Genomic DNA, 90,648 nt, shown 5'->3' with positions numbered 1-90,648 from the left:
CGTGTAACCCGCGGTGTTGAGGGCGGTGATGGAGCCCTCGTTGGTGAAGGTGGGGGCGTAGATCTGGCCGTGGGAGTTGTTGGCGCTGTGGGTCAGCGAACCCTGGTTGGTGAAGGAGGCGCCGGCGTTACTGGAGGCAATGGCCAGGTCACCCGAGCCGGTGGAGGCTGAATCGATCGTGAACGCCGAACTGGCCGCAAGGACGATACCGGAGTTGAGGCCGAATGTGGCCGTGGCGGCGATGAAGGTGTTCGTGCCGCTGAAGTTGATGGCGCTGTTGCTCGCACTTACGGTCACGAGACCGGAGAAGGACTGGTTCGTATAGGTTCCGTCCACCAAGGTGGTTTGGGCGACGAGCGGGCCGAGCAAGGCGAGTCCCAGCAGGCATCGTAGAGTGCGAGCGCGCAGAGGAGTGGTAAAACCGGCGCGGGACATGTCGAGAAGGTTGGAAAGCCCGATGTCTGAAAGCCAGACTATTGCTGGGTAGTTGTGGGTCTTATCAGTGCAACCTTAGTTACAGGCGCGGGGTCACAATCGGTGGTGATAAAAACGGGCTTGCCTAGGGGCAGATTGAACCGCGATATCCCCGCCTCGCGCCGCTTTAGCTCAGTTGGTAGAGCGACTCATTCGTAATGAGTAGGTCGTCGGTTCAAATCCGACAAGCGGCTCCAGTTTTCCTCCGGCAAAGCGGAAGCACGGGTTTTGTTCCCGGGGCTGGACTATCCCCATCTTTCGACTTGGAGAAGGGGCGGGTGGGCTTCATCTTGCGGCGGTTTTCGCGAGGGTAGCTCAGCTGGATAGAGCACCGGTTTTCTAAACCGGTCGTCGGGAGTTCGAGTCTCCCCCCTCGCGCCACTTTCGGTGAAAATAATGACTTGCCTACGCCGGGGGCATGGGGCTTCTTCGCCCTTCCGATGAATCATCGGGCTGTAGCGTAGCCTGGTAGCGCGCTTGCATGGGGTGCAAGAGGTCGTGAGTTCGAATCTCACCAGCCCGACCATTTCCCCAACCCGCATCAGGAGCACTTGATGCGGGTTTTTTGTGGCTATCAGGGTTTTGCGTCACTTCAGCCCTTTGCGCTCTTCGGCGACTTCGGCGGGCGTCACGGCGTTGGATTCGTTTTCGAAACTGGCACGAACGTAGGTCAACAAGGCGGAGAGGTCGTCGTCGGATAGGTGACGGAAGGCGGGCATCTCCTGCTGGTAGAACTCGCCGTTGACCTCGATGCGGCCGGAGAGGCCGTTGAGCGCGACCTGCAGGAGGCGGTTCTTGTTTTTCACCCAGTCGGTTTTGGTCAGCGGCGGGATCAGGCCGGGAGCGCCCTGACCCTCCGGGCCATGGCAGGGCAGGCAATGCTGAGCATAGAGCTGCTGACCGGCGCGCAGGGCCTCGGTCGTGGGCGGGAGGCTCCAGTCCTCGCTCTTGAGCGACAGCGGCTCCGGGTCCTCCCGCCATTCGGGCAGCTCGCGCAACGCCGCGGGAATCGGTTTGCTCACGGCGCGGAGACGCACGATGCGGTCGGGTCCGGTGGGCAGTCCGGAATACATCCAAGGTTGGAAGCGCGGGTGCCAGTCGGTGTTGCTCGTGAGAAGATAAATGTCGCCGTTGGGGGTGACGCAAACCTGGCGGATGCGGCCCAGCCGTTCCTGAAGGAAAATGCGTTCGCCGGCAATGGCGTCGCCGGTGGCGCTGAGCGGCAGCACGCGGAGGGCGCGACCTTTGAGGTTGGCGAGCAGGAGCCGGCCGCGCCACTCGGGGACGGCGGCGTGGTTGTAGTAGGCGAGGCCGGCGACGGCGATGGTCGGCGTCCATGCACGCAGCGGTTCGGTGATGGTCTGCTGCTTGGCCGCGGCGATCTCGTGCGGGCGGTCAATGAAGCCCTCGATGGCGGGCCAGCCGTAGTTGCGGCCGGGTTGGAGCAGGTTGATCTCGTCGTCGTTGTTGGCGCCGTGGTCGGAGAGATAGGTGCGTCCGTCGGGGGAGAATGCGAGGCCCTGCGCGTTGCGGTGACCGAGGGTCCACACCGGGCTGCCGGGAAACGGATTGTCGGCGGGGGTCGTGCCGTCGGGATTCAGGCGCAGGATCTTTCCGCTGAGCCGGGCGGGATCGAGGCTGGCGGGCGGATCACCGACGTCGCCGGTGGAGACGTAGAGCTTGCCGTCGGGGCCGAAGGCGAGACGCGAGCCGTTGTGGTAGGAGGCGCCGGGGATCGCGTCGAAGATCGTCTCGGGTTCGCCGAGCCGCGTGCCGTCCCAGCGGCAGCGTACAACGCGCGAACGCACGATCTCTTGCGCGCCCTGTGTCGGCTCCTGGTAAACGTAGTGCAGATAGACGTAGGGCGCGGTGGCGAACCACGGGTGAAACGTGAGCGTCAGCAGGCCGTGCGAACGGCGGTGGAAGATGCGCCCGGAGAGATCGTGCACGGGGGTGCGCTCGCCGGTGTCCGGGTTGAGGCGCCAGACGCGACCGTCCAGTTGGGTGAGCCAAAGCTGGTTGTCCGGTCCCCACGCGAGATCGAAAGGCGCCGACAAATCGCCGGCGACGGTCGCGATTTCGAGCGTGGTTTTCTCGAGCGAGAGGCGGGCGAAAGGAACCGGGGCGGCGAAGATTGCGTTGCCCGCGAGGACGCAGCCAAGCGCGAGCACGGACCGTGGGGTGAGGGGCATCGGCAGGAAGCTGCGGAGAGCGCCGGAAGGGGCAAGGCTGGAGCGCGGGAAGGAGCAGGCTTAAGGTTCAATCTAAAGGCATTTTGAAACGCGGAGGTCGCGGAGAGCGCGGAGGAAATTAACGGGATGGGGTGGAGCCGGGGGCCCTCGCCACGGTGGGTGGATTAACCGGCTGTAGCGGCGCTCCATGAGCGCCGATCTCACGATGGCATCATTCCTATCAAGCTGACCCGGTTCCCAAAACGAGGCCTGGCTTTTCGTGGCTTCTCGTGCCTTTTTGTGGCCAATGTCAGGATCGCCTCACTTCGCCGTCGTCGGGAACGGCGCGTAGGTGGCGCTGGGTTCCTGCTCGGTGATGAGATCGTCGAGGGTTTTGGCGCCGAGGGCGGCGGGGATGCCGGTGGCGAGCTTGGCGTGGTAGTGGGCGAGCACCGGGTCCACGTGGTCGAGCAGACCGCCGCTGGGGGCTTCGCCGTAGTTTTCGAATTTTTCGCGGAAGTCGGAAAGCGTGATCTTGTCGAGCGGGCGCGCGGGCTGGTAGCGGTGGTCGTTAGGGTCGGAGCCTTCGGCGGGCGGCAACTCGTCGATCAGCCCGAGGTCGCAGAGCCGGTTCAACGATTCGTTGAGAATCTGCGACGGGATGCGAATGAGGTGCGCGAGTTCGGTGACGGAGTAGGCGGGGGCGCAGGCCTTGAAGCGCCGGGCCACGAGGAGCAGCACGACCAGCGACATGCTCTCGCGGGTGGCGTGGTTGAGATTGTGCCAGGCGGTCTGGCTGCTGCGATAGCGCACGTTCTGCACGGCGTAGGTGATCTGCCCGCCGACGAGCACGAAGAACCAGAAGATGTAGAGGCCTGCCATCAGGATGGGGAAGATGCCGACGGAGCCGTAGAGACTCTTGGTGCGGAAAACGCCCTGAAGGTAGAGAAACGCGACGTAGTTGTTGAGGAACAGCAGCCCGGTGACCACGATCGCGCCGATCAGCGCGGCACCCCACTTCACCCGGGTGTTGGGCACGGTGCGGTAGAACAGCATCAGCAGGGACATCAGCAGCAGAAAGGAGGAGGAAGGCAGCAGCCAGTTGACGAATTCGACCAGGTGGGCGCCGAGGGGCAGCTTGGCCGCGAACTGCGCAAACACGGTTAGAAACGCGGTGGCCGAGACCAGCGTGATGGAGGCGAAGAAGAGCACCGCGCCGAGCGTGACCGTGGTCCAGTAGTAAATGATGCGCGTCAGCCATCCGCGGCCGCGGCGCACGCCCCAGATGTCGTTGAACGTGTTCTCAATGCTGGTGAACAGCTGCAGCACGATGATCAGCAGCGCGAACACGCCGATGACGCCGGCCGCGCCGGAGCGGCTGCTGGAGATGAACTGAGTGATGAGCTTCACCAACTCCGGGTCGGCCGTGGCCGCGACGACGGGGCGGCCGTCGGCGCCGACTGTGACGGGCCGGAGCTCGAGAGTGCCGTCCTCCTCGGGGTGGTCGTATTGGGCGACCTGGGGTGCGATGAAGCCGATGATGCTGTTCAGCTTTTGCGCCATGATCGCGGGGTCGCGGTTGCCCAGGGCGAAACCCGAGATGAGCACGGCGATGGCGATGAGCGGGCCGAGGCCGAGCAGCGAACTGTAGCTGAGCGCGGCGGCGCGGGTGGCGACCTTCAGCTCGTGCAGGCCGGAGATCGTGATCGAGACGATGCGAAGCAGCGCGTAGAAGCGGTTGCGGATGGTGCGGTCGCGGTTGAAACTGGCCGACCAGATGTCCTCCTGCCACAGCTGGCGCAGGCGCTGGAGCAGGGCGGCGGCGGGCATGAGCGGGGGCCGCGGCGGCCGGTCAGACGTAGGCCATGGTCGCCAACATCGCCATGCCGCCCAGACCGAGCAGCGCGGCCACGGCCAGCGGCACGTAGCTCAGGAAAATCGTGCAGAAATACAGGCCCGCCGAGCCGGCGGCCACGGCGATCATCGGCGTGAGCTGGCCCTGGGTCATGAAGACGAAACCGAGGAAACCCAGCCCGAACACCGCGCGGAAACGCACGAAAGGATAAATCTGGATCACACCGAGAAAGAGCAGCACGCCGATGACCAGGTCCACCACGCCGAGCATGACGCCGGGGGTCTGCATGATCTTGCCGAAATCCATGGACGTGAGGCCCTCGATGCCGGGCAGCACCAGCGCGACCGCGCTGGCGATGGAGATGAGGCCGGCCGCGCGGGTGCCCCACTGGGCGGCGTTCATCATGATCTCGCCCTTGTCCTTCTTGCCCTTCGTGTCCTCGGTCTTGCCTTCGGCGGCGTCGAGGAACTGCTGCACGGTGATGGGCGGGGCGCTGTCGGTCTTCTCCTGGTTCACCACCTTGAACTCGTGGTGCTTGAAACCCATCTTCTTCTTCTCGGGCCAGAGGGCGGCCTTCAGCTCGGGGTTGGCGGTGAGGAGCAGCCACTGTTCGGTGGTGGCGTCGTAGAAATAGGTTTCCTGCGTGACCTGACCGGCTTCGACCAGCGAAACCAGCTGTTCCACCGTGAAGGGGCCGCGGGCCTCGGTGTCGTTCACGCCGCGGACGTAAATCTCTTGGTTGGCCATGCCGCGGATGTTGCCCGGCAGGCGGGTCGCCGCAAGAGCGAAGTCAGGTTGGAAACCTCAAACGCCCCAAGCCAAACGCCAAATAAGGGCTAAAAACCGGGAGGCTCGAAATCTATTTGGCTTGGGCGGTTTGGTGTTTGGGGATTCCCTCCCATCACATTCTCTCCAGCGTGCGCAGGCCGAGCAGGTGCAGGCCGGTCTCGAGCGTGATGAGCGTGCGGTGGCAGAGCAGCAGGCGGCGGGCGCGCACGGCCGGGTCGTCCACGATGACCTTGTCGGCGGCGTAGAACGCGCTGTAGGCGCCGGCCAGCTCGAACAGGTAGAGGCAGAGGAAGTGCGGACGGAGCTGGTCGGTGGCGAGTTTCACGGCGTCGGCGAACTGCACGAGCTTGCGGGCCAGCGCGAGTTCCTGCGCGGTCTCGGGGGCGGTGGCACCGGCGACCGGCGGCTGGGCGGGATCAAGCTCGGCTTTGCGGAAGATGGAACGCACGCGCGCCACGGCGTAGAGCAGGTAGGGCGCGGTGTTGCCCTCGAGCGCCAGCATCTTGTCCCACGAAAACACGTAGTTGCTCGAGCGGTTTTGCGCGAGGTCGGCGTATTGCACGGCGCCGATGCCCACGGCGCGCGCAATCTCGCGGCGCTCGTCCTCGGACAGGTCGGGATTTTTCTCCGTGACGATCGCGAAGGCGCGGTCTTCCGCCTCGTCGAGCAGGGCCTTGAGCTTGATGACGCCGCCGTCGCGGGTCTTGAGCGCCTTGCCGTCCTCGCCGGTCACGGCGCCGAAGGTCACATGGTGCAACTCGGGCAGGCGGTAGCTTTTCGCGGCGAACCATTTCTTCACCGTGAGGAAGAGCTGCTCGAAATGGTCGCCTTGGCGGAAGTCGGTGACGACGACGATGCCATCGGCCGTGAAGTGCTCGGTGCGGTAAAGTGCGGTGGCGAGGTCGGTCGAGGCGTAGTTGCTCGCGCCGTCCGCCTTGCGGATGAGAAACGGCTGCTTGGCGAAGCGCGGGTGCTCGGGGTGAAAGACCACGAGGGCGCCCTCGCTGGTCTCGGCGAGCTTGGTCTCGCCCAGTTCGCGGTAGATGCGCTCGACCTTGTCGTTGTAGAACGACTCGCCGAGGTTGTGGTCGAACACGATGCCGAGCCGGTCGTAGATCTGCTGGAAGGCCGCGAGGCTGACGTCGGAAAATTTTTTCCAGAGAGCGACGTTCTGCGCGTCGCCGGTCTGGAGCTTGACGAGTTCGCGTTTGGCTTCCTCGAGCTCGGGCGAGCCGTCGGGCGTGGCGGCATGGCCGAGCTTGTAGAGACGCTCCAGTTCCTCGATCGGGTCGGTCATCAGCGCCTCGTCGTCCACCCAGCGCTTGTAGCCGTAGATGAGCTTGCCGAACTGCGTGCCCCAGTCGCCGAGATGGTTGTCGCGGATGACTTTCGCGCCGGTGAAGGCTAGCAGTCGACAGATGGCCTCGCCGATCACGGCGGAGCGCAGGTGGCCGACGTGCATCTGTTTCGCGGTGTTGGGCGAAGAGTAGTCAACGACCCAGGTTTGGCCGGCGTGGCTGGCGGAGGCGCCGGCGCGCAGTTGTTCCTCGGAATCGTGGGTGCTGAGCCAGGTGAGCAGGGAGGCGGGCTTGGCGCGGAAATTGATGAAGCCCGGGCCGGCGAGCGTGAGGTCGAAATCGGCCGACAATTCCGCCGCCTGATCCACGATCTGCTGGGCGAGGGCGCGCGGGTTTTGTTTTTCGCGTTTGGCGAAGGCGAGGGCGCCGTTGGCCTGGTAGTCGCCATGTGCCGGATCGGCCACGCGGACCTCGGGATCAAAGCCGCGTCCGGCCAGGCCGAGACGATCGGCAGCGGCCCGAAGGCGGGCATCGAGATGGGCGGCGACGTTGAACGGGAGGGACATCGGGCGATTGAGGAATTGCGCTTGGCTCTGAGCAAGAAGCATTTTCGCGGGTGCGCCGGCCAGGCCTGATCTGCGTGCCCGGCTGGCTGCCGCGGTGAATAACTCGCGGTCATGCCGGGTTTTTAGGCTCGACAAAATCGTCAAAAACCATTGCCTCTTCGAGCTTTGCGCCGCAAGGCGCCGTTTCGCCAATTACCTACAGTGACCTCCTCCATGAGAAAACGTCCCATTCCCACGCGTCGGTTCATCAAGCCGTCGTTTACTTCCCTGATTGAGAAGAAACGCGACGGCCAGGAATTCACGCAGGAAGAAATCCGCTACATCATCGACTCGACCCTCGACGGGGAGATGCCGCAGCACCAGCAGGCCGCCCTGCTGATGGCGATCTACTTCGCGAACATGTCGGCGCAGGAGACGGCGATTCTCACCGAGGAAATGATGCTGTCGGGCGAGGTCATTGACCTGTCCCACATCGCCAAGCCGAAGATCGACAAGTATTCGACCGGCGGCGTGGGCGACAAGACCGCCCTCGTGCTCGCCCCGCTCGCGATGGCCAGCGGCGTCGTGGTGCCGATGATGTGCGGTGTCGAACAGGAGTTCGTCATCACCACGCTGGAAAAGCTCTCGGCCGTCCCCGGCTTCAAGAGCCACATGACGATCCAGCACTTCCAGGATCAGCTCGCCCGTGTCGGCGGCGCGATCGCCGAACAGAGCACCGATCTCGCGCCGGCCGACAAGATTTTCTACGACCTGCGCCTCGAGACCGGCACCATCCCGAGCCTCCCGCTCATCACCGGCAGCGTGCTCTCCAAGAAGCTGGCCGAGGGCGCCGAGGGCCTCGTGATCGACGTGAAGTGGGGCAACGGCTCCTTCATCAAGGATCTCGAGCAGGCCAAGCAGCTCGCCCGTTCCATGACCCGCGTCGGCCGCTCCATGAAGCGCCGCTGCGTCGCGCTCGTCACCGACATGAACCAGCCGCTCGGCGACACCGTCGGCACCGCGCTCGAGCTCAAGGAGGCCATCGCGCTCCTGAAGGGCGAGGGCCCGGAGGACATGAAAGAGCTCGTGCTCAAGCTCGGCATGGAAATCGTGCGCCTCGCCGGCGTCGCGGGCTCCACGCTCTCGGCCAAGCAGACCGTGCAGCGCCACCTCACCGACGGCTCCGCGCTGGAGAAGTTCAAGGACATGATCCGCGCCCAGGGCGGTGACACGTCCTTCATCGACCACCCGGAGAAGTTCCCGACCGCGCGCCACATCCGCAAGCTGCCCGCCCCGAAGCGCGGCTACGTTCACACCATCAACGCCGCCATGATCGCCAAGGGCGTCTCGCTCCTCGGCGCCGGCAAGGACCCCGCGCACCACAACAAGATCGACTACGCCGTCGGCGTCTCGGAGATCAAGAAGGTCGGCACGCAGGTCAAGCAGGGCGAGCCGCTGATGATGATCCACTACAACGACGAGGCGAAGCTCGAGCAGGCGCTGAACTACTTCAAGGACGCCTACCGTCTCGCCCCGAAACGCCCGATCCCGCCCCCGCTCGTCGTCGAGCGCGTGGCGTAAGGCACGCTGCCGAAACGGGAGCCGGGACCCCTCCGTCTCGAAATCTTTCAAGGCCGGTCCTTCGGGACCGGCCTTTTCGTTTGGTGGAGCAACAAGGCGGGACCATCCGCCTCGCGTGTTCCAGGTGTCGTGATCCCTATTTCGCGGGACTGCTAGTCCCGCCTCCAATGGATTGCCAAGCGTCGCGGCATGCTTCCCAATCCGCCCATGTCCGACGCCCGCGAGGCCAAATCCGCTGCCAACAAACCCGCCCTCCGCCCTGAGCCGGCGGTGAAGACCAAGGCTCCGTCCTGGGCCGACCAGCCTGAGCCGCTACCCCAATCGCAGTGGCAGCGGCCGTGGGCACAGCTGAAGTTCGTGTCGTTCCAGCCGGCGATCTTCCCGCGCATGCTCGGCGAGGTGTCGTCCGACGCCCGGCCCGGTGATCTGGTGTCGGTTTACGACAAGTTCGGCCACCGCGTCGGTATCGGGCTCTTCAACCCGCGCGCCAAGATGCCGCTGCGCGTGGTCGTCCACACCGCGCAGCCGCTGGGCGAGGAGTATTTTGAGACGGCCATCCGCCGGGCCGTCGCGCTGCGCAAGGATTTTGGCAAGCTCGACGCCGTGACCGACGCCTGGCGCGTGATCAATTCCGACGGCGACGGCATCAGCGGCCTGACGATCGACCGCTATGGCGACACGCTTTACTGCGACGTCTATTCGCTCGGCATCTTCCAGCGCCTGCCGAAGTGGCTGCCGCTCCTGCACGAGCTGTGCGGCACGAAGCACGTGCGCGTCCACGTGGACCACGACCTCGGCAGCCTCGAGGGCATCAAGCCTTCGCAGATGAAGGAGCTAACGGCCTCCGCGCCCGACAAGGTGCGCATCCGTGAACACGGGGTGAAATACGAGGTGGATTTCGCCGAGGGGCACAAGACGGGTTTCTTCTGCGACCAGCGCGACAACCGGAAGCGTTTCGGCGAACTCGTGAAGGGCATGCGCGTGCTCGACCTGTGCAGCTACACCGGCGGCTTCTCGATCAACGCCGCGCTCGGCGGCGCGACCGAGATCACGGCCGTGGACCTCGATGAAAAGGTCATCGCCCAGGGCCGGCGCAACGCGAACCTCAACCAGGTCTCGCCCAACAAGCTCAAGTGGGTGCACGCCGACGCCTTTGCCTACGCGAAACAGATGAAGACCAACGGCGAGCAGTTCGACGCCGTGCTCTGCGACCCGCCGAAGTTCGTGATGACGCGCGATCCGGAGTTCGCCGCCGAGGGCATGCGGAAATACGCCGACCTGAACACCATCGCCGCCAGCCTCGTGAAGCCCGGCGGCCTGTTCGTCACCTGTTCGTGCTCGGGCCTCGTGTCGCTGGAGACCTTCGAGGAGTGCGTGATCAAGGGCGTGCACCGCCTCAACCGCCGTCTCCAGATCTTTGACCGCACCGGCCCCGGTGTGGATCATCCCGTTTACTCCAACTGCCTCGAAAGCCGCTACCTCAAGCTGCTCTGGGCGCGGGTGAGTTAATCGACCGCGACAATCGTCGCCTGGCGGATCGCGAGCTTCCAAGTGCCGCCGTCTTCGCGCCATACGTCGGTAAAGCGGCGGCGCACGGTGCTGCCGGCGTTCGGCATCAGCGCGGCCGGGCGCACGATCTCTTCACCCATCAGCACGACCAGGTTGCCGCGCACACCGGCGAATTTCAGGTTAAGGACCGTTTCTTCCTGCCGGACCTCGCCTGTTCGAATACGGCCCAGGAGATTCGCCCGGTCGACGACCTGTCCGATCGGCGCGTTCACTACAAAGTCCGAGGCGAGCAAACCGTCGACGACACTCGCATCCCCTGTCCGGAGGGCCGCGTTCAAGCGATCCCGGTTCGCGATCACGGCGATGATGCGGGGATCGTCAGGCGCCGGTTCGAACCGGGTCGACTGCGCAGCGGCCGGGGTCGCGGCGCCGCCAAGGATGACACCAACGAGAACTGCGCGAACGGTGAGACAAATCGCGCGCAGAAATTGCATTTTCCCTACAGAGATAAAACCGGATTTGTCAGGACGGATCATCGAATTATTCATGGCTTGGCAGGTTGGGGTTTCAGGGAACGGGCGGACAGATGGGACGATGAGGGCGAAAGATGAGAAAGACGCCGGGAGCGCCTCTTGGTTTTCCGCGCGACAGGCATCCTCCGGTTCGGATGCTTGATCCCCTGGCTGGCGTGGCGCTGCCATGCCCGAAATTCTGCATGCTCGCCGGGTGAGGACAAGCCTGCCGCGGGGCCTTCCAGCTCCGCATTGTGGCACCCTCGCGGCTCGCCGTTTCGCGATGGTTGACAGCGAATACCAAATAACTACTGATCAGGTATGCCAGCGACTACCATAAAGCTAGAGGCCGACTTGGTCAAAAAAGTCACGGCGCTGAAGCCGAAGGACGAGAGCATCTCGGCTTATGTGCGTGATTTGATCGAGAAGGAGCACCGGGCGCGGGCAAACCGCGAGGCGGCGGTGGTTTATCAGGAATTTTTGGACAAGAATCCCGAGGAGTGCGCGGCGATGGAAGTATGGGAGTCGGCCCCGCTCAGCGACGAGATCGAGCCGCGAAAGCCATGAAGCGCGGCACGGTCGTGTGGGTGGACTTGAGTGACACGTATCCGCCCGAGATGGGCAAGGTGCGGCCGGCCATCGTCGTGTCGGGCACGGCGCACAACGAGGTGCTCAACACGGTGGTCGTCGTGCCGACATCCAGCATCGCGCCGGAAATCTGGCCTCTGCGTCTCGCGGTCGGCAGCTTTGCCGGCAAGGATAGCTTTGCAGTGATTCCCGGCATCCGACAGGTGCGGAAGGGGCGCCTCAAAGGTGCGCTCGGACAACTGACGCACGACAAGCTCGCGGAACTGGACGAATGTCTGGACGCTTACCTGCGGTAGCGGACCAGGCCGGGGCGAGCGCGCCCCGGCTCCAAGGATTGACCAAATCATTTATTGTGCGACCAGCCCCGGAATTTTCCAGTGCTCGTTTGGCGTGTGCGCGTCGCGCATCAGGGCGGCGAGGCGGGCGACGATCTCGGGGTACTTGGCGGTGAGGTCGGTTTGCTCGGCGAGATCCGTCGTGAGGTCGTAAAGGCGGATCGGGGCCATCACGTTCTTTTCGCGGATGCCTTTCCATCGGCCATGGAGGAGCACGGCCTGGCTCACGCCGTTCTCGTAGAATTCCCAGTAGAGGTGGTCGTGTAGGGCCTGTTGGCCACGACCGAGCAGGGTGGGCAAGAGGCTGATGCTGTCGGTGGCGTCGGCGGGCGTCTTGGCCCCGGCGAGATCGGCAAAGGTGGCCATGAGGTCACCGAAATAGCCGACGTGATCCGAGACGCGTCCCGGGGCGATCTGGCCGGGCCAACGGGCGATACAAGGCACCCGGATCCCGCCGTCGGTGAGGGAGCGTTTCAGCCCGGTGAACGGGCCGCTCGGCGAGAAAAACTGCGGGTCGTAGCCGGGGCCGGCCTCGTTGTGCGGACCGTTGTCGCTCGTGAAAAGCACGAGCGTGTTTTTGTCGAGACCCTGCGCTTTGAGCGTGGCCATCAGTTCGCCCACCTGGGTGTCGAGCCGCGTAATCATGGCGGCGTGGGCCTTGACCGTGTCGGGCCAGGGTTTGTCCGCGTAAGCACCTAAGTCCGGGACCTCGTGACCGTCGCCGAGCTCGCGGGTACGCTCGTTGTTGGCGTGCGGCACGACCACGGAGAGAAAAAGAAAGAATGGTCGCTTGGCATTGGCCGTCACGAAGTCCTTGGCCTCCTGGGCGAACAGGTCGCCGGCGTAGGCCAATTTTTTCGTGGCGTAGCCGACGCCCTCGATTGGGCCGATCGGGACGAGATCGTTGGGCAGCGGAACCTTTACGCCATCGCGCCAGAGGAAGTCGGGAAAATGGTTGTGGGCGTGGGTCTGGTGGAGGAAGCCGAAATAGGTGTCGAAACCCTGCTGGCGGGGCTCGCCGGGTTGGTCAATGAGGCCGAGGCCCCATTTGCCGACGAGGCCGGTGCGGTAGCCGGCCTGCTGGAGCACGCGCGCCACGGTCACGTCTTCGGCGAGGAGCGTCTGTGCGGCGGGGCGGTCGCGACCCGCGTTGCCTCGCACCCGGGTGTGGCCGGTATGCTGGCCGGTCATGAGCACGCTGCGCGAGGGCGCGCACACCGTGCTGCCGGCGTAGAACTGCGTGAAGCGCACGCCTTCCGCGGCGAGGCGGTCGAGATGCGGCGTGGCGATGAGCTTCTGGCCGTAACTGCCAAGTTCCCCGTATCCGAGATCGTCGGCGAGGATCAGGATAATATTCGGCGGCGGGGCGGTCAGTGCCGTAACCGGCAGCAGCAACGCAAGCAGCAGTCGGAGGATCGGTTTTTTCATGGCGAGTTTATGATGCCGGAAGGCGGGGCGACAGGATTGAGACGCTCGAGCAAATGGGGGCGAGCCAGGAAGAGCCCATGACTGCCGTCCGCCTGGAGCACCGGTAGCCAGCGGGGCAGGTCGGCGGTGATCTCATCGTAAGCGATCCTCCCGTCCGCTGCGACCAAGAGGGCCCGGCTGCGATTGGTGTCACGATCGGCGGTGGCGACAAGCGCGAGGTGACCCGGGTCGCCGGGGTGAAGGCGCACGCCATGGGCGGACACGAGGCGCATGTCCGGCAGGGGCACCTCGAACAGCAGTTCGCCCGTCAGCGCATGGCCGCGGGCACTGGCCCCGCCATAAATCAGGACGCGTCCGCGCGGGTGGTTCACCAAGGCGAGGGGCGCGTCGTCCGCGGGTACCGGTTTCTCGGCCAGCAATTTGCCCTGCGTGTCCCACACGGCGGCGCGACGGCCGTGTTCGACGGTGAGGATGACGGCGGGGTGCGGGCCATCCGCCGGCAGGAGAGTCGTGATCCCGGCGAGTCCAGCCGGCTGGCTCCAGATTTCGCGTCCCGCCTGGTCGAGGCGCACGAGCGAATGGGTGGTGGTGCTGTAAAATTCGGTCTGGCCATCCCGGTCGAGGTCGGCGGGGACCAGGGAACTGGGCGGCAGTTTCGGGTCGGGCCGGTAGGCCCAGAGCAAGGAACCATCGAGGCCAAGGACCTTGGTTTCCGAGTATCCGCCGCCGGTCTGGGCGATGGCGTAACGGTCGCCGATTCGCACCAGTCGCGAAAACCAGTTCCAGGTGCCGGCTGGCAGGTGCGGAAAATCTAGCTGCGCGAGGGTGGCGAGCGTGGCGGGGTCCATCAGCCGTGCGCCGGTCTGGGAAGCGATCACCAGCTCCGTCCCCGGGTGCGGATGGAGATCGTCAGCCTCAGTCCAAGCCGATCGCGCTTCCGGCACCGGCGTGCGCAGAAAGGTGTCGCCGCCGACAGCCACGCGCGGCGGTCCGATGCGTGCGAGCGCGGCGTTCCGGGCCAGAACGGTGGTCGGAAAAAGCTCGGGGCGCGCCAGTTTCAACCAGACCAGTCCGGGAGCGATCCCGGCCAGAAGCACGACGGCGATCCGCCCCAGCGGGTGCCAACGCCAGAGCCGGCCGGCGAGCCAACCGAGCACCGCGCCCGCAGGAAAGGCGCCGGCGAAGATCAGGGCGGGGGAAAACACCAGCGCGATGGCAGCGGTGGAGCCGCGCGGGAAAAGAAACACCGAGGACCGGATGCCCGCCTCCACCGCGAGGCCGAGCAGTGCGGCGCCCGTCGTGATCCAGGCATTCTGTAGAAACCGTCCGGCCAGCAGCAGCGCCACCCACGGTGCCATGGCCCAAAGACTGAACAGCACCAGAAATAGCCAGCTGCCCGCGCTGCGGTCGCCGCCGAGGATGTTGGAGGCCAGGATTCCCAGCAGCGCCGCGCCTGAGAGCCAGCGGTGAAGGGTCGGCGGCAGGGTCGGGGCGGCAGATGAAGCGGAGGAGGATGACACGACAGAAGGGAAAGGGTTTGGCCCCGTCAGGCAAGGACGCCCAGCATGGGGGAGCCCGCCGGGTTGGCGATGGCGGTTTTGACCCTCGGCTCATCAACCGGGACGGTGCCGAGCCGTGCGATCATCCTGCAGCCGGCGATGTCGGTTGGGGGCCGTGGCCCAAGCCTAAAGCTTATCAACCTCGCCCTCAGTCCTTCGTCACCTCCGGAATCTCCGGATCGTAGCTGCGCAGGAAGGCTTCGTAGCGGGGCGCGACTTGCTTTCGAAAATGATTCTGTCTCCGGGTGGTGATCACCGCACTGACGATGCCCGCATACATCATCAGTAGAAACAAGGCCGGGATGAGCAGGGCCCAGCCGAGTCTGATGGCGAAGGCGATGTGCTCTTCGAGGTTTTCTTCGGTCAGGCCCGTGCCGAGGGCGATGCCCGCTACGCCTAGACCGGTGACGGCGAGGCACAGCAGCATGGTGAGGCAGATGGTGCGCCAGTATGGCGGGGTATGCACTGCCTGGCTCCACCACTTTGGCGAGACGAACGTGCCCGTGGCATGGTTATAGGCCATCAGCACCTGGTTGCTGGAACTCCAGATTGAGCTGAGCTTGTGGCCGACGGACGCCAGGACCTCGTGGTCGGAGAATTTCAACCAGGTCTGCTTTCCCTCCGGGGTCCGCAGCCAGTAGCGGTGATAGGTGGTCGAGGAGACATGGGTGGTCGTGGAAGTGCTCGGCGGCGTGTAGTAGGAGCCGGACCCGGTACCGGGGTTAACAGTGGTGGTCGTGGACACCGTGGTTTCGGTCCACACTTCCTTGTCGTAAATCTGGCCGGAAAACAGCGAAGCCGGGTAGCGGTAGCCGGGCACCTCGATCCACCAGAGGTCTTTCGGCAGGGGGGTGGCGGCCATCTGCTTTTCCCAGGCCGCTTCCGTCAGCGCCTGACGGTCCCAACGAAATGCCCGGCGACGCATCAGGCGCACGGGAAACCATAGGCCCACGACGAGAACCAGCAGCGTCAGCAGGTTGGACATCTGGTTCATCCGCTTGCGCCTGGCCTCGGCTTCGGCGGCCAGCCGGTCACGCTCCGCCAGCTTGCGGAGGTTGGCGGCGTAGGCGGGCAGGCTTTTCTCAAAGACCCGGGCTTCGAACTCCTTGTCCTGCGCGAGACGGGAGACCCCGGTGAAATCCATCTTCAGGTCGCGGCGGGCGGCCTGATAGGACTCGATCAGTGTCTGCACGGCGTAGGGACGAACGCCGGTCGTATTTTCCGCGAGGCGGCGGGCGGCAATTTCAAGCGCGGCTGTCTGCTCGATGTCACCCGACACGCGGGCCATGATTTCTGTCGCCGAGGGGAATACCTCGCCGAACCATCCGTTGCGGCGTTCGGGCAGGCGCGTCTGGAAGAGCGTGTTGACGCGCTGGTCGAAGGGCGGCCGCAATTCGGAGCTCTGCGGCGGCACGTGCTTGGCCCGCAGCTGCTCGGCGGCGGCCGTCTGCTGCGCGGCGACGGCGTCGGGCGTGGGGGCTGGCAGGCTGAAATCGCGATAGAACGCATCCCGTGCACGCGCGATGCGCTCGTCGGCCACCGCACTGACGTCGGCGAAGATGGCGTCCTCGACAAGTTCGGCCTGACGGGCTTTTTCCGCGGTGGCGGCCTCGGCGGCCTCTTTTTTCACCCGGGCTTTCTCGGCGGCTTCCGCGGCGGCGGCGTCACGCTTGGCTTTGGCCTCGGCGGCGGCCGCTTCGCGTTTCGCCTTGGTCTCGGCAGCGGTCCGTGCGCGGGCTTCGGCGGCGGCGGCAGCTTTGAGGCGGTTGTATTCGGCCAGCAGGCCTTGGGCGGGAGGCGTATTGCGCGCGCCGTAGGCGGCGGTGATGCGGGTGCGTTCCTCGGTGAGCACGGCGGAGCGCTGCTTGTAGAGTTCGGGCGGGAGAGCACCGCTGCGGGCCTCCGTGTTCAGCTCGGCCAGGGCCTGGTCAATCTGCAGGCAGCGCGCGGCGTCGGCGGTGACCCGCGGATCGGCTGCGGTCTGCGCATACGCCGGTGGCAGAGCAGTGCCGTGGAAGACCAAAATCCACGCGAAAGCGAGCAGGACGGAACGCAGTAAACGCCGGTGATCGGGACGGGCCATGTCGTTCAGGGGTTGCAGAACTCACGCCAGCCATCATCGGTCGTGAGTTGGCAGGGGGCCGCCGGTTGTGCGTGGTTCCGGGGGGCGCTCATCACGATTTCTAACTAGGCGGGCGGCTACGGCGAGCGCAAGCCATTCCCTGTCGCTGACACGCATGTCGCGCTCAGTGCCGCTCACGGCTTGCGGCAAAGCATCACGCGTACGGAAAGCGTGGCGGTGAGACGGGCGGGCAACTGCTCCCGCCACGGCACGCCGTCCCGCTCCAGCCGGTGGATCGAGGGCGACATTTCCACCAAGTCCGTGAGCAGGTCATGGGTGAGTTCACGCGGGGTCACGACCGCCTCCTCGCTGACCGGCACGAAGCCCGCGAGACCGGCCGCCTGAAGCTTCTCTTCGCCGATTCCGGCCAGCGGCAGAAAAGCGCGGAGTTCGTGCCAGTGGTCCGCTTGGGGATAGATGAAAAGTGCATGACCTCCCGGACGCAGCACGCGCCGGATCTCGGCCAGCGGACGAGGGGCGAAGATCGATTGTACGAGGTCAAGGCTCGCATCCGCGAATGGCAGGCCGGTGAGCAGGTCGGCGCGCAGGATGAGCGACTGCCGCTGGGTCCGGGCGGCGAGCTTCACGGCGTCGACCGACAGGTCGAGGCCGTAACTCACGGGGACCTGGTGCGCCCGGGCGACATGACCGAGGAAGAATCCCTCGCCGCAACCCAGCTCCAGAACGGAGCGCAAAGGTGGGTCAAAGCGCAGCGCGGACAGCGCCTGCAGCAACGGATCGAACACGCCGGCACGGTGCACGCGGTCGCGGGCCAGCATCATGGCTTTCGAATCGCCGCGTCCGTCACCCTTTTGTCGGCCGTGCAGGAGCGAAAGATAGCCCTCCTTCGCGAGATCGAAACTGTGGCCCTTGCCGCAGCGGTAGGATTTTCCGGCGGGAAGCAGCGCGTCGCGGCAGAGCGGGCAGATCAGGGACATCGGGTGCGTCAAAGAATTGCTTTCAAACTTGGCTGTCATCCTGAACGCAGTGAAGGATCCAAGCTGATGTCCGCAGTCGGTTGTGCCGCTGGATCCTTCGCACGGCTCAGGATGACGGTAGGGACGTTTATTGATGGTCGCACTTATGTTGGCTCCGACTTGGATAGGGGACTCAGAATGTCAGCTGTTGAGAACTGGGAGGGTTTGAAAATACGGCTTACGGCCTCAGCGAGGCGAGGTAGGCGGCGATAGCCAGCATGTCATCGGTGGTGAGATTGGCCACAACGGGCTTCATCAGCTCGACGTGCAGACCGCGGCGGTGGCCGTGCTGGATGTCGAACAGCTGACGGACCACGTAACTGGGCGAGCGGCCCGCGAGTCCGGGCATTGTGCCGACGTTGGGCAGGGGCATGCCTTTCAGTTCCGGGCCGTGGCAGGCGGCGCAGGCGACGGTCTTGCCGGCGCCAGTGGTGACGAGTGCCTCGCCGCGCTTGATGCTGCCGACCGGCGCGTAGGCGATGAACCCGACCTGCGGGCTGCGCTGGATTTCAACGGACTCCGGGTCCACGGGGACCTCGATGATGCGGTGGCCGAGCAGTTCGTCGCTACCGCCGGGCACCTGCAGATACATGCCGGCGGAGATCGTGGTCTGCGGCACACGCTCGGTCTCGACGACGCGGATCCACGGCCGCCATGGTTGGGCGGCGTAGTATTCGGCGGCGGCACGGATTTCCGCGTCGGTCATGCCCCGGGCGAATTCGATCATCATCGGCGTGTTCGGTTTGCGCGGGTCGGCGCTGTGGCGGTCGCCGTTGCGGAACGCCTGCATCTGCGCGATGAAGTAATCCACGGGCAGGCCGGCGAGGCCGGCGTTTTCCGGGCGGCCCTGGCCGTTGTAATAATGGCAGCGGGCGCAGGACCACACGACGGGCGGCTTGCCGTGCGAAACGATTTCCGGCGGAGCGGGGTGCTCGCCGGGGAAGTAGTCGGCCGGAGCGAAGATGTCCGTGATCTCGGCGCGCGTGAAGGCGCGGTCGGTGCCGGGGAGGCCGTGCTTCACCGGGTCGGTCGGCGGTGGGCCGGCCTTGCCGGGCGGAACTTGAGCGGTGCCGGGCGGAGGCGGTTCCTTGAATCCGTAGGCCCAGGGCGGGGGCGGCTCGGCGGCAAAGAAGGTGGAGGCAGCGAGCAAACAGGCCGCGGCAGTGGCGCGGTGGAGGGGAGAACGCACGAGGTCTTAAGTAGCGGGCGCCGGGGCGGCGGCAAGGGTTTGTCGGCGGGCTCGGATGGAACCGGCGCTCCGCGCAGCTTTTCGAACCAGCCTGCGCGGAGCGCAGGCTCCACCTTGCTGGGCAACGGTCGGGAGGCGTGTGCTACTTCACCTCAAGCGGCAGGCTCTCGGAGTGGCTGTTGAACTCGGGGGCATACATGCACTGGATCTCGGCGATGCCGGTCTGGTAGCTGCCGCGGAGCTGGATGCGCGTCGAGTATTCGAAGACGTAGGTGCCTTTCGGGAGGTATTCGATGAAGAAGTGCGAGGCGGTGTCGCGCGTGCTCTCGTAGTAGCCGAGTCCGTCCTGGTAACGGTAGCCGCTGAGCACGTTGACGGGTTCGGTGCCGCTGCCGCGTTGGTCCTTAAGGTGGACGTATTCCATGTCGCGATCGGTGCGCAGCTCGAGGCGCACGACAAGCTCGTCGCCGACGGCAACCGGGCCGGTCACGGGCGTCAGCACCGGGCCGCGCTTGGTGTTTTCCTTGATGAATAGCGCCTTCTTCAACTTCAGCGGCGTGCCCTCGTGGGGCGTGATCTTGCGCATGTCCTCAAGGTATTGCCAGTGGACGCTGCCCCAGCTGACGCCCTCGTCGGTCTTTTTCACCGTGACGCGGCCCATCTCCGGTTTGATCTCCCCGCGCACGAACTTCTGCTCGTAGAAGCCGGTGCCGGCCTCGACTTTCTCGGGCTTGATTGTCTCGCCGCCGAGGGCGACTTCCACGAGGGCGTCACTCGCGAGCAGGTTGGTGCCGCGCAACAGCAGGCCATAGACGGCGTCGGCGGTGGCTTTGGTCGTTTTCCAGTTTTGGGTCTGCTTTTGTTTCAACAGCCAGACCTTGCAGTCTTCGACGGCCTGGGTGTCGCGGGCGATCTCGTCGAAGGCCTCGATCATGAGCGCCTGCGTTTCGATCGGTGCGTGATACCACCACCAGCTCAGCTCGGTGTCGCGCCAGAACATGCCCATCTCCTCGTGGTTCACGCTGCGTTCCTTGAGCGACTTTATGATCGCCGGCGGAGTCTCGCGGTCGCCGAAGCGCTGCAGGGCGAGGGCGAGATGCGCCTCGCTCTGCCGGCTGCCGACCTTGGTCCAGAACTTGCGCGACTGGCCGAGGAAAAAGTCCACGGCAGCGCGGTGCGCGGGGGCGACGGGCTGGTCTTTGAGGTAGAAGCTGCGGCTGTAGAGGTAGAGCGCTTCGAGCGAACCGGGCACGTAGAGCTCGGGGTGGTCCCATTTCAGGATTTCCGCGTGGCGCTTCGTCATCCACGCGTCGAGCGCGGTGAGGGCGCGGATAGCCGGCGCGACGTCCACCTCGGCCCCGAGGTGGCGCAGGCGCGCGAAGCCGGTGACGATATAAAGGCTGATGTATTCGCTGGGGCGACCGCCGGGGAACCACGGCCAGAGGCCGTCGCTGAGCTGACGCTCGGCGAGCTGGCTCAAAATGCGTTCCGATTCCGAATCGAGGCGGTTGGCATCGAAGAGCACGCCGACGTTGCGGCGGGCCTCGCTCTCGGCCGTGGCCTGGCGCAGCCAAGGCGTCTCCTCGATCATCACCGATTTCAGGTCCTGGTTCTTGAGCAACGGACTGTCGAGGGCGGGCGTGTTGCGCCACTGGTCGAAGATGCGGCGGATCTTCGGGTCGGAGCCAGCGATGTGGCGGGCGAGGGAGTTGGCGTAGAGCCGGTTGAAGAGCTGCTCGCTGCATTCGTGCGGGAACTCCATTAGGTAGGGCAGGGCCATCACGGCATACCACGCGGGCTGCGACACCATCTGCACGGTGAGCGACTGGTGGCGCAACGTGTCGGACTGCCCGGACTCGATCATTTTCTTGAAGTCGAACTCCTTGGTCGCCGGGCCGCGGATCGGGAGCGGGAGCGACTCGGTGACAAGGATGCGGCGGCTCAGCACGGGGAGGAAGCCCTCCTCTCCGTCGCTCCCGGCGGCGGTGGCGCCGACGGCCTTGTAGGTGAGGAAGCCCGCGCCGTCGGGCACGGCGATGCGCCACGAGTAGCTGCGCGATTGTTTCGCCGGCACGTCGAAGGCCTGCTCGGGCGAGGCGTTGCCCAACGCGGCGTCGGCGGATGCGAGCGTGGCGGCGTCGGCAAAGGTGAGGCGCACGCGGCCGGCCTGCGGTTTCTCGGACTGGTTGCTGACCTTGACGGTGAACTCGATGACGTCGCCCTCGCGCACGAATCGTGGCGGGTTGGGCTCGACCATGAGGTCCTTGGCCGTGACGGCCTTGGCAGTGAGGAAACCGGAGCGCATCTTGGAATCGTGTGCGAACCCGAGAAATTTCCACTCCGTCAGCGCCTCGGGCATCGTGAACTGCATCTTCACGACGCCGTTTTCGTCGGTCAGCAGGTGCGGGAAGAAGAAAGCGGTCTCGTTGAGATTCTTGCGGGCGGTGACTTGAGAGAGGTCGGGCGGTGGCAGTGCGCTATCGGCGGTTTCGGCTAGTGCCGGGGCTTCGGCCGGCGTAGCGATGTCGTTTGCCGACACGTCCATCATGAACTGGCTGTTCACGACCGTGACGGCATTCCCGACATCCCGCAGTTCGGTGCGCACGCGGCTGCCGGCCAGGGTGCTGGCCGAGGCATAGCCAACGCCGTCGTATTCGGCGGAAACCGCAAACGGCGACAAAACAATCACATCGTCGTCGCTGTAGTAATTCCAGCCGCGCAGATCATCGCTGAACGAGCGATAGCGCCACTCCACGGGACGCATCGCCAGCCTCCAATGGCCTCCCACCGGATTGAAGCCGATCAAGGAATTGTGCAGAAAGGCGGTGCCGAACGCCTCCTCCCGGCGAAACACGCCAAATCCGTCCCGCCAACCGTGGGACGAGAACTGGTCGAGCGAGGCATCGTAGAGAGAGGCCACCATCTCCGCGGTGGCGCGCTCTGCTTCGGGGCCGGTGATGACGGCGGTCCACGTCTCCGGCTGACCGGGCAGGAGTTTCGAACGGAAACTTTCCCATTTGAGGCTCAGCTCCTTGTTGCTCCACGGCACGTCCACGATCTGCTCATTGGGATAGACCCGGTTTTCCCGCACATAGGTAACGCGCAGGGTCAGGCCGCCGCGAAGTTTTTCCGTGATGGGGAGGGTGATTAACTCCTGGGTGCGCGTTGCGTCGGTCCAGTAGCTCTTGAGCAGTTTGCCCGCGCTCTCCAGCTCGACGAAAGCCCGGCCCGTGGGATAACCCGTGCCCCAGAGCGCCGTGAATTCCTCGCCGGGCTCGACCCTCCACTTCGGCGCGGCGAGGTGATTGGGAATCTTCACGCCGTAGCGCGGAGCCGCCGGGTCGAGGACCTGCAGGATGTGACGGGCGGTGACAGTCTTGCCGAAGCGGTCATTGGTCGTGAGCTCGGCACGGTAGATGCCGGCGGGCAGGGTTGCCTTGAGTTCTGTGAGTCCGTTGCTGCCAGTCTTGAAGGCGAGTTCGGACACCTTGCGGTCGGTTTCCCAACTTTCGGGTTTAGTGGGATCGACCTTGGGTTCTCCGGGAGGTTTCGGGCGGATGATCACCATGTTGGGGTGATACGAAAATCCCTCCATTCCCGGATTAGCCCGGACCACCTGCGCGGGCTGTTTGAGCGAGTGGATGGTGATCTTCCCTTCGGCCGCCTGCGGGACATCGTCGAGCGAGCGCGTGCCGATGACGAAGGTCACGGGCTTGTCCGGAGTCTGCCATTCGTCGGCAAGGAGGGTGGCTTGCAAGGCGGTGTAGGCGACGCTGATGTTGCGGTTGGCGAAGCGCGTCTCACCGGTGCTGTCGGTCACGCTGGCGTGAATGGTGAAGATGAAGACCGGTTCGTTCTTTTCGGGCACTGCGCGATCCGGCGCGGCGGTGAATTCGACCGTGAAGGTACCGTCCGCCTCGGTCACCGCGGTGCCATGGGCGATGGCTTGGATGGAATGGCCTGACCACCACCAGCACCACGGCGGCAGCTGGGTCGTGCGCATGACGTTCCATTTGACCTTGGCCCCGCCGAGGGCGGCGCCGGTGTAGGCGGCCGCCTTGACAGTCACGCGCGTGGGGGCGCCGAGTTTGGGCGCCTCGGTCGGGGCCGCGATCTCGACCTGGAATTTCGGGCGTTTGTATTCTTCGACGCGGAACCAGGAATGGCCGACCGGCCCTTCGAGCACGCGCAGCGTCATGCCGCCGGTCACGCGGTCGCGCGGGGCGGTGAAGCTGCCGCTGAAGGAGCCGTAATCGTTGGCGACATGGTTGCTGCGGGCGACTTCCTTGTCATTGCTGTCGAAGAGCGCGACCGTCACCGACCGGCCGGCGAGGGCGGAGTAGTTCGCTTTGTCCGGGTCGCTGCGGATGCAGATGCCCTTGAACTGGATGGTTTGTCCCGGGCGGTAGAGGGCGCGGTCGGTGAAGAAAACGGTTTCAGGCTCGGGTCGGTTCGGGGTGGTGTCCTCGGGGGAGACGCTGACGGGCTCGGAGTTGGCCAGAGTGTGGCCTTCGTGTTCGGCCACCAGGATCAGGTTGCGGGGGTTGTTTCTCGGGGCCTTGAAACGAAAGCGGCCGTCGGCATTGGTGAGGATGCGCTCCGCCGATTTGAACCAGCCCTCCCGGTTGCGTTCCCACGCCTGCACGAGCGCCCCGGCGACCGGTTCGCCACTTTCGCCTTTGAGCACAAAACCGCTCAGATAACCGTCGTCGCGGTCGGGCAGCGTGACCAGGGCGAGATTGCTGACCCAGACCCGGGCCATGCTGACTTGATTCTCCTCGAAGCCGAAGGACGGGTCGTGACTGGCGAAGATCACGTAATAGCCCGGCTTCAGCGTCGTCGGTGCCGGCAGGCTCTCCGTGCGCAGTCGAAAATCCTTGGTCGGCGGCAACTCGGCCGACCACTCCAGCGCCGGGGTGCGCGCGAGGTTTTCCTGGATGAAGTTCGGCGTCTCGCCCCAATGCGACCGGGAGAGGTGGTCCGCGAAGCTGACCGGCACGGCCCGGAAATAGACCCGGGTGACGTTGCGGTAGTTCACGTTGAGCGTCGGCCATGGTGCGCTCCAGACGGACTCGGTGTTCAGCCAGGCTTGTTTCGCCTCGATTTGCTGGATGAGATTGGAGCAGCCGATGGCGCCGGCACTTTTCGGAAAGGCCTCGATCGCGCGGCGGGCCAATTCATGGCCCTTGGTGGGGTCACCGGCTGCGTTCAGACGGGTGGCGAACTCGTTCAGGGCGCGGGCGGAAATTTCGTGCTTCGAGGTGGTCTGGATGAAGCGCTCGAGTGCGGCTTGGTAGCGCTCTTCCTTGGTGCTGCCGACGGCGAGGTTGCGACCAAAGGTCAGGCGGGCGAAGTCAGCGTCGTAGAAGGCGGACTTGTCGCGATCGTTGCGGTGAAACTCGAGGAGCTTCTGGTAGAGTCGCACCGACTTCAGGGCGGGGGATTCAGTATCTGTGGTGGTCGGTTGCCAGCGGATGAAGGCGTCGGTGTCGGCGAAGATCGGGTTGTCGGCGTCGATCACAAAGCGGTCTTCCGCGCGGATCGCTCCCTGTTCCCCTGTGCGGTAAAACTCGAGTGCCTCGTGCGCGAAGAAATCAAACAGGGTGGGGCGGTAGGCATCGGGCACGTTGCCGCGTTCGAGCAGATCGTCGTAGGCACTGATCGGGGTGGCTTTGAGGATCTTCTCGTCGGCGAGGGCGGCGGAGTAGTGCCGGTCGATCTCAGTCAGGATGCGCGCGAGGTCCCAAGTCTGGAAATCCGCGCCGGGCGGCGCGGCGGTCTGCGTGCGCTGCAGGAAGCGGCCGCGGTTGCGCTGGAAATAAATCCAATACCAGCGCGCCACGAGGGCCTCGACGGCGGGTTTCATCTCGGGCGGCGTCCGGGTCAGCTCGGCGAGGAGGCCTGCGATCTGTTCCTCGGGCTTGTTGCCCTGAATCTGGCGTTCGAAGGAGTTCTTCTGACCGATGGCCTTGAGGGCTTCGGCGTATTTCTTGTCGGCGATGGCGCCGGCGATGATGGGCTCGAGCGCGGCGATGGCGGACTGGGGGAGCTTTTGGTCGCGGGCCTGCTCGACCTTTTCCCATTGGGCTTTGCGCGAGGCGGCGGACAGGGCGGTGACGCAGGCGAGGAGCAGGGCAAGGCCGAGGGAGAAACGGGTTTTCATGGGCACGGGAAACGGGGGCGGTGGGGTGTCGCCGGGGATTAAACGCGGCGGACGATCGGTTCTTAGAACAGGACACCCGGCCTCAGGTGCCATGGGCCTCCATCTTTGTCGCGGTTCCAAACGGGGCAAGCCGTGAACCGCGACGCAAACTCCGGGATGGACAAGCGCGGGTCACCGCCAAGCATTTGGGCACGATGCAAAGCCTGAAGCACCTCTTTGAACAGAACCAGGCCTGGGCCGAAGCCATCAAGCGGCGTGATCCGGAGTTTTTCCAAAAGCTGTCGCGCCAGCAGAACCCCGAATACCTGTGGATCGGCTGCTCCGACTCGCGCGTGCCGGCCAACGAGATCATCGGCCTGCTCCCCGGCGAGGTCTTCGTGCACCGCAACATCGCCAACGTGGTCGTGCACACCGACCTCAACTGCCTCTCCGTGCTCCAATACGCCGTGGACGTGCTCAAGGTAAAACACGTCATGGTTGTCGGCCACTACGGCTGCGGCGGCGTGCAGGCCGCCTATCGCTGCACGCGCGTCGGTCTCGCCGACAACTGGCTGCGCCACGTGCAGGATGTGCGCGCCAAGCACGATGACTGCCTCTCGATGCTGGGCGACGACACGGCGCGCAGCGCCAAGCTTTGCGAACTGAACGTCATCGAGCAGGTGGCCAACGTCTGCTCGACCACGATCGTGCAGGATGCGTGGACCCGCGGGCAGTCGCTTTCGGTTCACGGCTGGATCTACGGCCTGCGCGATGGCCTGCTGCGCGACCTGAAGACCTCGGCGAGCACGAGCGAGGAGGCGGCGCTGGCCTACGAGCACGCCGTCGAGGCCGCGCAACACGGCAGCACGTCGGTGCCGTGGTGAGCGCGGCGCGTGCCGCGCGGTTATGGGATGAGGGCTGTTGGTTATTGATGGGACATGCCTCGGTGCTGTCATTCTGAGCCGCGCGCAGTTACCGAGCCGAAGGCGACAGGGCTCGAATCCAGGGGGGTGTCGATCGCTTACCTGGATCCATCGCGCGGCTCAGGATGACGGAATCGAAGAGCGGCTCTACAGATAGACGTCCTCGGGCTTCGCGGCGTCCCCCCATAACCAGTAACTCTCAGCCAATAACCCCAGCCCCATGATCCGCCAGCTCGCCCACCTCTGCCTGATGTCCCACCAACTGCCCGCGATGACGGCGTTCTACCGCGACGGGCTCGGTCTGCCGATCAAGTTCTCGCTACAGCATGACGATGGCACGGCCTTCGGACACTACTTCGAGGCCGGGCATATGAGCTTCATCGAGATCTTCGACCGCGCCGGTGCGGCGAAGCAATGGGGTGGGGACGCGGCCGAGAAGCTGCGGCCTCATGCGGGCACACACTTCAATCACTTTTGCTTCGAGGTGCAGGGGCTCGAGCAGTTTCTCGCGACGCTCGAGTCGCGCGGCGTGAAGATCGACCGCCCGGTGAAGGTCGGCATGGATCATTCGAAACAAGCCTGGGTCCACGACCCCGACGGCAACGTTATCGAGCTGATGGAATACACGCCGAAGAGCCTGCAGTTTTGAGCGCGGCTTCGCGTATCAGGGTGGAGCGACCTGCTCCACAGGGCGCTTTCTCCGAAGCGAGAGTCATCAGCGCGTTGAGGAGCCGTTTCGGCAGGCTCAAGGCCCTGGCTTGTCGAATGGGCAACGCTCTCCACCTCCGGAAAACAAAAAGGCCCGCGACTTGCATCGCGGGCCAATCGGAAATCAAGAATCGGGAATCAAAAATCCCGTCAGGCGCGGCCGAGATAGGAACCGTCGGCGGTGCTGACCTTGATCAGCTCGCCTTCCTTGATGAAGAGCGGCACCTGGACCACGAGGCCCGTCTCGCAGGTGGCGGGTTTCTGGACGTTGGAGGCGGTGTCGCCCTTGATGCCCTCGGAGCTCTGGGTCACCTTGAGCGTGACGGAGGAGGGGATGTCGATGGTGACCGGGGCCTCGTTGATGAAGAGCACCTCGGCCTTGCCGTTGGCGACGAGGTAGTTCTTGGCGTCACCGATCATGGCGGCGCTCAGCTCGAAGCTCTCGAAGGACTCCGGGTCCATGAAGGTGAAGGTCTCGCGGTCGGCGTAGCTGAACTCGAGGGTGCGGCGGTCGGTCGGGAGCACCTCGACCGGGTCGGGCGAGTTGAAACGCTGTTCCAGCGTCTTGCCGTAGCGCAGGTTGCGCATCTTGATCTGCACGAAGGCGCGCAGGTTGCCCGGCGTGCGGTGCTGAGTTTCCATGACGAGGTGGGGCTCGCCGTTGAACTTGATGACTTGGCCTTTGCGGACGTCGTTGGCTGCGGGCATGACGGAATCGGGTCGGAGGTTTCTAGTTTGAAAGGGGACAGGAATACCGACCGGCTTTCGGAGCTGTCAACAGCCGTCTCCCAGAAAGGTGGAGCCGGCGCTCCGCGCGGGCTGTTTCGATCAACCCGCGCGGAGCGCGGGTTCCACCCCGGTCATCGTCGATCCCTGGCGGCCGGTCCGGACCATCTCCAAGCTTGTCATTTACAAGTGCTTTAGGACACTCCGCCTTCACCCATGAAGCAGCGCACCCTTCTGCGCGAGGTCTCCATCAAGGGCAATGCCCTGCACACCGGAGACGCCGTGCAAATGACTTTTAAACCCGCCCCGGCCAACCACGGCCTCGTGTTCAAACGCGTGGACCTGCACGGCCAGCCCGAGATCAAGCCGCGGGTGGACCTCGTCACCGACCTGGTGCGCGCCACCACGATCCAGCAGGGTCATGCCAAGATCCATACCGTCGAGCACGTGCTCAGCGCGCTCAGCGGCTGCGGCATCGACAACCTGCTCATCGAGATGAACGCCAGCGAGCCGCCGATCATGGACGGTTCGGCCCGCGAGTTCGTGAAGCTCATCCAGCAGGGCGAGCCCGTGGAGCAGAACGCCGAGCGCGAATACTTCGCCCTCACCGAGACCGTCTCCGTCTCCAAGGGCAACTCCTCCATCATCGCGCTGCCCTTCGACGGCCTGAAGATCACCTGCACGAGCGCCGACGACCGCGGCATCCACACGCAGCACCTCTCGCTCACGATCGATCCCGACGTTTACGTCACGCAGGTCGCCGCCTCGCGCACCTTCACGGTTTACGAGGACATCGAGGAGCTCATCAAGCTGGGCAAGATCAAGGGTGGCTCGCTCGACTGCGCCGTCGTCATCAAGGGCGACAAGATCATCTCGAAGGAGCCGCTGCGCTTCGCCGACGAGTTCGTGCGCCACAAGATTCTCGATATCATCGGCGACATCGTGCTGCTCGGCATCCCGCTGAAGGCGCACATCGTGGCCACGCGCCCCGGCCACGCGCTGAACGCCGAGCTGACCAAGCATCTCCTCGAAAAATACGAGGCGTGGAAGAAGGGCGGCAAGAAACCCGCCAAGCCCGCCGCGCCGAAGGCCGAGATCACCACCGAGACCTCCCTCGATATCCGCCGCATTCTCGACACCATCCCGCACCGTTATCCGTTCGTGATGATCGACCGCATCGCCGAGCTGGGCGTGGACGAGCTCACGGCGATCAAGAATGTCACGATCAACGAGCCGTTTTTCCAGGGCCACTACCCGGGCAACCCCGTGATGCCGGGCGTGCTCCAGCTCGAGGCGCTGGCCCAGGCGGCGGGCATCTTGCTGATCCGCAAGATGACCATCGACGGCAAGGTCGCGCTCTTCATGAGCGCCGACAAGGTCAAGTTCCGCAAGCCCGTGCGGCCCGGCGACCAGCTCAGCCTCAAGGTCAAGCTCACCAAGCTGCGCGGCGCGATCGCCTGCGCCGAGGGCGAGTGCAGCGTCGGCGGCCAGGTCGTGTCCTCGGCCGAGCTCATGTTCGCCCTCGTGGACAACGCCGACTTTGACTGAGCCATGGCCCGCCAGATCCACCCCACCGCCATCATTGAACCCGGCGCGCAGCTGGGTGAGGACGTCGTGGTCGGCGCCTACGCGTTTGTCGGCAACCTCGCGACCATCGGCACCGGCACGACCCTGCACCACCACGCCAACGTCGAGGGCCGCACCACCATCGGCGCCCAGTGCGAGATTTTCCCCTTCGCCTGCGTCGGCACCAAGACGCACGACCTGAAATACAAGGGCGGCGAACCCGGCCTGGTCGTCGGCGACCGCAACGTCTTCCGCGAATACGTCAGCGTCCACGGCGCCACCAACGAGGGCGACTTCACCCGCATGGGCAACGACAACGTGATGCTGGCCTACAGCCACATCGCGCATGACTGCATCGTCGGCAACCACCTCGTGATGAGCGCGCAGACCGCGCTGGCCGGCCATGTGGTGGCCGAAGACCACATCAACATCGGGTGGGGCAGTGGCGTGCACCAGTTCTGCCGCGTCGGTTCCCACGCCATGATCGGCGCCATGTCCAAGGTGGTGCAGGACGTGCCGCCCTACATCATCGCCGATGGCAACGCCGCCATCGCGCGCTCGATCAACAAGGTCGGGCTCGAGCGCAACGGCTTCACGCCCGAGCAGCTCGAAGCCATCAAGCAGGCCTTCCGTCTCTTCTACCGCTCGGGTTACAACCGCACCCAGGCCTTCGAGCACATGCGCACCCACAAGCTCGCCGGCACGCCGGAGTTCCAGCACTTCCTGGACTTCGTCACCCGGAGCGAGCGCGGCGTCGTGGCCGGCAAGTGATTTTCTCCCCGACTGCGGTGGGTTGAGACGCATCCTGCGGCCCTCTCCCCCGGGTTGCCGTTTGACACCCGGTGCGGGCGGAATTGGCTGAACCAGCCCTGCGGTCCGCTCCCTAAGGCGGGCCGCTGACAGTCCCCCTAACCCTCCCTCCCATGAATGTCTGCCTCCGGTTCAACGCCGGGCGCGCGGTTGTGTCCGCGGCTCTGCTGTCCGCCCTGCCTTCGTTTGCGTCCGATGCCACGACTGCCACGCCGCTGGAGAAACCCTTTGTGCTCTTCATGGGGGCTGACCTCGAGGTGCAGGCCAACCGCCAGATGCACCGCGTCAGCGGCGTCGAGGGCGACGCCTTTGTCGTGCAGCTGAAGGAAGGGCCGCTGCTGGTGCCGATGAACCGCAATGTGCTCAACATGCAGGTCACACCCCAGCTGAAGCTCAGCGACCGGACCGCGCAGGTCGCGGGGTTAAAGATCGAGCGGGCCTATACGCCGCAGAACGACCCGCACCGCAAGTTCGCCGCCGCCCAGTCCGGCAGTGCCGCGCAATCCGCGGTCGGCACCGCGGCCGGGCAGATGTCCAGCGCGTTGATGGGAGCGCAGCTGGCCGACCAGCGCGCCGGCGCCCTCGGCGGCGGCATGGCCAGCCTCGGCGGCGGTTCCGCCGCACCGCAGATCACGGCCTTCAACGACGCCAGCCGGGCGGCCGGCTCCGACCTCAATAACGCGGGCGTGGCCGCCGGTCAGCTCCAGGATGAACTGGCCAAGCAGCTCTTCGACGCGGTGCTGGTCACCTGCGAGGTCTCGGCGCCCATGGCGGTGCCGGACGCCTACCTCGTCGTCGTGGCGCACTACCGCGACAAGCAGGACCCGACCAACCTGAAGCGCTGGATCTTTGCCAAGGATCTCGAGCAACTCGGCCCGGAGCCCCAGAAAGTGCGCGTGATGCAGGGCGGCTTCCCCGAGGGCTACGAACTCGTCCGGTCCACCGTTCACCTCTACGGCACCGGCCTGGAATTCGGGACCAACGTGGCGGACAAGAGCGTGCGACTCACCCGCGAGGAGGCGCACCAATACCTGGTCATGGAGCATGTCGCCGCGCACAAGGGCGCGACCTTGTCACCGGGCGTGGCCCTGGGGCTGACGGCCGCGGATCTCCAGGCCCATTTTGATCCCACCCAGCTGGAGCAGGCCATCTACGTCAAAGTCAGCCGCGATGGCCTGCCGCTCGGGGTGTTCCGCGATGCGGAGTGTATCCGGCCCGGGGGCGAGACGTTGGAGCGCTTGGTGGCGGTCGCGAGGTTCACGCCCGCGCTCGCCAAGGGCAAAGCGGTCGAAGGCATCGCCAAGCTCAAGCTCGCCGACCTCGCGCACTGAGCTGTTCTTGAAACGCGGGCGAGGTCGCCCGCGGGGCATCCGAACGGTGGAGCGCGGTGCCCATCCGACGAGCTCTGGGCCTGGAGCCTGCCGAAACGGCTCCCCCAACGCGCCAAGGATGTCCGCTGCGCCGAAAGCGCCCTGAGGAGCAGGTCGCTCCACCCACCCGTGATCCCGCCCGCGGTCTTACTCCCTCACGGCGCGCCGTCTCCGCCCAGCTTCCGCAGCAGTTCGTAGCTGTAGAGCCCGGTGCGGTGGCCGTCGCTGAAATCAAAGCGGATGGCGTAGTTGCCGACGCGTTCCCAGCCGGTGACTTCCACGCCGCGATGGTCGCGCGGGACCTCGCCGCCGTATTGATGGCCGAAGATGTCGCGTTCGCCCTTCACCTCGGCGCTGGGGGAGTTGGCCCGCAGCGTGGCAAAAGTGAGGTAGCTCTCAACGCCGTCATCCCAACGGATGGCGACCTCGGAGCCGATGAGCTGGATGTCGGCAGGGGAGGGCATGGTCTTCATGGAGCCGGTTCGCCGCCGGGCGGCCAGCCCAAAACTCGCTCGTGCTCCGCTATTTGGGCTAAAGTTTACCCGGGCGGGACCGATACTAGACGAAGTTTGTCATGAGTGCGCCCCAGCGATATCCGTCTCCCGAGCATCTGATCCAACAGATGAAGGCCCTGCCTTCCTCGTTGCACTCGATGCAACGGGCCATGCAGTTGCTCGAGGACCCGAATTCCAGCCTCGATGACCTGGTGGAACTGATTCGCCTGGAGCGGAGCCTGGCCGCCAAGGTCATCCACATGGCAAACAGCGCCGCCTATGTCGGCGAGCCTTGCGACTCGATTGATCAGGCGGTGCAAAGGCTGGGCTACTCGGTCGTGCAGGATGCCGCGATGGCGCTCATGGCCATCGAGGTATTTCCCGGGCCGTTGCGTCTTTACGGTTATCCGCCGCAGATCGTTTGGCGTCACTCCCTCGCCATGGCCTGCGCGATGCGCGAGCTGGCGCGAATCCGGCAGGAGGATACGGCCAAGGCTTACGCGCTCGGTCTGCTGCACAACATCGGCATGGTGCTCATCGACAATTGGGTCATGCAGCGCCGGCCCGACGCGCGCCTGGAGCGTCAAGACTGGCCCGACGAATGGCAGACCGCCGAGATGCGCCTGCTGGGTTTCGACCACGCGGAGGCGACCGCGGAGGTCATGCAGACCCTGAATTTTCCCGCGAACATGGTCGAGGCCGCGCGTTTCCAAACCCGGCCCGACGGCGCGCGCAACGCCTACCGGATGGCGGCGCTGATGCAGATGGCCCGCTGGATCCGCCGGCAGATCTGCGGCGGCAACGAGAGCTGCCCGTTGCCCGAACCCAATCTCCTGCGCGAACAGGGCATGCGGATTGCCGACCTCATCGAGATCACGCAGCGGGTCACGGGCGAACTCGACACGCTCTGGAACCGCCTCGGCCTCGGCCAACGCCGCGTGGCGTGAGGCGGGGCGGTTTGAGTGTAGCCGGGGGCACTGACCCCGGTCCGCTCCCCGTTTTTTGTGGAGGGCATATCTCCCGATGTGCCGCGGCCCAGCAAGTAGCCGCTTTGGAGCGCAGTCCCTCGACAGGCTCGGGACCCCTTCGGCTGCTGCTCAGGGCCTGAGCTTGTCGAACGGCTTGAGCTTGTCGAAACGGCGACAAAGTGGTCGCCCCCGGCCCACGCTTTCGCCTGCGGCTTAAGCGCGGCTACAACGGCACCCTTCACCACACCTCCGGCTCCTTCGGCGGAGGCTTCCGTTTCTTCAGCCGGCCCTCGAAGCTGCGGTCGATTTCCTCGATCTCGGGCTCGGGAATGCGCGTGAAGGCGATGCGCATCGGCGCGTCCTTGGTGGCGCCGTGCGCGCCGCCGAGATAGACCGTGTTTTTGCCGAGCACCTTGTTGAGGTGGTCCACGGCGGCGAAGAGCTTGCCCCGCGCCTTTTCCGTCTGCCCTTCGAACAGGTCGGGCGTGTGCAGCTTCAGGTCGATCAGGCCGGTGAGGTGGAGGCCGACGCGCAGCGGCTTGAGCCGGGCGGATTGCGCGGGCCGTTTCGCCCAGAGTTCGTTCAAGGCGTGGGTCAGCCGCAGCGTGTCCTGCGTCTCGCTCAGCCGCAGCTCGTCGGACCAGCGGGTTTCGTCGAGGTAATCCACCGAGATGCTGAGCGCCGAGGCGAACAGCTGCGAATGCCTCAGGCGCATCGCGGCCTTCTGCAGGAGGCGGTGCAAGACGGCGAGGGCGTCGGTCGCGTTGCGCTTGGCCGGGGGCAGCACGTGGCCGTGCCCGATGGTCTTGCCGCCCTCGTGTTCGAAGTAGGACAGGTCCTCACCATGCAGCAGGCGCCACATCTGCTCGCCCCGGACTCCGCCCCATACGCCGCGCAGCACATGGGCGTTGGCGGCGAAGAGCTGGGCCATCGTGGTGATGCCGTGCTCCTCGAGGCGGCGCTGGATGTTGGGCCCGATGCCGGCGATGTCGCCGGGTTTGAGGTGCAGGATTTTTTCCGGGATGTCGGCGTCCTCGAGGATCACGAGCCCGTCGGGCTTCTGCATGTCGGAGGCGACCTTGGCCATCAGCCAGGTCGGGGCGATGCCGATGGAACTGCGCAGGCGGGGACCGATTTCGCGGGCGAGGTCGGCCTTGATCTGCTTCGCCAGTTTCTCCGCCTGCGGGCGGCTGAGGAAGCCGTGCAGCCTGGCCGTGACCTCGTCGATGGACTGCACCTCCGTCTCCGCCACGTGCGCGGCGATGACCTGCACCAGCCGGCGGTGGTAGGTGATGTAGAGTTCGGGCCGCGCCTCGACGACGACGAGACCGGGGCAGATGCGGCGGGCGTCAGCCACGCGCGCGTTGCGGGTCAGGCCCGCCGCCTTGGCCTCCAGGCTCACCGCAATGCACCCGGTCGTCTCCGCCATCACCGGCACGATGCCCACGGGCTTGCCCCGCAGCTCCGGCCGCTCCTCCTGCTCCACCGAGGCGAAGAAGGAGTTGAAGTCGATGGTGAGGTAGCGCAGCGGCACGGGGTTGAAAATTATCCTGATTGGCGGCGAGGCAAGGCCGGTATCCGTTTGGGAAACTCTGCGCATGCCTTGGCTTTTGGGCGGAAGCCGTTTGCGTGCTGGGCGAAAAGCCCTGTAGTAGAAGCATCCCTCGGCTTCGCCGGCCCGGCCGGCTCAACCCAACCGTCCAACCCCTCCCGTCATGAGTGCCTCCTCGTTGCTTCCCGGTAATTCGCGCCGCCAGTTCATCAAGACCGGTGCCGCCGCCTCGCTCCTCCCGCTGCTCGGTTCGCTCCAGCCCGTCTTCGCCGCCGGCACCGACCGCATCCGCGTCGGCCTCGTGGGCTGCGGCGGCCGCGGCATCGGCGCGGTGCGCAACTGCGTGGCGGCCGATCCTTCCGTGCAGCTGGTGGCGGTGTGCGACGCCTTCGCCGACCGCGTGGATGCGGCGATGAAGGAGTTCGCCGAGGGCGGCGGCGACGGCAACAACCTCCGCCCGCCGCTGCCGAAGGACCAGTTCGCCGTCACGCCCGAGCGCTGCTTCGTGGGCTTCGACGGCTACAAGCAGGTGCTCGCGTCCGGCATCGACCTCGTGCTGCTGGTCACGCCGCCGCATTTCCGTCCGCTGCACCTCCAGGCCGCCATCGAGGCCGGCGTGCACGTGTTCACCGAGAAGCCCGTGGCCGTCGATCCCGCCGGCGTGCGGCTAGTGATGAAGGTCGCCGATCTCGCCGCGCAGAAGAAACTCGCCATCGTCGCCGGCACGCAGCGCCGCCACTCGGCGGATTACCTCGAGACGATGCAGCGCATCAAGGACGGCGCCATCGGCGAGCTCGTCGGCGGTTCCTGCTACTGGATGCAGGAGGCCCTGTGGCACCGCGGGCGCAAACCCGAATGGAGCGAGATGGAATACCAGATGCGCAACTGGCTCTATTTCACGTGGCTGAGCGGCGACCACATCGTCGAGCAGCACATGCACAACATCGACGTCATGAATTGGGCCTTCGGCGGCCCGCCGGTGAAGGCCTTCGGCATGGGCGGGCGCCAGAGCCGCACCGATCCGAAATACGGCGACGCGTGGGACCATTTCTCCGTCGAGTTCGAGTATGCCAACGGCGTGCGGGTGCAGAGCCTCTGCCGGCAGGTGGCGGGCAGCTCGACCCGCGTCACCGAGCGCCTCGTCGGCACCAAGGGCACGGCCCGGCCGTCGGGCGTCATCCAGGGCGCTGCGCCGTGGAAGTTCGAGGGCAAGCTCGTGAATCCCTACGACCAGGAGCACATCAACCTCATCCGCAGCATCCGCGCCGGCACGCCGCTCAACGAGGGCCGCCAGGTCGCCGAGTCCACGCTCACGGCCATCCTCGGCCGCATGTCGGCCTACACCGGCCGCGAGGTGAGCTACGCGTGGGTGCTGGAAGCCTCCAAGCTCGAGCTGAAACCTTCCGCCTACGCCTGGGGCGACGCTCCCGCCGTGAACATCCCCGTCCCCGGCACGACCCCGCTGGTGTGATCTGAAGTGCAGCCGCGTTGGAGCTCTGGCGACAACGTGGTTGCCCAGTCGATGTTCTCGGTGGAGCCCGCGCTTCTCGTGGGCTTGCTTGCCTGCACACAGGCTGCATCTCCGCGCTCGCGGTCCGGACGCTTCTGAGTATGTGTTCGCGCATGTCACCGTTCTCACTTCTCGCCCGTCGTCCGCTCTCCGTTCTGCTTCTCGCCCTCTGCGCCGCGGTCTCCGTCTTGGCCGAGCGAGCGCAGGTCACGCTGCTGTCCACGACCGACCTGCACGGCCGCATTTTGCCCTACGACTACGGCACCGATCGGCCCGCCGAGGTCGGCCTCGCCAAGATCGCCACCCTCGTGAAGCAGATCCGCCGGCAGGCGCCCGACACGTTGCTGCTCGACTGCGGCGACACCATCCAGGGGACGCCGCTTGCGTATTATTTCAACCGCAAGGACAACACCCCCGTCCACCCGATGATGGCCGCGATGAACGCGCTCGGCTATACCGCCATGGCGCTCGGCAACCACGAGTATAACTTCGGCCTCGGCGTGCTGCGCAAGGCACAGAGCGAGGCGAAGTTCCCCTGGCTCTCCGCCAACACCTACCGCGTCGGCACCGATGAGCCGGCCTACACGCCTTATCTGGTCAAGGAGGTTGCCGGCGTGCGCCTCGGCCTGCTCGGCCTCACCACGCCTTCCATCCCCAACTGGGAAAACCCCGAGAACTACGCGGGCTTGGAATTCCGTCCGCTCGTGAGCGAGACGCGCAAGTGGGTCGCCCATCTTCGCGAAAAGGAAAAGGTGGATGCCGTCGTCGTGAGCATGCACAGCGGCGTCGAGGAGAACCTCGCCACCGGCCGCATGGCCCCCGGCGACTTTGTCGGCGAAAACGCCGCCCTCGCGCTCGCCCGCGAAGTGCCGGGCCTCGACGTGATCTTCCTCGGCCATACGCATCGCGACGTGCCTTCCCTGGTCGTCAACGGCGTGCTCATCTCCCAGGCCGGCCGCTGGGGCGACCGTCTCTCCCGCGCGGACCTGACCTTCGACCGCCCCGATGCCTCCGCCCGCTGGACCGTGTTCGCCAAGGCCGCGCAGACCATCCCGGTCACGGCGGCCGTGGCAGCCGATCCCGACATCGTCGCGCTCGCCGAGCCCTATCACCGCGCCACGCAGGCCTGGCTCGGCCGAGTGATCGGCCGCAGCGAGCGCGCCCTCGACGCCAACACCGCGCACCTGCAGGACTCGGCCCTGCTCGACGTCATCCATCGCGTGCAGCTCGAGTCGCTGGGCGCCGACGTGTCGTTCACCGCCAACCTGAACCTCCGTGCGCAGGTGCCGGCGGGTGACGTGACCGTGCGCGACATCAGCAACCTCTATATCTACGAGAACACGCTCTACCTCGTCGAGGCCACGGGCGCGCAGGTGAAGGCCGCGCTGGAGCACGCCGCGCGCTACTACCGGCCCTACGAGGCGGGCAAGACGGCGGCCGAACTCGCGGACCGCTCGGTCCCGCTCTACAATTTCGACATCGCCGAGGGCGTGGCCTACGAGATCGACCTCCGCCGGCCCGTCGGCGACCGCGTGCTCAACCTCACCTACCAAGGCCAGCCCCTGGCGCCCGATCGCAAGCTGAAGGTGGCGATCAACAACTACCGCTACAACGGCGGTGGCGGCTACGCGATGTTCAAGGAGGCCAAGGTCCTCGCCCGTTCGAGCACCGAGATCCGCGACCTCATCATCGACTGGGTCGAGCGCCACGGCACGATCCCCGCCGAGCCCTCCGCCAACTGGCGCCTCCTGCCCTGATCGGGCAGGGTGGAGCGGCTTGCTCCCCAAGCCGCTTTGATCGCTCGGCTTGTGCTGGAGCCGAGGCGCCCTCGTCCCGGTGTGTTGCGCCCGCGGCTTCAGAATTGCCACCCGGGTGCAGCGACACAAATCTCCAAAAAACTGCCAGCTCGGGTTTGGGCCGGACCTGATTTTCGCCAAAGCGCCCCCATGCAACTTCATGCCCATTTGATTGAGCCACTGGCGGTGGCATAAACGACGTACCCATGCAGGATGATTTAAAGGAAATGTTGAGACGCCAGCTTTCATACGCAGGCTATTTCCACTTTCGAGGCGATAAGATGATGACGGAAATGGGCGTCGTCTACGATTGGTTGCAGGCACGATTCGAACACCCGGAAGAACACTATTCTAAGATTGAGCCCCGACCGAATCCGTTAGATCCGCCAGACGTGGTCTTGACGGACATCAAGGGAGCGCGAGTCGGCGTCGAAGTTACGGAGTTAGTAGATGGCCCAACAATCTCGGCATGGGAGAAAGGACTCAACACCGACTTCAAGCTCTACGAGAAAGAGGAGTTCTTTGCACTCCTCCGCGAACGAATCGGGAGCAAGAGTAAGTCAGAATTCAATGACCCACCCTATGAGGGGAAAGCCCTCGTTATCTACTCAGACGAGCCAGAGCTCTGCCGGGATGATTTTCTTTGCTCCGCAGACTTCGATTTCGAATCTGGTTCGTTTGATGAGGTTTGGTTCATCATGCCTCCGAAACCGAATACTACGGGTGATCCGACATTAAATACCGGATGCCAAATCTACCTCATAGCAAGAGGCTAACCAACAACCGCCGCAGCCAACGATACGGGCGCAGGGAGTCATGCTTTACGGTTTACCTCATGACTGGAGCCAGACCCCGCGCAAAGGCCGCCGAGGGGCTGAGAAAAGAGTCAGGCTGCGGATTTCATATTCACCGCTGATGGAAATGGACCAGCCTCCTTGACCATGCATACGGAATGTGCAGCTTAGTCTGCATGAGGACGACCCTGAATCTCGACAGCGCCTTGATGGAGGAGGCGGGTGAGTATGCTGGCCTGAAGGAGAAGACGGCCTTGCTGCACGAGGGCCTGAGGGCGCTCATCCAGCGCGAGGCGGCGGCGCGGCTCGCGGCACTCGGAGGCAAGGAGACCAAGGCGGCGGCGGCACCCCGGCGGAAGACCAGACCACGGCGGTGAGCGTGCTGGTCGATACCTCTGTCTGGATAGATCATTTTCACCGGGCGAATCCGGAGCTGCAGGCCTGTCTCCAGGCGGGGCAGGTCTGGACTCATACGGTGGTGATTGGCGAGCTGGCGGCCGGACGCCTGAAACACCGGGCGGAGATCTTGCGACACCTGCAAAAGCTGCCGCGGGCCGATGAGATTGATCTGGGGGAGGGGCTCCATCTCTTGGATGAAAACACTTTGATGGGCCGCGGGCTTTCTTGGTCAGACATCCAGTTGCTGGCGGCCGCACGCATCGATGGGCTCCGGCTTTGGACTCATGATCGCGCGCTGGCCGCGGCTGCGGCCGAGCTGAAGCTAAGCTGAGCCCAAAGCCGTGCGCGCGCGTTGGAGCGGCTTGTCCTCAAGAGGACCTTTGATGCCAGTGGAGTAGGGGGGGGGGCTCCCGGCCCGGTGCCTGATCGAGCGGGCGATCCATCTTAGGCGCGGATAATTTAAACTTAAAATAATGCCGTTCCGACAGATTTTCGTCGAACCGCGCAAGTGCTCAATTTGTGAACAAGTTTTGACGATTCCCCCCGGGTTTTTACTTGATTGTTGGGAGGAAAATGGTGAGAAATGGGGCGTTCTGGGGAGCTAGGGCACCCGGACTCCTTCCATGGCGTTAACCGGCACAAGCATTTACTCGGGGCGTTTTGAGCACGCTCTCGACGACAAGAATCGTCTCACGATTCCGTCGGCTTGGCGCTGGACGCACTCCGACACGGAGCAGTTTCTCGCGATGCCGCACCCCGACGGTTACATCGCCGTGCTCCCGCCCGTGCGCGTGCAGAAGCTCCTCGCGCAGGTCTCGGAGATGAAGATCTCCGACCGCGACGCACAGGCCGTGAAGGCGAAGATTTTCTCGGAGGCGCTCACCTTCACCTTCGACAAGCAGGGCCGCTTCGGCGTGACCGCGGACCTCCTGAAACATGCCAGCATCGCGAAGGACGCGGTGCTCACCGGCATGGGCGACACTTTCAACATCCTCAGTCCGGCCCGCTGGACCGAGATGCAGCGCAGCACGGCGGGCGAGAACTTCGGCGACATGATGCGCCGCATCGGCCTCTAAAATTTTCCATGAAGATTCTGACGCCCCTGATCAAGTCCCAGCCCCTCCCGAAACTTTCGACGGTGTTCTGCGCGCACCGGCGGTCACTCCTGCGCGAACCGATCTCGATCGTTCTGCCCTGGAAGAAGCCCCATGCCCGCGCCCGTCATTGAGATTCAACCGCGCACCATGACCCCGGGGCACCTTCCTGTCATGCTGCACGAGGTCCTCGAATACCTCGCGCCGCAGGCGGGCCGGCAGATCCTCGACTGCACCTTCGGCGGGGGCGGCCACACTGGCGCCCTGCTGGCGGCCGGCGCCCGGGTCACCTCGCTCGACCGCGATCCCGCCGCCGCCCCGCGCGCCGCGCGCACCGCCACGGAGTTTCCCGCGACCTTCCGCTTCGTGGACCTGAACTTCGGCGATCTCGCGTCGCTGCCCGACACCGGTTTCGACGGCATCCTCTTCGATCTCGGCGTGTCGTCGTTCCAGCTCGACGAGGCGGACCGCGGCTTCGCCTTCCGCCACGATGCCGAGGCCGACATGCGCATGGATCCGCGCGCCGGCTCGTCCGCCGCACGCTGGCTGGAAACCGCCAGCCACGAGGCGCTCGTCCGCGCCATCCGTGACTTCGGCGAGGAGGACAACTGGCGCAAGGTCGTCTCCGCGATCGAGGCCGCCCGCGGCTCGGGCCGGCTCGCCCGCACCGCTTCGCTCGCGGCGCTCATTGCCGACGCCATTCCCGCCTACGCCAAGCGCGACAGCCGCATCCATCCCGCCACGCGCTCCTTCCAGGGCATCCGCATCGCCGTGAACGACGAGATCGGCGCCATCGAGCGCGGCCTGCCCGCGGCCTTCTCGAAGCTTGCCCCCGGCGGCGTGCTCGCGGTCATCAGCTTCCACTCGCTCGAGGACCGCCCCGTGAAGCGCTACTTCCGCCAGGCCTGCGGCCTGCCCGTGGACGAGAACGACTCCACGCCGCAGCAGCTCCGCGCCAAGCACGCCGACCTGCTCACCCGCAAACCCGTCACCCCTTCCGCGGCCGAGATCGCCGCCAACCCGCGCAGCCGCTCCGCCAAGCTGCGCGTCCTCCGCAAACTCTGACCCTGTCCCGCACATGAAGCCCCCCCCGACCAACGCCCTCGTCAACCGCGCCATTCTTCTGACGCTCGCTCTCCTGGTGTTTTCCGGCTCCCTCGGCCTGGGCGCCGTCTGGATGCGCCAGGGCATCTCCCAGGCCGCCAACGAGAGCCGCGCCATCCACGTGCAGATCGCGGATGTCGAGCGCCGGCTTGACGATGTCAACGCCCTGGTCGCCGCCGCGGTCAACCCCGACGCGCTCCTCAAGAAGAACCAGAGCATGAGCCTCGGCCTGGTCACGCCCCGCGAGATCCAGGTCCAGCGCGTGAACGTCTCGCCCGAGCTGCGGCTCGCCGAGAAGCGCAACCGCGAGATCTTCCGCGTCTCCGTCGCCTCGCTGGAGACGCCGGCCCGCGCTCCCTCCTTTCAATTCGTGACCGCCGCCCTGCGCTGATCCATTGCCATGTCCAAGGGTTTCGCCTCCAACCGTCTCACCCTGCTCGCCGTCGGCGTGCTGGCCTGCTTCATGGCGGTCGGCGTGCGGCTGGTGTTCCTGCACGTGGTGGACCGGGAGGAGCTGCTGGGCTTTGTGGACAAGGCCCGCCGCCAGATCGTGGTCGAGCATGCCCGGCGCGGCGCGATCCTCGACGCCCGCGGCAACCTGCTCGCGACCAGCCGTTCGGAGGTCACGCTCGCGGTGGATCCCTGGTCGCTCGTGGACTACCTCGACCTCGACAAGAACGAGGCCCGCCGCGCCAAGAAGGCGGCCGATGAGCGCCTGAAGCGCATCCAGCTGGCCGGCCTGCTCGGCGTGACAACGGCGGAGATCGAAACCGCCTTCGTGCCCCGCCTGAAAGCCGCGCCGGTGGAAAAGGACAACCACGACGGCGCCCGCGACGGCCAGATCAAGGACCGGTGGGTAAAGATCCGCGAGGGACTCGACGAGCCGACCTACGCGCGCATCGCCGCGCTCAACGTGCGCGGCCTCACCGCCGAGCGGGTTTATCGCCGCGTTTATCCCGGCAGCAGCCTCGCCGCCAACCTCATCGGCTACCTCAACCGCGAAGGCACCTCGGTGACCGGCGTCGAGCGCCACCTGGATCTCTACCTGAAGGGGGAGGACGGCTGGATCGAGTCGGAGAAGGACGGCACCCGCCGCGAACTCGCGCAGTTCCGCTCCCGCGAGGTGACCGCCCGCGACGGTCATGATGTGGTGCTGACCATCGACTCGGTTGTGCAGCACATCATCGAGGACGAGCTCCGCGAGATCGCGCAGAGCTTTAACCCGAACTTTGCCACCATCATCGTCAGCGAGGCGCGCACCGGCCGCATTCTCGGCATGGCGAACTACCCGAGCTTCGACCTGAACAACTACAGCAAGGCCCCGCTCGAGGCGCAGCGGAACTACGCGGTGACCGACATCATCGAGCCCGGCTCGACCTTCAAGATCGTCGCCGCCGGCGCCGCGCTCGACCAGGGCATCGTGTCGCCCGCCTCCACCTTCGACTGCGGCAACCCTGTGGCCAACTACCGCGGCCGCGACCTGAAGCTGCCGAAGGAGGACCATCCTTTCGGCCTGCTGACGGTTTCGGAGATCGTCAGTCATTCCAGCAACCGTGGCGCCGCGCAGCTCGCCATGCTCATGGGCGGCGACAGTTTCCACGAATACGCCCAGCGCTTCGGCTTCGGCACGTCCACCAAGTTCCCCCTCGGCGGCGAGGTGCGCGGCATCATGGAGCCGCCGGCGCGCTGGGACGGCCTGACCATCACGCGCATGCCCATGGGCCACGCGGTCGCGGCCACGCCACTGCAGATCCACATGGCGATGAGCGTCGTGGCCAATGGCGGCGCCCGCATGCGCCCGCAGATCCTTCAGGAAATCCGCGACAGCGCCGGCAACGTGGTGCGCACCTTTGAACCCGAGAAGGTCACGCAGGTGCTCAAGCCCAGCACGGCGGCTACCCTCGCGCAGCTGCTCCATCGCGTCGTCGGCCCCGAGGGCACGGCCAATGGCTTCGACATCCCCGGCTTCGAGATCGCGGCCAAGACCGGCACGACCCAGAAAATCGTGGACGGCCGCTACGTGACCAACCGCCACGTCGGCTCCTTCGTCGGCTTCTTCCCGGCCAGCCGCCCCGAGATCGTCCTCTCCGTCATCGTGGACGACGCCCAGGTGCCCAAGGGCAACAACTACGGCCGCGCCGTCGCCGCGCCGGCCTTCCGGCGCGTGGCCGAACAGCTCATCCAGTATCTCGACATCAAACCCGTGACTCCGCTGACCCGCAACCTGGTGGCCATGCAGGGAGGTGCCCTGTGATCGGTTACCTCACGCCCAACTATCCCCTCGTCGCCGCCTTCCGCACCCTGCCCAAGACCCGCACCCGCCCCGCGGACCGGATCACCCGGCAAATCTTCAAAATGGCCCCCAAGCTCTCCGACTATTTCCGCGACGACGAAATCCGCGCGAACAAGGGCGACCTCGACCGCCCCATCTCCGGTCTGGCCATGGACAGCCGCCGCGTGCTGCCGGGCAACCTGTTCTTCGCGCTGCCCGGCCGGCGCGCCGACGGCAATTCGTTCATCGACGAGGCCATCCAGCGCGGCGCCGTCGGCATCGTGGCCGAGAAAATCCCCGCTGCGACCGCCGCGCGCGTGACCTACATCCAGGTCAACGACGCCCGCCGCGCCCTCGCGCAGGTTTCGCAGCGCTATTTCGGCTTCCCCGACAAGTCGCTCGAGCTGGTCGGCGTGACCGGCACGAACGGCAAGACGACCGTCACCAACCTCATCAAGCACCTGCTCTCGACCAGCACGCAGCGCGTGGGTCTCGTGGGCACGGTCAACTACGATCTCGGCGCCCGCGTGGTCCCTTCCTACCGCACGACGCCCGAGTCGCTGGAGCTCTTCGGCATGCTCGCGCAGATGCGCGATGCCGGCTGCCGCCAGGCGGCCATGGAGGTCAGCTCGCACGGCATCGACCAGCACCGCGTGCTCGGCATGCAGTTCGCCGTGTCGGTGTTCACCAATCTCACCCGCGACCATCTCGACTACCACAAGACGCTCGACGCTTACTATGAGGTGAAGACGCGCCTTTTCAACGGCGGGATCGGGAGCTCCCCGCGCGCCGCGGTGGTGAACCTCGACGACGCCTACGGCCGCCGCCTCGCCGCCGAGGTCCCGAAACACGTCCGCGTGGTCACCTTCGGCGAAGCGCCCGATGCGACCGTGCGCGCCGAGAACGTGAAGCTCAACTTCAAGGGTACGTCGCTCACCCTCGTCTGGCCCGAGGGCCGTGCCGAGATTGAGAGTCCTTTCATCGGCCGCTACAATGTGAGCAACTTGTTGGCTGCTTTCGCGGCCTGCTATGCGCTCGGCCGCGATCCTTCGGTCATCGCGCTCCGCCTCAAGAGTTTCCCCGGCGTCTCCGGCCGCATGGAGCGCATCGAGGAGGGCCAGCCCTACAACGTGCTCGTGGACTACGCGCACACCGACGACGCCCTGCGCAACGCCCTCGGCATGCTCCGCGCCATCACGCCGGGCCGGCTGTTCGTGGTGTTCGGCTGCGGCGGCAACCGCGACCGCACCAAGCGCCCGCTCATGACCGGGGCCGTGCAGGAGTTCGCCGACTTCGCCTGGGCCACCGCCGACAACCCGCGCGGCGAGCAGCTCGGCCAGATTTTCTCCGACATGAAGACGGGCGTTAAGGCCCCCGACAAGATCACCTTCGTCGAGGACCGCCGCCACGCCATCAGCCTCGCGCTCGACGCCGCCCAGCCGGGCGACTGTCTGCTCATCGCCGGCAAGGGCCACGAGACCTACCAGGAGTTCGCCGACACGATCGTGCCCTTCGACGACCGCCAGGTCGTCCGCGAGCTGATCGGGATCAAGTCCATCAAGCCCGTCTGAACCGATGCCCCGACCGATCAACCCACCCCGGCGCTGCGCGCCACCCCTCTTGATAGAGGGGATCTCACGCAGCGCGGGTTTGCAATCCCCTCTGGAGAGGGGTGCCCGCAGGGCGGGGTGTGTCGGGAAATCCGCGTAACGTATTCACTCACCATGCCAACGTTTGCCGCAGAAAAGCTCGCCACCTGGACCGGTGGCACTTGGTCGCCGTTTCCGGCGGCGGCGATCCGCGGTTTCAATCAGGACACCCGCACGCTGAGCGCCGGGCAGGTCTTTGTCGCGCTCAAGACCGACAAGCGCGACGGCCACGATTTCCTCGGCGAAGCTCAGGGCAAAGGCGCCGCGGCCGCGCTGGTGGCGCGAACCGTGCCGGGGCAGGGGATTCCCCAGTTGGTGGTGAAGGATCCGCTCGAGGCATTTCAGGCCATCGCCCGCGAGCATCGTCGCGAGTTTCACGGACCGGTGATCGGCGTCACCGGCAGCGTGGGCAAGACCTCCACCAAGGATCTTCTCGCCGTGCTGCTGGGCGGGGCAGGGCCGGTCTCCGACCGGCCAGGCCAGTCACAGACCGGTCCTACGGTCCTCGCCACCGAGGGCAACCTGAACAATCACATCGGCGTTCCGCTCACCCTCACCCGCCTTGAGCCGGCGATCCATCGCGCCGCGGTGGTCGAGGCCGGGATCAACTCACCCGGCGAGATGCTCCCGTTGGCGGGCATGATCGAGCCGGACCATGCGGTCGTGACGCTGGTCGGTCCGGCGCACTTGGAGAAACTCGGATCGCTCGACGGCGTCGCGGCCGAGAAGGTCACGCTGCTGACCGGCGTGCGTGCCGGCGGCCTGCAGGTATTTCCCGTTTCGTGCTGGGCGCACACGGTGTTTCGCGAGCTGGCCAATCCACTGGTCCTCGTGCCCGAGAACGAGGGCATGGTGCGCGTCACCGGCCGTACGGTGAAGTTCAACGTCTTTCACCGCCCGGAGCGCACCGAGGTGCGGCTCGACGGCAAACGCACGTTCATCCTGCGCCGCGTTTCCGGCGGCATGGCGCAGAACACCGCGCTGGCGCTCGCGCTCGCCTCGGAACTCGGCGTGGATGACGCCACGTTGCAGGCCCGGCTCTCGACGTGGGCGCCGTCGAAATGGCGCGGCGAGCTGCGCCGGAGCGGCGAGGCGACGGTCTATTGCGATTTCTACAACGCCAACCCGGCTTCGATGACCGACTCGGTAGACGCCTTCAACGGCATGGTCGGCGAGGACCTGCCGCGGATCTACGTGATCGGCAGCATGGAGGAACTCGGCGCCGACGCGGCGGAATATCACCGCCAGTTCGGGCGCACGCTCCTGCTGCAGCCGGGCGATCATCTCTACGCCATCGGCAGCCAGGCCGCAGCCCTCCGCGAGGGGCTGCTGGAAAACGGCAACGATCCCGCGCAGGTCGAGGTCATCACGACGCTTGATCCCGTGCGGGCCCGGCTGGCCGGTTTCAAAGGCGCCGTATTCCTGAAGGGCAGCCGCCGCTACCAGCTTGAGACTGTGCTCGAACCCTCGGCCGTCACCGCGCACTGACATGCTCTCCTTCCACCACAGCTTCTCGACGCGGATCTTCCTGAATTATACGGAACCAAAAATGGTTCGCCATCGTGTCATCCTGAGCGAAGCGAAGGATCCAGCAGCATGTCGCGTATCAAACTGGATGGGGATGTCGCTTCGCTCGGAACTTCGCTCCGCTCAGAATGACAGCCTACAGGTGACGGGTGGGGTTCGGCCGCGGTCGGTCGGGACACCGACCTTCCAACGGAGGAACGGCCATGCTTAGCTACCTTTCCCAATACGACCACGTCTTCGGGCCGTTTCGCCTGCTGCAATACATCACCGTGCGCTCGGTGGGTGCGGCGATCACGGCCTTGCTCATCGGCTTCGTCATCGGTCCGTGGCTCATCCGCCGGTTCCGCGAGCTGAAGTTCGGTCACGGTTACATCGACGAGCGCACGGGCGCGCTCGGGGCGACCTACTTCGACAAGAAGCACACGCCGACGATGGGCGGGCTCATCATCTTCCTTTCGGTGTTTTTCAGCACGGTGCTCTGGGCCGTGCCCAACGTGTGGACCGTGGTCGCGCTCTTCGTTTACACGGCGCTGACCGTGCCCGGCTGGCGCGACGACTACCTGAAGGTCGTCCACAAGAACAAGGACGGCATCCGCTCCTGGGAGAAGATCGCCTGGCAGACGGCCGCAACCGTGATCGCGCTCGGCATCCTGCTCTGGCATCCACAGAGCTCCGCCAAGATCCGCGAGCTGTGGGTCCCGTTTCTCAAGACGGCGATCATTCCGCACATGCACTGGTCGCTGCTGCTCGTGCTGATCTACCTCTGGATCGTCGGCTTCAGCAACGCCATCAACCTGACCGATGGTCTCGACGGCCTGGCCACCGGTTGCACGATCACCGTGGCGCTGGTGTTCGGCATCATGGCCTATGCGGCGGGCAACAGCGTCATCTCGGAATACCTGCTCATCAGCTACGTGCCGGGCACGGGCGAGCTGACCATCGTGTGTTCGGCGCTGATCGGCGCCTGCATGGCCTTCCTCTGGTACAACTCGCATCCCGCCGAGGTTTTCATGGGCGACACCGGTTCGCTAGCGCTCGGCGGACTCATCGGTGTCATGGCCTTCATGATCCACCAGCCCTTCACGCTGGTGATCGTCGGCGGTGTGTTCGTGATGGAGGCGCTGTCGGTCATCTTCCAGGTCGGCTGGTTCAAGTACACCCGCCGGCGCACGGGCACGGGGCAACGCCTCTTCCTCATGGCCCCGATCCACCACCATTTCCAGAAGAAGGGCTGGCCCGAGACCAAGGTCGTCCTCCGTTTCTGGGTTCTCTCCCTCGGCTTCGCCCTCGCCGGCCTCGCCACGCTCAAGCTCCGCTAACCATCCCTCGTTCCGCACCATGTCCGCCATGATCAAAGCCCTCACCAAGCAGTTCGACGCCCGCATGCCCTTTTCGCGGACGACCCTGCTTATCGCGGCCCTCTGGGCCTGCGCCTTCACCGCCTTCATCATCCTCGGCCTGCGGCGCTAGCCGGGGCCAGAGACCAACGACCAGGGACATCCCAATCGCCCCATGTTGATCCGAGCACGTTGAGTATCACCCGACCCTTTCACTTTCACCACCCCCACCCATGCCCATCGACTACAACTTCGAGAACACGCCCAGCTTTCGTGATGTGACCCTGACCAGCCTCGTGCTGCTGAGGCAGCCGGTGGTGCGCTCACTTTCCAAACTGCGCCGCCTCCGCAAGGGGCAGGCCGTGCCCGAGGGCCCGGTCGTGCGCAGCGCCAAGACTTTCGCAGGAGCCCGCTGACAGGTTCTTTATACCAACTCCAATCGGAACCTTACCAAATCTGCTGTCAGCGGACTTCCTGCGTTAATTTTCATGCCGTTCACCCCGCCCCAATCCATCGCCCCCTTGCTCGCCCGGCCGGTCGCCGTGCTGGGCGCGGGCGTGAGCGGGCAGGGCGTGCTCCTGTTGCTCGGCGCCATCGGGGCGACGGGCGTTCTCTACGATGAGCGGGCGGACCACGCCGCGCGCGTTTTCACGGCCACCGAGGCCGCCACCCACGGGCTCGTGGTCTTCAGCCCGGGCTTTGCGCCCGAGCACCCGTGGCTCAGCACAGCCCGCGCGGCCGGGTGCACCTGCCTTGGGGAACTGGACTTTGCCTCGCTGTTCTGGCGTGGCGAGGTCATCGCCGTCACGGGCACGAACGGCAAAACTTCGCTCACGGAATTTCTGGCCCACGCGTTGAACGCGGCCGGACGCCGGGCGCACGTCACGGGCAACGTCGGCTATCCGTTCAGCCGCTTTGTGGTCGAGCAGATGGGTCAGGTGGACGTCGCCGTGTGCGAGGTGAGCTCCTTCCAGGCGGAGACGCTGCAGCACTTCCGGCCGACGGCGACCCTGTGGACCAATTTTGCCGAGGATCACCTCGAGCGGCACCCTGGCATGCCGGCGTATTTCGCGGCGAAGTGCCGGCTGCTCGAACGCACCATGCGGGGCGGTGTGTTCATCGGATCCTCCGTGCAACGTTTCGCCCTGGTGGCGGGGCAAGCGCTGCCTCCCGTGGTCCCGGTGGCCACCGAAGGCCAGCCGGCCGACATCCGGCTTGGGGGGAGTATCTTTGCCAGCTACCCGCAGCGGGAGAACTTCATCCTCGCCGCCGCCTGGTGGCGCCAGACTGGCCTGCCGCCGAGTCTGCTCTACAGCGCGGCCGAGACCTTCCGCTTGGGCCAGCACCGCCTGACCCGGGTGGCGGAAAAGGCCGGGGTGGCCTACTGGAACGACTCGAAGGCGACCAATTTCCACGCCGTCGAGGCGGCCTTGGCGACGTTTTCCTCCCCGGTCCTCTGGATCGGCGGCGGCAAGGCCAAGGGCGGCGACTTGGGCGCCTTCGTCGGCCGGATCGCCCGCCAGCTCAAGCACGCCTTCCTGATCGGTGAAACCCAGGCTGCGTTGCTGGCCCACTGTGCGCAGTTCCGCGTGGCCGCGACAGCCTGCACCAGCCTTGCCGAGGCCGTCCAAAAGGCGCGGGCCCTCGCCACCGCCGGCGACCAGGTGGTGCTCAGTCCGGGCTTCGCCAGCTTCGACATGTTCCGCGGCTACGACGATCGTGGCCGGCAGTTTGAAAGCCTTGTGGAAAACCTGTGAACAACCCCGTTTTTTAGATAGCAAATCGCAATCCTCAGCCCTCATATACCGCCATGAACATTCTCAAGATCTTCGGAGCCGTGGTCGCCGTCCACCTGCTCGCGTTTATCTTCATTTTTGCGAGCCCTGGTTGCTCGACCGGTCCGCGGAACATGCCCACGCCCGACGCCACCATGCCGGCCGGCTCCACCACGCCGCCGGTGAGCTACAACTCGGCTGCGCCCGAGCCGGTGGACCTCGGCACCGCGCCCGCCGTTTCCTACACGCCCGCATCGCCGCTCGGCCACGCCACGCCGACGCGCCCCGGCTCCGCCGCCGCGGTGGCGGTCACGCCGCCGAAGCCCGTCGAGAATGTCGCCCCCGTCTCCACCTACACCGTCGAGCGCGGTGACAGCCTCTGGAGCATCTCCAAGAAACACGGCCTGACCGTGGCCGAACTCGCCAAGGCCAACAGCCTGCCCACCGGCACCGCCCTCAAGCCCGGCCGCAAGCTCATCATCCCCGGCAAACCCGGCGCCGCCAAGGAACCGATGGCCGCTTCCGCGATGTCGTTACCCGCCGAGAAAACTCCGATGACCACGCGTCCGACCAACGGCGAGAAGGTGACGCACACCGTGGCCGCCGGCGAAAGCCTCGGCGTCATCGCCCGCAAGTATGGGGTCAGGGTCGCCGATATCGTGGAGGCCAACCCCATCACCGATCCGGCCATGGTCCGCGCCGGCCAGGTGCTCGTCATCCCGGGCTTCAAGGGTGTCACCGCCAAACCGGCGGCCTCCGCCCCCAAGCCCGCCGCGCCGACCACGTCCGCGGAAACGCCGGCGGTTTCCACCGCGCCCGCTCCGGCCGCGCCCAAGTTTGAACTCACGCCGCCGCCCCCCGGTCAGGATCTCGACGCCGGCCTGAAGGGCGCCGAGACCGAGGTGCCCACGATCAAGGTCGAAGACGCGCCCAAGCCGAACTGAGATCACCCCCATGGTGAGTTCGACGAGCGCCGTTCTGCCCCGCCGCCCTCTCACGATCACCCCCGCGAGCGTCATCATCATCTGCGTCGCGGCGTTGGTGTCCATCGGGCTGGCGGTGTTGTTCAGCGCGAGCTCGCCGATCAAGGGCGGGCCCTACTACTCCTACCTCTACAAGCAGCTCATCTTCCTCGCCCTCGCCATCGGCGCCGCCTGGCTGGTGGCGCTCGCTGATCTGGAGCAGTTGCGCCGTTTTGCGTGGATCGCGGCGGCGGTGGCGCTGGTCACGCTGGTGCTGGTGCTGATCCCGCAGATCGGCGTGTCCGTGAAGGGCAGCCGCCGCTGGCTCAACCTCGGCTTCACGCGCCTGCAGGTGTCGGAGTTTGCCAAGCTCGCGCTCGTCTTCTCGCTCGCGCACTACCTCGCGCTCAACCAGAGCAAGCTGCACGACTTCTGGCGCGGCTTCGTGATCCCGGCGGCATGGACGGGCCTGTTCGCGCTCCTGGTGCTTGCCGAACCCGACTTCGGCACCGCCTTTCTGCTCGGCACCATCGGCATGATCCTGCTTTTCCTCGCCGGCGCGCGGCTGAAGTTCCTGCTGCCCGCCATCGGCGCGGCGCTCCTCGCCTTCGTCGTCCTCGTGCTGCACAACCCGGTGCGCCTGCGGCGCATCACGTCGTTCATGGACATCGAGGCCAACCGCGGCGACGGCGCTTACCAGCTCTGGCAGGCCATCCTCGCCTTTGCGGCCGGCGGGGTGGACGGCGTGGGCCTCGGCCAGGGGCGCCAGCAGAACTCCTTCCTGCCCGAGGCGCACACGGATTTCATCTTCGCCATCATGGGCGAGGAGATGGGCCTGATCTTCACGCTGCTCACGGTGGCGCTCTTCGTCACGATCTTCGTGGCGGGCCTCATGCATGTGCGCCGCGCGCCGAACCTGTTCCAGTTCCTGCTCGTGACCGGCTGCCTGCTGCTGATCTGCCTGCAGGCGATCATCAATCTCGGCGTCGTCACCGGCATGCTGCCCACGAAGGGCATGTCGCTGCCCTTCATCAGCGCCGGCGGCTCCAATCTCCTGCTGATGGGCCTGCTCGTCGGCGTCATCATCAACACCCAGCGTACCTGGGAGCGCCCCAAGCCCTTGGTCCGAAAACGCGCGCTGACGGAGGTGATCGGGTGAATCAGGAAAGTAACAAGTGCCGGGTAACCAGGATCAGGAGCCGAGCGGTTCGGGCATCCTGTTGCTTGATCCTTGCTGCTTGTTGCTTCCGTCCGGAGGGCGGCGCATGAGCACCTTCCTCATCGCCTGCGGCGGCACGGGCGGTCATCTCTCGCCGGGCATCGCGCTGGCCGAGGCGCTCGTGGAGCGCGGCCATGCGGCGACGCTGCTCATCAGCCACAAGAGGGTGGATGCGCGCCTCAGCGAGAAATATCCCCGGCTCACCTTCGAGCGCGTGCCAAGCGCGCCGCTGGGCTGGAGCCCCGGCAAGTTTGCCCGTTTTGCGTGGGATCAGGCCCGCGGTCTCGCGCACAGCCGTCGGCTCGTCGCCCGGTTGAAACCTGACGTGATCATCGGCTTTGGTGGCTTTACCAACGCGGGCGTGGTGCTGGCCGGCCGCATGGCGGGCGTGCCGGTGGCCCTGCACGAGGCCAACCGCGTGCCCGGTCGCGCGACCCGCATGCTTTCCCGGATCGCCCAGCGACTCTACCTGCCGCCCGGCGTGCGTCTGCCCGGCCGGCTCGGCCTGATGGTGCGGCACACCGGCCTGCCCGTGCGGCGCGAGATCGTGCGCCTGTCCCGCCACGAGGCCCGCGCGCAGCTGGGCGTGGACCCCAACCAGAAACTCGTGGTCGTGCTCGGCGGCAGCCAGGGCGCGGGCCCGCTCAACCGCTGGGTCGAGGAAACGGCCGCGGCGCTCGCGCAGGAGGGCGTGCAGGTCTGGTGCGTCACCGGCATGGGCAAGGGCGAGATTGACGTGCGCGAGTTTCCCGGCCGCAACGGCCAGACCGTGCGCGTCTGGCGCGAACCGTTCTGCGACCGCATGGGCGTCCTGATCTCGGCCGCCGACGTGGCGATCAGCCGCGCGGGCGCGGGCACCCTGGCGGAACTGATCCGCTGCGAGACGCCCGGCGTGCTCGTGCCGTATCCCTTCGCCGCCGACAACCACCAGCAGGCCAACGCCGCATATTTCGAGCAGCAGGGCGGCGGACTCGTCGTCGCCGAGACCGCGCTCGCCGGCCTGAAGCTGGAGATCATCGACATGGTCTTCAACGACTGGCTCCTGAACAAATTCCGCACCAACCTGCGCCGTATGGAGCAGGAAAGCTCCATCGAGGTCATCGTGCACGACCTCGAGGCGCTGGCCTCCGGCGTCACGCCCGGGCGGCCCCTCCGGCCGGCCCCGGCCGCCTCCGTCGTATGACCCCGCGCCCCGCAGTCTTCGGCCTCGCGGCGGAACGCCTCCACCTCATCGGCGCGGGCGGCATGGGCATGGCCCCGCTCGGGCTTTATCTGGCCGGTCTCGGTTTCCAGGTCAGCGGCGAGGACGATGGCTGGAATCCCGCCGTGCGCACCCTGCTGGAGCGGGCCGGCGTTCGGATCGTGGCGCCCGGCGCGTTGCCCGACGACGCGCAGCTGGTCGTGCATTCCTCGGCGATTGCCCCGGCCCATGAATCCCGCCGGCGCGCCACCGCCCGCGGCCTGCCGCAGGTGCGGCGCGGCGAGATGCTCGCCGAGGTCGTGAAGGGGAAGAAGCTTGTCGCCGTCGTCGGCTCGCACGGCAAGACGACCACGACGGCCATGTTGATCACCGTGTTGCAACGCGCCGGTTTCGCCAGCGACTGGGTGCTGGGCGGGCTTTTCAACGACTCCTCGCTGCCTCCGGCCCTGGTCGGCGGTTCCGACTGGATCGTCGCCGAGGTGGACGAGAGCGACGGCACCATCGGGCGCTTCAGTCCCGAGGTGACGCTCGTGGTGAACCTCGACTGGGATCACCCCGACCATTACGCGAAGCTGGCCGATCTCGAAGCGGCCTTCGCCGCGCTGCTCGCCCGGACCAGGTCGGCCGTGTTCATCAGCGACGCCTGCCCGATGTCGGCCCGCATCGCCGCCCGCGGCGGTTTCAACGCGCCGGTCCACACCTTTGGCCGCGCCGGCGAGTTCAAGGGCAACGTACTGCGTTACACCCCGGCCGGGCTCGAACTGACGCTGGGCGGACGCTTCGCCCTCCCGCATGCGGAGGTGCGCAGCCGGGGCGAGTTCAACGCCGCCAACGCCACCGCCGCGCTCGCCGTGGCGCAGGAGCTGGGCGCCAAGCTCAGGGCGGATTCGCTGGCGGAATTTTCCGGCGTTCGCCGTCGCCAGGCTGTGCTGCATGCGTCGGCGCTTACGATCTACGAGGATTACGCACACCATCCGACGGAAATCCGGGCTCTGCTCGGCAGCCTGAAGCAGGCTCTATCCGGCCGGCTGGTGGTGGTGTTCCAGCCGCATCGTTACACCCGCACCGCCCAGTTCAAGGCCGAGTTTGCCGCCGCGCTCGCCGGGGCCGACAGCTTGTTTCTGATGGATGTCTATGCGGCCAGCGAGGCGCCCGTGGCCGGCGGCACGACGGCCGACATCTACGCCGAGCTGAAGAAAAGCGGCGCGGCCGATCACGTCACTTATTTGCCGGGCAACGACGCCGGCTTGCTGCGGGCGCTCCAGGCCGCGCTGAAGCCCGGTGACACGCTGGCGTTTGTCGGCGCGGGCGACATCGAGCAGTCGGCGCGCGATTTCGTCGCCCGGCTCAAATCCACCGAGGCGCGCGAGGCGGCGTGGAACGCTTTCCTGCTGGCCGTGCGCCCGCGCCTCGCCGCCGCCACCCGGCTGGTCGAGCGCGAGTCGCTGGCGAACAAGACGACGATGCGCGTCGGCGGGCCGGCGCGCGTCTATGCCGAACCGGCGGGTGCGGAAGACCTGCAGGTTCTCCTGCGCGAGATGCACCGGCGCGCGCTGCCCGTGCACCTGCTCGGGCGTGGCTCGAACCTCATCATCCCCGACGAGGGCGTGGACGGCCTCGTCATCAGTCTCGGTCATGAGCACTGGCAGAAGTTCGAGCCACACGCCGATGGCCGCATCTGGGCCGGCGCCGGGTTGCGGCTCAAGAATCTCTGCGGTCTCGCGATCAAGGCCGGGTTTCAGGGCTTTGAGTTTCTTGAGGGCATCCCCGGCTCGGTCGGCGGCGCCTTGCGCATGAACGCCGGCGCCATGGGCGGCTGGATGTTCGACGTGGTGGACGAAGTGCAGCTGATGACCCTGCAGGGCGAAATCCGCACGATGAAGAAGGCCGAGATGCATGTGGACTACCGCCATTGCGCGGAGCTGCACGAGGCCATCGCGCTCGGCGCCTGGCTGAAGCCGGCGGCCAGCGCGCAGTCCGACGACATCCGCCGGCAGATCGATGTTTACCAGAAAAAGCGCGTGGAGTCCCAGCCGCGCGAGCCGAGCGCGGGCTGCATCTTCAAGAACCCGCCGGGCAACTCGGCCGGACGGTTGATCGACGAGAGCGGCCTCAAGGGCGAGCGGGTGGGGGATGCCGAGGTCTCGACCGTGCATGCGAATTTCATCGTGAACCGGGGCCATGCCACCAGCGCCGACATCATCGCGCTCGTGAAGAAGGTCCGTGCGCGCGTCAAGGCGGCCAAGGGCGTGGACCTCGAGCCCGAGGTGCTGCTCTACGGAGCCGAATGGAAGGACGTGTTATGAATTTTCGATTTTCGATTTCCGGTTTTGGATTTAATGCAGGCGCAGTCGTGCGCTTGCCCGCCTCCGGCGTTGGAAATCAAAAATCTAAAACCCAAAATCAAAAATGAGCCACTCGCCCGTCATTGCCGTGCTGGCCGGGGGCACTTCCCCCGAACGCGACGTCTCGCTCGGCTCCGGCAAGGCCATCGCCCTCGCCCTGGCTTACTCGCACCCCACGGAGTTCTACACGGTGGACGCCGATGCGTTGCCGGCCGGGCTGGATCCGGCGCGGCATGTGGTGTGCTCGGCCTTGCACGGCACCTTCGGCGAGGACGGCGGGATGCAGGGCCTGCTCGACGCGGGCGGTTTCAGCTACACCGGCTGCGATGCGCGCAGCAGCGACCTCTGCTTCGACAAGTGGCGCACGCGGCTCAGCGTGTCCGCCATGGGCGTGAAGGTGGCCCCGGGGAGAAATTTCACCGCCGCGACCAAGCCCACGGCGGCGGCACTCGCCGCCGAACTCGGCGAACAGGTCGTGCTCAAGCCCAACCGCCAGGGCAGCAGCGTCGGCCTGCAGATCGTTTCCTCCCGGGTCGGGCTGGAGATCGCGCTCGGCGGCCTCCGCGCCGGCGACTGGATCGCCGAGCGGCGCATCCTCGGTCGCGAGCTGACGGTCGGGCTCCTGCGCGGACGGGCCATGGGCATCGTCGAGGTGGTGCCGAAGTCGGGCGTCTTCGACTACACGAGCAAATACACCAAGGGCCTCACCGAGTATCTGGCCCCGGCCCTGCTCTCCGACGAGACCGCCGCCAAGGTCCGCGGCGCGGCCGAGACGGCCTTCGCCGCCTGCGGTTGCCGCGACTACGCGCGCATCGACTTCATGCTCTCCGCGGAGGGCGAGCTCTATTTGCTGGAAATCAACACGCTGCCCGGCATGAAGGAAACCAGCCTGCTGCCGATGAGTGCGCGCTGCGTGGGGTTGGACTTTGTCGCGCTTTGCCGCGAACTGGTTGCGCCCGCCGTGGAACGCCTCCGGCCGGCCCGTGCCCACCGATGAAATCCGCCGACCAACCCGCCGACGCCCCCGGCCGCTCCTGGCGCAACATCCGCCAGGATGTGAGCTCGCCCGCGATGTCGCGGCAGGGCTTGCGGCGGCGCTGGCTGGCCTGGCTCAAGATCGGCGTGTTGGCGGCTGCCGTCGGCCTGGGCGGCTGGTCGGTTTATGAGCTGGCCCATTCCTGGGCCACCGATCGCGCGGCCCTGACCACCGCCGTGCACAGCGCCCCGGTGCGCGAAACCGTGCTCATCACCGACGGGGTGCTCAGCCAGAAATGGGTCGCCGAAACCCTGGCCCTGCCCAAGGGCGCCAGCCTGATGGCCCTCGATCTGCCCGCCCTGCGCGACCGCCTGCTCGCCCATGGCCAGATCCGCGTGGCGGTGCTTACGCGCAGTTTTCCCGACACGCTGGTCGTGACTCTCCAGGAACGGACCCCCGTGGCGCGCATCCTGGCGACGGACAGCTCCGGCCTGTCCAAGCCCCTGTTCGTGGCCAAGGATGGCGTCGTGTACGAGGGCCGGCTTTATGCGAAGGCCCTGACCGAGGAACTGCCCTGGCTCGACGGCCTTCGCCTGTTGCGTTCCGTCCGGGGCTTCGAACCCGTGGAAGGCATGGCCGACGTGTCGGCCCTGCTGTCCACGGCCCAGTTGCAGGCGCCCCACCTTTACCGCGACTGGATCATCGTCTCACTGGCCCATCTGGCCGAACGCGACGAGCTGCGGGTGAAGACCAAGGACCGCACCGAGATCATCTTCAGCCGCAAGCGCGACTACTACAAGCAGGTCGCACAGCTCGACTTCGTGCTCGATGCCGCCCAGGCGCTGCCCGAGGCCGCCGCGCTGCAGTCGGTCAACCTCACGCTCGAGGGACAGGTGCCGGTGAAGCTGCACGGCACGCCCGACGAGCTGATGCCGGCGGTGCCGGAGCGGCCGGATTTTTCCCTCTCAACCTCTTCCCAACGGAAAAAACAACGTGATCTCTAACAGCAGCAGAATCATCGGCGCCGTCGAAATCGGCACCGGCAAGGTCGTGGTCCTCGTGGGTGAAATCACCCGCGGCCGCAGCCTCAACATCGTCGGCGTGGGCGTGGCCCCGGCGCGCGGCGTGATGAAGGGCGAGGTCGTGGACTACAAGGCCGCCTGCGAAGCGACCCACCACGCCCTGGAAATGGCCGAGAAGCGGGCCGGCGCGAAACTCGAGGCCGTCTGGCTCGCGCAAAGCGGCGGCCACCTGGACGCCTTCTACAACGAGGCCTCGGTGAACGTGAAGTCGGCCGACAACACCGTGACGGCCCTCGACATCGACTCGGTCTGCGCGCTGGCCAAGGAAAAGGAACTGCCCGCCGGCCGCTCGCGCATCCACGAGATCCGCCGGCCCTTCCGCCTCGACGGCCGCGCCGTGCCGGATCCCGAGCACCTCTCCGGCAAGCGCCTCGAGGTCGGTTACTGGATCGTGCACGGTTCCGAGGGCAAGATCAGCGACAACATCCACGTCGTGGGCGGCTACCACCTCGAGGTGCGCGAACTCGTGCTCGCCAGCCTCGCCAGCGGTTCGCTCCTGACCACGGCCGAGGAGCGGGCGCAGGGCGTGCTCGTCATCGACATCGGCAAGGGCGTCACCGACTACGTCCTCTACCGCGACGGCCACGTGCTCGTTACCGGCACCCTGCCGGTCGCGGGCGATCACCTGACCAACGACCTCAGCATCGGCCTGCGCGTGACGCTTTCCCAGGCCGAGATGCTCAAGCTCCGGCACGGCCGCGGCACCGTGCAGACCCGCGACAAGACCGACAAGGTCTGGCTCAACGGCGACGGCGCCTTCGGCGACCGCCAGCTGCCCAAGATGGCGATCGAGACGATTTCCGCCGCCCGCACGATGGAACTGCTCGAGGTCGTGCGCCAGAAGCTCGGCCCGGCCTTTGTGCCCGAGCACTGTGGCGCGGGCGTCATCCTGACCGGCGGCACGGCCAAGCTGCCCGGCATCGAGGAGGCGGCCACCCGCGTCTTCGGCCTCAACGCCCGCCGCGGCGAACCGCCGTCGTGGGTGAAGGAGGAGCTCAAGGACCCGATGTTCTCCTCCGTTCTCGGCATCTTCCAGTTCGGCCTGCGCGCCGCCCACGAGCACGCGCTGCCCGCCCGCCGCAAGCCGGGTCTGCTCAGCAACCTCACCCGCCTGTTCGCGACCTCCTGACCATGGAAAACTCCTCCAACGAACTTCCCCTCGAGGCGCTCGCCGACCGCGACGTCGGCATCAAGCTCATCGGCGTGGGCGGCGGCGGCTCCAACGCCGTGGACCGGCTCAAGATGGAGAACCTCGACCGGCTCCAGCTGGCCGTCATCAACACCGACCTCAAGGCCCTCGGCACCTCGCCCGTGCAGGACAAGATCCTCATCGGCGCCACCCAGACCCGCGGCCTGAGCGCCGGCGGCGATCCCGAGCTCGGACGCAAGGCCGCCGAGGCCGATGCTGACAAGATCGCCGAGATCGTGAAGGACACGGACCTCGTGTTCCTCGTGGCCGGCCTGGGTGGTGGCACCGGTTCCGGCGCCGCGCCCGTGGTGGCGCAGATTGCTGGCGAAGCCGGCGCGCTGGTCATCGCGTTTGTCACCCTGCCGTTCAGCTTTGAGGGCGGACGCCGCGCCCGGCAGGCCGAGGAGGCGCTCGCCGAGTTGCGCCGCACCTGCGACGCGGTCATTCCGCTCGCCAACGACATGCTGCTCCAGGAAGGCACCGACCAGACTAGCGTGCTCGACTCCTTTGCCCGCGCCGACGAATGGATCGGACGCGGCGTGAAGTCCATCTGGGCGATGCTCTCGCGCACCGGGCTGATCAACGTCGATTTCACCGCCATCCGGCAGGTCTTTCACCACCGGGGCGGCAAAACCCTTTTCGGCCTTGGCACCGGTGCGGGGGAGAACCCCGCGTTGACCGCCCTCGAGGACCTCAAGCACTGCCCGTTGCTCCACACGCCCGAGCACGCCCGCAAGGCCGACCGCCTGCTCGTCAACATCACGGGCGGCGCCGACCTCACCCTCACGAAGGTCAACGAGATCATGTCCGCCGTCACCGAGCAGTTCGGCCCCGAGGCGCACGTCGTCATGGGTGCCGCGATCGACGAGGCCCTGCAGGGCCGCGTCGAACTGTGCGTGCTCGGCACGACCGATGTCGGCAGCCGCAATTTCGTTCGCCGGCCGGCCCCGCCGTCGCCGGTGCGGAAGGCCGACAGGCCCGCCGCCACCGCCACGACGGCCGTCGCCACGACTGCCAACGTCAAGACCACCGTCACGACCGACGCGCACGTCACGCGCACCAGCGCCCCGCCGGTCCATCCCAACAAGCCCAAGCAGGAGGAGTTCGGCTTCCAGGGCGCCGAGCCCGTGGAGAACCGCGGCGCCTTCGACAAATCCGACCGCAACCTCTTCGAGGGGCAGGACCTCGACGTGCCGACCTACCTGCGCAAGGGCATCAAGGTCGCGCTCTGAGGAAGCTTTGACATACGCCCCGGTTCAGGCGTGTTAGCCCCATGTTCATCGACGAAACCACCATCAAGGCCCGCGCCGGCGACGGCGGCAAAGGCTGCCGCAGCTTCCGCCGCGAGAAATACGAACCGTGGGGCGGCCCCAACGGCGGCGACGGCGGCAAGGGCGGCGACGTGATCCTCCGGGGCGACGACGACCAGAACAACCTGATCGACTTCAAATACAAACCGCACTGGAACGGCGAGCGCGGTGAACATGGCCAGGGCGGCGATTGCACCGGCCGGGAAGGCCGGCCCGCCGTCCTGCGCGTGCCCCTGGGCACCATCGCCTACAAGCTGCCGGACGGGGAGTTCGTCGGCGAGGTGCTGGAGGACGGCCAGGAAATCGTGCTGCTCAAGGGTGGCAAGGGCGGCGCGGGCAACACCAAGTTCAAGTCCTCCACCAACCGCGCCCCGACCAAGACGGGACCGGGCCTGCCCGGCGAGGTCGGCGACTTCCGGCTGGAGCTGAAGAGCATCGCTGACATCGGTCTCGTGGGCTTCCCGAATGCCGGCAAATCCTCGCTCACGAATCTCATCACCAAGGCCCGCCCGAAGACGGCGCCGTATCCCTTCACGACCCTGCATCCGCAGATCGGCGTGATCGAGTATGCCGCCGAATACGAGCGCCTCGTGCTCGCCGACATTCCCGGCCTCATCGCCGGCGCCAGCGACGGCAAGGGTCTCGGTCACCGTTTCCTGCGCCACATCGAACGCTGCAAGCTGCTCCTCATCATTGTGGACATGGCGGGCACCGACACCCGCGACCCGCGTGACGACTACAAGCAGCTGCTCAAGGAACTGGAACTCTACGATCCCGCGCTGCTCGACAAGCCCCGCCTCGTCGCCGCCAACAAGATGGATGAGCCGGCCGCCGTCGCGAACCTCAAGAAGTTCAAGAAGCGCTACAGCAAGGTCGAGCTGGTGCCGATATCGTGCCTTTCCGAGGAAGGCATCCCCAAGCTGCTCAAGGAACTCCTGAAGCGCGTGAAGAAGATGCGCGCCAAAGAAAAGAAATCGCCAAGCCGGACCGCCTGAGTCAGTTTCCCGTCGTCACCCCGCCATGTCCTCGGTCGAATACCGCCCCCTGCTGATGCGCGCCAACCGCCTGCTTGGCTCGGCGCTCATCGAGCACAACCTGGTGAAGTTCGAGGACCTCGAGGCGGCCAACGAGCGGCTGCTCGAAATCGCGGCCAGCGGCCAGGTCCGGCAGAGTTCCGTGCTCAACATCCTCGTCTATGAGAAAAAGGTCCTGCGCGAGGAGGATGTGCTGCACCATGTCGTGGACGACCACGGGGTGGGGGTGGTGGACCTCCGCGGCTACGACGTGCCGGACGATGTGCGCAAGGAGATGGACCTCGACGCCTGTTGGGCGACCTGGAGCGTGCCCTTCGACCGCGAGGAGGACTTTCACTTTGTGGCCACGGCCTATTACCTGAGCCCGGCCGTGCGCAGCCATTGGGAGAAAAAGCTCGGCGGCCAGATCATCTGGCAGGCGACGACGATGGACATCATCGCGGATTTCCTCGACCGCATGCAGGCCGAGCGCGCCGAGTCGGCCAAGCGCGGATCGCGCCCCCCCTTTGCCGTCGGCGGGAGCAACCCGCCGGTGCCGGCGCGTCCCGCCAGCAACCCGCCGATGCCCGCGCCGCCCACCGGTTCCGGGCACACCCCGCTGCCTTTCCCCGGGTCGAGTTCCGGCAAACCCGCGTCCACCCTCTAAGCCATGCCTCTCGGACGCACCCAGACGCAGATCATCGACAAGCTGGAGGAGATGGGGAAGCTCACCGCCGACCAGAAGGCCGTGCTGCTGGCCCGCCCCGACGAGCCCACCGGTGACCAGCTCGACGCGATCCTGCAGACGGATCACCACATCACCATTTTCCAGCTGCTGCTGGCCAAATGTCGCGCCCTCGGCCTCGCGCCCTACAACGTCGCGCGCTACCGCGTCCAGCCCTCCACCTTCGAGAAGATCGACCTCGAGTTCTGCCAGAAGAACATGATCCTGCCGGTCGGGCAGGTGGGCGACTTCCTGCTGGTGGCCTTCGCCAATCCCTTCGACACGACCGTCGCGGCCAAGATCCAGGACAAGACCGGCCAGCGCGTCGTGCGGCTCCTCGGCCGTGAGGCCGACATCCGCGAGAAGCTCAAGAAGGACCATGTCCACGACGAGGTGCAGTTCTCCGACGTGGTGGACCAGCTCGGCGCCCAGTTCGACGAGGACGAGACCGAGATCAAGGACGAGGATCTCGAGAACGAGGATTCCGCCCCCATTATCCAGCTGGCCAACCGCATCATCGAGGATGCCTATTTCGCCGGCACGTCGGACATTCACATCGAGCCCTGGGAAAAGGAGATTGTCGTCCGTTACCGCATCGACGGCCTCACGCAGGAGAAGCTCCGCCTGCCCGGCAAGGTCGCCGGCGCCCTCGTGGCGCGCTTCAAGATCATGTGCAACCTGGACATTGCGGAGCGCCGCCTGCCCCAGGACGGCCGCATCGTCTTCAAGCAGTATAACAAGAAGAACATCGACATCGACCTCCGCGTCTCGACCGCGCCGCTCAACCACGGCGAGGGCGTGGTCATGCGTATTCTCGACAAACAGAAGTCCACGCTGCCGCTGCCGGCGCTGGGTTTCACCGAGGAGAATCTCAAGAAATACCGCGACTGCATCCGCCAGCCCTACGGCATGATCCTGCACTGCGGTCCCACCGGCTCGGGCAAGTCCATGACCCTCTACTCGGCGCTCAACGAGGTGAACACGTCCGACGTCGTCATCCGCACCGCCGAGGACCCGATCGAATACACGCTGCCCGGCATCAACCAGATGCAGATGCACCGGCAGATCGGCCTGACCTTCGCCGCCGCCCTCCGCGCCTTCCTGCGCCAGGACCCCGACATCATCCTCGTGGGTGAAATTCGCGACAAGGAGACGGCCAACATCGCCGTCGAGGCCGCGCTCACCGGCCACCTGCTCATTTCCACGCTCCATACCAACGACGCCCCCAGTACGGTCGCCCGTCTCACCGACATGGGCATCGAGCCGTTCATGATCTCGTCGTCGCTCGTGTGCGTGTGCGCCCAGCGCCTCATGCGCCGCGTGTGCAAGGTCTGCCGCGTCGCCTATGAGCCCGAGGGCCGGGAGAAGGATGTGCTCCAGCGCGCGCTCGGCTGGACCGGCCCCATCTACAAGGCCAACGCCAAGGGCTGCGCCAAGTGCAACGGCACCGGCTACAAGGGCCGCGTGGGCATCCACGAGCTCATGGTCACCAACGAGGAGCTGATCGAGGCCATCAACAAGGAGAAGGAAACGGCCGAGCTGAAGCGCATCGCGATGAAGGGCGGCATGAAGACGCTCCACCAGGACAGCATGTTCAAGGTCAAGGAAGGTCTCAGCACCATGGCCGAGGCCCTCAGCACCGTCCCGCAGGACATGGAACTGCGGGGCTAGGGTTGACCCTGCGGTGGCCGCGCCCGGAAGCTGCACCCTGATTGGAGGGCCGGTCTCCGCCCCGGCCGCAGTTGCCCATGGCACAATCATCAGAGATGTAGCCGTGCTTAAGCCGCAGGCGAAAGCGTGGGCCGGGGGCGACCACTTTGTCGCTGCGCTCCAAAGCGGCTCCACTTCAATCTAACGGCCCTTGGCCGACCGACCCTCCGCCTCATCCCATGAATTTTCTCCCCGAGTTTCTCACCATCGCCGTGGCCCATGCGCTGGCCGTGGCGAGCCCCGGGCCGGATTTCGCCATCGTGCTGCGGCAGAGCCTCCGCCATGGCCGGGCCACTGCGATCTGGACCAGCCTGGGCATCGGCTGCGGGCTATCGATCCACATCGCCTACAGCCTGCTTGGCCTCGGCCTGGTGCTGACCCGGTCGGCCACGGTGCTGACGGCCGTGAAATGGCTCGGTGCCGCCTACCTGGTGTGGATTGGCGTGCAGGCCCTGCGGACCAAGCCGCGCGAAGGCGATGTTGATCTGGCGTCCGCCGAAGGCGCCCCGACGGCGCGGGCGGCCTGGATGACGGGTTTTCTGGTCAACCTGCTCAACCCCAAGGCCGCGCTGTTCTTCATCTCGCTGTTTCCGCTTGCGGTGAGTCCGGCCACCCCGCGGCTCGTGCAGGCCGGCTACGGGGTGTGGATGACGCTCACCACCGTGGCGTGGTTCAGCTTCGTGGCCGTGGTCTTCACCCGCACCGAAGTGCGCCGGGCCTTCCTGCGTCACGGCCATTGGATCGACCGGGCGCTGGGGGCGGTTTTCCTCGGCTTCGCCGCGAGCCTGCTGTGGATTTCGTGAGGAGGTCCGCTCGGGGCAAGCCGCTCCACCATCAAACCGCATGGGGCCGTCTCAGGTCGCCGACCGGGCCTTCTCGGTCATGATTTTCCAAGAGACGCCGAAGCGGTCGGTCACCAGGCCGTAGCGGGTGGCGAAGAAAGTTTCCTGCAGGGGAAGCTCCACGTGACCGCCGGTGCTGAGGGCGGCGAAGCAACGCTCGGCTTGTTCCGTGGTGTCGGTGCGCAGGGCGAGGGCGAAGCCGTCGAAGCGGGCGGGGGCAGACGGATCTTCGCAACCGCAGTCGGAGGCCATGAGCTCCGTTCCGCCCACGCGGAAGGTGGCGTGGAAAATCTTGTCCTCGAAACCCGGGCGTCGTTGTGCCGGATCGGGGCAGTCGCGAAAGCGCAGGAGGAAGGTGGTCTCAGCACCGATCGCCCGGGTGTAGCAGGCGAGGGCTTCCTCGGTGCGGCCAAGGAAGTTCAGCGTGACTTGGACGTCCATGACCGGCGTGGATCGTTTCCTCCCTGCGCTCGCTCAGGCCTTCGCCTTGGCGGTGTAGAGGGCGACGAGGGCGGCGCCGATGGCTTGGGAGAGTTCGCCGAGGGTGGCGGGAACAACCTTCAGCTTCTCGGCCTGCTTGGGCCAGAGGTAGGGCTGGGCGCTCTCACGGATGATGCGCAGGTAGCGCTCGCGGAACTCGGGCGTCGTGGCCTCGGGGTCGATCAGGCCGCCGCCGATGACGACGTATTCGGCATCCACTGCGGTAAGCAGCGAGGCCATGTGGATGCCGAGGGCCTTGGCCTGGAAGTTGAAGATGTCCACGGCGAGCGCGTCGCCCTTCTGCGCGAGCGTGCGGAGCGAGAAGGCCTTCTCCTTGATGGGGGCGGTGGAGGTGTGGAAGGGGTGCGTCGGGTGCTTGGGCAGGAACTCCTCGAGCAGCTGGGGCAGGCCGGAGATGGTGGTGTAGGGCTCGATGCAGCCCCAGTCGCGGCCGCAGCCGCACTTGAGGACCTTGATGCCGCCGAGGAGCTGGAGCACGGCGGGCATGTGGCCGCCTTCCATGCCGTTGAGGGTGTCGCCCTCGAGGGGCAGGCCGTTGGCGTCCACGTAGGCCACGCCGAGGCCGGAGCCGGGGGCGAGCATGAGCACGGTGGCCTTCGAATCACCGCGCACGCGCTGGGCCTCGCCCACGCCGCCATAGTTGCCGTCGTTGCCGACGACGAGCGGGAGGGGGCGGCCGGCCGCGGCGGCGAGGGCGGCGGCGTAGTCGGCGTGGAAATTCCAGCCTTCAAAACTCTTCGGCAGGTTGGAGGCGCGGCCCATGATGCCGTAACCGTTGTAGGGACCGGGGATGGCGAGACCAACGCCGCGCACCTGGTCCCACGTGAGCTGGTTGTCGGCGAGGAAGCCCTTCACGCCCTCGACCCAGCCGCTGACGACGGCGGCGGTGCCGGCCTGGGAATTGGTGGAGCTCTGCCGGAGCTTGGTGGAGATGATGGAGCCGTCGGCCCACACGCCGCCGGTCTTGGAAGTGGTGGCGCCGCTGTCGGTGCCGAGGAAGATGCCTTGCTTGGAGTCGCTCATGGGGAGAGAGGCGCGAAGATTCGCTGGCGGCGAATCTTCGCGCAAGTAACAAGTATCAGGTTACAAGTAACAAGAAAGCAGCGGGACGGAGGAAAGTAACAAGTGTCGGCATCAAGTAACAGGAGCCCGAACCGAAGCCTGGCTGCGGGACTGATGGTCCCGGCTCCGGGTCCTGATACTTGTTACTTGATCCTTCCCGCTTGGCGCCGTCCGGTGCCTATTTCATTCCAAAGTGCCGGCAGACCATTTCGGTCAGGAAGCCGATGAGGCCGCAGACGGGGAGGGTGAGGACCCAGGCCCAGATGATGCGCTCGACGATGCCCCACTTGACGGCGCCGAAGCGTTTCATGGCACCGACGCCCATGATGGAGGTGGAGATGGCGTGGGTGGTGGAGAGCGGGATGCCCCAGTGTGAGGCGGTCTGGATCACGACGGCGGCGGTGGTTTCGGCGGCGAAGCCGTGGACCGGCTGCAGCTTCACCATCTTGTGGCCCATGGTGCGAATGATGCGCCAGCCGCCCGCGGCCGTACCGGCGGCCATCACGAGGGCGCAGGTGATCATGACCCAGCGATCCACCGTGAATTCCGGCGTGTTGAGGAAATGCGCCCAGGCGGGCAGGTCGTTGAAGGCGCCGCTGCTCGTGCCGGTGAACAGGGCGAGCGCGATGATGCCCATCGTCTTTTGCGCGTCGTTGGTGCCGTGGCTGAAGCCCATCCACGCGGCGCTCACGAGCTGGAGCTTGCCGAACACGCCGTTCACGACGCGCGGGGTGAGTTTTTTGATGAAGATCAGCAGGATGAACATCAGCAGCGCGCCGCCGAAGAAGCCGATGACGGGGGAGGTGAACATCGGGCCCACGACCTTGGGCCAGAGGCCGATCGCCTTGCCCTTGGCGTCCACGGCGTCCCAGGTGAGCACGCTCCAGTCGCCGTCGGCGGAGGCGAGGGCCGCGCCGCAGAGGCCGCCGATGAGGGCGTGGCTGGAGCTGGACGGCAGGCCGAGCCACCAGGTGATGAGGTTCCAGATGATGGCGCCGACCAGGGCCGAGAAGATCGTGGCCATCGTGATGACGTTGGTGTCCACGAGCCCCTTGCCGATGGTGGTGGCGACGGCGGTGCCGGCGAGCGCGCCGATGAGGTTGAAGAAGGCCGCGAGCCAGATGGCCTGGCGCGGGGTCAGGACCTTGGTCGAGACGACGGTGGCGATGGCGTTGGCCGCGTCGTGAAAGCCGTTGATATACTCGAAGACCAGCGCGGCAGTGAGGACGATCAGGAAAATGGTCATGGGGCTCGGAGAGGTCCGCTTGCACCGTTCCGGTCTGCTGACCGGCCGGGGTTTGTCCGGGCCAGGCGCCCGGCCAGGGCTCAGGAATATTTCAGCATGATCATGAAGACCACTTGGCCGGCGTCGCGGGCGCGGTCGATGGCGGCTTCGACGAGATCGTAGAGTTCCATGAGGATGACGACGTCCTTGGCGTCGTGCGGCCCGTTGTAGAGGTCCTTGACGAGCGCGAGCATCACCTTGTCGGCCTCGCCCTCGGCGAACTGGAGCTTGGACTGGTGGTCCTGGATGCGCTCGATCTGCGTGCCCTTGCGAAGCTGGCGCACCATGGCGACCACGCAGTCGATGGCCTGTTCGAGGAGGACGACCTGCTTCTGCAGGCTCTCGCGCGGGACGCGAGCGGGGCAGATGGTCAGGCGCTCGACGATCTTCTCGACCGTCTTGGGAATCTTGTAGAGGGCGAGGGAAAGCGCCTCGATGTCCTCGCGCTCCAGCGGCGTGACGAAGGTCTTGCAGAGCTCCTCGGTGATCTGCTGGGTGATGCGCTTGTCCTTGCGGCGCGACTGGATGATATCGTGGATGCTGGTGGCGGTGACCTGGCTGTCCTGACCCAGAATCCGGGCGAGGAGGGCGGTGCTGGCCTTGGCCTCGTCGGCGCTGGCCTCCAGCAGATCGTAGAACTTCTCTTCTTTGCCCAGGAGCTTCTTGAACGAAATCATGGTTCCGAACCGAAACGCCTGCGCCGGAAGGTGGCGAGGCGAATTTTGACAAATGTTACGGCGCCATGTTTGTAAAATCAGCGGCGTGCCTTCGAAGCGCGCCCGCGAGCGGGCTGTGCCCCCCATCCTGCGGATGGGTCGTTCCGCTGCGCTCCACGAACCCGGCGGGTTCTTGTCCCGTTACTTCCTGTGCGGTGCGGTCACGGGGTGAACGTCCGCAAAGGTCAACCGGGCTAAAAATGGGGCGGCCAACGGGATTGACTCGCTACGCTCGGGGCTGCGCCCCCCATCCTGCGGATGGGTCGTTCCGCTGCGCTCCACGAACCCGGCGGGTTCTCGTCCCGTTACTTCCTGTGCGGTGCGGTCACGGAGTGAACGTCCGCAAAGGTCAACCGGGCTAAAAATGGGGCGGCCAACGGGACTCGAACCCGCGACCCCAAGATTCACAATCTTGTGCTCTAACCAACTGAGCTATGACCGCCGTGAAATTGAGAACGGCGAACATCCATACCGGCCCGTCGGCTGTCAACCCTTCTCCCAGAGATTTCCCGTTGCCGGCGGGACGGGGTGCGGATTGCATCCATACTCATGGCCCGCTTGCGTTTGCTGACTTTCAACATCGCCCATGCGCGCGGGCCGACGCCGATCCATCAGAGCCTGCGCAGGATCTCGGCCCTGCAAAACAACCTCCGCAAGATCGCCCGGCTCATCGAGCGGCTGAAGGTGGATATCGTGGCTTTGCAGGAGGTGGACGAGAACTCGCGTTGGGCCGGAAGTTTTGACCATCTGGCCTACCTGCAGCGGCACACGGGGCTGGCCTATGCCGTGCATGGTGTGACCAACCGCCGCGGCGGGCGCTACCATCTGAACTACGGCAACGCCCTGCTCACCCGCTTTCCCATCCATCATCACGAGACCGTGCCCTTCGGCCGGGGCACGCTGGGGGAAAAAGGTTTCCTCTTCGCCGAGATCGACAGCCCGCACGGGCGGCTGCCGCTGGTGAACATCCACCTCAACCACAACTCCCGCCCCAAGCGCCTGCAGCAGATCGCGCACCTCATCCGCCATGTCGGGGAGTTGCGGCAGCAGCGCGCTCCGCAGTGGGGCCTCCCGCCGCTCTTTTGCGGCGACTTCAACACGCCCTCGCACCTGCCCGATGCCACCGCGACGCTGCTCGGCTGGCTGGAGCAGTCCAACAACTACACACTGCTGCCGAAGACGGGGAAGACGTTTCCATCGGCGTGGCCGGCGCGGGCCCTGGACTACATCTTCCTGCCGCAGGAGTGCCGGGAGCCACGCGCCAAGATCGTGCGCAGCCTGCTCTCCGACCACCAGCCCGTGCTGGTGGAGTTTGGCACCGGGTGAGCCGAGGTGCGCAGCAATTTGCGCTCGACCCCTGCCGGGCGCCTGCCGACGCTCGCCCTTTCATGGACCGCATCGCCGCCAGCTTCGCCCGTGCCCGCCAGGAAAAACGCGCCGCCTTCGTCGCCTACCTGTGCGCCGGCGACCCTGATTTCGAGACCTCGCTCGCGGCCTGCCGCGCCGTGATTGCGGCCGGGACCGACGTGCTGGAAATCGGCGTGCCGTTCTCCGATCCGCTGGCCGACGGCCTCACCAACCAGCTGGCCGCCCAGCGGGCCCTCGATGGCGGCATGACCGCCGCCCGGGTCTTCGACCTGGTGCGCAAGATTCGCGAGACCAGCCAGGTGCCGATCGTTTTCTACACCTACTACAACCTCGTGTTCTCCAATGGCGTCGAAGCCTATGTGCGGGCGGCCAAGGAGGCCGGCGTGGACGGTATGCTCACGCTCGACCTGCCACCCGAGGAGGCGGCCGACGTGCAGGCCGCCTGCCGGAAACACGACCTCAAGACCGTGTTCATCGTGGCGCCCACCACGCCCGCTTCGCGCCTGCCCGTGATCGGGGCCGCGGCCACGGGTTTCATCTACTACGTCTCTCGCGAAGGCGTGACCGGCGTGCGCGACCAGATCGCCACCAACATCCCCGAGGCGGTCGCGGCCATCAAGAAGCACACCGCGCTGCCCGTCGTCGTCGGTTTCGGCATCTCCACCCGCGAACAGGTGCGGCAGGTCGCGCAGAGCGCCGACGGCGTCGTCGTCGGCAGCGCGCTGGTCAACGTCATCAAGGCCGGCCTCGCCGACCGCGCCGCCATCGCGCCGAAACTTCAGGCCGTCGCCACGGACCTGGTTGCGGGCACGCGTTGATTCTGATTCAAGATTCCCGCCGTGAAGCGAATTCTCCTCATCGACGACAACCCCACCGCCCAGGAGATGCTGTCACGCATGGTGCCCCGCTTCGGCGACGGCCCGTGGGAGCTGGACTGGGCCGACACCTACGACAAGGGACTCAAAAAGCTCACGGAAGGCGGTTACGCGGTGTGTCTCCTCGATTACCGCCTCGATGAGGGCAAGGACGGGCTGGCCCTGCTGAAGGCGGCCCGCGCCGCGGGCAACACGACGCCGACGATCTTCCTCACGGCCGAGACCGACCCCGCGCTCGACGAGCAGGCGCTGCAGGCCGGGGCGATGGACTTTCTGGTCAAGGCCGAGTTCACCCCGCGCATGCTCGCGCGGTCGGTGCGTTACGCCCGCAAGATGGGCGACACCCTGGAGCAGCTGCGCCTGCTGTCCATCCACGACGGGCTGACCGGGCTGAAGAACCGCCGCGAGTTCGAGCGGCTGCTCACCGAGGAGTGGCAGCGCTGCGCGCGGTTTGAGCGCCCCTTCGCCCTCGTCGTGTCCGACATCGATTTCTTCAAGCGCATCAACGACACCTACGGCCACCCGGCGGGCGACGCCGTGCTGAAACACGTGGCCAACCTGCTCAGCGGCCAGTTGCGCACGGTGGACCATCTCGCGCGGGTCGGCGGCGAGGAGTTCGCGATTATCATGGTCGAGACCAACCTCGAGGACGCGCGCCTGATCATGGAGCGCCTGCTGGTCCTGCTCGCGGCCTCGCCCTGCACCCTGCCGGACAACGGCGGCACGGTGAATGTCACGCTCTCCGCCGGCATCGCGCTGATGCCCGACGATGCCGACACCACGCAGGCGCTGTTCGATGCCGCCGACAAGGCGCTCTACACCGCGAAGCGCACGGGCCGCAACCGGGTCGTGACGACCACGGACATGGCGGCGCTCAAGGCGTAGTGAGCGGGCGTGGGGTCTGGAAAGTCGGGGCGGGCGCTACCTCGGCGCACCGGCCTCGCCGGACGGCACCATGATGCGCAGGCTGCGCGGGCGGACGGTGATCTCCAGCCGCGAAACTTCCGCACGCGGTTCGCCGTCGGTGTGGATCCAACCCGGGCGCGCCCGCTCGATGACGAATTTCTCGCCCTGCCAGCGTTGCACCGACGCCGTGCGGTAGAGCGAGCCGCTGAAGAGCCGGTAGAGCAGGGGCACGGCGTTGTGCAGGCCGACGCGCGGCACGGCCGTGAGGTCGAGCAGGCCGTCATGCACCGAAGCGCCGGGCGCGATGTAGGCGTTGTTGCCGTATTGGGAGGAGTTGGAGATCGCCAGGGTAAAGGCCTCAACGGTGTCGCGACCTCCGGCATGGTGGATCACGTAGGTGTCGGGCTGATAGGCGCGCCAGGCCGACGCGCTGGTGCGCAGGTAACCCGCGAATCCGCGCGAGGTGAGCGTGGCGAAGCGGCTGGCGATGAGCGCCTCGAAGCCGGTGCCGGCCACGCAGAAAAACGGGTCGCGGTTGACCATGCCGGTGTCGATGGCGAGCGGCCGGCCCGCCAGCAGCGTGCGAAAGGCGCCCCGGCCCGGCCGGCGGATGCCGAGGTGGCGGCCGAGACCGTTGCCGGAACCGCAGGGCACAAGCCCGAAACAGGCGGGCGTATCCACGAGCGCGCTGGCCACTTCGTTCATGGTGCCGTCACCGCCGATGGCCACCACCAGGGTGCAGCCCTCGTCCACGGCCCGGCGCGCCAGCTCGGTGGCGTGGCGCGGGCGCTCGGTGGCGACCACCGAGGCGTCCCAGTTATGCTCGGCGATGAACTCCCGGGCCCGGTCGCGCAGGTGGGGATTGCGGCGGTTGCTGCCGGAGTGGGGGTTGAAGATGAACCGGGCTTTCAAGCGTGAGACCGGCCCAGCAAAGCGGCAGACGGCCCGGAAGGCACGGATTTTGTTGTGACGATTCCGAGACGGGGAGGGCCCACGGAACACACGGAATACACGGAAGATCTCCCGGTCATGCTTCGGTGTATTCCGTGTGTTCCGTGGGTAACAAAACGCTTTGCGGTGCCGGGGGTGGATGTTTGCATCGGGTCATGCCCCGCACGATCCATGTCCTCACCGGCTGCACCGCCGTCGGCAAGACCGAGCTGGCGCTGCGCTGGGCGGAGGCGCACGGGGCGGAGATCGTGTCCTGCGATTCGCTGCTGTTCTACCGCGGCGCCGACATCGGCACCGCCAAGCCGACCAGGGCGGAACTGGCCCGCGTGCCGCATCACCTCATCGACCTCTGCGAAATCACCCAGCGGATGGATGTAACGGAGTATATTGCCAGGGCCCGGGCGGCGGTGGAGGACATCCTCGGACGCGGGCAGGCGGTGCTCGTGACGGGAGGCAGCGGATTTTACCTCAAGGCATACTTTGCTCCGGTGGCGGACGAGGTGGCCGTCCCGGCCGAGGTTCGGGCCGGGGTGCAGTCCCGGTTGGAGCGCGACGGGCTTGCGCCCTTGGTCGCGGAGCTGCGGAAACTCAACCCGGCCGGGCTGGGCGCGCTGGACGTCAGCAATCCGCGGCGGGTCACGCGGGCCTTGGAGCGGTGTCTGGCTTCGGGGCGCACGCTGGCTGACCTGTTGGCGGACTTTGCGGCGCAACCGTCGCCGTTTGCGGCGTTTGAGGTCCGGTTGTGCGAACTGGTGCGCGAGCCGGCCGAACTCGACGCGCGGATCGGGGCGCGCGTGGCGGCGATGTTGCAGGCCGGGCTGGTGGACGAGGTGCGCGGCCTGCTGGCCCGCGGGCTGAAGGAAAACCCCAGCGTGGCCGGAGCAATCGGCTACCGTGAAACGGTTGGGCTCATCGAGGGCCGGTTGCCCGAAGCGGAACTGGCGCCATTGATCGTGAAGCACACCCGCGCGCTGGTGAGGAAGCAGCGCACATGGTTCAAGACCCAGCTGCCCGCGCACGCGCTGGTGCCGGCGGCTTCAGCCGATGTGGCCGGGCTCTTTGCGGCGCCAGTTCAGCCAGAGCGTGAGCAGCGGTGAGGCGATGAAGGCGAAAAGCAGGTAAAGGCCGGCCAGGGTGATGGGCAGGCCGACCGGCCCGGTGCTCCAGCGGTAGGCCCGGGCCATGGCGCGGACTTCCTCCTCGGCGGCGCCGCTGGCGCGCAAGGTGGCGACGCGCCATTCCAGATGCAGATCCGGGTAGTCCGGGTTGATGAAGTTCAGGTAGAGCGCAAGAAACACGTAAACGCCCATGGCCGCCACGAGCGCGGTCAGCAGGCCATGGAGGAGACCGAGCCAGATCGGAAGCCAGTAGCGATTCTGCGCGTGCAACTCCCGGTGCAGGCTTCGCCAGAGAGCGATGATCAGGATGATCTCCGCACCGTAGTTCACATAGTGGCCGATGGTGATGTGCTGGGTGTGCAGGCCCAGGGCATAGGCGAGCAGCAGCCACAGGCTGGTGGCCCCGGCGGCAAACAGGCCATGGGTGAAGCTCGGGGCCATGTCAGGGTTTGGCGTCCTTGGTGCGGGCGGCCTCGATCTGGCGCAGGATAAGGTTTTCCGCCGCGGAGGCCGCGGGAGTCGGGGCGGGTGAAGGCCCGGCGGCCGGCAGGCTGGGGACGACCGGCAGGCCGCCTTGGACCTGAGCGATCAGCTGGCGCGCGGCGGAGGCGCTGCGGCCGTTGGGGAAACGCTGCAAGTAGGTCTGCCAGATTTCCACGGCCTGGGCGGGCTGCTGATAGGCTTCGCTGTAGAGGCCGCCTTGGTTGAAAAGGCTGAACTCGTGCGCCGGGTTCAGCTTCTGCGCGAGCTGATATTGGAGGAGGGCGTCGTCGGGCCGGTTCGAAAACCGGTAGGCGTTGCCCAGGTCGGTGCGGATGTCGGCGTCGTCGCTGCCCTGGCGGATGGCGGACTGGTAGTGCTCGATCGCCTGCGCCCAATTCTGGTGGTCGTAGTAGAAATTGCCGAGCGTGCGGGCGGCCTCGGCGGGTGCCTTGCCGGCGGTGAGCGCGGGATCGGGCCGGTGCACGGTCGGGTCGGCGGGCAGGTTGACGGTGATGGTTTCAGGCGCGGGCTGGCGCGGACGCAGCGCGAAATACATGAGCCCGGCGCCGAAGAGCGCGCCGAAGCAGGCGATCAGTCCCACGGTGAGCCACGAGGATGTGGCGGGCGGCTGGGCGGCGGCGGTCTTTTTGCTCATGCGACCCCGGAGCAGAGCGATCCGCGCGGGGGATGGCAATGGGAGTTTGGCGGAGGCGGGCGGCGCGACCGCCGGCGGGAAGGGCCCGCGTCTCTGCGGACCGGCATCCGTGATCGCGGCGCGCAGGGAAGCGCGCCCTCCCTGGAAGATGGAAGAGCCTTACGGCAATTCCACCGCGTAGCGCTGGAGCGAGCTGCCTTCGAGGCGGTGGAGGGCGGAGATGGCGTTGGCGAGGCTGACGCGCGCCTGCAGTTCGCTCACGCGGGCCGTTTCCAGGTCATCCTGGGCTTCGAGCACCCGGCGGCTGGTGGAAAGGCCGGCATCGAACTTGGCCTTCTCCAGCTCGTATTGCTTCTGGCTGAGGGCGGACGCGAGGGCCGCGATGCGGACGCTCTCGGTGTTGGCCTCGACCGAGCGCACTGCGCTGCGGACCGACACCTCGATGGACTGCTCCAGCTGACGCAGGCGGGTCTGCTCGCGGCTGAGGGCGGCGAGGCTCTGGCGCTCGCGGGCCTTGTCGGATTTGCGGCCGAGCGGGTAGTTGAAGGAAAAATCCACCTGCCAGTTGTGGCTCTGCGGGTCGAGGGCATCGCTGAAGGCGTCGCCGCTGCTGCCGTTGGTGCCGTTGAGGCCGAGCGCGGCGCCGACGGTGAGGTCGGGCTTGGCGGCGTCCTTGACGAGACGCAGGTCGATTTTCACCTGCTCGATGGCGGCCTGGGAGGAGAGGTAGTCGGGCTGGTTCTGCTTCGCCATCTGGAAGGAGGAGGCGAACACGGGGAGCTGGCCGGAGGCATCCTTGAAGCGCACGGTGCCGAGGGGGGCATCGAGCTCGAACTGGCCGATCAGGGCGAGGAGCGCATCCTGCCGGTCCTTCACGGCCTGCTCCGCGAGGATGACCGCGCGGCGGGCGTTCGCGACGCCGACCTCCGCCTGGAGCACGTCGAGGTCGGTGGCGACGCCGGTGTCGCGACGGGTCTTGGCCTCGTCAAAGAGCTTCTGGGCGAGGGCGAGGGAGAAGTTGCGCACGCCGAACTGTTCGCGCGCGTAGGCGAGGTTGTAGTAGGCGTTTTCGGTGTCCTGGATGACGTCAAGCACCTGGGCCTTGTAGTCGAGGTTGGCGCGCTGGAGCCCGATCTCGGCGCGTTCGATGCCGCCGCGGTTGACCGCGGGGTCGAGGCCCTGGAGGAGGGACTGGCGGACGGAGAGGGTGAGGTCGGCGTCGTAGGCCGGGTTGGTGGCGAGGGCGGGATTGGAGGAACTGCGGGCGATCGAGCTGCTGGCACTGACGGTGGTGCCGGTATAGAGGCGCTGGGTCACGCCGACGCGGAGGTCGGTGCCGTTGCTGGAGGTGCCCGAGAGGTCAGATTCGCGTCCGCTGCGGCTGCCGGTCACGGAGAGCTGGGTTTCGTATGTGCCCTTGGCCACGAGGATGCCGTCCTTGGCGATCTCCGGGGCGTAGCGGCCGATCTCGAGGGCGAAGTTGCGCTGGAGGGCGCGGGTCACGCATTGCTCAAGGGAGAGTTCGGGCGCGGCGTTATCCTGGGCCGCGAGGCTGGACGCGGCGAGGAGGGCGGCGGACAGCAGGGCGGCGAGACGGCGGGACGAAGGGATCATGGGAGTTTGGAACTGGGAACAGGACACGCGAGTTTGGCGAAAAGTTTAAGCCTTTTGTGACGCCGGGAAAGGAAGGAGGTTTCGGACAGAAAAAAGCCACCGCGGAGGGCGGTGGCAGTTACCGGATGGCCGGGCGGTGTTATGACGGGATGAGCGGAGACTGGCTCAGCGCACGGCCTGGGGGTTGGATTTCTCGAGCTCGGCCTCGACCAGCTGGCCGAGGTGCGAGTTTTCGTTGGTGCTGGCGGCAAAGGCCATCAGCTGCTTCTGGACCTCGGCATAGCGCGGGTTGGCGGCGCTGAGGTCGGGCAGCTTCTTTTCCTGGGCAAAGACGAAGATGCCCTTGTCGTTGGACGGGAGCAGATCCGAGACCTGGCCGGCCTCGAGCGAGCCGAAGGCCGAATAGGCGGCCGGGGGCAGATCCTGGGGCGGCTGGCGGAGAGAGAAATTGGCGTAGGACTTGACCGCGAGTTTCTCGGCGGCGGCGGTGGTGGCGAAGCCCGCACCGGCGGCCTGCAGCTTGGCTTTGAGCTCGGCGCCGCGGGCGATGAACAGGCGGCGCTTCTCGTTTTCGCGGTAATCGGCCAGCACGCGGTCCTTCACGTCGCTGAAGAGGGGCTTGTAGGAGGGCAGGCTCTCGTTCCACAGCATCACCACAAAGCCGTCGGGCGTGGGCAGGGCGTCCGAAACCGGGCGGTCGGCACCCAGCTTGGAGATGGCCTCGGCGTAGCTGGCGAGCCAGGGGCGGTCGGCCGGCGGGGCGTCGGGGGCAAAGGGTGCGATCGCGACGGCGGGGTGGTTGATGCCGGCGAGGAAGGAGGACAGCTCGGCGGAGTTGGGCTTGAGGGTGGCGCGGCGCTCGTAAAGGGCGACGGTCAGCTCATTGGCGGCCTGGGAGGCGAGGCGGCGGGCGGCGAGGTCGCGAATGGCAACCTCGACCTGGGCGCGGACCTTCGGGAAGTCATCGGCGGCGGCATCGGGTGTGGCCAGCGCGGTCGCGTCCTTCTTGGTGTCATCGGCCGGGGTGGGGAAGCTGGCCCGGTTGTTATTATAGAAAGCGCGGAGCTCCTCCTCGGTGGGCGCGGTCGGGGGGGCAAACCGGGCGGCCTTGAACTCCACGAGGCTCAGGCGCGGACGGGCGGGCACCTCGTAGCGGAAGGCGTTTTCGTCATGGAATTTTTGCAGCTCGGCGTCGCTCGGGTTGATGGCGGGGCTGAAGCCGGCGTAGTCGAGCTCCGCGACCTGGATGGTCCAGGTGGAGTCAATGCGGGCCAGCTGCTGCTTGATGTCGGAAGGAAGGACGTAGCCGGGGCCCCCGAGAACCTTGCCGAGTTCGGAGAGCCGGGTGTCGTCGCTCAGCACGCGATTGACATCGGAGACCTTGATCGGGCTGGTGGCGGACTTGATGGAGTCGCCGAAACGGGCGTAGGCGGAGTTGTCGAACTGGCCCTGCTGGTTGAGGAAAGCGGGCACGCGGCCGGTGTAGGCGGAAACCTGTTCGGGGGTGGGGACGGGGAGCTTGAGCTCGTCGGCCAGGGCCAGGCCGGCGACGCGCTGCAGCGAGTAGGCCTGCAGGTTCTGCATGGCCTGATAGTCGAACCGGAGCTGGGCGCTCAGCTGACCGTCGGTGAACACGCGCTGGGCCTGCTCGGGGTTGGCGAGGTTGACGTTGAAGAACTTCTGCTCTCGCACCTTGACGTCGCCGGCGCCGAGGCCGGACGACTGCGAATAGATGAACACCATCGGCAGGCCGATAATGAAGAGCATCACGAGCATCACCAACTTGATGTGCTTCTGAAAGTATTTTTGGATCCAGGAAATCATGGGGGAAAGGGTCACGAATACGGCCGCCCCTCCCTCTGTCAACAGGCGAACAGGAGGGGTGGTGTCCGGAATTGCGGGGATGAACCGGGCCGGCCGGGACAGGCTTTGACAGGGCGGGGGGCATCCGCCTCACTGACCCTTCTCCCATGTCCAACGTTCGCGTCCGCTTCGCTCCCAGTCCCACCGGCTTCTTCCACATCGGCAGCGCCCGCACGGCCCTGTTCAACTGGCTCTACGCCCGGCACACCGGCGGCACGTTCATCCTGCGCATCGAGGACACCGACCAAGCGCGCAACAGCGAGGCGTTCCTCAAGCTGATTTACGACAGCCTGACCTGGCTGGGCATGGACTGGGACGAGGGTCCGAATCCCAACGGTGTGGGCGAGCGGGGCAGCTACGGCCCTTATCGGCAAAGCCAGCGCAACGACATCTATCACCGCTACAAGCAGCAGTTGCTCGCCAGCGGCCGCGCCTACGAAAAGGACGGCGCCGTGTGGTTCAAGCTGCTGGGCGAGCGCTACAAGGTGTTCGACGACCACCGCAAGAAGGAGGTCGAGAAGGTGAAGTCCGCCCCGGTCGTGATCGACGACCAGATCCGCGGCCGGGTCGAGCGGCAGGAGGATGAGGACTTCGTGATCTTCCGCTCCGACGGCAACCCGGTGTTCCATTTTGTGAACGTCGTGGACGACATCGAGATGAAGATTTCTCATGTCATTCGCGGCGAGGACCACCTGTCCAACACCAGCAAGCACGTGCGCCTCTACGAGGGCTTTGGCGTCGCCGCGCCGGTGTTCGCACACATTCCGCTGATTTTGAAGTCGCCCGAGATGGGGCAGGGCAAGATGTCGAAGCGCGACAAGGGCGCCCTCATCGAGGAATACCAGCAGCGGCACTTCCTGCCCGAGGCGCTCATAAACTACCTGTCGCTGCTCGGCTGGAATCCCGGCGACGACCGCGAGAAGATGCCGATCGCCGACATCATCAAGCTCTTCGACCTGCCCGGCGTGAACCAGAGCAACGCGAAGTTCGACGGGAAGAAACTCGCGAACATGAACATGGTTTACCTGCTGGAGCAGCCGGCGGAGAAGTTCCTCGCGCTCGCGAAGGACTTCTTCGCCAATCAGCCGAACGGCGCGGCGGTCATGGCCAACGAGGCCTACTTCCGCGAGATCATGCTGCTGGCCCAGCCGAAGATCAAATCGGTGGACGAACTCGCCGCCTACACGGTCTATTTCTTCGGCGATGATTTCCCGGTGGACGACAAGGTGAAGGCCAAGGTCATGGCCAAGGGCGACCCGAAGTCCCGTCTCGCCGAGTTGATCGCCGCGGTGCCCGCGATGGATTTTTCGACCGACGCCACGATCGAAGCCGGCCTCAAGGCGCTGGCCGAGAGCAAGGGCCTCGGTTTCGGCGATTATCAGGCCGTGGCGCGCCTCGCCGTCACGGGCACCAACGCCGGCCCGAGCATCACCGCGATCTTCCGCGTGCTGGGGAAGGAGCGCGTCGGGGCGCGGTTGCAACGGCTGGCGGCCGGCTGATCGCCGCGATCTCCGGCGTGGAGCCGCCGCGCGGGATCAGGTCTTCGTTTGCTCCAGCGGCAGTTCGTGCAGCTTCAACTCGGGGTTCTTCTCGGTGAAGTAGCGGATCGACCACTCGTTGGGGAAGAGCACGACGGGGTGATCGAATTTGTCGGCACCAAAACTGACGCCGGTGGCAACGATGAGGCGGGTGAAATCGAAATTGCCCTTCGCATCCTTCAGGCGGTCGGGAATCTCCAGCCAGCGGAGGACGGTCCAAGGTGTGGGCGTGAGGCGCGACTCGGCGTTGTATTCGCTCTGGAGGCGCCACTGCACGACTTCGAACTGCAGCGGACCGACGGCGGCGAGGAGCGTCGCGCCGGGCGGGGCGTTCTTGGCGGAGAAGGACTGGACCACGCCCTCCTGCAGCAACTGCTCGAGACCGGCGCGGTATTTCTTCGCGTCGCCGGAGTTCGGATTGGTGATGTAGGTGAAGACTTCCGACGGGAAGCGCGGGATCTCGTCGTAAACGATGGCGCGGTCGGTGGTGAGCGTGTCGCCGATGCCGAAGCTGTCGTGGCCGACGAGGCCGATGACGTCGCCCGGCCAGGCCTCGTCCACGGTCTCGCGTTCCTGACCGAAGAGCTTGTGCGAAGAAGAGAGGCGAACCTGCCGGCCGGTGCGCTGGTGGGTGACGACCATGTCGCGCTCAAACTTGCCCGAGCAGACGCGGCAGAACGCGATGCGGTCGCGATGCTTCGGGTCCATGTTGGCCTGGATCTTGAAGATGAAGCCGGAGAACTTCGGGTCGTCCACCGGCACGACGCGCTCGGTCGTCGGGGCGGGGGCGCCCGGCACGGTGATGCTGACCGACTTGCGCGGGGCGGGGGGCACGGAGTCCTGCAAGAATCCGTTCAGGAGAAGCTCGATGCCGAAATTGTTCACCGCCGAACCGAAATACACGGGCGTCTGTTTGCCGTGCTGGACGGCGTGCAGGTCGAAGGGATGGCCGGCGCCGTCGAGCATCTCGAGCTGTTCCTTGACGTCGCGATAGGTGTCGTCGTCGAGCTTGTCCCGCACGGCCGGATCGTCGAGGGAGGTGACGTTGACCGGGGCCTGAAACTTGCCGCCAGGCACGCGCTCGAAGAGATGCACCTGCCGGGTGCGGCGGTCGAAGACGCCCTTGAACGACGGCCCGTTGCCGAGCGGCCAGATGACCGGCGACGATTGCAGGCCGAGCACGCTCTCCAACTCGTCGAGGAGGTCGAGCGGGTTGCGCGTCGGCCGGTCGCACTTGTTCATGAACGTGAAGATCGGCACGCCGCGGCGGCGGCAGACCTCGAAGAGCTTGCGGGTCTGGGTCTCCACGCCCTTGGCGGCGTCGATCACCATCAGCGCGGCGTCCACGGCGGTGAGCACGCGGTAGGTGTCCTCGGAGAAGTCCTTGTGGCCGGGGGTGTCGAGCAGGTTGACCGCGCAGCCGGCGAAATCGAACTGGAGAACGGTGGACGAGATCGAGATGCCGCGCTGCTTCTCGAGTTCCATCCAGTCCGAGGCGGTGGCGCGCTGGTTCTTGCGGTCCTTGACGGCGCCGGCGAGATGGATGGCGTTGCCGTAGAGCAGGAACTTCTCGGTCAGCGTCGTCTTGCCCGCGTCAGGGTGCGAGATGATCGCGAAGGTGCGACGGCGGGCGATTTCCTGGGCGGGAGTCATGGACGGAAGGCGGAGGACAGAGGACGGAGGACGGATGTAAAAGGTGAGTCGGGCAGGAAACGAGGCGCGAAGGGTGAGGGGAAGCCTTTTTTGGTAAACCCGCCACCCGGCTGCGCCGATACTAGGGCATGACCATCGCCATTTCCCTCTTCATGCTGGTTGCTCTCGGTGGAGCGATCTTTGCAGCGGCGAGTCACGCCCGGATGTTCCGGTAACCCCGGTTTCCCATGAGCGACCCCGTCTATCGCAGGCTGAGGGAGGATCTCGGGGAGTTGCTGACGGATCTCTGGCACCTGTTTTTCCCGGTCAACAAACCCGCGCGCGTGGTTCCTTCGTCGCGTCGTCGGCTGTGACCGGATGCGTTACCGCAACCACCGGACACCGGGCGTATGCGCCCCGGAGTGTCGGTTAAGCGCTCAACCCGGCTGGTAATGCCACCGCTGCTGTTGCTTGAGGAAATTCAGGGTCGCGCTTTCGGTGAACTGAAAGGAGGGCGCTTTCGGGCGGGCCGGCGCCTCGGTGACAGGTGCCTCGGCCGGTGCGGTGATCACCAGGGGCTCGGGCACCATCGCGATGGTCAGAAATCCATCCCCGCGTTGAAACCCGGCCACGTTGAACTGTTCCCGGCCGGCGTTGTAGGAACCGCCTCCGCCGCTGGCCACGCCTTTGCGACCGCCCCCGCCGGCCCCGCCGCTGTAGCCGCCGCCACCACCGGAACCGGCCCCAAAGAAAGAACCGCCGCCGCCGCCGCCGTAGCCGCCGTGGCCGCCGATGTAGCCACCGAACCGCGCGCCCTCGCCCCCCTCCCAGAGTGAACCGCCCTGGCAATAGGTGGGGCCGGCTCCGCTAGCCCCAGCACCGAGCCAGCCGGCGCCGCCTCCGCCGGTGTAGTAAAAGCTTTCGCTTTCGCTGGAGCCACCCTGGCCGTTGCGTCCCCCGGCACCATCGGCGCGCACGGCGTCGTTGGTCACCACGCCTTCGCCGCCGGCAAAACTCCCGCCGCCACCACCCCCGCCCGCGGCCAGCAGGGGCCAGGTGGGGCGTGCGCCCTGGGGATTGCCTTTCCAGACAAAAGTGCCGCCGCCACCTCCGCCGCCCCGCAGACAGGCGGGAGAGCAGGATACGCCGTTGGCCAGCGGCGGCACGCTCATGCCCGGCTGCCCTTGCCGCCCGACCACCAGATGCAACACCTCGCCGACCCGCAGGTGAAACAGCCCGCGCACCATGGCGCCCCGGCCGCCCACCGCCACACCGTGTCCCCCGCCTTCAGCCCCTGCGGCTGTCAAAAGGTAGGTGGCGGTCTCGGGCACGAGGTAGATCTGCAGATGGCCGGTGGCCTCAAAACGAACGGGAGGGATTACCTTGGGCATGGTGGGAATCCGGCATTCCACCGGATACCCACAATGCGCAATTTGCCGGCTGATCGGGCCAGCCGAGCCCCGTCCGCCCCGGGCCCGTTCAGGGACCGGTGTCGTTGATGATGTTCGGATCGATCAGCCCGATCTCGGCGGTGAGCGTGTTCTGGACCAGCAGCACGTAGCCGTAAACTTTGCCGAGATTGCGCGGATCGTTGGCGTCGGTGATGGTCAGCGTGTTGCCGGCCGGGGTGCGGTCGATGCTGACGGAGGGAAACTCCGTGGTGCCGACGTCGGGGGTGGGGCCGTTGGCGTCGAAGGTTGCGCCGACGAAGACATAATTCTTGTCCGTGAGCTGGAACACGAGCTTGGCGGGTTGGGTGCCTTTGACGACGATGGTGGCGCCGAAGACGCTGACGCCGGGCGAGGCCGAGACGACCTTGTAGGTGGCGCTGATGGGGAAAATTCCGCCGAAGGGTCGGAATTGCGTCACGGTGACCGCGAGGATGAGGCTGAGCGGACTGGGTTGGGTTTCCATGGGTGCGATGAGGTTATGTTTTATTCGGTCAGGCCCAGCGTGGCCGCGACATACGGATCGGCGGAGCGATGACCGAAAGCTTTCAGCCGCGCGACCAACGGTGCGGCGGCGGCGGAGTCGCCGGAGAGGACCGCGATGAGCGCGGCCGGCTCCAACAGGCGCCAGTCTTGGGCTCGGTCGGCCGGGCCGAGCACTTCGGCGGCCAGCCGCCAGTGATCCGCAGGGAGGGGCTGACCGCGGGCTGCGGCGATGCGGCCTTCCATGATCAACACATGACAGGCGAGATGGCGGGTCCAGATGTCAGCCTGAGGATTCAGCCAGAGTCGTTCGGCGGCCGGGCGGGCCTGCGCGATCGCGTCGTGCGCCTCGGCGAGCCGCGCCTCGCTCAGGAGCAGGCCGGCCTCATGCGTCCAGGCCATCACGGCCAGGCGGGCAAAGTTCACCGAGGCCGGCTCGGCCGCAGCGAGGGTGACGAATTTTTTCCGGACTTCACTGACCGTCGGCAGCAGCGCGGCGGGCGGTGCCAATCGCAGCGCGGCCTGCGTGAGTTGCAGGCGCAGCAGCACGGATTGCCAGCGCTTGTTGGCGGGGTCGAGGGCCACCAGCTTCTGCAACACGGCCATGGCCTCGCTGTATTTGCCGGCCGCCCGGGCCCGTTCCCCGCTGATGGCGCTGATGGTTCCGGCAAAGGTGAGACTCTGGGCGAGTTCGAACTGCCACCGGGCGTCTGCCGGCTCGAGTTGGGCCAGTCTTTCGTAGAGGCCGGCCATGGTGGTGTAATGATCGGCGGCCTCCGGATAGCGCCCGTTGCGTTCGGCAATGGTGCCAAGCCACGAGGCGCCGTCAGCGCGCCGGTAGAGCAATTCCGGGTCGTTGGGGGCGGCCGCCAGCAAGGGCGCGAGCGCGGCCATCTCGGCCACGAAGCCGGCTTGGGCGGGCGCAAAATTGCCGGCATCCACGTCGAGCACGGCGAGGTTGTGGTGGCCGCTGGCCAGCTCGAGATGCGAGCGCCGGGTGGCGCCTTCAAGCGCGGCCAGCGCCACGCCGGTGTCGCGGTATTTCACCAGCCACTCGCGCTGACGCGCCAGATCGCCGCGCCGGCGGGCGGCGAAGCCGATCCAAAATTCGGCCTGGGCGCGTTCGTAGAGCATGTCCCCGTTTTGCGGATGGCGGGCCGCCAGCGCGGCGGCGCGGGCGTGGGCGGCGGTGAACGCCTGCTCGGCCTCGGCGAAGCGCGCCTGCTCGAGCCGCACCTCGCCGAGCTGGGTCAGCGCCTTGGCCTGGCGCGTGAGGGCGGTGTCGGTGACGTCGCGCAAATCGAGCGATTCAAAATATTCCATCGCCTGCGCGCTGATGCGGTCGAGCAGCTCGAGGCGGCCGATCTTCTGCAGCTCGGTGCGGAAATCGCCGAGCATGAAGGTGAGCAACGCCTCGGCCTGCTCCTGGCGGCGTTGGGCGTCGGCGCGCGCCGCTGCCTCGGCCCCTCGGGCGGCGAGCGCGGCGTCGCGTTCGGTGGCGGCGAGGCGCTCCGCCCGCGTGGCGCGCACCGCCTGCCAGGTGCTCACGGTCGTGCCGGCCACGAGGGCAAGCGTCACGGCCGTGACCGCGGCCACCGCGAGGCGGTTGCGGAGCGCAAATTTTTGCAGGCGGTAGAGCGCATGCGGCGGGCGGGCCTCGACGGGTTGCTGCCGCAGGTGGCGTTGCACATCCTCGGCGAGCGCGGCGGCCGTGCCGTAGCGGCGGTCGCGCTCCTTCTCCAGGCAGCGCATCACGATCCAGTCGAGGTCGCCTTTCAGGACCGCCGTCAGGCGCGGCGGCGCCGCCCCGCGCTGGCGGGCCACGGTGTCCCGGTCCTCCACGGTCAGCGTCGAAAGCCGGGTGGACGGGCGCGGCGGATCCACTTCGCGGATGATGCGACGGATCTCAAACACACCGGCGCGCACCAGTTCCTTCGGGTCATAGGGCGGCCGGCCGGTCAGCAGTTCATAGAGCAGCACCCCGAGCGCATAGACGTCGCTGCGCGTGTCCACGTCGTCGTGCCGCAGTTCCGCCTGCTCCGGGCTCATGTAGGCGGGCGTGCCCATGAACAGCCCCAGTTCGGTGTGCAGGGTTTCGCCGCCCATGCCGCCCGTCGTGGCCTTGGCGATGCCGAAATCGATGATCTTGGGACATGGTGCGCCGTCGCGGAGCGAGACGAGGATGTTGGAGGGCTTGAGGTCGCGGTGGATGACTCCCTTCTGGTGGGCGTGCTGGAGGGCGAGACAGACACGGGCGAACAGTTCCAGCCGTCGCTCCATCGCGAGGCTGTGTTCGTCGCAAAAACGCGTGATGGGGATCCCCTCGACATATTCCATCACGAAGTAGGGCCGGCCGGCCGGGGTGGTGCCCGCATCGTAGATCCGGGCGATGTCCGGGTGGGTCATCAGCGCGAGGGTCTGCCGCTCGCTTTCGAATCGGGCGATGACGCTGCGCGTGTCCATGCCGGGCTTGATGACCTTGAGGGCGACGAAGCGGCGCAGGGGCGTGGACTGCTGGGCCAGCCACACGACGCCGCAGCCGCCCTCGCCGATCCGCTCGCGCAAGGTGTAGGGACCAATTACCGTGCCGGGTTCCTCCTCGGGCCCGGCGGGGGGGCGCACGGTCAGCGGGCGTTCCAGGAAACGCTGGGCCTCGTCATGCGCCGACAGCAACGCCTCGATCCGGGCGCGGGCGTCGGGCTGACCTGCACAGGCACGATCAAGGAACGCCGGCCGCTCGGCAGCGGGCAGTTCCAGAGCTTCGGCGAAAATGTCGTCGTCCGGCTTCAAGTCAGCGGGGCATGCCTCCAATGCGGGTTTTTGCCATGGAAGAGGACAGGGCCCGCTCCGGCAGGCTAGCCCCGGAGGCGCTTAACCTCATTGAACAGCCAGGTGCGCGCGTACACCCAGTCGCGCTTGGCCGTGCGTTCGGAAATGCCGAGAACCTGGGCGGCCTCCTCGATCGTCAGGCCGACAAAGTAGCGTTGTTTCACCAGCTCGGCCTTGCGCGCATCATGCTGGGCAAAGGCTTCGAGAGCTTCGTTGATCAGGAGCAGCTCGTTGTCGTCCGCCAGGTCGGCCGGCAGGTCGAAGGCGGTTTCGTTGGCGCTGACTTTCTGGAGCTTGCCGCCGTGCCGGACGGCTTGTTTGCGGCGCGCGTTGTCGATGAGGATGCGGCGCATGGCCTCGGCGGCGGCGGCGAAGAAGTGTGCGCGATTGGCCCACGCGGGCTGGGCGTCGCCCCCGAGGCGCAGCCAGGCCTCGTGCACCAAGGCGGTGGCTTGCAGGGTCTGCCCGGGGGACTCGCGCGCCATGCGTGAGGCGGCGAGCCGGCGCAGTTCCCCATAGACCAGAGGCAGGAGTTCCTCGGCGGCAGTGGGGTCGCCGGCGTTGATCCGCTGGAGGAGAGGCGTGACTTCGTCGGGCTGCACGGCGCAAGAGCGTGCAGTGTCACGCAGTTACCGGAAGGAGAAAATCTGCCATACGGTTGACTGGCATGAAAAAGCGCGCCCCGCGGGGCGCGCTGCAAGTGAGTCGCGATTGGCCTGGTTCAGGGCTTGGCGGGCACCCGAATCTCAAGGGACTCGTAGCCGGCGGCGGTCAGCACCACGCGGTCTTCGGCGGAGAGGTCCTTGATGGTCAGCGAAGCGCCGGCCGCCACGGTCGCCTCGGGCACCGCCCGGGCCTTGTCCATGGCGTGATGGACCACGCTGAGCAGGACCTTGCCGCTGACCTTGAGCGAGTCCTTGGACTCGTTCTTGAGATGCAGCACAAAGGGCGTGCCCTCGGTGCTGGCGACTTTCTCGAACGAGGCCTTGAGGGGCAGGGCGGGCGCCTTTTCGGCGGCGTTGAGGGCCGGGGCGACGAAGGCCAGTCCGGCAATGAGCGCGAGCGCGCACAGGCCGCGCAGCGTGGAAATGAAACGGAGGGGTTGGTTCATGGGGATGGAGGTTGAAACGCGTCGAGGCTGGCGGCTGGCTGCGCGGACTCAAGGGCGCAAGCTGCGCAAATATTGGCGCACTTCAGTCACCGGCCAGGGTTTTGGGGCCGGCGATGCTCCAGGCCCGGACAATGCGGCCGTGCTGCACCTGGTAGATCATGGTCAGTTCGATGGTGCCCGGGCCCTCGGGGAAAGTGCGGGTGACGCGCTCGTGGTCGATGACCGTGTCGCCTGCGACGATGCGGTGGAGCAGGGCGGCGTGGAGGTTGGGCTCCCGGAAGCGCGTGGCAAAACGCTCGCGCAGGGCCGCCGTGCCGCGGGCGAGCAGCGTCGCGGGAAATTCGTAGAGCTCCGCCTCGTCGGCGTAGATCTGCAGGAGCGTTTCGAGCTCGCGGGCGTTGTAGGCGTCGAGCTGGCGCTGGATGATTGCGGCGGGAGAGGCGGTCATCATGGCCGAGCGAACGGGAAGGGCGTTACCGGGGCAAAGCCTTATTCTCTTCGGCCGTGGGCGCGGCCGGTGCGGCGGGTGCGGGTTTGACCGCGCTGTTCATGACCTCGGTGGCGATGGCGCGCATCTCCTCCGCCTCCTTCCGTACTTCGGCCTTGGTCTTGTATTCGATGCCGGCCTGCCGGGCCTGCCACCGGGCTTTCTGCTCCTGTTTCCATTCCTCGTAGGAGGTGGATTCCGGATTGCTGGCGCAGCCGCTCCAGAGGCCCAGGCAAAACAGCGCGAGCAGGCGGGCGCAGATTCTCATGGGTTCACGAGAGCCCGGCTTGGGTCGGAAGGCAATCCGGCACGCGCGGTCCGGGCCCGAAACTACTCGACGCCGCCGCGGGCGAAGACGTTCATCGGGAAACATCCTGCCCGGCCCGCCGTCTTATCACATCACCGTCCCATGCCCAAGTCCCCGCGCAAATTCCGTCTCAGTGTGCTCGTGGTTCTGTCCGTGACAGCGGTGGCGGGGATCGCGGCGGCGCGATGGGCGGCCTTGCCCTGGGCCCTGGGCGCGGCGCTGAAGGCCGGCGGGGCCACGGAGATTGCCTTCGATGTGGCCAGGGTTTCGCCCTGGCGCATGGAGCTGGATGACCTGGCCTTCCGACTCGATGCCGTGCGCTTCGCCGCGGAGCGGACCACCCTCGAACGGGCACATTGGTGGTCGCCCTCGTTGGGCCGCCTTCGCGTGCAGTCAGCCCGGGTGGACGTCGAGGTGGACCAGATGACCGCCAGCCAGCCGGCAACCGCCAAGCACGGGAGCACCCCGACCGCTCCGCCCTCGTTGCCGCTGGAGGGCATCTCTTTCGACGGCCTGGTCACGCTGCGGGCCGGTGGCAAATTGGAGCAGGCCCTGGTGGTGCAATTTGCCGTGCAACCGCTGGCGACAAAAGAGTGGGGCGGGACCGCGGTGGTGACGGCCCCGGGTCTGAACCTGGCGCTCGCAGGCAGCTACGCACCAGTCACTGGCAGGACCGAATTTCAGACAACCTCGTTGCAGCTCGACGTGCTGCCCTGGCGGGCCTGGCTGGAACACTGGCTGCCGCTGCCCGCCGGGCCGTGGGAGTTCGCCGGCGTGGTGAACGGTGACGTGCAGGGGAGTTTCCAAGAGGGAGCGCTTGCGGGGCGGGGGGAGTTTCATCTCCGCCAAGGTCGCCTGGCTAATCCCGCTCTCGCCGTGGTGGCCGAGGGCGTGGAGATGGACGTGCCGGCGGTGGACCTGGCCGCGCTCCGGGCCACCGGGGTGGCGGTGCGCGCCGAAAAACTCACCGCCGGCACCGTGGCCATGACCGATCTCAACGCGGAGGCGGCCAGCGCCACGGCGGAACAGGTGGAGGTGTCGGCGCTGTCCGTGCGCGCCCTCGGTGGGGTCCTGCACGTGGAGCCGTTCACCCATCGCTTCAGCAACCCCGCCATCCAGGCCGTGGTGCGCGCCGAGGCGATCCGCGCAGAAGACGTGCTCGCGCTCACGCAAAACCTTCCGGCCCGGGCGACCGGGGCGTTGAGTGGACGCCTGCCGCTGCGCTACGAGGGCGGCGCCCTGCAGCTGGGGACTGGATGGCTGGGCCTGGCCGAGGGCCAGAGCCTGGAGATCGAGTTCCACGCCGAGGGGCTCCTGACCGCGGGCACGTCGCCCAAAAGCGCCAACTACGCGGTGCTCAAGCAGGTCGAGGACGGCCTGCTCAAGCTCAAGGTCACGGAACTGCGCCTCGAGGTCCGTCCGCCCAACGCCCCGCCCAACCGCACCGCCCAGCTGCGCATCGCAGGGGAGCCGGTCGATCCGCGGGTCAAGGCGCCCGTCACGCTCGACCTTAACGTCAACGGCCCGATCGAAAGCCTGCTCAACCTCGGACTGAAGGGCGGGATCAAAACGGGAACCAAACCTTGAGCCGGCTGACTCAATCGGGAAACCAACCCGGCCTGCTGCCAATGGATTTAATCCGTGCCTAACCCTGAAATCCGTGGTCCAATTTTTCCCATGAAACGTTTTCTCCTGCTCACGTCCGCCTGTCTGCCGGCCCTGTTTTCCGGCTGCGTGAACGTGAAGACCACGCCGATCGAAGTGAAACCGATCCATATCACCGTGGATGTGAACGTGAAGGTGGACCGCGCCCTCGACGACTTCTTCGGCGAGCTCGACAGCAAGTCCGCCACCCACGAAACCCCGAAGTCCTGACGCCCATGACCTCCCGTCTCCTTACCTGCCTCGCCTTTGTCACCCTCTCGGCCGTGGTCGCCCACGCGGACAGCGCCGCCGACCTTCGCCGCCGCATGGAGCAGCGCCTCCCCGCCATCGACGCCCTCAAGGCCGAGGGCGCGGTCGGCGAAAACAACCGTGGCTTCCTCGAGGTGCCGCCCGCTGGCAAGGCTGGCAGCGGCACCGTCATCACCGACGAGAACCGCGACCGCGAAGCGGTCTATGCCCTCATCGCGAAGCAGACCGGGGCCACGCCCGAGGCCGTCGGCAAGGCCCGCGCCCGGCAAATCGCCAGCGGCAGCAAGGCCGGTGTCTGGATTCAGGACGAAGGCGGACAGTGGAAGAAGAAGTGATCCTGCGCCGGAGCGCCCGACTCACTTCTTGTCCGTCAGGCCGCCGCTCCACTTGAGTTTGGCGCGCATGACGCCGAAGTGGCGGTAGTCGCGCCGGTGCACGAGGGCGAGCTGGCGCCGGGAGACCGTGACCTCGATGGCGGAGCCCTTGACCACGGTGCGGTTGCGCTGGCCGTCCATTGCGACGAGCAGTCGCGTGCCGGGCGTGCAATTGACCACGCTGAGCTTGACCGTGTCCTTGAACACGATGGTGCGGTTGCTGAGCGTATGCGGGCAGATCGGAGTCATCGCAATCACGCCGGCGCCCGGGTGGATGATCGGGCCGCCGGCCGAGAGATTGTAGGCGGTCGAGCCGGTCGGCGTGGAGAGCACGAGACCGTCGCACAGGTAATCGGTCACGAGTTCGCCGTCGGCGCACACCTCGAGGCGCACCAGCTGGGAGTTGACCTCCGCCTTGATGAGCACGTCGTTGAGCGCGAGGTCGCGGCGCTGCGGGCCGGTGCGGCACTCCAGCAGCGTGCGCGGGGCGATGCGGTAGTGGCCGAGCAGCATGTCGCCGAAGCAGGCGCGCGCCTCGTCGGGCGTGAAGCTGGTGAGGTAGCCGAGGCTGCCCTGGTTGACGCCGATCAGCGGCACGCCGGCCGCGGCCGCCTCGCTGACCGCGCCGAGGAGGGTGCCGTCGCCGCCGATGATGCAGCCCGCGTCACAGCCCTTGAAGTAGCCGGCGGGCAGCTTGCGGTTGGGCCGGCTCTTGATGCGCCGCACGCCCACCGTGCGGGCGATGGCGATCAGCTCGCGCGCCAGCGCGGCGGCGCCGGATTTCTCGGTGTTGACGACAAAGGCGAGTCTGCGGATGGGAGCCATTGGATGGGGCGAACGATGGACACCCCATGATGAACGTTCAACGTTCAATCCCTCCATCTCTGTCATCCGCCGGAGGCGGCTCAGGCTTTCTTCAATCCCAGCAGGAACTCCCGGTTGCCGTCGGCTCCGTGGACCGGGCATTCGAGGTCCCCCACGAGGGTGGCACCGGGTAGCTCTTGCAGGGCGAAGTCACGCACCTCGGTCAGCACGCGCCGGCGCACGGCGTCGTCGCGGATGATGCCCTGGCCCTTGTCCACCTCGGCCTTGCCGGCTTCGAACTGG

The 90,648-nt window shown here is 66.4% G+C and carries 81 protein-coding genes and 4 tRNA genes (1 of these 85 running past the window's edge); 50 read left to right on the top strand and 35 right to left on the bottom strand.

Going from position 1 to position 90,648, the window contains the following annotated elements:
- On the bottom strand, positions 1–435 hold a 435-nt coding region (locus tag ESB00_RS13680; protein ID WP_164976207.1), incomplete at its 3' end, for a hypothetical protein.
- 160 nt (positions 436–595) lie between these two features.
- Between ESB00_RS13680 and ESB00_RS13675 the strand changes: the two genes are divergently transcribed.
- The 3 genes from ESB00_RS13675 (at position 596) to ESB00_RS13665 (ending at position 1,000) form a co-directional block, all read left to right on the top strand.
- Positions 596–671, top strand: a tRNA-Thr gene (locus ESB00_RS13675).
- A 107-nt stretch (positions 672–778) separates the two neighbouring features.
- Positions 779–855 (top strand) — tRNA-Arg (locus tag ESB00_RS13670).
- Between the two features lie 68 nt (positions 856–923).
- Positions 924–1,000 (top strand) — tRNA-Pro (locus ESB00_RS13665).
- Between the two features lie 61 nt (positions 1,001–1,061).
- Here ESB00_RS13665 and ESB00_RS13660 read toward each other — a convergent pair.
- The 4 genes from ESB00_RS13660 to argS all read right to left on the bottom strand — a co-directional run bounded on the left by ESB00_RS13660 (position 1,062) and on the right by argS (position 7,153).
- Positions 1,062–2,666, bottom strand: a complete 1,605-nt coding sequence (locus ESB00_RS13660; protein WP_129048233.1) for a PQQ-dependent sugar dehydrogenase — start codon at positions 2,664–2,666, stop codon at positions 1,062–1,064.
- 300 nt (positions 2,667–2,966) lie between these two features.
- Positions 2,967–4,475 (bottom strand): YihY/virulence factor BrkB family protein, encoded by a 1,509-nt coding sequence (locus ESB00_RS13655; RefSeq protein ID WP_129048232.1) that lies wholly within the window; start codon positions 4,473–4,475, stop codon positions 2,967–2,969.
- A 22-nt stretch (positions 4,476–4,497) separates the two neighbouring features.
- On the bottom strand, positions 4,498–5,247 hold the full coding sequence (locus ESB00_RS13650) for a GYF domain-containing protein (RefSeq protein ID WP_129048231.1): 750 nt from the start codon (positions 5,245–5,247) through the stop codon (positions 4,498–4,500).
- Between the two features lie 154 nt (positions 5,248–5,401).
- On the bottom strand, positions 5,402–7,153 hold the full coding sequence (gene argS / locus ESB00_RS13645) for an arginine--tRNA ligase (protein WP_129048230.1): 1,752 nt from the start codon (positions 7,151–7,153) through the stop codon (positions 5,402–5,404).
- Positions 7,154–7,366: 213 nt separating this feature from the next.
- Here argS and ESB00_RS13640 point away from each other — a divergent pair, with 213 nt between their 5' ends.
- Complete coding sequence (locus ESB00_RS13640; RefSeq protein WP_129048229.1) at positions 7,367–8,713, top strand: thymidine phosphorylase; 1,347 nt, start codon at positions 7,367–7,369, stop codon at positions 8,711–8,713.
- 207 nt (positions 8,714–8,920) lie between these two features.
- Positions 8,921–10,222, top strand: coding sequence for a class I SAM-dependent rRNA methyltransferase (locus ESB00_RS13635; protein WP_129048228.1), 1,302 nt, complete (start codon positions 8,921–8,923; stop codon positions 10,220–10,222).
- Here the strand turns inward: ESB00_RS13635 and ESB00_RS13630 are convergent.
- Positions 10,219–10,770, bottom strand: coding sequence for a nuclear transport factor 2 family protein (locus ESB00_RS13630; RefSeq protein ID WP_164976206.1), 552 nt, complete (start codon positions 10,768–10,770; stop codon positions 10,219–10,221). The two genes, ESB00_RS13635 and ESB00_RS13630, sit on opposite strands and share 4 nt — an antisense overlap.
- Before the next feature lie 318 nt (positions 10,771–11,088).
- Here ESB00_RS13630 and ESB00_RS13625 point away from each other — a divergent pair, with 318 nt between their 5' ends.
- A complete protein-coding gene (locus tag ESB00_RS13625; protein ID WP_129048226.1) occupies positions 11,089–11,301 on the top strand; it encodes a hypothetical protein in 213 nt (70 codons plus the stop codon).
- Entirely contained in the window at positions 11,298–11,618 is a 321-nt protein-coding gene (locus tag ESB00_RS13620) for a type II toxin-antitoxin system PemK/MazF family toxin (RefSeq protein WP_164976205.1), read from the top strand. Before ESB00_RS13625 ends, ESB00_RS13620 begins: the two co-directional genes overlap by 4 nt.
- 51 nt (positions 11,619–11,669) lie before the next feature.
- Here the strand turns inward: ESB00_RS13620 and ESB00_RS13615 are convergent, their stop codons facing one another.
- The 6 genes from ESB00_RS13615 to ESB00_RS13590 form a co-directional block, all read right to left on the bottom strand.
- Positions 11,670–13,085 (bottom strand): arylsulfatase, encoded by a 1,416-nt coding sequence (locus ESB00_RS13615; protein WP_129048224.1) that lies wholly within the window; start codon positions 13,083–13,085, stop codon positions 11,670–11,672.
- Entirely contained in the window at positions 13,082–14,605 is a 1,524-nt protein-coding gene (locus ESB00_RS13610) for a hypothetical protein (protein ID WP_129048223.1), read from the bottom strand. Before ESB00_RS13610 ends, ESB00_RS13615 begins: the two co-directional genes overlap by 4 nt.
- Positions 14,606–14,792: 187 nt before the next feature.
- On the bottom strand, positions 14,793–16,727 hold the full coding sequence (locus tag ESB00_RS13605) for a hypothetical protein (protein ID WP_129048222.1): 1,935 nt from the start codon (positions 16,725–16,727) through the stop codon (positions 14,793–14,795).
- A 173-nt stretch (positions 16,728–16,900) separates the two neighbouring features.
- Positions 16,901–17,704 (bottom strand): putative RNA methyltransferase, encoded by an 804-nt coding sequence (locus tag ESB00_RS13600; protein ID WP_164976204.1) that lies wholly within the window; start codon positions 17,702–17,704, stop codon positions 16,901–16,903.
- Positions 17,705–17,921: 217 nt separating this feature from the next.
- Positions 17,922–18,932 carry a c-type cytochrome gene (locus tag ESB00_RS13595; protein WP_129048220.1) on the bottom strand — a complete coding sequence of 337 codons (1,011 nt, stop codon included), beginning with the start codon at positions 18,930–18,932 and terminating at the stop codon, positions 17,922–17,924.
- Positions 18,933–19,074: 142 nt separating this feature from the next.
- Positions 19,075–25,095: an alpha-2-macroglobulin family protein gene (locus tag ESB00_RS13590; protein WP_129048219.1), complete on the bottom strand. Its 6,021-nt coding sequence runs from the start codon at positions 25,093–25,095 to the stop codon at positions 19,075–19,077.
- 194 nt (positions 25,096–25,289) lie between these two features.
- Here ESB00_RS13590 and can point away from each other — a divergent pair, with 194 nt between their 5' ends.
- Together can and ESB00_RS13580 are read left to right on the top strand one after the other, a co-directional pair.
- The gene (gene can / locus ESB00_RS13585) at positions 25,290–25,958 is read left to right on the top strand and encodes a carbonate dehydratase (RefSeq protein ID WP_129048218.1); all 669 of its coding nucleotides are present in this window, start codon (positions 25,290–25,292) and stop codon (positions 25,956–25,958) included.
- Between the two features lie 259 nt (positions 25,959–26,217).
- Positions 26,218–26,646 carry a VOC family protein gene (locus ESB00_RS13580; protein ID WP_129048217.1) on the top strand — a complete coding sequence of 143 codons (429 nt, stop codon included), beginning with the start codon at positions 26,218–26,220 and terminating at the stop codon, positions 26,644–26,646.
- 209 nt (positions 26,647–26,855) lie between these two features.
- Here ESB00_RS13580 and efp read toward each other — a convergent pair whose 3' ends face one another.
- Positions 26,856–27,413: an elongation factor P gene (gene efp / locus ESB00_RS13575; protein WP_129048216.1), complete on the bottom strand. Its 558-nt coding sequence runs from the start codon at positions 27,411–27,413 to the stop codon at positions 26,856–26,858.
- Positions 27,414–27,647: 234 nt separating this feature from the next.
- Between efp and ESB00_RS13570 the strand changes: the two genes are divergently transcribed.
- The 3 genes from ESB00_RS13570 to ESB00_RS13560 all read left to right on the top strand — a co-directional run bounded on the left by ESB00_RS13570 (position 27,648) and on the right by ESB00_RS13560 (position 31,138).
- Entirely contained in the window at positions 27,648–28,979 is a 1,332-nt protein-coding gene (locus tag ESB00_RS13570; RefSeq protein ID WP_129048215.1) for a bifunctional UDP-3-O-[3-hydroxymyristoyl] N-acetylglucosamine deacetylase/3-hydroxyacyl-ACP dehydratase, read from the top strand.
- Positions 28,980–28,982: 3 nt separating this feature from the next.
- Positions 28,983–29,768 carry an acyl-ACP--UDP-N-acetylglucosamine O-acyltransferase gene (gene lpxA / locus ESB00_RS13565; protein WP_129048214.1) on the top strand — a complete coding sequence of 262 codons (786 nt, stop codon included), beginning with the start codon at positions 28,983–28,985 and terminating at the stop codon, positions 29,766–29,768.
- A 152-nt stretch (positions 29,769–29,920) separates the two neighbouring features.
- Positions 29,921–31,138: a hypothetical protein gene (locus ESB00_RS13560; protein WP_129048213.1), complete on the top strand. Its 1,218-nt coding sequence runs from the start codon at positions 29,921–29,923 to the stop codon at positions 31,136–31,138.
- A gap of 194 nt (positions 31,139–31,332) precedes the next feature.
- On the opposite strand, the gene ESB00_RS13555 is transcribed toward ESB00_RS13560, so the two are convergent.
- A complete protein-coding gene (locus ESB00_RS13555) occupies positions 31,333–31,641 on the bottom strand; it encodes a gamma-butyrobetaine hydroxylase-like domain-containing protein (RefSeq protein ID WP_129048212.1) in 309 nt (102 codons plus the stop codon).
- 110 nt (positions 31,642–31,751) lie between these two features.
- Here ESB00_RS13555 and ESB00_RS13550 point away from each other — a divergent pair, with 110 nt between their 5' ends.
- Positions 31,752–32,618 carry an HDOD domain-containing protein gene (locus tag ESB00_RS13550; protein ID WP_129048211.1) on the top strand — a complete coding sequence of 289 codons (867 nt, stop codon included), beginning with the start codon at positions 31,752–31,754 and terminating at the stop codon, positions 32,616–32,618.
- A 259-nt stretch (positions 32,619–32,877) separates the two neighbouring features.
- Here ESB00_RS13550 and ESB00_RS13545 read toward each other — a convergent pair whose 3' ends face one another.
- Positions 32,878–34,239, bottom strand: a complete 1,362-nt coding sequence (locus ESB00_RS13545) for a DNA polymerase Y family protein (protein WP_129048210.1) — start codon at positions 34,237–34,239, stop codon at positions 32,878–32,880.
- Between the two features lie 115 nt (positions 34,240–34,354).
- Here ESB00_RS13545 and ESB00_RS13540 point away from each other — a divergent pair, with 115 nt between their 5' ends.
- The 28 genes from ESB00_RS13540 (at position 34,355) to ESB00_RS13415 (ending at position 63,982) form a co-directional block, all read left to right on the top strand.
- Entirely contained in the window at positions 34,355–35,662 is a 1,308-nt protein-coding gene (locus ESB00_RS13540) for a Gfo/Idh/MocA family protein (protein ID WP_129048209.1), read from the top strand.
- Between the two features lie 152 nt (positions 35,663–35,814).
- Positions 35,815–37,458, top strand: a complete 1,644-nt coding sequence (locus ESB00_RS13535) for a bifunctional metallophosphatase/5'-nucleotidase (protein ID WP_164976203.1) — start codon at positions 35,815–35,817, stop codon at positions 37,456–37,458.
- A gap of 245 nt (positions 37,459–37,703) precedes the next feature.
- Complete coding sequence (locus tag ESB00_RS13530) at positions 37,704–38,273, top strand: hypothetical protein (RefSeq protein ID WP_129048207.1); 570 nt, start codon at positions 37,704–37,706, stop codon at positions 38,271–38,273.
- A 194-nt stretch (positions 38,274–38,467) separates the two neighbouring features.
- Positions 38,468–38,668: a type II toxin-antitoxin system VapB family antitoxin gene (locus ESB00_RS13525; protein ID WP_129048206.1), complete on the top strand. Its 201-nt coding sequence runs from the start codon at positions 38,468–38,470 to the stop codon at positions 38,666–38,668.
- On the top strand, positions 38,665–39,021 hold the full coding sequence (locus tag ESB00_RS13520) for a type II toxin-antitoxin system VapC family toxin (RefSeq protein WP_218938747.1): 357 nt from the start codon (positions 38,665–38,667) through the stop codon (positions 39,019–39,021). The genes ESB00_RS13525 and ESB00_RS13520 overlap by 4 nt, the downstream gene beginning before the upstream one ends.
- Before the next feature lie 292 nt (positions 39,022–39,313).
- On the top strand, positions 39,314–39,766 hold the full coding sequence (locus ESB00_RS13515; RefSeq protein WP_129048205.1) for a division/cell wall cluster transcriptional repressor MraZ: 453 nt from the start codon (positions 39,314–39,316) through the stop codon (positions 39,764–39,766).
- Positions 39,767–39,774: 8 nt separating this feature from the next.
- A complete protein-coding gene (locus tag ESB00_RS19710; protein WP_164976202.1) occupies positions 39,775–39,918 on the top strand; it encodes a hypothetical protein in 144 nt (47 codons plus the stop codon).
- The gene (rsmH, locus tag ESB00_RS13510; RefSeq protein WP_281278167.1) at positions 39,899–40,849 is read left to right on the top strand and encodes a 16S rRNA (cytosine(1402)-N(4))-methyltransferase RsmH; all 951 of its coding nucleotides are present in this window, start codon (positions 39,899–39,901) and stop codon (positions 40,847–40,849) included. Before ESB00_RS19710 ends, rsmH begins: the two co-directional genes overlap by 20 nt.
- Before the next feature lie 13 nt (positions 40,850–40,862).
- On the top strand, positions 40,863–41,279 hold the full coding sequence (locus ESB00_RS13505) for a hypothetical protein (RefSeq protein ID WP_129048204.1): 417 nt from the start codon (positions 40,863–40,865) through the stop codon (positions 41,277–41,279).
- A gap of 9 nt (positions 41,280–41,288) precedes the next feature.
- Positions 41,289–43,142, top strand: a complete 1,854-nt coding sequence (locus ESB00_RS13500; protein ID WP_129048203.1) for a peptidoglycan D,D-transpeptidase FtsI family protein — start codon at positions 41,289–41,291, stop codon at positions 43,140–43,142.
- Positions 43,139–44,731, top strand: coding sequence for a UDP-N-acetylmuramoyl-L-alanyl-D-glutamate--2,6-diaminopimelate ligase (locus ESB00_RS13495; protein WP_129048202.1), 1,593 nt, complete (start codon positions 43,139–43,141; stop codon positions 44,729–44,731). Before ESB00_RS13500 ends, ESB00_RS13495 begins: the two co-directional genes overlap by 4 nt.
- 153 nt (positions 44,732–44,884) lie before the next feature.
- On the top strand, positions 44,885–46,297 hold the full coding sequence (locus ESB00_RS13490; RefSeq protein WP_129048201.1) for a UDP-N-acetylmuramoyl-tripeptide--D-alanyl-D-alanine ligase: 1,413 nt from the start codon (positions 44,885–44,887) through the stop codon (positions 46,295–46,297).
- 242 nt (positions 46,298–46,539) lie between these two features.
- A complete protein-coding gene (gene mraY / locus ESB00_RS13485; protein ID WP_129048200.1) occupies positions 46,540–47,655 on the top strand; it encodes a phospho-N-acetylmuramoyl-pentapeptide-transferase in 1,116 nt (371 codons plus the stop codon).
- Positions 47,656–47,674: 19 nt separating this feature from the next.
- The gene (locus tag ESB00_RS20125; RefSeq protein ID WP_281278166.1) at positions 47,675–47,806 is read left to right on the top strand and encodes a hypothetical protein; all 132 of its coding nucleotides are present in this window, start codon (positions 47,675–47,677) and stop codon (positions 47,804–47,806) included.
- A 100-nt stretch (positions 47,807–47,906) separates the two neighbouring features.
- Positions 47,907–48,089 (top strand): hypothetical protein, encoded by a 183-nt coding sequence (locus ESB00_RS13480; RefSeq protein ID WP_129048199.1) that lies wholly within the window; start codon positions 47,907–47,909, stop codon positions 48,087–48,089.
- A gap of 72 nt (positions 48,090–48,161) precedes the next feature.
- Positions 48,162–49,430: a UDP-N-acetylmuramoyl-L-alanine--D-glutamate ligase gene (gene murD / locus ESB00_RS13475; RefSeq protein WP_129048198.1), complete on the top strand. Its 1,269-nt coding sequence runs from the start codon at positions 48,162–48,164 to the stop codon at positions 49,428–49,430.
- Between the two features lie 53 nt (positions 49,431–49,483).
- Positions 49,484–50,392 (top strand): LysM peptidoglycan-binding domain-containing protein, encoded by a 909-nt coding sequence (locus ESB00_RS13470; protein WP_129048197.1) that lies wholly within the window; start codon positions 49,484–49,486, stop codon positions 50,390–50,392.
- Between the two features lie 10 nt (positions 50,393–50,402).
- Positions 50,403–51,569 (top strand): putative lipid II flippase FtsW, encoded by a 1,167-nt coding sequence (gene ftsW, locus ESB00_RS13465; RefSeq protein ID WP_129048196.1) that lies wholly within the window; start codon positions 50,403–50,405, stop codon positions 51,567–51,569.
- Positions 51,570–51,675: 106 nt separating this feature from the next.
- Positions 51,676–52,812, top strand: a complete 1,137-nt coding sequence (locus ESB00_RS13460) for a UDP-N-acetylglucosamine--N-acetylmuramyl-(pentapeptide) pyrophosphoryl-undecaprenol N-acetylglucosamine transferase (protein WP_129048195.1) — start codon at positions 51,676–51,678, stop codon at positions 52,810–52,812.
- Positions 52,809–55,136: a UDP-N-acetylmuramate dehydrogenase gene (murB, locus tag ESB00_RS13455; protein ID WP_129048194.1), complete on the top strand. Its 2,328-nt coding sequence runs from the start codon at positions 52,809–52,811 to the stop codon at positions 55,134–55,136. Before ESB00_RS13460 ends, murB begins: the two co-directional genes overlap by 4 nt.
- 103 nt (positions 55,137–55,239) lie before the next feature.
- Positions 55,240–56,172 carry a D-alanine--D-alanine ligase family protein gene (locus ESB00_RS13450; RefSeq protein ID WP_129048193.1) on the top strand — a complete coding sequence of 311 codons (933 nt, stop codon included), beginning with the start codon at positions 55,240–55,242 and terminating at the stop codon, positions 56,170–56,172.
- A complete protein-coding gene (locus tag ESB00_RS13445; protein WP_129048192.1) occupies positions 56,169–57,155 on the top strand; it encodes a cell division protein FtsQ/DivIB in 987 nt (328 codons plus the stop codon). The genes ESB00_RS13450 and ESB00_RS13445 overlap by 4 nt, the downstream gene beginning before the upstream one ends.
- On the top strand, positions 57,145–58,362 hold the full coding sequence (gene ftsA, locus ESB00_RS13440) for a cell division protein FtsA (protein ID WP_246026483.1): 1,218 nt from the start codon (positions 57,145–57,147) through the stop codon (positions 58,360–58,362). Before ESB00_RS13445 ends, ftsA begins: the two co-directional genes overlap by 11 nt.
- A gap of 2 nt (positions 58,363–58,364) precedes the next feature.
- Positions 58,365–59,654, top strand: coding sequence for a cell division protein FtsZ (gene ftsZ, locus ESB00_RS13435; RefSeq protein ID WP_129048191.1), 1,290 nt, complete (start codon positions 58,365–58,367; stop codon positions 59,652–59,654).
- A 41-nt stretch (positions 59,655–59,695) separates the two neighbouring features.
- Positions 59,696–60,727 (top strand): GTPase ObgE, encoded by a 1,032-nt coding sequence (obgE, locus tag ESB00_RS13430; protein ID WP_129048190.1) that lies wholly within the window; start codon positions 59,696–59,698, stop codon positions 60,725–60,727.
- A gap of 25 nt (positions 60,728–60,752) precedes the next feature.
- A complete protein-coding gene (locus ESB00_RS13425) occupies positions 60,753–61,412 on the top strand; it encodes a hypothetical protein (RefSeq protein ID WP_129048189.1) in 660 nt (219 codons plus the stop codon).
- 3 nt (positions 61,413–61,415) lie between these two features.
- On the top strand, positions 61,416–63,140 hold the full coding sequence (locus ESB00_RS13420; protein WP_129048188.1) for a GspE/PulE family protein: 1,725 nt from the start codon (positions 61,416–61,418) through the stop codon (positions 63,138–63,140).
- 218 nt (positions 63,141–63,358) lie between these two features.
- Positions 63,359–63,982 (top strand): LysE family transporter, encoded by a 624-nt coding sequence (locus ESB00_RS13415; RefSeq protein ID WP_129048187.1) that lies wholly within the window; start codon positions 63,359–63,361, stop codon positions 63,980–63,982.
- Positions 63,983–64,033: 51 nt separating this feature from the next.
- Here ESB00_RS13415 and ESB00_RS13410 read toward each other — a convergent pair whose 3' ends face one another.
- The 5 genes from ESB00_RS13410 to ESB00_RS13390 form a co-directional block, all read right to left on the bottom strand.
- Entirely contained in the window at positions 64,034–64,462 is a 429-nt protein-coding gene (locus ESB00_RS13410) for a VOC family protein (protein ID WP_129048186.1), read from the bottom strand.
- 33 nt (positions 64,463–64,495) lie between these two features.
- Positions 64,496–65,545: an ROK family protein gene (locus ESB00_RS13405; RefSeq protein WP_129048185.1), complete on the bottom strand. Its 1,050-nt coding sequence runs from the start codon at positions 65,543–65,545 to the stop codon at positions 64,496–64,498.
- A gap of 217 nt (positions 65,546–65,762) precedes the next feature.
- Positions 65,763–66,830 carry an inorganic phosphate transporter gene (locus ESB00_RS13400; RefSeq protein WP_129048184.1) on the bottom strand — a complete coding sequence of 356 codons (1,068 nt, stop codon included), beginning with the start codon at positions 66,828–66,830 and terminating at the stop codon, positions 65,763–65,765.
- Positions 66,831–66,910: 80 nt separating this feature from the next.
- On the bottom strand, positions 66,911–67,546 hold the full coding sequence (locus ESB00_RS13395) for a DUF47 domain-containing protein (protein WP_129048183.1): 636 nt from the start codon (positions 67,544–67,546) through the stop codon (positions 66,911–66,913).
- Between the two features lie 404 nt (positions 67,547–67,950).
- A tRNA-His gene (locus tag ESB00_RS13390) sits at positions 67,951–68,027 on the bottom strand.
- A 107-nt stretch (positions 68,028–68,134) separates the two neighbouring features.
- Between ESB00_RS13390 and ESB00_RS13385 the strand changes: the two genes are divergently transcribed.
- The 3 genes from ESB00_RS13385 (at position 68,135) to ESB00_RS13375 (ending at position 70,713) form a co-directional block, all read left to right on the top strand.
- Positions 68,135–68,911 (top strand): endonuclease/exonuclease/phosphatase family protein, encoded by a 777-nt coding sequence (locus ESB00_RS13385; RefSeq protein WP_129048182.1) that lies wholly within the window; start codon positions 68,135–68,137, stop codon positions 68,909–68,911.
- 62 nt (positions 68,912–68,973) lie between these two features.
- A complete protein-coding gene (gene trpA, locus ESB00_RS13380; RefSeq protein WP_129048181.1) occupies positions 68,974–69,771 on the top strand; it encodes a tryptophan synthase subunit alpha in 798 nt (265 codons plus the stop codon).
- 21 nt (positions 69,772–69,792) lie between these two features.
- Positions 69,793–70,713, top strand: coding sequence for a GGDEF domain-containing response regulator (locus ESB00_RS13375; RefSeq protein ID WP_129048180.1), 921 nt, complete (start codon positions 69,793–69,795; stop codon positions 70,711–70,713).
- A gap of 36 nt (positions 70,714–70,749) precedes the next feature.
- Here ESB00_RS13375 and ESB00_RS13370 read toward each other — a convergent pair whose 3' ends face one another.
- Positions 70,750–71,646 carry a diacylglycerol/lipid kinase family protein gene (locus ESB00_RS13370; RefSeq protein ID WP_246026482.1) on the bottom strand — a complete coding sequence of 299 codons (897 nt, stop codon included), beginning with the start codon at positions 71,644–71,646 and terminating at the stop codon, positions 70,750–70,752.
- Between the two features lie 194 nt (positions 71,647–71,840).
- Here ESB00_RS13370 and miaA point away from each other — a divergent pair, with 194 nt between their 5' ends.
- A complete protein-coding gene (gene miaA / locus ESB00_RS13365) occupies positions 71,841–72,782 on the top strand; it encodes a tRNA (adenosine(37)-N6)-dimethylallyltransferase MiaA (RefSeq protein ID WP_129048179.1) in 942 nt (313 codons plus the stop codon).
- On the opposite strand, the gene ESB00_RS13360 is transcribed toward miaA, so the two are convergent.
- The 4 genes from ESB00_RS13360 to ESB00_RS13345 all read right to left on the bottom strand — a co-directional run bounded on the left by ESB00_RS13360 (position 72,723) and on the right by ESB00_RS13345 (position 77,379).
- A complete protein-coding gene (locus ESB00_RS13360) occupies positions 72,723–73,244 on the bottom strand; it encodes a DUF4199 domain-containing protein (protein ID WP_129048178.1) in 522 nt (173 codons plus the stop codon). The two genes, miaA and ESB00_RS13360, sit on opposite strands and share 60 nt — an antisense overlap.
- A 1-nt stretch (position 73,245) precedes the next feature.
- A complete protein-coding gene (locus ESB00_RS13355; RefSeq protein ID WP_129048177.1) occupies positions 73,246–73,941 on the bottom strand; it encodes a tetratricopeptide repeat protein in 696 nt (231 codons plus the stop codon).
- Positions 73,942–74,100: 159 nt separating this feature from the next.
- Complete coding sequence (locus ESB00_RS13350) at positions 74,101–75,555, bottom strand: TolC family protein (protein ID WP_129048176.1); 1,455 nt, start codon at positions 75,553–75,555, stop codon at positions 74,101–74,103.
- 165 nt (positions 75,556–75,720) lie between these two features.
- A complete protein-coding gene (locus ESB00_RS13345; RefSeq protein WP_129048175.1) occupies positions 75,721–77,379 on the bottom strand; it encodes a peptidylprolyl isomerase in 1,659 nt (552 codons plus the stop codon).
- Between the two features lie 146 nt (positions 77,380–77,525).
- Between ESB00_RS13345 and ESB00_RS13340 the strand changes: the two genes are divergently transcribed.
- The gene (locus tag ESB00_RS13340; RefSeq protein WP_129048174.1) at positions 77,526–78,917 is read left to right on the top strand and encodes a glutamate--tRNA ligase; all 1,392 of its coding nucleotides are present in this window, start codon (positions 77,526–77,528) and stop codon (positions 78,915–78,917) included.
- Positions 78,918–78,953: 36 nt separating this feature from the next.
- Here the strand turns inward: ESB00_RS13340 and ESB00_RS13335 are convergent, their stop codons facing one another.
- The gene (locus ESB00_RS13335) at positions 78,954–80,609 is read right to left on the bottom strand and encodes a peptide chain release factor 3 (protein WP_129048173.1); all 1,656 of its coding nucleotides are present in this window, start codon (positions 80,607–80,609) and stop codon (positions 78,954–78,956) included.
- 227 nt (positions 80,610–80,836) lie between these two features.
- Here ESB00_RS13335 and ESB00_RS20120 point away from each other — a divergent pair, with 227 nt between their 5' ends.
- Complete coding sequence (locus ESB00_RS20120; protein ID WP_281278165.1) at positions 80,837–80,962, top strand: hypothetical protein; 126 nt, start codon at positions 80,837–80,839, stop codon at positions 80,960–80,962.
- Positions 80,963–81,025: 63 nt separating this feature from the next.
- On the opposite strand, the gene ESB00_RS20115 is transcribed toward ESB00_RS20120, so the two are convergent.
- The 7 genes from ESB00_RS20115 to ESB00_RS19700 form a co-directional block, all read right to left on the bottom strand.
- Entirely contained in the window at positions 81,026–81,979 is a 954-nt protein-coding gene (locus ESB00_RS20115) for a hypothetical protein (protein WP_164976201.1), read from the bottom strand.
- An 88-nt stretch (positions 81,980–82,067) separates the two neighbouring features.
- Positions 82,068–82,502, bottom strand: a complete 435-nt coding sequence (locus ESB00_RS13325) for a hypothetical protein (RefSeq protein ID WP_129048172.1) — start codon at positions 82,500–82,502, stop codon at positions 82,068–82,070.
- Positions 82,503–82,522: 20 nt separating this feature from the next.
- Positions 82,523–85,309 carry a serine/threonine-protein kinase gene (locus ESB00_RS13320; RefSeq protein WP_164976200.1) on the bottom strand — a complete coding sequence of 929 codons (2,787 nt, stop codon included), beginning with the start codon at positions 85,307–85,309 and terminating at the stop codon, positions 82,523–82,525.
- A gap of 65 nt (positions 85,310–85,374) precedes the next feature.
- Positions 85,375–85,950 carry an ECF-type sigma factor gene (locus ESB00_RS13315; protein ID WP_129048170.1) on the bottom strand — a complete coding sequence of 192 codons (576 nt, stop codon included), beginning with the start codon at positions 85,948–85,950 and terminating at the stop codon, positions 85,375–85,377.
- A 119-nt stretch (positions 85,951–86,069) separates the two neighbouring features.
- The gene (locus ESB00_RS13310; RefSeq protein ID WP_129048169.1) at positions 86,070–86,459 is read right to left on the bottom strand and encodes a hypothetical protein; all 390 of its coding nucleotides are present in this window, start codon (positions 86,457–86,459) and stop codon (positions 86,070–86,072) included.
- An 82-nt stretch (positions 86,460–86,541) separates the two neighbouring features.
- Positions 86,542–86,910: a nuclear transport factor 2 family protein gene (locus ESB00_RS13305; protein WP_218938746.1), complete on the bottom strand. Its 369-nt coding sequence runs from the start codon at positions 86,908–86,910 to the stop codon at positions 86,542–86,544.
- Positions 86,911–86,932: 22 nt separating this feature from the next.
- Positions 86,933–87,214, bottom strand: coding sequence for a hypothetical protein (locus ESB00_RS19700; RefSeq protein ID WP_164976199.1), 282 nt, complete (start codon positions 87,212–87,214; stop codon positions 86,933–86,935).
- Between the two features lie 141 nt (positions 87,215–87,355).
- Between ESB00_RS19700 and ESB00_RS13300 the strand changes: the two genes are divergently transcribed.
- The 3 genes from ESB00_RS13300 (at position 87,356) to ESB00_RS13290 (ending at position 89,502) form a co-directional block, all read left to right on the top strand.
- A complete protein-coding gene (locus ESB00_RS13300) occupies positions 87,356–88,840 on the top strand; it encodes an intermembrane phospholipid transport protein YdbH family protein (protein WP_164976198.1) in 1,485 nt (494 codons plus the stop codon).
- Between the two features lie 90 nt (positions 88,841–88,930).
- Positions 88,931–89,128, top strand: coding sequence for a YnbE family lipoprotein (locus ESB00_RS13295; RefSeq protein WP_129048167.1), 198 nt, complete (start codon positions 88,931–88,933; stop codon positions 89,126–89,128).
- A gap of 5 nt (positions 89,129–89,133) precedes the next feature.
- Positions 89,134–89,502, top strand: coding sequence for a YdbL family probable chaperone protein (locus ESB00_RS13290; protein ID WP_129048166.1), 369 nt, complete (start codon positions 89,134–89,136; stop codon positions 89,500–89,502).
- A gap of 21 nt (positions 89,503–89,523) precedes the next feature.
- Here the strand turns inward: ESB00_RS13290 and ESB00_RS13285 are convergent, their stop codons facing one another.
- A complete protein-coding gene (locus ESB00_RS13285) occupies positions 89,524–90,366 on the bottom strand; it encodes an NAD(+)/NADH kinase (protein ID WP_129048165.1) in 843 nt (280 codons plus the stop codon).
- Between the two features lie 80 nt (positions 90,367–90,446).
- Positions 90,447–90,648 carry the 3' end of a TlyA family RNA methyltransferase gene (locus ESB00_RS13280; protein ID WP_129048164.1) on the bottom strand. 545 nt of this gene lie beyond the right edge of the window, so only the last 202 of its 747 coding nucleotides appear in the window; its start codon lies beyond the right edge, outside the window; the stop codon is at positions 90,447–90,449.

It is taken from the genome of Oleiharenicola lentus (genome assembly GCF_004118375.1).
Classification (GTDB): domain Bacteria; phylum Verrucomicrobiota; class Verrucomicrobiia; order Opitutales; family Opitutaceae; genus Lacunisphaera; species Lacunisphaera lenta.
The sequence above is the reverse complement of the archived record's forward strand: the minus strand, read 5'-3'. Positions and strand labels throughout refer to the sequence as shown.

What these genes read in the sequence shown, in the direction of transcription:
- ESB00_RS13650 (WP_129048231.1), bottom strand. Translation starts at nt 5,247, where the DNA reads ATGGCCAACCAAGAGATTTACGTCCGCGGCGTGAACGACACCGAGGCC.
- ESB00_RS19700 (WP_164976199.1), bottom strand. Translation starts at nt 87,214, where the DNA reads ATGAGAATCTGCGCCCGCCTGCTCGCGCTGTTTTGCCTGGGCCTCTGG.
- ESB00_RS13570 (WP_129048215.1), top strand. Translation starts at nt 27,648, where the DNA reads ATGAAGCAGCGCACCCTTCTGCGCGAGGTCTCCATCAAGGGCAATGCC.
- ESB00_RS13310 (WP_129048169.1), bottom strand. Translation starts at nt 86,459, where the DNA reads ATGAACCAACCCCTCCGTTTCATTTCCACGCTGCGCGGCCTGTGCGCG.
- efp (WP_129048216.1), bottom strand. Translation starts at nt 27,413, where the DNA reads ATGCCCGCAGCCAACGACGTCCGCAAAGGCCAAGTCATCAAGTTCAAC.
- ESB00_RS13640 (WP_129048229.1), top strand. Translation starts at nt 7,367, where the DNA reads ATGAGAAAACGTCCCATTCCCACGCGTCGGTTCATCAAGCCGTCGTTT.
- ESB00_RS13470 (WP_129048197.1), top strand. Translation starts at nt 49,484, where the DNA reads ATGAACATTCTCAAGATCTTCGGAGCCGTGGTCGCCGTCCACCTGCTC.
- ESB00_RS13445 (WP_129048192.1), top strand. Translation starts at nt 56,169, where the DNA reads ATGAAATCCGCCGACCAACCCGCCGACGCCCCCGGCCGCTCCTGGCGC.
- ESB00_RS13335 (WP_129048173.1), bottom strand. Translation starts at nt 80,609, where the DNA reads ATGACTCCCGCCCAGGAAATCGCCCGCCGTCGCACCTTCGCGATCATC.
- ESB00_RS13505 (WP_129048204.1), top strand. Translation starts at nt 40,863, where the DNA reads ATGAAGCCCCCCCCGACCAACGCCCTCGTCAACCGCGCCATTCTTCTG.
- ESB00_RS13540 (WP_129048209.1), top strand. Translation starts at nt 34,355, where the DNA reads ATGAGTGCCTCCTCGTTGCTTCCCGGTAATTCGCGCCGCCAGTTCATC.
- ESB00_RS13385 (WP_129048182.1), top strand. Translation starts at nt 68,135, where the DNA reads ATGGCCCGCTTGCGTTTGCTGACTTTCAACATCGCCCATGCGCGCGGG.
- ESB00_RS13655 (WP_129048232.1), bottom strand. Translation starts at nt 4,475, where the DNA reads ATGCCCGCCGCCGCCCTGCTCCAGCGCCTGCGCCAGCTGTGGCAGGAG.
- ESB00_RS13290 (WP_129048166.1), top strand. Translation starts at nt 89,134, where the DNA reads ATGACCTCCCGTCTCCTTACCTGCCTCGCCTTTGTCACCCTCTCGGCC.
- ESB00_RS13590 (WP_129048219.1), bottom strand. Translation starts at nt 25,095, where the DNA reads ATGAAAACCCGTTTCTCCCTCGGCCTTGCCCTGCTCCTCGCCTGCGTC.
- ESB00_RS13295 (WP_129048167.1), top strand. Translation starts at nt 88,931, where the DNA reads ATGAAACGTTTTCTCCTGCTCACGTCCGCCTGTCTGCCGGCCCTGTTT.
- ESB00_RS13405 (WP_129048185.1), bottom strand. Translation starts at nt 65,545, where the DNA reads ATGAGCGACTCCAAGCAAGGCATCTTCCTCGGCACCGACAGCGGCGCC.
- ESB00_RS20125 (WP_281278166.1), top strand. Translation starts at nt 47,675, where the DNA reads ATGTCCGCCATGATCAAAGCCCTCACCAAGCAGTTCGACGCCCGCATG.
- ESB00_RS13300 (WP_164976198.1), top strand. Translation starts at nt 87,356, where the DNA reads ATGCCCAAGTCCCCGCGCAAATTCCGTCTCAGTGTGCTCGTGGTTCTG.
- ftsZ (WP_129048191.1), top strand. Translation starts at nt 58,365, where the DNA reads ATGGAAAACTCCTCCAACGAACTTCCCCTCGAGGCGCTCGCCGACCGC.
- ESB00_RS13530 (WP_129048207.1), top strand. Translation starts at nt 37,704, where the DNA reads ATGCAGGATGATTTAAAGGAAATGTTGAGACGCCAGCTTTCATACGCA.
- miaA (WP_129048179.1), top strand. Translation starts at nt 71,841, where the DNA reads ATGCCCCGCACGATCCATGTCCTCACCGGCTGCACCGCCGTCGGCAAG.
- ESB00_RS13660 (WP_129048233.1), bottom strand. Translation starts at nt 2,666, where the DNA reads ATGCCCCTCACCCCACGGTCCGTGCTCGCGCTTGGCTGCGTCCTCGCG.
- ESB00_RS13480 (WP_129048199.1), top strand. Translation starts at nt 47,907, where the DNA reads ATGCCCATCGACTACAACTTCGAGAACACGCCCAGCTTTCGTGATGTG.
- can (WP_129048218.1), top strand. Translation starts at nt 25,290, where the DNA reads ATGCAAAGCCTGAAGCACCTCTTTGAACAGAACCAGGCCTGGGCCGAA.
- murD (WP_129048198.1), top strand. Translation starts at nt 48,162, where the DNA reads ATGCCGTTCACCCCGCCCCAATCCATCGCCCCCTTGCTCGCCCGGCCG.
- ESB00_RS13460 (WP_129048195.1), top strand. Translation starts at nt 51,676, where the DNA reads ATGAGCACCTTCCTCATCGCCTGCGGCGGCACGGGCGGTCATCTCTCG.
- ESB00_RS20120 (WP_281278165.1), top strand. Translation starts at nt 80,837, where the DNA reads ATGAGCGACCCCGTCTATCGCAGGCTGAGGGAGGATCTCGGGGAGTTG.
- lpxA (WP_129048214.1), top strand. Translation starts at nt 28,983, where the DNA reads ATGGCCCGCCAGATCCACCCCACCGCCATCATTGAACCCGGCGCGCAG.
- ESB00_RS13345 (WP_129048175.1), bottom strand. Translation starts at nt 77,379, where the DNA reads ATGATTTCCTGGATCCAAAAATACTTTCAGAAGCACATCAAGTTGGTG.
- ftsW (WP_129048196.1), top strand. Translation starts at nt 50,403, where the DNA reads ATGGTGAGTTCGACGAGCGCCGTTCTGCCCCGCCGCCCTCTCACGATC.
- ESB00_RS13395 (WP_129048183.1), bottom strand. Translation starts at nt 67,546, where the DNA reads ATGATTTCGTTCAAGAAGCTCCTGGGCAAAGAAGAGAAGTTCTACGAT.
- ESB00_RS13325 (WP_129048172.1), bottom strand. Translation starts at nt 82,502, where the DNA reads ATGGAAACCCAACCCAGTCCGCTCAGCCTCATCCTCGCGGTCACCGTG.
- ESB00_RS19710 (WP_164976202.1), top strand. Translation starts at nt 39,775, where the DNA reads ATGAAGATTCTGACGCCCCTGATCAAGTCCCAGCCCCTCCCGAAACTT.
- ESB00_RS13490 (WP_129048201.1), top strand. Translation starts at nt 44,885, where the DNA reads ATGCCAACGTTTGCCGCAGAAAAGCTCGCCACCTGGACCGGTGGCACT.
- ESB00_RS13535 (WP_164976203.1), top strand. Translation starts at nt 35,815, where the DNA reads ATGTCACCGTTCTCACTTCTCGCCCGTCGTCCGCTCTCCGTTCTGCTT.
- ESB00_RS13415 (WP_129048187.1), top strand. Translation starts at nt 63,359, where the DNA reads ATGAATTTTCTCCCCGAGTTTCTCACCATCGCCGTGGCCCATGCGCTG.
- ESB00_RS13545 (WP_129048210.1), bottom strand. Translation starts at nt 34,239, where the DNA reads ATGCGCAGAGTTTCCCAAACGGATACCGGCCTTGCCTCGCCGCCAATC.
- trpA (WP_129048181.1), top strand. Translation starts at nt 68,974, where the DNA reads ATGGACCGCATCGCCGCCAGCTTCGCCCGTGCCCGCCAGGAAAAACGC.
- ESB00_RS13580 (WP_129048217.1), top strand. Translation starts at nt 26,218, where the DNA reads ATGATCCGCCAGCTCGCCCACCTCTGCCTGATGTCCCACCAACTGCCC.
- ESB00_RS13550 (WP_129048211.1), top strand. Translation starts at nt 31,752, where the DNA reads ATGAGTGCGCCCCAGCGATATCCGTCTCCCGAGCATCTGATCCAACAG.
- ESB00_RS13500 (WP_129048203.1), top strand. Translation starts at nt 41,289, where the DNA reads ATGTCCAAGGGTTTCGCCTCCAACCGTCTCACCCTGCTCGCCGTCGGC.
- ESB00_RS13635 (WP_129048228.1), top strand. Translation starts at nt 8,921, where the DNA reads ATGTCCGACGCCCGCGAGGCCAAATCCGCTGCCAACAAACCCGCCCTC.
- ESB00_RS13410 (WP_129048186.1), bottom strand. Translation starts at nt 64,462, where the DNA reads ATGGACGTCCAAGTCACGCTGAACTTCCTTGGCCGCACCGAGGAAGCC.
- ESB00_RS20115 (WP_164976201.1), bottom strand. Translation starts at nt 81,979, where the DNA reads ATGCCCAAGGTAATCCCTCCCGTTCGTTTTGAGGCCACCGGCCATCTG.
- ESB00_RS13620 (WP_164976205.1), top strand. Translation starts at nt 11,298, where the DNA reads ATGAAGCGCGGCACGGTCGTGTGGGTGGACTTGAGTGACACGTATCCG.
- ESB00_RS13515 (WP_129048205.1), top strand. Translation starts at nt 39,314, where the DNA reads ATGGCGTTAACCGGCACAAGCATTTACTCGGGGCGTTTTGAGCACGCT.
- ESB00_RS13350 (WP_129048176.1), bottom strand. Translation starts at nt 75,555, where the DNA reads ATGATCCCTTCGTCCCGCCGTCTCGCCGCCCTGCTGTCCGCCGCCCTC.
- ESB00_RS13420 (WP_129048188.1), top strand. Translation starts at nt 61,416, where the DNA reads ATGCCTCTCGGACGCACCCAGACGCAGATCATCGACAAGCTGGAGGAG.
- ESB00_RS13630 (WP_164976206.1), bottom strand. Translation starts at nt 10,770, where the DNA reads ATGAATAATTCGATGATCCGTCCTGACAAATCCGGTTTTATCTCTGTA.
- ESB00_RS13355 (WP_129048177.1), bottom strand. Translation starts at nt 73,941, where the DNA reads ATGAGCAAAAAGACCGCCGCCGCCCAGCCGCCCGCCACATCCTCGTGG.
- ESB00_RS13555 (WP_129048212.1), bottom strand. Translation starts at nt 31,641, where the DNA reads ATGCCCTCCCCTGCCGACATCCAGCTCATCGGCTCCGAGGTCGCCATC.
- ESB00_RS13400 (WP_129048184.1), bottom strand. Translation starts at nt 66,830, where the DNA reads ATGACCATTTTCCTGATCGTCCTCACTGCCGCGCTGGTCTTCGAGTAT.
- ESB00_RS13305 (WP_218938746.1), bottom strand. Translation starts at nt 86,910, where the DNA reads ATGATGACCGCCTCTCCCGCCGCAATCATCCAGCGCCAGCTCGACGCC.
- rsmH (WP_281278167.1), top strand. Translation starts at nt 39,899, where the DNA reads ATGCCCGCGCCCGTCATTGAGATTCAACCGCGCACCATGACCCCGGGG.
- ESB00_RS13615 (WP_129048224.1), bottom strand. Translation starts at nt 13,085, where the DNA reads ATGAAAAAACCGATCCTCCGACTGCTGCTTGCGTTGCTGCTGCCGGTT.
- ESB00_RS13450 (WP_129048193.1), top strand. Translation starts at nt 55,240, where the DNA reads ATGAGCCACTCGCCCGTCATTGCCGTGCTGGCCGGGGGCACTTCCCCC.
- murB (WP_129048194.1), top strand. Translation starts at nt 52,809, where the DNA reads ATGACCCCGCGCCCCGCAGTCTTCGGCCTCGCGGCGGAACGCCTCCAC.
- ESB00_RS13340 (WP_129048174.1), top strand. Translation starts at nt 77,526, where the DNA reads ATGTCCAACGTTCGCGTCCGCTTCGCTCCCAGTCCCACCGGCTTCTTC.
- ESB00_RS13425 (WP_129048189.1), top strand. Translation starts at nt 60,753, where the DNA reads ATGTCCTCGGTCGAATACCGCCCCCTGCTGATGCGCGCCAACCGCCTG.
- ESB00_RS13605 (WP_129048222.1), bottom strand. Translation starts at nt 16,727, where the DNA reads ATGGCCCGTCCCGATCACCGGCGTTTACTGCGTTCCGTCCTGCTCGCT.
- mraY (WP_129048200.1), top strand. Translation starts at nt 46,540, where the DNA reads ATGCTTAGCTACCTTTCCCAATACGACCACGTCTTCGGGCCGTTTCGC.
- ESB00_RS13285 (WP_129048165.1), bottom strand. Translation starts at nt 90,366, where the DNA reads ATGGCTCCCATCCGCAGACTCGCCTTTGTCGTCAACACCGAGAAATCC.
- obgE (WP_129048190.1), top strand. Translation starts at nt 59,696, where the DNA reads ATGTTCATCGACGAAACCACCATCAAGGCCCGCGCCGGCGACGGCGGC.
- ESB00_RS13600 (WP_164976204.1), bottom strand. Translation starts at nt 17,704, where the DNA reads ATGTCCCTGATCTGCCCGCTCTGCCGCGACGCGCTGCTTCCCGCCGGA.
- ESB00_RS13525 (WP_129048206.1), top strand. Translation starts at nt 38,468, where the DNA reads ATGAGGACGACCCTGAATCTCGACAGCGCCTTGATGGAGGAGGCGGGT.
- argS (WP_129048230.1), bottom strand. Translation starts at nt 7,153, where the DNA reads ATGTCCCTCCCGTTCAACGTCGCCGCCCATCTCGATGCCCGCCTTCGG.
- ESB00_RS13560 (WP_129048213.1), top strand. Translation starts at nt 29,921, where the DNA reads ATGAATGTCTGCCTCCGGTTCAACGCCGGGCGCGCGGTTGTGTCCGCG.
- ESB00_RS13360 (WP_129048178.1), bottom strand. Translation starts at nt 73,244, where the DNA reads ATGGCCCCGAGCTTCACCCATGGCCTGTTTGCCGCCGGGGCCACCAGC.